We start from the raw sequence: 115343 nt of genomic DNA, 5'->3' as shown, positions 1-115343 counted from the left end.
CGTCGTTGAGGGCGTGGAAGACCCGGGTCGGCCCCCGGGCCGAGATCACCTTGACCGACATGGTCATGAGATTCTCGATCGTGTACCGGCGGGCGGCCAGGTCGGGGAGCCGTTCGACGAAGGTCTCGACGGTCAGGTCGGCGAGGAAGCCGAGCCGGCCGGCGTTGACGCCCAGGATCGGGGTCGGCCTGTCGGCCATCCGGCGGACGGTGTGCAGCACCGTGCCGTCGCCGCCGACGACCACCGCGACGTCGGCCGGGCACTGGGAGAGGTCCGAATCCGCCGAGAGGTCGATCCCCACCAGGGCGAATCGGGGGACGGCCCGGATCGCGGCGGCCACCCGTTCGACGTAATCCTGGACCTCCTCACGGGTGCCGTTGCCCAGGATCATCAGTCGAAGCGGGTGGTAGCGTCCCGGCGGGCCGGGCGTTTCGAGGGTCGTCGCCATGGGGAACTCCCCGGGCCCGCGGGGCGGGCTCGCCCCGTCTGGGCCGGATTACTGCTGGGAAGGGGAGGCGGCGACGACCGCCGAGCCGTTCGCGTTCGGGTGCGCCCCGCCGTCGGCGATCGACGCCGGGGCTGGATGAGACCCCGACTCCGACTCGGCGGCCAGGTCGGTGAATTCCAGGCCGACGGCGCGGGCCATCTCCAGGGCGGCGGCGGTGATCCCGTCGACGTCCAGGCCCACCTCGGCGAGCTGCTCGTCGCGCTCGGCGTGGAGGACGAAGCGGTCGGGGAGGCCCAGGCGTCGGACGTGCCGCGTGGGCAGGCCGGCGTCGTTGGCGGCTTCCAGGACGGCCGAGCCGAACCCGCCGGGGAGGCAGCCTTCCTCGACGGTCAGCACGAACCCGGCCTCCTCGATCGCCTTGCCGATCGTCGCCCGGTCGAGCGGCTTGACGAACCGGGCGTTGATCACGCCCACGTGCAGGCCGTACCGCGCGTGCAGCCGGGCCGCCGCCTGGAGGCTGGCGCCCAGGAGCGAGCCGCAGGCGATGATCATGCCGTCGCTCTCCCACTCGATGACCTCGGCCTGGCCCAGCTCGATCGGCTGGACGTCGCGCTCGACGGATTCGAGGTTGGCGCGGGGGTAGCGGATGGAGACCGGCGCGTCGTGGCCGAGGGCGAAGTCGAGCATCGGGCTGATGTCGCGGCGGTCGCCGGGGGCCATGACGACCATGTTGGGGAAGGCCCGCATGTAGGCCAGGTCGTAGCTGCCGTGGTGGGTCGGCCCGTCGGCGCCCACGAGCCCGGCGCGGTCGAGGCAGAAGACGACCGGGAGGTTCTGGAGCGAGACCTCCTGGAAGATCTGGTCGTAGGCGCGCTGGAGGAACGTGCTGTAGACGTCGACCACCGGGCGGGCGCCCGCCTTGGCCATGCCGCCGGCCAGCGCCACCGCGTGGCTCTCGCAGATGCCGACGTCGAAGAACTGGCTGGGGAAGCTCTCGCGGACCTTCTGGAGCTTGTTCCCCTCGCACATGGCGGCGGTCAGGACGGCCACCCGCGAGTCCCGCCCGCAGGCGTCGAACAGCGCGGCGCTGAAGGCGTCGGTGTACGTCTCGCTGCTGGAGACCTTGATCGGGACGTAGCCCCCCTCGCCCTTGCGGAAGGGGGCGGGGGCGTGGAACTTCACCGGGTCCTTGACGGCCGGCTCGAAGCCGTGGCCCTTGTTGGTCAGGACGTGGAGCAGGATCGGCCCGCTCATCTCCTTGACCTTCTCCAGGTAGGTCCGCAGCCCCTTCAGGTCGTGGCCGTCGATCGGGCCGAGGTAGGTGAACCCCAGCTCCTCGAAGAGCATGCCGTGCTGGAGCGAGGCCTTGATGGCGTCCTTGAGTTGCTGGACCCAGCGCTCGGCGGTCTCGCCCACCAGCGGGATCGTGGGGACGAGCGACTTGAGCCGCTTGTTCCAGTCGTGGTAGGTCTTCGACATCCGCGCCCGGTCGAGCGCGTTGGCGACCCCCCCCACCGGCGGGCAGATCGACATCTTGTTGTCGTTGAGGATCACCAGGAGCTTGCTCTGGGAGCCGCTCGCGTGGTTGAGCGCCTCGAAGACGATCCCCGAGGGGAAGGCGCCGTCGCCGATCACGGCGACCGAGTGGGAGTCGGTCCGGCCCATCAGCTCGTCGCCCAGCTTGAGCCCCAGCGCGGTCGAGGGGGCGCAGCCGGCGTGGCCGGTCATGAACAGGTCGTACGGGCTCTCGGCCGGGTTGGGGTAGCCCATCAGGCCCCCCCTGGTCCGGATCGTATGGAGCTCGCCGGCCCGGCCGGTGATCAGCTTGTGGGGGTAGATCTGGTGGCCGGTGTCCCAGATCAGGCGGTCGGTGGCGAAGTCGAAGGTCAGGTGGAGCGCCAGGCAGAGCTCCACCACGCCCAGGTTGCTGGCGAAGTGCGCCGCGCGCCGCCCCACGACGCCGATCAGCTCGCCGCGCATCTCGTCGGCCAGCTGGTCGAGTTCCTTGTCGTTCAGCGCCTTGAGATCCGTCGGGGAGCCGATCCGGGACAGGATCGAATCAGGGCTGAGCATCAACACTCCCTTTCCAAAAGAGCCAGCGCCAGCTCGCGGAGCCGTCCGCCGCGCGTTTCCAACGGGCCCAGGGCGGCGACCGCCTCATGGGCGAGCTGCCGGGCCTTGGCCCGACTCCCCTCGACCCCCAGGAATCGGGGATACGTCCATTTTCCGTGGCCCGAGTCCTTGCCGACCCGCTTGCCCAGCTTGGCCTCGTCCCCCTCGACGTCCAGCAGGTCGTCGACGATCTGGAACGCCAGGCCCACCGCCCGGCCGTACCGGGCCAGGGCCTCTCGCCAGGCGTCGGGCGCCTGGGCGATCACGGCCCCCATCTCCAGCGGGGCCCGGAGCAGGGCGCCCGTCTTGCGACGGTGGATCGCCTCCAGCTCGGCCGCCGAGCCGTCCTCGCCGTCGCCGGCGCGGTCCTCGGCCTCCAGGTCGGCCATCTGGCCCCCGACCATCCCCGACGGGCCCGACGCCTCGGCCAGGATCCGCACGCATTCCGCGGCCGGGCCCGACGGCTCGATCCCCCGGACGATCAGCTCGAACGCCAGGGTCAGCAGGCCGTCCCCGGCCAGGATGGCCGTCGCCTCGTCGTAGGCTTTGTGGCACGTCGGCCGGCCTCGACGCAGGTCGTCGTCGTCCATCGCCGGCAGGTCGTCGTGGATCAGCGAGTAGGTGTGCACCAACTCCAACGCCAGCGCCGCCGGCATCGCCGCTTCCCACGACGCGCCGCACGCCTCCGCCGCCATCAGGCAGAGGACCGGACGCAGACGCTTGCCGCCACCGAGCAGGCTGTAGCGCATCGCCGAAGCCAGACGCTCGGGACAGTCCCCGAGAGCGCCCGGGGCCGGACCGGGAAGTACGCCCGTCAGGGCCTCCTCCACGCGGCGGCGGTGCCGGCCGAGATAGTCGTCGAGCGTCGACGCGGTCAAGGTATCTGAACAGCTTGTCATGAAGATGATGTTACACGGAGTGCCGGGGCGGACAAGTCTCTGGACGCCGCGTCGCCTCGCAAAGCGACGTCCCGGAGGGTTCCATCCTCCCAACTCCCCGCGCCCGCTGTTATTCTCGACATTCCCCCCGGCCTTGTCTACATGGCTGCCACCAGAACTTTGCAAGGCAAAGCCTCGCGGATCGCCTCGCGTCCCCGACGACCCGGTTTCGGCGGTAGGATGGGGAAGATGTGGAAATATCGCAGGCCGCGGCGAGCACGGGCGACCTCGCGAAATCTTGGAGACGGTCGCCCCTCATGAGCCTCGTCGACTCGGTCGAAGACCTGCCGCTCCTCTCCCGGACCCCCGATTCCTGGGCCGAGCGCGGCCTGAGCGAGCCGCTGGCGCTGTTGAACGACCATGCCTTCCTGGAGAAGAAGGCGGCGGCCAATGCGCTCGATCTCCTGAACCGTTGGCCCGAGCCGGTTCCCCCGGACGACTGGGCCACGACCCTGGCCTCGGTGGCCCACGACGAGGCGGCCCACCTCAGCTCGGTGCTTCGCTTGCTGATCCGTCGCGGCGGTCGGCTGGAGCGGAACCATCGCAACCCCTACGCCAACGCCCTGCGGGCGCTCGTGCGGAGCGGACGCGGCAACGAGGAACTGGTGGACCGGCTTTTGATCTCGGCCCTGATCGAGGCCCGGTCCTGCGAGCGGTTCCTGGCGCTGGCCCGGGGCGCGGCCGGGAGCGATCGCGAGCTGGCGCGGTTCTACAACCGCCTGGGCGCGTCGGAACTGGGCCACTACCGCGTCTTCCTGCTCCTCGCCGGTCACGTCCTGCCCGACGATCAGGTCCAGGCCCGATGGCGGGAGCTTCTGGAAGCCGAGGCGGCGATCCTGGCCGTTCAGACGCCGGGGCCGAGGATGCACAGCGGCGCGTGACGCCCGGCGACTGACGCTCGGGGTTCTCAGAACGGCGGGTCGAAGCGGTCGTATTCGGGCTCGGGGCCGACTTCGGGCTGGGGGGTCGGCTCGGGCTCCGGGGCGGGTTCCGGCTCCGGGGCGGCGGCCTTGACGGTGCGCTTGCGGCGGACGGTCTTGGCGGCGACGGGGGCTTCGGCCGGGTTCGCGGCCTCGGCCGGGGGAGGGACCGGGACCGTGACGGACGCGACGATGGTCGCGGCGGCGGACCGGGCGAGGTCGAAGGTCGCGGTGGGGTCGAAGTCGGTCGTGATGGGTTCGCCGAACTCGTCGAGGCCGGTCAACACGGAGACGGACCGCTCGGCGCGTTCGAGAAGGCCGTAGCAGTGGCCCAGCAAGGCGACGCCCTTCTGGTATTTCTCAAGGGCGGCGTCGAGCTCGGGCTCCCCGCGCTGGAGCGACTCGACGATCTCCTCCAGCTCGGCCAGGGCGGTTTCGAAGCGGACTTCGGGTTGGTCGGTCATGGGTTCGTCGCGGGCAGAGGAAAGAAAAAAAGGCGAGGGGGCGGAGCCGCTCCACCCCCTCACCTTAGCGATTTCGCGGCGACGGGCCAAGCCGAGGGCCGGGGTCAGCGACCGACAGGCCGGACGGGCGCGGGACGAACCGGCGCGGGTCGGACGGGCGCGGGGCGGACGGGACGGACCGGCGTGGGGCGGACGGGGCGCACGGGCGTGGGCCGGCCGGGACGGACGGGCCCGGGACGCCCGGGGCCGACGGTCGTCTCGGGCGAGAAGACCCGGTTGTGGATCGAGTCCAGCCGCGCCGTGAAATCGCCGCCGTTGACGTTGTTGCCCGACGGAAAGACGCTGTAGAACTCGCCGTCCAGGGCGTTGCCGGCCAGGTCTTGCACGCCCGCCGGGGTGTTCTCGGAGCGCGACCGGACGAGGATCTGGTAGACCCCGCCCCGGATCGGCGTGCCGCCGTTGATGACGACGGTCGCGGCCTGGATCCCGGTGGTGGTCCCGGGCACCACGGCGATCGGCCCGACGAGCCAGCGCGCGGGGGGCTTGTAGCGGCGGACGGTCGTCGAGATGAACGCGAAGGCGTAGTTGCTCGGGTCCTGCACGGTCGCCAGGTTGACGCCCGACCCGGCGTTGGCGTCCGCGCCGAAGTCCTGGTAGTTCAGGTGGACGGAGCCCGACGACGGCTGGAAGGCGGCGCCCATGATCTTGGGGCCGATCGTGTCGATCGTCAGGGCCTGGGAGAGGACGTTGGTGAGGACGATGGTCGGGTTGAATCGGTCGCCGGCGTAGATGGTGATGGTGTAGACGCTGTCGGCCAGGGCGACGTCCGACGTGACGCTCCACGCGCCCGCGTCGTCGGCCTGGGTGGCTCCCAGGAGGATCGAGGAGCCGTTGGAGGCGACGGCGACCACGGCCACGGTGGCGCCGGGCGAGTCGGTCATGCCGGAGTAGGTCGGCTGGACGACGTTGGTGATCCCGTCGGAGCTGGAGGCGCCGGAGTCGCTGGCCGGGTTGAGCTGGCCGACGACGCTGGCGAGCGCGGACGGCAGGATCGAGGCGCTCGACACGGCCACGGCCCGCGCGCCCGGGGGCGCCTGGGGGACGACCGGGGCGGTCACCGCGGCCGGCGGCTTGGTGATCAACACGGTGACGGTATAGTTCCCCGGACGCGCGTAGGTGTGGTCGCCGAAGACGTTGTACACGGTCGCGCCGCTGGTCCCGGTGGCGGTGATCTGCGTGGCCGGGGTCGGGGCGGAGCCATCCCCCCAGTAGATCAGCGCGGTGTAGGCCGACGGTCCGAGGTCGGTGCCCGAGTCGGTGAACGTGGCGACTTGCACGCCGCCGGCGCTCGTCGCCAGCGGGGACGCGGCGCGGCCCGTGAAGGGGACTCCCTGGGCGGACAGAGGCGCGGCGCGGACGACGGCCGTCGAGGCGACCGTGGTGCTCTCGGCGACGCCGCTGTTGACCGTGATCGGCACGCCGCCGACGACGGTGGTCCCGCTCGATCCGCCCCCCTGGCGGGTGACGACGACGCTCACGGGGTAGGTGGCCGCCGCCGCGTAGGTGTGCGCGCCCACCACTTCGTACGTCCCGGTGACCCCCGTGGGGACGATCACGCCGCCGGACGGGGAGGAGCCGTCGCCCCAGTCGATCGAGGCGTAGTAGACGACCCCGGAGCTGGGCGCGGCGTCGGTGAAGCGGGCGACCGTCTGCTGGACGAAGGGCCGGGCCTCGACCGCGGAGAGCGTGACCGGGATGCCGGTCGGGGGCGTGTTCGAGAGGTTGAGCGTGACCTGTTCGATGCTGGAATAGGCGATGGTCGGCTCGCCCGCCCCGAAGCTGAGGACGCCCGGCGTGGCGAAGTCCACCGCCGGGAGCGTGGAGTTGACGACCAGGGCGTCGGTCCCGGGGCCGCCGGCGATGGTGTAGACCTCGGCCGTGGTGGGGCCGCCGAAGCCGGTGAAGGTGAACGTGTCGTTCGCGGAGCCGCCGCGGACCTCGACGCCGGTCACGCCGCCGCCGGAGTAGTCCACGAAGGTCCCGATCGGCCCCCCGTGACGCGGCCGGGCGTGATGACGAAGGCGTCGGCCACGTTCCGCGCCGAGTCGTCGAGCTTGAGGGTGCTCGCGCCCCCCGTGGACCTGGCGAAGACGTCGCCCAGCAGGCCGACGAGGCTCCCCGCGTCGCTCAGGTCGATCAGGTTCGCCGAGCCCGCGCCGGCGTCGAGGGTGGTCGTCACGCCGGCGGCCGAGGCCAGCAGGACGATCGTGTCGTCGCCCCCGCCGGTCGCCACTGAGACCGCGGTCAGGCCGGCGGCCGGGACGCCCAGGTCGATCGACAGGGTGTCGGCGTTGGCGCCGGTGTTGATCGCCACCGAGCCCTTGTTGGCGAAGTCGATCCGCTCGAAGGCGTTCGTCGTGCTGCGGATCCGGGTCGTCTGGACGCCCGAGACGATCGGCCCGGGCTCGACCTCGATGGTCTGCGCGCCGGCGGGGGCGGTGAAGGTGAAGCCGGTGACGGCCACCGTGTCGATGATCGGGCTGAGGTTCGCGAAGTCGATGATGTTGGTGATGGTGCCGGAGCCGACCGTGCGGTTCGGGAAGGCGATCTGCCCGGCGCCGGGGGCCGACGCGAGGTAGGACTGCTGCGAGAAGGAGCCGTTCTCGAGGACGAGGGTGTTCGAGCCCGCGACGGGGGGCGAGAAGTCGACGCTCGGGCCGTAGGGGACGCCGCCGGCGTAGTCGATCGTCAGGGTGTTCCCGGCCGTGGTGCCGCCGATCGCGAAGAGGTCGATCGTGTTCTCGGGGAAGCTGTGGACCGGGCCGCCGGCCACGTCGGCCCGGATCACGCCGCCGGTGACGGAGAGGGTGGTCGAGAGCAGGACGGGGGAGGCGTACAGGCTGTTGAGGTTCAGATCCAGCTTGGCGCCGGAGCCGACGAGGTCGGGGAAGGCCGAGGTGTAGGTCGGCTTGACCGTGTTGACGCTGATCAGCCCGGCACCCGCGGCCGAGCTGAGGAACGTCTCTCGCCCCAGCGAGCCGGTGGCGAAGGCCCCGTCGACGCCGCCGACGGCGTAGAAGACCGCATCGGCGTCGGAGCCGCCGCTCACGGCGTTGTTGAGCGAGACCGGCGCGGCGATGGACGCCGTGGTGAAGAAGAAGGAGTCGTTCCCGGCTCCGGTGCTCAGGCTCACGGGGGCCTTGGTCGAGGCCACGCTCACCACGTCGTTGAACGCGCCGGCGTCGCCGATCACGGCGACCGAGGTGAACGACGACGCCGGGCCGGTGGCGCTGTGGCCGTCGCCCGAGAGGGTCCAGCCCGCGGTCCCCGAGCCCAGCGTGATCGCCTGGGTGGGGTCGCGGAACGTATAGACGTCGGACCCGTCGACCGACAGCGTGAGGTTCATGGCGCCGCCGGCGGCCTGGAACAGCAGCGTGCCGCCGCCGATGCTGAGCGAGGCGGCGAGCAGGCGGCGGTCTTCCAGCGACTCGACCCCGACCCGCCGTCGCGCCGGCTTCCTGGGCCGAGGTTGCTGGAGTCCGAGCCGGTTTCGGCACGCCGAGAGGAAATTGCGATCCATGGAACACTCCGGGGCGATCAAGCTGCGCGACGCATGGTGTGACGGACCGCGCCCGGACCGAGGGGGCCCGGGCGCGGCGTTCGGAGATCGGATCAGGTCAGGTCAGGAGCCGAGCCGTTCGAGCCGGGCGAGGCGGGCCGCCCCCGGCGTCGCGCGGGCCGAAGCCAGTCTAACCGCCGTGCGGGCCGAGGGAAGCAGGGTGCCGTCGAGCCGGAGGAATCGGCCCGTCGCCGGGCGGCCCGGAGGCGTGACCGGGGTGGCCGTCCCGACCTGGGTCCTGGCGGGGAAGATCGTGTGGTGGATGGCGTCGAGCCTCGCCTCGAAGTCGCCGCCGTTGACGTTGTTGCCCGACGGGAAGGTGCCGTAGAACTCGCCGTCCAGGGCGTTGCCGGCGTTGTCCTGCACGCCCGACAGGTTCGACGGGTCGACCGACCGGGCGGTGAACAGGTAGCGTCCCCCCCGGATGCCCGCGCCGTCGTTGAACCGCACCGTGGCGACCTGCTCGCCCACGGTCGTGCCGGGCGTCACATCGATCGACGTGACCAGCCAGCGCCGCAGATTCGGGTGGGACGCCAGCAGCGCGGAGAACCGGTAGTTGTTCGCGTCCCGGACGGTCGCCAGGTTCAGGCCCACACCGGCGTTCGACGCGCCGCCGAAGTCCTGGAACGTGGCGATCACCTGGCCGCGGAAGTTGTCGAACAGCAGGTCCGCGACCTTGGGGCCGACGGTGTCGACGACCACCGCCTGGATGACCGTGAGGGCGCTGATGGTGTGCCCCCGGGCGTCGTACGCCTGCGCCTGGATCAGGTAGTCGCCGTCGGCCAGGGCCGCGGCCGGGGTGATGCTCCAGGCGCCGGTGGCGTCGGCCGTGGTCGATCCGATCAGGAACGGCGCGCCGCCGGGCGAGCCGTACAGGTAGACGACCGCGTTCCCCTCGCTGGCCCTCCCGCTGAACGTCGGCGTGGAGTCGCTGGTCACGCCGTCGGAATTCGAGGCCCCGGTGTCCGAGGCCGAGTCCAGCGCGCCGGAGACCGTCAGGAGCCGGTCGGCGACCGTCAGCTCGTTGTAGAGGTTGGCGGCCGAGCCGAACGTATCCCGGACCGTCATCGTCACGAGGAAGACGCCGTCCTGGGTGACGGGGCCGAAGACCGGCCCGGCGCCGACCGTGGCGGGGTGGGCCCCCGGGGCGAGCGCGTCGGCGTAGGTGTGGCTGCCGATGACGTAGAACGTCGTCCCCACGCCCCCCGGCTGGATCACCCGGCTGGACGAGGTCGGCGAGCCGTCGCCCCAGTCGATGGTGACCGCGAACTGGTCGGTCCTCGCCAGCGGGTTGGCGTCGTTGAACGAGCCGACGACCCAGTCGACGAACCGATAGCCTTCCAGGATGCTCGTGTTCGTCGGCTGCGAGGCCGTCGCCGTCAGCGGCGCGTCGGCGATCGACGCCGAGCCGCTGCCGATCCCCACCACGGCCGACGTCTCGGCGTCCCTCACCACGACGGTGACGACGTAGCTCCTCGGCGTGTCGTAGGTGTGCGGGGCGGCCGTCACGATGAAGCTGTTGGACGTCCCGTTCCGGACGATCGTCAGGCCGCCGACGCCCGACGAGCCGTCGCCCCAGTAGATGGTGGCGGTGTAGTTCCCGGCCGGATTCGCGTCGGTCGGGGCGACGCCCCCGAGGTCGGTGAAGGTCGCCACGACGATCGACGGCGAGGAGGCGATCGGGATGTTCTCGAAGCCCGAGAAGCCGCGGACGACGACGTTGATGGGCGCGTTGTCGACCGAGGCGGTCCCCGCCGTGGTGACCGGGGAGCCGGCCGGGGCGATGATCGTCACCGGCACGCCGCCGATGCTCGTCGTGCTCGTGGAGCCGAGCGACCGGACGGTGATCGCGGTCGCCAGGGCCGGGGCGTCCTGATAGAACGTGTGCGTCCCGTAGACGTAGAAGATCGACGGGGTCGAGGCGTCCTGGACGATCACGCCGGCCGACGTCGAGCCGTCGCCCCAGGCGATCGTCGCGACGAAGTCGGACGCCCGAGCGGTCGCCGGGGCCGTGAAGGCGCCGACCAGCGCGTCGACCAGGCGCTGGCCCTGGACCGCGTGGATCGGGACGCTGTAGACGGTCGGCGTGATCGGGCCGACGTCGGTGACGACGACGCTCTCATAGCGGCGATACGTGATGGGTCCGCCGGTGATGGGCGCGCCGGTGATGGTGGTCGCGCCGCCGGGACCGGCCGCGAAGTTCGCCGCCGTGACGGCCAGGCCGCCGGCGTCGACGACCAGGGAGTCGGTCCCCGCGCCGCCGTCGAGCGAGGTCGAGGCCGCGGCCGACGCGCCGACGAGGGCCAGAGAGGCCGTGTCGTCGCCGCCGCCTTGCAGCAGGACGGTCGCGGCGCCGGCGGGGAGGGCGAGAAGGTCGGCGTCGTCGTCACCGGAACCCGAGGCCATCGTCAGCGTCGAGAGCCCGGCGACGGGGGCGGCGATCGCGTAATCCACCGTGATGGAGTAGTCGCCCGGGGCGAGGTTCTGGTTGACCACGACGTTCGTCTTGTTCGCGACATGGGTGTCGACGAACGCGGGGATCGCCCCGTCCGACGCGATCTTGAGCGTCTGCACGTTCCCCGTCGCGGCCGAGTTCTCGCCGTCGCTGATCCTCACGCCGTCGTTCGGGTCGCCCAGGTAATTGAACGTGTAGGTCGTCGCCGGGACCGTGTCATAGAGGCTGTGCGGGGAGAGCCCGGAGTAGGAGATCGACGTGGCGGCGGAGTCCTCGTCGACGAACTGGAGCAGGCCGGCGCCGGTCCCCGAGGGCGAATGGATCTCATAGGCGATGGCCGCCTCGGGGTCGCCGAGGAGGATGAGGTCGCTCTTGGCCCCCGACGAGCTGGTCCAGCCGCCGTCGTAGGTCGTCGAGCCGGCGGGCAGGGGGTTGGTCGGGCCGAAATCGACTTCCAGCGAGTTGGCCGTCCCCGCGGCGTTGCGGAGCGTCAGCGCCTGGATCTCGGCGGGGTCGTAGGCGAGCGAGCCGCCGGCGCTGAAGCCCGTCAACCGGGCGAGGGCCGAGGCGACCCCCAGCTTCCAGGCACCGCCGGCCGTCCCGGCCGAGTGGTCGACCGTCACGGCGAACGGCGCTCCTGCGCCATTGTGGAGCGTGACCGCCCCGGTCACGCCCGAGGCTGAGCCGGCGTCGGTCAGGTTCAGGCTGGTCGGGCCGCCGCCGGCCCAGAGGTCCACGGCCGAGGAGGCGGCCGCGACGTTGAAGACGTCGTCGCCGGCGCCGCCGCCGGCGTCGAGCCGCAGGCTGGTCGTCGCGTTCTTGACGGCCGAGGTGCCGCCGACGTTGTAGGTCCCCAGGCCCTGGTTCGCCGAGTCGTCGAGCCGGGTCGCCACGTCGTCGGCGGTGCCGCTCACCGTGTAGGAATTCTGCCCCCCGAAGCCCGCCGAGGCCCCCTTGAGCGTCAGCTCGTCGACGCCCGAATAGGTCAGGCCGCCGAACCCGGCCCGCGACACGGTCGTGGCGGTCAGGACGTACGCGGTGGGGATCGAGAAGGCCATGCCGGTGTCGTCCAGCACCACGGCGTTGCCCGTCACCACCCCCGTCTCGGAGACCGTGATCGCGGCGGTCAACGTCCCGAGGCCGGTGGGGGTCGCCGCGGAGCCCAGGGTGACGACGGCGTCGCTGTTTTGCAGCGTGACGCCCGTCGCGACGTTGGTGCTCGCCACGGTGATCCGGTCGGATTGGCCGTTCGCGTCTACCTGGAGCCCGAGGATCCCCTGGACCGTCACCGTCGTCGTGCCGTCGTTGGTGACGGGGAGCCCCGGGGAGTTGCTGACCACGTTGATCGTCTCGGTCGAGGCGAACGTGTAGATGTTCCCGACGACCGAGATCGTCAGCGTCTCCGCCGTCGCCCCGTCGGTGTCGTAGGTCAGGACGCCGACGGGATCGATGTTGATCGAGGCCGCCAGCATCGTGCGGCCTTCCAGGCCCTCGAGGCTCCTGAGCGTCTCGCCGCGAAGACGACGCTTGCGACGGCCTGGTCCCTCGGCTTTGCCCCACATCCCCCACAGCATCCGAGGGCCGGCCGTCCGCGTCGTCGTCGGGATCATGACTGAGGGCTCCGAGGAAGTCGATCAGTTGGAGAGGGTCGAGGACGCCTAGAGACGCGGCCCTGACGCGACAGTCGTCACGGCAGGATCCGATCCCCGACTCGATGCGCGGCTGGCGGGACGCCCGGTTGGCGGCTCGGATCGAATCCTGCACGCAGGCAACACGAGGTGCGCCGTCCAGATTACCTATTTTGAAATTTGCCACGCAAGGTTGAAATTTGCGCAACGGACCTATTTTATCCCATCGTCCAGGGCAAAGGCCCGTAATCTTGAATCATGGAAACTCTGGGAAGGACGAGAGGACTTAAACGGCCTGATCAGGCGAGTTTTCGGCGGCTTTTCTCACGGAGATCCATTCCGCACGAAATCGGTCGAATCCCGTTTCGTGGCGCGTTGAGTCAGTGCGTGCGGGCGTGAGAGATGTAGGTGAGGGGGAGGGCCGTGATGCGTCAGGATTCGACGCGGGAGGTGATCCGACCGCCGGCGAGGACGGTCTGGATGAGGGTGCCGGCGGGGGCCTGGGAGGGGTCGCGGACGACGGTCCGGCCGTCCTGGGCGAGGGTCAGGCTATATCCCCGGGCGAGGACCGCTTCGGGGTTGAGGGCGTCGAGCGAGGTCTTGAGCCGATCGAGCCGATGTCGCCGACGTTCCAGGTCCTGTCCCAAGGCGGCGGTCAGGCCTCGCGCCAGGTGGTCGAGCCCGGCGCGGGCGTCGCGGAGGCGGCCGGAACCGGCGTGGCGAAGGGCCTGGGCGAGACGGTCCAGGTGCATGGCGATCTCGGCCCCGTCGGGGACGACCAGCTCGCCGGCTTCGCTGGGGGTCAGGGCGCGGCGGTCGGCGGCCAGGTCGGCAAGGGTCACGTCGATCTCATGGCCCACAGCGGCGACGACCGGCACGGGGCAGTCGACGATGGCCCGCACGACCCGTTCGTCGTTGAACGGGCTCAGATCCTCGGCACTGCCGCCCCCTCGGGCGACGATCACGACCTCGACGCCAGGCGCGAGCCCGGCCAACTCCAGGGCGGCGGCGATCTCGCGGCCGACCCCCAGGCCCTGGACCCTCGTGGGGACGATCAGCACGTCGGTCCCTTCCCAGCGACGGCCGGTGACCTGGAGCAGGTCGCGCACCGCCGCGCCGGTGGGGCTGGTGACCACGGCGATTCGGCGGGGGAACCGCGGCAGGGGCCGCTTCCGATCCGGGTCGAACAGCCCTTCGGCCGAGAGCCGGGCGAAGAGTTGCCGGAACGCCAGCTCCTGCGCGCCCATCCCCTCGGGCTCGATGGCCTGGGCGATGATCTGGTACTCCCCGCGCGGGCTGTAGACGGTCAGCCGGCCGACGAGCCGGACGGCCAGGCCGTCGGACAGGTCGAACGGCAGCCGCTGGGCGTCGCTCCGCCACATGACCGCGCGGATCCCGGCCGCCTGGTCTTTCAGGCTGAAGTAGAGATGACCGGAACGCGGCCGCGAGAGGTTCGAGATCTCGCCACGGACCGCCACCCCGCCGAACTCCCCTTCCAGGGTCTCCTTGATCCGTTCGGTCAGGCCCCCGACCGATTCGAAGACCACGCCGTACGGGTTGTCCGAGGACTGGAACAGGGGGAAGCTCGACATGGATCGTCCTGAACGCCGGCCGGGGGTTCGCAAGGAAACGGGGAGCCGCCGGGCCAGCGGCTTCCTGCCCCATCGTCCCAGGAATCGGCCGATCCGGCAACCGGGGTCGGTCGTCCGGTCGGGCGTTCGGCCGTCAGTCGCGGTTCTCGCTCGGGTCCTCGGCGTTGACCATCTCGACCGGCTCGGGGGGGGCGAGCCCCATCACCTGGGTGTGTTCGATCCGGTGCTTCCGGGTGTACGGTTCCAGCACCTGGGGGCGGCCGGTCTCCAGGGCGCGACGGATCGCTTCGACGATCCGGACGTCGCACCAGCCTTCCTCGCCGTCGGGCTCGGGGTCCAGGTCGTCGAGGATGCAGTTCGCGAAGTACTCCGCCTGGCTGCCGAACTGGTCGACCTCGGGGAAGGTCCGGTGCTCCGTCTCGTCGCCGAGGATCGCGTCGTATTCCAGGCCGTGGCCGTAGGAGAAGGCGGGCCGGAACGCCAGGTTCCCCTTCGTCCCCGAGACGACGTAGTGCTCGAAGCTGTTCAGGGTGTACGACACGACGAACGAGGCCAGGCGGTCGCCGGGGAAGCGGAGGGCGACGCTCACGGTGTCGTCCATGTCCTCCAGGCCCCAATCGGGGTTCCGGGCGCCGACGGCGCGGACCTCGATGGGCTCGGCGTCGAAGAACTGGCGGGCGGCGTTGATGGGATAGACGCCCAGGTCGTAGATCGGTCCCGTGTCGAAGCCGTGCTTGGCCCGATGGTTGTCGGGCTTCAGCGCCTGGCTGAAGTTGGCGGTGAACAGCCGCGCCTCGCCGATGTCGCCGGCGCGGACCTGCTCGAGCGCCGCGAGGGTGGCCGGCTCGAAGTGGAGGCGATAGGCGATCATCAACTTGGCCCCGCTTTCCCGGGCGGCGTCGATCATCGCCTGGCAGTCTTCCTCGCTGACCGCCATCGGCTTCTCCAGCAGGACGTGGATTCCGGCCTGGAGCGCGGGGACGACGTACTTCGTGTGGAGGTGGTTGGGGGTGGCGACGTAGAGTGCGTCGACCTCGTCGGCGGCCAGCAGCTTGTCGAAGTCGTCGTAATGATAGGTGTTCAGGAGGCCGAACTCCTCCCCGAGCGCCTTCGCCTTCTCCCGGTCTCCGGTGACCAGCACCGTCAGCTCGGAATTCTTGGTGTTGCGGACGCCCGGCATGAAGTGCGCCTGCGAGATCATCCCCCCCGCGACGACGCCGTAACGGATCTTGCCCCCCAGAACGTTCTTGGCGTTCATGATTTCCGCCTCATCGGGATTCCCGAGATCCGAAGTTTTCAACCGTTGACTCCGGGGCGACAATATCAGCAAATCGCATTCCTTCGATGAAGGACGCGACGTCGATCGGGGTCGGCGCCGGGACGGGTCGGACATGGGGCCGAAGATGGTCGAGAGCGAAGCAGGCCGCCGTCGTTTCAATCCGGGCCGTCCTATCGCGGGCGTGGCGATGCTCGCCCAGGGGGACCTTGGGGCGCGAGAGGTGACGACGGCCATCGAGTTCCTGGCGGCGTTGCAACGGGTCTACGTCGCCGCGGCGCTCGGCGTGCTGGCGGCGACGGCGGTGCTCGTCTGGATCGTGATTCGCAGGCGGAGGCGTCGCGAGGCGGTCCCCGCGGCCCTGTCGCGGGCGGCGCTGGGGCTGGCGGCGACGTGCCTGGCCCTGATCGCGGCCGAGGCGGCGGCGGGGGCCTGGCTGGCCTGGAGCCATCGGTCGCCGGACCTCCCCAAGGCGTTCGCCGCCGTCCCCGGCCTCCCCACGACGTTCGAGCCGGGCGCCGAATCGCCGACGGACCTGGACGTCGTCGTGATCGGCGAGTCGAGCGCCGAGGGGGTGCCGTACCAGAAGTGGCTGTCGGTCGGACGGCTCGTCGGCTGGGGGCTCGAAGCCGCCCTGCCCGGGCGTCGGGTCCGGGTCGATGTCCTCGCCGAGTCGGGCAAGCGGCTGGAGGACATGCACCGGAAACTCACGAGCCTGACGCGAAAGCCGGAGCTGCTGATCATCTACTGCGGCCACAACGAGTTCTACGCGCGCCACGCGTGGTCGCACGAGGTCGCGCCGTACTACCTGGACGATCCGGGCTGGTCGCGGCCGTGGTCGATCGGCGCGGCGTTCGGCCGGGTCTCGCCGATGGTGCGGCTGATCGAGGAGACGCTGGAGCTTCGGCGCGTCGCCGCCCCCCCGCCGCGCCTGGGGCGTCGGCTCATCGACGCCCCCTCGCACACCGTCGCCGAGCGCGCCGAGCTGCTCGACGACTTCCGCCGCCGGATGGAGTCGATCCTCGACTTCTGTCGCGACGTCGGCGCGATTCCGGTCCTGATCCCCCCCGCCGGCAACGACGCCGGTTTCGAGCCCGACCGCTCCGTGCTGCCTCCCGACGTCCCTCGCGCCCGTCGCGAGGTCTTCGCCCGCTCGTTCGAGGCCGCGCGGAAGCTCGAAGCGACCGACCCGGCCGGGGCCGAAACCGCCTATCGCGCCCTGCTCGAACGCCAACCGGGCTTCGCCGAGACGCATTTCCGCCTCGCCCGGCTGCTCGAAGGGGGCGGGAAGTATGAAGACGCCTACAAGTCTTACGTCGCGGCGAGGGACCTCGACGCCCACCCCCTGCGCTGCCTCACGTCGTTCCAGGAGGTGTATCGGGAACTCGCCGCGAGCCGGGGCCTGATCCTGATCGACGCCCAGGAAGTCTTTCGCGCCAGGCACCCGCGCGGCCTGCTGGACGACTTCCTGTTCAACGACGGATTCCACCCCTCGCTGGAGGGGCACGTCGCGCTGGCGGAGGGGGTCCTGGCGGGTTTGAAGGAGCGATCGGCGTTCGACTGGCCCGAGGCCACGCCGGCGCCGACGCTCGATCTCGCGGAGGTCGCGGCCCACTTCGGCGTCGGGCCCGCGACGTGGGAGGCGGTCTGCGCCAACGCGGTCGGCTTCTACCATCTGATCGCCCCGCTGCGGTTCGACCAGGCGGAACGGCTGGCGAAGCGCGACCGCTACAAGGCGGCGCTCGACGCCCTGAAGGCGGGCGCGGACGTCGAGTCGCTCGACCTGCCGGGCGTCGGCCCGCGACCTGTCCGGGAACGGCTCAAGCCTTGACCGGGCCCCCGCCCCGCCCGATCGGGGCGCGTCGCGATGAGGCGGCGCCGATCGGCCCGGGGCGGGCTTCGGCGTCGTCGACGCGAGGCGAGGCCGTCGCGGCGGCCTCCGGAGCGTCGGTGTAGCAGGGCCAGGTCAGGTAGGCTACGGCCTCGGACGGGTCGGCGGCCACCTGGGCCTCGACCTCGGCGAGATAGGCCGCGAGCGCGAGTTCCGGGTGCCTCTCCGCCAGGTCGAGCGCCTTGAACTCCAGGCCGAACCGGCCCCCGCGGAGGTGCCGGCAGAAGGCGAAGAAGACCGGGGCGCGGGTCAGGCAGGCCAGCTCGGCCCAGACGGCGAGGAACTCGTGGTCGCGGCCGAGCAGCCGACAGGTCCGGGTGTTGGAGCCTTCCCAGACGATGTCGCCGTTGAGGTAGATCGCCATGCCGTCGCGAAGGGCCGACCGCGCCTGCATCATGCGCTCGACGGCCGCGGCGGTCGTCAGGTCGCGCTTGAGGAAGAACTCGATCTGGGGATACGGGACGTCGTCGGCGTCGAACCGCCGGTTCAGCACGCGCGAGACGTGCTTGGGCCGCTGCACCAACGCCCGGACCGGAAGCCCCCGGCGGAACAGCCAGTGCATCCCGGCGATATGGGCGCCGAAGTGGCTGCCGACGAGGATCGCGCCCCGGCTCTGGTCCAGGGCCTCGCGCACGGCCTCGAAGCCGACGACGTCGAACCGCGCCAGCGCCTCGGAGTCGTCTACGCCGTCGAGCGGGTAGTCGCGGGCGGTGAACCGCGCGGCGCTCTCGGCCAGCGCGGTCCAGTCGGCCTCGCGGCCGGTGAGCGAGCCCGCGCGGGCCATCGCCGCCTTGAGGAGGGCGCGGCGGCCCGGTCGGAAGATGGTGGAGGCCCTTCCCATCGCGCGCACGATCGCGTCGGCCCGCGCCGGGGCGAGGGCGCCCAGGCTCGGCAGGAGCAGCTCGTAGAAGTAGAACTTCCAGGTGAAGATGCGACGCGAGATGTGCTTCACGAGGCTCATCCCTCCTCGGAGGCCAGGGCCTTCAGCTTCTGATAATCGACCTTGTCCGTCGAGGTCGCCGGGAGGCTGTCGAGGAACGTGATCCGGTCCGGGATCATGTAGTTGGGCAGGTGGATCGAGCAGTGCCGCTTCATCGCGATCAGCGACTTCTTGCCCCCGGCCTTGAGGGCGATGAAGGCCGAGATGGAGACCCCCGCGTCGTCGCTGCCGGCGACGACCGCCGCGCGATCGACCCCCTCGTGGCGATAGAGGGCGGCCTCGATCTCGCCGAGCTCGATCCGGTAGCCGCGCTTCTTGACCATGCGGTCGCGGCGGCCGTGGAACTGGTAGCAGCCGGCGCCGTCGTCGATGACGAGGTCGCCGGTGCGATACCAGGAGGTCCCCCGGTCGTCGGCGAAGAACGCGGCCTCGGTCAGCTCGGGGAGGCCGAAGTAGCCCCGCATCACGCCCGGCCCGGCGATGACCAGCTCGCCGAGCGAGCCCACGGGGAGCGTCCGGCCTTCCTCGTCGACCACCCGACCCAGCAGCGGAGGGCAGGCGAAGCCGATCGGGAACGGCCCGGCCTGGGCGTCGTCGATGGTCTCCGGGATCTCCAGCGCCGTGCAGACGTTCGTCTCGGTCGGCCCGTACAGGTTCCACATCCTGGCGGCGGGCCAGAGCGCCCGCAGCTTGCGGAGCGGGGCGATGGGGAAGACCTCCCCGGCGAAGAGGACCAGTCGCGGCGGCGTGTAGCCGGGGCGGTCGAGGCGGCCCAGTTCGGCCATCATCGCCAGGATCGAGGGGGCCGAGTACCAGACGCTGATCCGACGCTCCTGGATGAAGTCGGCCAGGGGCGCCGGCTCCTTGGCGAGCGTCTCGCCGATCAGGACGAGGGTCGCCGCGTTCAGGCAGGAGACGTACAGGTCGAAGATCGAGAGGTCGAAATGGAAGGGGGCGTGCGACGAGAAGCGGTCGTCGTCGCTCCAGGGGCCGAGGGCGTCGCGGCACCATTCCAGGAAGGTGAACGCGTTGGCATGCGAGAGCATGACCCCCTTGGGCTTCCCGGTCGACCCGGAGGTGAACAGGATGTAGGCCAGGTCGTCGGCCTCGCGCGGCGGCAGGAGGGGGGAGGGGGCGTCGTCGGCCTGGATCTCGGCCCAGGTGGCCTCCTCGAAGCCGGGCTCGGCGATCGGGGGAGTTTCGCCGTCCTCGACGACGACGAGCCGGGGGGCCGCCTCGCGGTCGGCCCAGGCGGCGCGGAGGGCGGGGGCCAGCTTCGCGGCGACGACGACGGCCTTGGCGCCGCTGTCGGCGAAGATCCCCTCGGCGCGGCCGGCGGGGCCGGTGGGGTCGACGGGGACGTACACGCCACCGGCGCGGAGGACGCCGTGGATCGCGGCGACGGCCTCCAGGCTCTTGGGGAGCCAGAGCCCGACCCGGTCTCCCCGGTCGATCCCCCAGCGGGCCAGTCGGGCCGCGAAGCGGTCGGCGGCGCGGTCCAGCTCGGCGAAGGTCAGCGAGCGGCCCCGCTCGTCCTCGACGGCGGGGTGGCCGGGCCGCCTCGCGGCGGCTTCCTCCAGCAGTCGGCTGAGATGGCGTCCTTCCATGGCGTCGATCCGTTCAGCTCGGTTGCGCGTAAGTGGGTCAGGTCGCTGCGAGGTCGGGCGTCACGGCCGGTCGGCGGGGAGCGACGCCTCGGCCACCGCCTTGCGGCCGGGGTAGAGGAGCTCATAGCGGCCCTGGTCGGTGACCAGCTCGCGGGTCAGGGCCATGAACAGCCGCTGGTGGCCCAGGGCGTTGGGGTGGTCGTCCCAGGCGGCGATTTCCAGGTCCGCCGGGTCGAGATCGTCGAAGGCGTCGGTGAGGTCGTAGATCGGCAGGGCGTAGCGGCCGGCGATGGACTTCAGCCGGGCCGACGGCTCGGCGCGGAGCGACGCGTCGGCGTCTTTCCCGACGCGTGGGACGATCACCATCATCAGGGGGACCCCGGCGGACCGGCAGTCGGCCGAGAGGCTGGCGACCGTCTGGTCGTACAGGTCCCAGTAATGCGGCTCCAGCTTCTTCTTGATCGCCTCCTTGGCGGGGAGCTGGCCCCGGGAGTCGACCCGGCGGTCGTCCTCGGTCACGCCGGCGCGGGCGACGGCCTCGCGGGCGAAGTCGAAGGGGATCTCGGATTTGGTCCGGAAGACGTCGCAGAGGTGGATCTCGGCCAGCCGCGAGTCGAGCATGGTGGACGAGTAGATCACCAGGTCGGGCTGGAACTCCCTGGCCTTGCGACGGAACGACTCCAGGCGCTGGAGCGGGCTGTAGGCCGCGACCGCGAAGTTCAGCACCTCGAACTTGCGCTCCGAGGCGAAGCCCTGGTGCGCCGCGTGGGTGTTGAGCCACTCCTGGAGCCGGTGGGCGTAGGAGTCCTGATACTTGATCCCCCAGCCCATGTCGATCGACGCCCCGAGCAGGGCGATCCGGAAGACGCCCGGGGGCTTCTCGACGGTCGCCTCGGGGCTGTGCATGCCGTGCGAGTTGGTGACGAACGGCTGGCCGAAGAGGACGCTGTCGATCTTGGGGATCAACTCGAACTGGAGGAAGTCGTGGTCCAGGTGGCGGACGACGCCGGCGTCGTTGAAGCGGACCCAGCCGTTGGGCTTGCCCATTAGCTTGAGGGTCAGCTCGCCCCGGCCGCCGGGGCCCTCGGCGCCGCCGACGAGGCCCTCGTAGTAGCCGGTGGCGTGGTGGTCGGCGTCGGCCCGGTTGGACGAGTTCGAGCTGGCCGAGGCCATCACCCGGCGGGCCAGCGGCCAGCTCGCGGGGATCGGGATCAGGTAGATCGCCACGAGGGCCATCGCCTGCAGCATGGCGATTCGGGCCGCGGCGAGCGTGGGGTTCTGGATCAGCGCCATGGCGTATCGGGTCCTCTCTTAATCACGACGCCTGGAGGCCGCGGCCCAACAGTTCGAACCAGGCCGAGACGCTGGGGCTGTTCCAGAGCGACCACAGGAGCGTGATGGTCGCGAACGTGGCGGCGATCTTGACGCTGCGGACCGCCAGGGCCTTGAAGTCGAAGCCCGGCGGCGGCTCGTCCGCCCTGGGTCGAAGCTTGGCGCGGGCCGGCTTCTTGCGGGCGTCGATCTGGACGTTCACCATGACCAGCCCGCCGAGGACCGTCCAGAAGACGGCGTCGGGCGTGGTGAAGCCCCACGTCCCCCGGAGCCAGAACGACTGGTAGCCGTGCAGCAGCCAGGTCACGAAGAAGACCACGGCCGTCGCCGCCGCCAGCGCCGCCGGCTGCGGCCAGTGCTTCAGGCGGAAGACCACCGGGTTGAACACCAGTCGGACCATGAAGTCCTTCCAGTAGATGTTGATCCGCCGCCAGTAGTCGGTGAAGCCCGTCGCCAGCAGGTAGCGGTGGTGGGTGTCCGGGAGCTGGTAGCCGAACATGTGGAGCATGCCGCAGGCGACGTGGAACTGCCCGGAGACCTGCAGGTACACCAGATAGTTGAACACCAGGAAGCCCAGCAAGCTGAGCGGCCCGCTCACGTCGGTCGCGGGAATCAGCAACTCCTGATCGATGATCCGGTAGAGGATGAGCTGCACGACGCCCCGGAACGTCATGTCCAGGCCTCGGCGCTGGACGTCGTGGACGTCGGACGCGAAGTAGCCGCGCTGCCAGGTCCGGAAGTCGACCACCGGGAAGAGCATGAAGCAGTAGTTCGGCAGCAGGAAGAAGTAGCCCACCGCGTCGATCAGCTTCTCCGGCTTCTTCGCGTGCTTCAGCTCATACATGTAGATGAGCATGCGGAACATGAACATCGAGCCGACCACCGGCCAGACCGTCGACGGGGCGTACGCGAACAGCGCCGCGGGCTGGCCGCAGGACAGGAACACGCTGATCACGGCGAGGATCCCGGCGCGGAGGTTCCACGAGATCGGCAGCCGGCTGATCCCGATCAGCACCGCCGAGAGCGCCGTCACCACGGCCCCGACGTCCGTCCCGAAGACCAGGAAGAGCCCGGCGATCGAGGCCGCCAGGAACACGGCCTTCTTCCAGCGGTAGGGGGCCAGGTAGTGGATCGGAAACGCCACCCCGGCGATCTGGAGCAGGACCTGGAAGGCCCGCCCTTCGGTCTGGTACAGCCGACAGACGGCGAACACCAGCCCGAAGAACAGGAAGTTGCGGAGGAACGGGACGAGGGCCCGACGGCAGTTCGCCGGCTCGTCGGCGTAGAGCGTCTCGATCCACCCCGACGGCCGCGGCGCGCCGGCGCCCTCGGGCACGACGTATCGCTGGTGGGGCGTGGTTCGCGACGTGATCGGGTTCCCGACGTTCGGCCCCATAGACGATCCCTTCTTCGAACCTGCGGGCTCCCGGCCGCGATCGCCGTTTGCGAAGGCGGGCGGGGGCCGTTCATCCTGAATTGCCGGTCCATCGGCCGCGCGGATCGGACCGCGCGACGCCAACTTGCTCCGTCGGGTCGAGGACGTGTCGTCCCGATCGGAAGGCGCGATGGGAAGGATGGAATCGCCCGGAACGCCGTCCGGAAGGTTGCGGGGACCAGCTCGTCCTTGAGCCGGGTGCTCCCCGCAACGGTCACCATCCTTGGTACGCCTGGAAATCGGGTCGGAATCCTCGCCGAAGATTCTCTACTGGAATCCTTTAATGTTCCTGAGATCCGATCGGCCTTGCGTGATTCGGTCGGTCCGCCGCCGGGACATGGGCCCGGAGACCGATGCGGTTGGGCGATTTAACCGCGGGGGGGGGAGACTGTCAACCCGACTGCTCCCACTCCCTGATGCCTAGGCGTCTCCCCGCCGCTCACCGGCCCGACTATTTCCCCCCCTCGTCCGAGACGGCGCGGCCCTCGCGGTCGGTGGGCGGGGATCGGGAGGACCGTTCAAGCCGTCGGACTCGGGACGCCGATGACGGTTCGAGGCAGGTTCGGCCTGCGTTTCCGCCGCGTCGTCAGGTCTTCCGCGAGCTTCCCCCATGCCCATGCAACGACTCACCAGAGATTTGCTCTCCTCCATCGCCCGCCTGGTGCTGGGCGCGGTCGCCGGCGCGGCCGCGGCCGTCGGCCTGGGCGCCGAGGCGCGGGCGCAGGAGACCGCCGGCCCCCTCGACGTCGCCGCGCTCCGCCGGATGAACGAGGCCGAGTTGCAGTCGCTCTACCGCCAGGGGACGGTGGTCGGCCTTCCGACGGGTCGGATCCGGGGGACGGTCCTCCCCGCGCCGGGCGCCCGGCGCAACGCGGCGATGTCGGTCGGCTCCCGGCTGATCTGGCAGGGGAAGACGGTCGACGAGTCGGGCGAGATCGCCGTCAACCGCTTCTTCGGCCTCCCCGCGATCAAGGGGCGGCTCTACCAGGGGGAGAGTTGGCTCGACGGGACCCCGTCGCTGATCCTCGACTACGCGCAGACCTCTCGCGTCTACGCGAAGAATCGCGACGAGATCCGCTGCATCGCGCCCGGGCTTTACCTCGGTTTGATGTACGCCCGAACCGAACCCCAGCCGAGCCTGACCCTTTACTTCGTCCTCGAAACCACTCCCTGAGAACCGCGCCCTCGCGCCTTCCTCGCTCGTCGATCCGGAGACGCCTCGCCGCGGGCCGTCTCCGATTGCCCGAACGGGCGCTTTCCGATAGCCTGCCGCCGGGATCGAGCCGCCTTCAAGGTCGGCGTCCGGGCAGGGGGGCGAGGGAATGTCGGATTCCGTCACGGAAGCGGCGGCGGTCGAAGAAACGGCGACTCGGGGATGGCTCGTCGAGGTGGTCGTCGCGGCCCTGGTCGGCGCGATCTTCCTGGGCTGCCTGGGCTCGATCGAGCTTTGGGGCAAGCGCGAACAGCGGCTGGCGGCCGAGGTCGTCGACACGATCGAGAACGGCCGCTGGCTGATCGCCCAGATTCAGGGGCGGCCCCGGCTGGAAAAGCCCCCCTTGCCGCGCTGGACGACCGCCGCCCTGGCGACGGTCCTCGGCCGATGCGACGAGGTCGTCGTCCGCCTGCCGGGCGCGCTGGCGGCGTTGGGGACGATCGGCCTGACCTATCTGCTGGGGGTGCGGCTCGGCGGAAGGTCGCTGGGGCTCGCCGCCGCGATGATCCTCGGCACGACCCCGCTTTTCATCTCCGAGGCGAGGCAGGCCGGGCAAGACGTCCCGCTGGCCTTCTTCACGACGCTCGCCATCTATGCGGCGCTTCGCTCCCTTGAGGGCGAGGGCGGGAATTCAGGCTGGCCGCGACGCCGCTTCCCCTCGTTTCGGCCCTGGGCGACCACCTTCCACGTCGCGATGGGGCTTGGGTTCCTCTGCAAGGGGCCGATCATCCTGGCGATCGTCGGGACGACGCTCCTCCCCTTCGGCCTGCTGGCTCGCCGGTTCCGGGAGATCGCAAGGCTGGCGTTCGATCCCTGGGGGGGCCTCGCGTTCCTGACGCTGGCGCTCTCCTGGCCGTTGCCGGTCTGGTGGGTCGACCCGAACGCGGTCGGGGTCTGGATCGCGGAGATGGGACAGAAGACCGGCGCGTTGCCGATCGTGCATCGCGAGCGGGTCGGGTTCCTGGCTCAGTGGCCCGCCCTGATCGCCCCCTGGGTGGTGGCCGGGATCTCCGGGGCGATCCTGCCGTTCCGCCGCGATCGGGACGGCGGCGACCCGTGGATCTGGCTGCCGTGGTGCTGGTCGATCGGGGTCGCGCTTTCCCTGGGCCTCTGGGCGGTGGCGAAGCCCAACTATTATATGCCGTGCCTGCCGGGCTTCGCGCTGCTGGCGGGAACGGCCTGGCTCCGCCTGGACCGGAGGGCGTTCCAGGGCGACCGCCTTCGATCCGCCCGCGCCCTCGTCTTTCTCCAATGGGGGATTTGGTCGGTGCTGGGGGGCTCGGCCCTGGCTCTCTCCGGTCGGGCGCTCGGCGCGGCGACTCCCGGCTGGTGCGCGTTGATGGCCGTGACGGTCGTCGGCGCAGGGGTGGTCGGGGCGATGGCGGGGCGTCGGGGCTGGGGGCCGCTGGCCGTCGCGCCGGCGCTGGCGGCGACGGCTCTCGCGGTCGTCGTCGGCTATGGAGTGGTGGCTCCTTCGGCGAACGCCGCGCGGGGGCACCGCGAGATCGCGCGGAAGATCGACCGGGCCTTGCCCGCCGAGGTCGACGCCGTCGCCTTCTTTCACGAGCTGGATGAAGGGCTCTGGTTCTACCTCCGAGGGCGCCGCCTTGAAGCCGTCCCCGGTAGCCGCCCCCGTTATAATGACGCCTACGACCAGATCACGGGGCGGGAAGCCGACGGCTCCCCCCCGGCGTCCGGCCTGATCGCCCGGTCCCGGACGGTCCTCGCGGAGTGGCTCGCGCACGAGTCCCGGACCGACGAGTACCTCTTGCTTCGCGAGAAGGTGTACCGGGACCTCGGCCCGGAGTTGGAGGGGGTCTCGACGCCCTTGCTGCGCGAGCCCACGGCGAAACGGAACGGCCTGGTCCTCCTCCGGCTCGATCCCCACCCCTCCCGGGCGGCCGTCGCGGCTCCGCGACCCGCCTTCCGCTGAGAAAGACGACCCCGGGGAGTCCCTTCCGGGGTCTTTCCCGGGCTCTCGCCCCCCTCCCCATGCAAGATTTGCACGCCCGCGCCGGGGGTTCCTGGCGGTGAGCGAAAGGCTGTCGACGTCGTGGCCGCTGCCGCCTCGGGGGACTCGCGGGGTCGGGCAAGCCGTTCGTCGTCGAAAAGTCCGGTTGTCGGGGATGCGCCGTCGTTCAATCTTGCGGCGACCGCCTATCTTCTCGGACCCCGACGATCGGCAGGGTCATCGACGTAAAGCGTTGGTGCAAAAGGTGAAGCGGGTTCAAGGAGGTCGGCCTCGATGACGATACAACTAGTGACTCGCCGAGGGGAACGCAAAAGCCCGGAGGTGAGATGAAGACGGGAGCACCGAAACCTGGTGGCGTCGGTTCGCGGGGGGGCTGAAAGGCCCCGGGTCCCGGGAAGACCTCGACCGCGGGATCGATGCCAATGGACGACCGAAACGAGACGGGGTCGAGCGAAACGGCCGGCCGGAATCGCGACCCTCGTATAACGTTACTCAAGGAGAGTTTTCTCCCATGTTGAAGCCCCTGACGATGAGCCTCAGCCTTGCCATGGCTCTTGGGTTCTGCAGCGTGAGCATGGCGGGCGCGTTTGACGGTGGTTGCACGACCTGCGGCCTGGCCTCGCCCCAGGGCGTCGTGGCGAGCCCCCAGGGCTACGCCCCGACCGTCGCCTCGTGCGACGAGTGCGTCCCGGCCAAGAAGTGCAAGCTCTTCGGCCACCTTGGCGGCAAGCTCGACGGCCTGCACTGCAAGGTGAAGAGCCTCCTTCACCCCCCGGTGACCTACGAGTGGGTCCTCAAGAAGAAGCGGCTGTGGGGCCATAAGGGCGGCTGCGGCGAAGGTTGCGGCGACAGCTGCGGCCCGGTCGAGACCGTCTACCCGACCAGCCAGGTCGTCCCCTCGGGCCAGGGCTACGCCGCCCCGTCCGGCCAGGGTTACGTCGCCCCGACGGCCCAGGGCCAGGCCGCCCCGACCGGTCAGGTCTACGGCGCCGGCCAGCACACCTACCTGAGCAGCCCCACCGCGACCGTCGCTTCGGTCCCGGCCGAGCTCACCCCTTCGCTGACCGGCGAAGAGGCTCCCCCGGCCCCCGAAGTCCGCACCGGCGGCCTGCTCCTGCCCACCCCGGCCGGCGAGTGACGCAAGTCACGACTCTCGGCTGAATCGTGAACCGATTCAACGGACCTGCCGACGCCTCGTGCGTCGGCAGGTCCGTCGCATTTCGAATCGAACCCGACCGCCCCCGGTGGTCGGCCTCGCCGCCCGCTGGCTCCGGCGCGAGGGGGGGGATAGACTGGCGACCGTTCCTCGCGAGGCTCTCCCGCCCGCCGCGACGAGCCGCCCCGCCCGACCTCTCCACCCCGCCCAGGAAGGAGCCCCCATGAGAATCCCCCTCGCACTCCTCGGCCTGATGCTGGCCGCGTCGTCGTGGACCTCTCCCCAGGCCGTCGCCCAGACGCCGCTCGCGGGTTTCGACTTCCGCTCTCCCGAATCCTTGCGGGGCTGGACGGCGCTCCACCACGTCCAACCGCTCCAGGCCGTCCCCGAAGGGCTGGCGGTCCGGATCGACGGACCCGACCCTTACTTCGGGAGCCCGGCCTTCGATCTCCCCGAGGGCGTCCTCCTGACGGCCACGGTCCGGATCAAGGTCGAGAAGTCGGGTGAGCTCCAGGTGTTCTACTCCCGAGCGGGCGAGGGTCCGAGCGAGGAACGCTCGACGCGGAAGCCGGTTCGCGGGGGCGACTGGCGCGACGTGACTCTCCACCTGCCGCCGATGGGGCCGCGAACCACCCTCCGCATCGACCCCCCGGGAGGCTCGGGCGTCTGCCTGATCGAGTCGATCCGGTTCGCCGAGAGGGTCGCGATCGAACCGAGCTGGCCCAGGCCGGGCGTCCCGAAGCCGTCGGCCGACGCCCCTTCCGTCGCCTCGGGGACGCTCGTGCTGCGACAGGACCCCGCGCGGCTCGGCGGCTTCGCGCTGAGCGTCGACGGTCGAGAGGTCGCCACGGGGTATGACCGGCCGACGATCGCCTATCGCGCCGTCGTCGACGGCCGTCCCGTCGTGAAATGGATCGACGTGGCCGGCGCCGGCGCCGACGCGAAGGTCGAGACGACCGTCGACCCCGCCGACCAGTCGCTCCGCGTCCGGGCGAGCTTCCGGGACGAGGAGGGGGGCTCATGGCGACTCGAGCAGACGTTCCGGCCCCACTCGCCCGGCGTGATCGCGTTTCAGGCCGAATGCGCGGTCGACGCCCCCCGGCCGGTCTTCCACGTCCCGCTGCTGGTGGTCCTTCCGGGGAACGGCCAGGGGGCCTTCGGGCCTTCGAAGGGGCAGGCGCTGCTCGCGGGGGTCGAATACCTGGACGACGAGCCGAGCAGCTCGACGGCCGACCTGGGCGAAGCCGACGCGCTGCGCAAGGTCCCTTCGGCGTCGAAGCTCACGTTCCCGCTGATGGCGATCCAGGCGCGGGGACGCTACCTCGGCGTGATCTGGGACCGCGCGCCGGGCGTCGCGCCCCTGTTCGACTCGCCCGACCGCACGCTCGGCGGCGGCGGGCACCTGATGGGCCTGATCGCCCCCGGAGCCGACGGCGACCGCGCCGAGGGCTCGCTCTTCCCGGACGAACCGACGGTCGTCTCGCCCGACTCCCCCGCGCGGGCGTCCGGCCTCCTGATCGCCGGCGACGGGTCGACGATCATCCCGGCCGTCCAGAAGTACGTGGCGCTGAAGGGCCTGCCGCCGATCCCGGCGACGCCCGGCCTTCAGGAGTACGTCAAGCTGGCCGCCGCCGGCTGGCTCGACTCGCCGATCCGCGACGGCGGCCGTTATCGCCACGCGACCGCCGCCGGCGATTTCAGGGCGCAGCCCGCCGCCGACGCCGCCTGGATGATGAATTGGCTGGCCGCCCTCGCCGACGACCCGAAGCTGGCGGAACGCCTTCGCGCGGCGTCGACTGAGGCCGAGGCCCAGTTGCGGCCCGAGCAATACCTGCTCGCGGCGGTGGGCCACAACCGCTACCCTGTCGCCCCGCTGGTCCTCCCCGCCGCGGAGACCTCGAAAGACGGCGGCGCCGGGAGCTTCGAGCGGGCGATCGCGGCGGTCGTCGCCCAGTCGCGAGGCTTCGAGCCCGACGGCACGCGCCGGTACAGGCCGATCCCCGGCCGGATCGATTACGGCCGCACCCATTTCAGCGACGAGGCCGACGGCTATGCCGCCCAGCCCGTCGACCAGATGCTCCGCCTGGCCGCGTACTCGGGCGACAAGGTCGCCGTCGACGAGTCGCTGCGGCTCCTCGCGGTCCTCCGCGATCGCTTCCGCGACGGCGTCCCGCGCGGCGCGCAGACCTGGGAGATCGCCCTGCACACCCCGGACGTCCTCGCCTCGGCCTATCTCGTCCGCGCCTTCGTCCTGGGATATGAACTGACCGGCGATCCGTCGTTCCTGGACGCCGCAAAGTACTGGGCCTGGACCGGCGTCCCGTTCGTCTACCTGGAGAACCCGACCGACGCGAGCGACCCGGAGGCCATCGGGCCCTACGCGACGATCCCCGTCCTCGGCTCGACCAACTGGGTCGCCCCCAACTGGATCGGCCTCCCGGTGCAATGGTGCGGCCTGGTCTACGCCGACGCTCTCATCGAGCTGGCCCGCCACGACGCGGAAGGCCCCTGGAACAAGCTCGCCGACGGCATCGCGGCCTCGGGCGTCCTGCAAACCTACCCGCTCGACGAGCCGAGCCGGGGCCTCCTGCCGGACTCGTTCAACCTGACCTCGCAGTCCCGGAACCCGGCCGACATCAACCCCGGCACGCTCCAGCCCGGGGCCCTGCGGCTGCTCGCCGGACCCCAGGCCCGGCCCTACCAGTTCCGCGCGCTCCGCGCCTCGGGGATCTGGGTCTGCGCCCCCGGCGCGGTGGACGTCGAGGCCGACGCGCCCGGCGAGGCCGCCTTCACCGTCCTCCCCTGGAGCGCCGGGCCGTCGTTCGTCGTCGTCCACGGCGTCGCCGACGAGGCCCAGGTCACCGGGGAAATCGTCGGCCGTCGCGGCGGCACGCGCACGATCAAGATCGGCCCGGGGGGCCCGACGCGGGTCTCGATCCGGATATCGCGATAGTCCGGCAGTTGTTTCCGAAGCAGCTGTCGGGACTGTTGTTATCGACGGTTGCTGGTGTAGGATAGAATGAACTGAGGAGAGGGCTAGACTCGTTCTCGAATCACGGAGACGACGCCATGAGTCGGCAGTGCGTCCAGGGAGTCACCAATTACATCGTCTGGGACTGCCACGAGGCCGGTTCCTACATCACGCTGGCGAAGCTCCAGAAGCTTCTGTATTTCGCCCAGGCCCGCCACCTGGCGATGCACGACGAACCGCTGTTCGCCGGCCGATTCGAGGCGTGGGCGCACGGCCCGACGCTCCGTTCGGTCCACCGTCGGTTCGAGCACTTCGGCTGGCGGAGCCTCGACGAGTTCATCCCCCGGCCGGTCCTCGACCCGCACACCGAGCAGTTCCTCAAGACGATGCTCGACGAGCTAGGCGAGTTCGACGCCCGCCACCTCGAAGCGATGATCCATCGCGACGACGCCTGGCTCGCCGCCCGCGAGGGGGCGCCCGAGTGCGTCGACGGCCGCTGGGAAGGCGTCATCTCCGAAGACCTCATGCGCGAGGTCTACCGACGCCGACTCGACCCCGAGGCGGCGGGGGTCTGAGACACCGCCGATGGGAGCCCCGAGCGTCATCGTGCTGGCCGGACCGAACGGCGCGGGCAAGTCGACCGCGGCTCCGTCGCTTCTGCGCGGGACGCTGGCGGTCGACCACTTCGTCAACGCCGACGAGATCGCCCGCGGGCTCTCCGCGTTCGCACCCGAATCGACGGCCGTTCAGGCTGGCCGTATCATGCTGGCCCGGATCAAGCAACTCGCCGCGGCCCGCGCCGATTTCGCGTTCGAGACCACGCTCGCCAGCCGATCCTTCGCCCACTGGCTCCGCTCGCTGATCGCGACGGGTTACGAGTTCCACCTCGTCTTCCTCTGGCTCCCGTCCGCCGACCTGGCCGTCGCGCGCGTGGCCGATCGCGTCCTCCACGGGGGGCACCACGTCCCCGAGGACGTCATTCGCCGTCGTTATGCGGCCGGGATGCGGAACTTCCAGACGCTGTACCGTCCCCTGGCTGCGAACTGGCACGTTTACAATAATGTGAGAAGGGACCACCTGCGGATCGTCGCGGGTGGGAGCGGGCCGGAGGTGCGACTCGTCAAGCGACCGGCGGCATGGCGACGATTCCAGGGCCAGGCGGGAGACTCCCGATGAAGGAACGAAAGGTCGACATCGGAAAGGCTTTCAGGGAGGTCACCCTGATCGAAGCGGCCATCGGCCAGGCGGCGCGGGAGGCGGCGACCCTCCACAAGAGGCTCGGCCTGCCGCTGGTGAGCTGGCGGAACAATCAAGTCGTCCACATCCCGCCCGAGGAGATCGACCTCGTGAACTGGACTCACGAGGTCGGCGACGAGGATGAGGACGACGAGGCCGAGGCCGAGTGACTCACTTGCCCGTCGCGGCGGCCTGGGGGGCGGGGCGGCGGATCTCGGGGGTCTCGGGGATGCGCTCGACCAGGCGGTTGGGGCGGCCTTCGGGCTGCTTGTGCAACTCGAAGCCGTCGTAAGGATCGCCGGTCGCCGTGCGGGCGTCGTAGCGGAGGACGCCGCCGTCGATGGAGATGACCTGATAGAGCTGCACGTCCTCGCCGGAGCGTTGCATCCACGATTCCGGGTCCAGGACGTACATCTTCGGCCCGGCGACCGAGACGACGTAGACCGTGCCGGCGGTCGCGCCGGGATCGTCGCGGGCGGTGCCGCCGGAGGGGACGTTCTCGAACGCCTTGAGCCCGGTCCGGGCGTAGGTATGGTCGTGGCCTTGCAGGACGAGGTCGACCTTGTAACGGTCGAAGATCGGCTGCCAGAGGCCGCGCAGCTCGGGGTTGTCGCGGTTTTTGGCCGGCGAGTAGATCGGGTGGTGGAACGTGACGATGGTCCAGGTCTGGGGATTCTCGGCCAGCACGCGGTCGAGCCACTCGGCCTGTTCCGCGTGACGCTCGCTGGAGTTGAGCGAGACCACGCGCACGCCCTGGTGGTCGAAGAAATAGGCGGTCTCTTCAAGTCCCGGCGGCCCGTTCTCCGGGAGGGCGAACTGGGCCCGCCAGTGGGCGGTGAAGACGGACTTCGCGTTCGGGTCGGCCTTGCCGTCGGGGAGGCGTGCTCGCTCGTACTCGTGGTTGCCGGGGGAGGGGACGCTGGGGACCATCGCGTTGAGCCAACCGCCGGCCGCGAACCATTCGCCCCAGAGGGCGTCGCTCGCCCCTCGGTTGACGAGGTCGCCGGCGTGGACCAGGAACGCGGCGTCGGGGGCGTCGGCGTACGCCTTGCGGACCACCCGAGACCACATCGACTTGACCTCGGTCTGGGCGTCGCCGAAGTAGAGGAACGTGAACGGCTCGGGCTTGTCGGAGGCGGTGCGCACCTGGAACCACTCGCTCCAGTCGACGCCGTCTCCGACGCGGTAGACGTAGCGCGTCGAGGGCTCCAGGTCGCGGAAGACGACCGAGTGGAACCGAGCCACGTTGAGGTTCGTCCGAAGTTCCTGCGAGTCGGCCTGGGCCGTTGCGGCCCGCGCGACGAACCTCGGGCCGTGGTCGGCCGGGGCGATCTGCGCCAGCCCCTGGCCGACGCTGGCGTCGGTCCGCCAGGTGACGGCGATCGACCGCGCGGGGTCGGCCGCGATCGTGCGGATGATCCGGTCGGGGATCGGCGAGGGCCGGTGCGCGTCGGCCTCGGCGACCGGCGTGGTCCGGGGCGAGTCGGCCTGGACCGGGGCCTGGACCGGGCTCTGGACGGCAGGAGGCGCCGGGGACTGTCCCCGGACGGGCGCGGGGGCCTGTATCCATCCGATCGCGATCAGGGCGGGGATCGTCAAGCGGCTCGCGGTCATCGCGTGGTTCCTCGGTCGGGGAGGGGGGGCCGGCCGGGTTCGTCCCCGGCGCTCCGGCCGTCTGGAGTCCGACTGTAGCCGCCCGGCCGGGCCGTTTCCAGTCGCCGCAAGTCCTTGCGTGATTGACGAGCGGCGCGGGGGGGGGCATCATGACGATGTAGCCCGCGGCCCGCTTCGCTTCGCGACGCCGCGCCGGATCGGGCGCCGCTTCGGCTCGCGAGACGCGGCGACGGAGCCCGGTTCGGACCTTCGACGGCGGGGGACGTGTGGTGATCGGCCCAGGCTCGACGCTCAATGATCGATTCCGGCTCGTGACGGAGCTGGGCCGGGGGGGCATGGGCGCCGTCTACTCCGCGACCGACGAGGTGCTCCAGCGCGAGGTGGCGATCAAGGTCCTGAAGGACCAGCAGGCCGGCGAGGAGGTCTCCAAGAGGCTCCGCCTGGAGGCCCAGATCGCCGCCCGGCTGCTGCATGACAACGTCGTGCGGATCTACGACTTCGGCCAGGCCGGCGGGACCAGCTACCTGGTCATGGAGAAGGTCGACGGCACCAGCTACAGCCGCCGCTGGCGCGAGATCACGCTGGGCGAACGGCTGATGATCCTCGCCGGAGTGGCCGAGGCGCTCGACTACGCCCACCACCAGGGGGTCATCCACCGCGACGTCAAGCCGGGCAACGTCCTGCTCACCTCGACCGACGTCCCCAAACTCTCCGATTTCGGCCTCTCGCTCCTGGCCGAGAACGACGAGGCCGCCGGGATCGTCCGGGGGACGCCGAACTACATGAGCCCCGAGCAGGCCAAGGGGCAACGGCTCAACTATCGCACCGACCTCTACTCGCTGGGTGTGATGCTCTACGAGTCGGTCGCCGGCGCCGTCCCGTTCACGGGGACCCCGGTGATCGTGATGGCCCAGCACGCCAACACCCCGCCGCCGCCGCTCATGGCGCGCGAGCGGGGCGCTTCGCCCGAACTGGAGAAGCTGATCCTGGCCCTGATGGCCAAGCGTCCCGAGGACCGGCCCGCCGGCGGGGCGGCCGTGGCGAAGATCCTCCGCGTCGAGGCGAGGAAGCTGCTGGGCGAGGCTGAGCCGGGCGGCGACGACGCGGCCCCCCCGGAGGAGCCCGTCGAGCCGGTGGTCGACCTCGGCGCGCTGGCCGAGCTGGGCGAAGGCCGCGCGGTGAACCCGCACGCGACCGCGGACGCCGGGGCGAAGCGGCCCGCACGCCGACAGGACGCGGCCCCCCGTGTCGCGGCGGCCGAGGCGGCCGATCTCGCCGCGTCCCCCCTCGTCCGCACGATGCTCCGGACGATCCTGGCCGAGCCGACCTCGCTGACCCCGGAGGAACGCTATCTCTCGGGCTACTACCTCGCCTACCTTCTGGTCGGCTCGCGACGCCGGCCGTTCTACGCCCGCCGCAAGCTCGAACGCCTCAACGCCGACCGCGCGCGGCTCATCCTCGCCTTGACCTACGCCCTGACCGCGCAGGACTCCCAGGCGGCCGTGCAGGAAGCCGCCCAGCTCCTCGACCAGAAGGTCGAGGTCCGCCCGGCGCTCAACCCGGTGGTGCTCGCCAAGTTCTTGAGCTGGCGCGACAGCCCCAACCGCCGGCGGATGCTCCGACAGATGCGCAAGGCGATCCAGGAAGCCAGCTCCTACGCCCGCGAGCACATGACCGACGACAAGGGAGTGCTCAACGTCGGCCTGATCCCGCGCTCGGCCGACGACCTTCGCAAGATCGCCCCGGAACGCGAGGTCGGCGACGACCTGGTCGAGCGATGGAACCGCCTGGCCGACGCCTGGCGCGAGCACCCCGAGCTGCGCGAAACCGTCCTCCGCTACGCCGGCGGCGCGGCCTATCGCGACCCTTCGGGCGCGGCGATGTGGCCCGAGGTGGTCTATCCGCTCGTCGAGATGGCCCGATGGCAGCGCGGGCGGCGAAGCCGCCTGAGCGACGCCTGGCACTTCCTCGCCAGCCGCGTCCTCCACCTCCCCGACCCCGGCGAGAAGCTCCACCGGATCCTCACCCGCCACCTCGCCCCGAGGGTCGTCGAACAGATCGACCGCTCGGCCGTCCAGCTCGAACGGGCCCTGGCGCGAGTCGAGCCCGACGAGGAGGCCGCGCCCGAGGACCAGGACTCCCGCGCCGCGAGGTTCGCCCAGGGGGCCGAGGCCTCGCGGATCGGGGCCATCGCCGCCGAGGCCGACGCGGAGGTCGTGGGGGGCGACCAGGTCGCGCTCGTCGACGTCGATCCGATCCGGTTCCTCCAGGGGGAGCTTCACGAACTCTGGAAAGAGGCCGCCGCTTCCATGCAGCAGGCGACCGGCGGCCCGGGGGCCCGCCCGGCGGGGCATCGCCACACCCCGCTGGGGCCTTATCGCCTGACGGTCGTCCCCTCGATGCGGGGCGCCTCGGCCGGCCAGGTGGTCGTGCAGGGGATGCCCAGCAAGCAGCTCGAACTGCTCACCCCCTCGCTTCGAACCTCGGGGTCGCGAAGCCGCCCGATCGTCGCCGCCTGGCCCTACACGGACAACAGCCTGCTCCTGGCCTACCAGGACTTCAAGAGCGTCCAGCGATTCATCCTGTGGGACGCCCCGCGCGCCCGGCAGTCGACCTACACCGACCCCGCCGAGGTCTATCGCGAGCTGGAAGCCCAGGGGATGGAGATCCCCGAGGCGATGGAGACGGCCCTCAGCAAGAGTTTCCGGCCCCAGGGGGGGCGGCGGCGTTGAGGCTCCGGCGTCGCCACGGGCTCGATTCGGCTCAGTAGCCCGCGGCCGACTTGGGGAACTTCGAGGTGTCGACGTAGAAGTACGCGCCGCCGGTCGTGGAGGCCAGCCGCCGCAACGGGGTGTTGTCGCCGAGGTCGCGGCCGATGCCGAACTCGATGGCCTGGATTCGGCTCCGCCCCGTCTCCGACAGCACGGTCGTGACATTGTCGTTGGTCATCGACGCGGCGTCGGTCAGGAAGAAGACCACCTCGGGCTTGTCGACCAGCGCCGTGCGCAGGGCCAGGAGGTGGTCGGTGCCGCCGAAGGGGGAGACGGCGGCGAGCTGCGCGCGGACCCTCGCCTTGTTGGCGGCGGTCGCCGGCATCAGCCCGCGTCGCCCCTGGGCGTCGGTCAGCTTGCGGGCGTTGAGGTCGTAGAACGTGACCGAGAAGTCGACGTCCGGCGGCAGGCGGTCGAGGCTCGCCAGCAGCTCGCGCTTGGCGATGTCCAGCGCGTTGCGGGTGCTCATGCTGCCGGAACAGTCGATCACATAAGCGAACGATCGTCCCTGTTCGCGACTGCCGAAGAACTCGGTCCCCGGCCCGATCCCCCGGCCGACGCCCCCGCCGGACCCGCCGCCCCGACCCCCGCCCCCCCCGACCCCGATCCGGGGATCAGCCCCGCGCCGGAGGTCGGCAGGTCGGGGAGGTCGCGCATCGGCGACTCCTCGGGATTCACGACGCTTCGGGGCAGGATCTCGGAGAGCAGGGCGTCGGCCGTGGGGTCGCGCACCGGCTTGATCTCGGGCGAGTCGGACGGCCGGGCCGCCATGTCCGGGTCGCCCAGGCCGCCGATCTCCCCCGGCCCGCCGCCCCCCCCCGCGCCCGACTCCTCTCCCCCCTTCGCTCGATTGTCGACCGGCTCCAGCACGCCCCGCAGGGCCTTCCGCCCCTCGTCGTCGGCCGGCGACATCACCGCCGACAGGACCGACAGCGACGCCAGGGCCGCGAGCAGGACGTGGAACAGCGCCGACGTCCCCAGCGAACGGGGGTCGGTGAGCGGCGTCCGTCCCAGCCGGTGCTCATCGGCGATCGCCATCGTCGGCCTCCGGTTCGAGGAACTCGGGCGCGGGCCCGGGCGGGAGCCCGGTTCGACCTTCTCGGCGGCGCCTTGGCCCGACCGACGCGGTCAGGGAACGCCAGGCGAGGAGCCCGGCGATCAGCGCCAATCCGATGAACAATCCTACGGTCGCGAACGGCCCCGGCCAGTCGGAAATCGGGCGAGGGGCGGCTTCCGACTCGTCGCGCGCCGCCGGCTTCACGACGCTCGGCGCATCCGGGCCGACGATCAAGGGGGCGAGCCGTTCGCCCTCGGCCTGGTAGCGGACGCGCCGCAGGTAGACGCCGGTGAAGGCCACCAAGGCCCCCTTCGCCACCCCCGCCTCGCGGTCGGACGCGGGGAAGACGAGACAGAGGAGGTCGCCCGAAGGCTCCTCGATCCAGGCCTCGACGAGAGCGGGGAAGCTGCCGACGGCGTCCTGACGGAAGATTCGAACGACCCGGCCGGCGACCCGGACCCGAACGCCTCGGAACTCGTCGGGGCGATCCCAGAGCGCGCGGAAGGTGGCCGCGCGGGGAGGCGTCGCGGCGTCGAACTTGCCCGAGAGCGCCTCGTGTTCGGCGGCCAGGTCGGTCAGGCCCAGCGGCGCGTCGTCCTGCCGGGCCGTCGCGGCGGGCGCGAAGACGGCGAGAGCGAGGATCAGGGCGGCGGCGGCGAGGGACCGGCCCCCGAACGGCCTCACGGCGAGGTCCCGGGCGGGGCCAGTCGGACCGCGGCGACGCCCGAGGCCGAGCAGACGGCGATGATCCGGGCGGCGGGTTCGTAGAGCAGGCGGTCGTCGGCGATCAGTCGGACGCGCAGCGGTCGATTCCCGAGCAATTCGACGTAGCGGCGGAGCCGCTGGCCGAGCTGGGCCAGGTCGGGGACGGGGGCCTCGCCGAGCCGCAGGGCTTTCAGGTCGCCGAGGTCGTCGGCCTCGGCGCGGATCAAAACGTCGTTCTCCAGGTCGACGTCGACGGTCCGCGACGTCGGCCTCGCCAGGCCGCGAGCGGCCGTGGGGAGCGCCGCGGGGGTCGTGGGCAGGTAAAGCTCGATGTGGGTCTCGGCGGTCGGCGCCCGGAACGTCAGGATGAAGAAGGCCAGGAGTTGGAACGCCATGTCGAGCATCGGCGCGACCGGGAAGTACACGTCGTCGGGGGGGCCGGGGCGGTATCGTCGAGTCCCCCGGGCTTCGGGGTCGTCGTTGCCGGCCGGGGGGATCGCGAGTTGCGGCGAGACGCTCACGGCTCCTCCCGGTTCAGGACCACGAGGCTGAAATTGGCGAAGCCCAGCGACTGCGCCTCGGCGAGCGTCTTCCGCACCGCGCCGAACGACGCCTCGCGGTCGGCCCGGAGGACCACGACCGTGGGAAGCTCACCGCCGGGATCGGGAGTCGGGGCCGGGAATTGCAGGCGAAGCGTCGGGGTTTCGGGGCGGGTCGGTTCGGCGGCCGGGGCCGTCTGGATCAGTTCGAGCCCGGCGCGGCGGGCTTCGGCCTGTCGCTTCCACCAGGCCGAGGCGTCCTCGCCCTCGTAGACCCGGCCGTCCGCCAGGAGGTTCCCCCGGGCGTCGATCGCGGCGGCGAGCCGGTCCAGCGCCAGGTCGGCGCCGGGGAGGGCGGCGGGCGCCAGCGGCAGCCGCACCGCGCGGGTCTCACCCTCGATCTGGTTGCCGAAGTGGACCAGCATCATGAAGAACGTGATCAGCTGGAGGACCAGGTCCAGCAGCGGCGTCAGGTTCGGGTTCAGCGTGTGCGACGTGGACGAGCGCGACATGTCGGGCGGCCTCGACCGGGGGCGATCACTCGGGATGGGCCGGCGGCAGCGCCGATCGCGGCGCGACCCCGCCTGACGCCGCCAACGCCGCGTTGAGCGCGAACGGATGGGGATGCGAGCCCGGCCCGGCCGGGGTGGCGGGCGCCGGATTGGGCGTCGCCGAGGTCTCGGGCTTGACCCCCGGCGCGAACAGTTCCAGGAGCGGCTCGGCGGCCTTCTCGGCCTCGAGCGACATCCGGGCGATGCGATTGCGGAAGAAGGCGTAGAAGTAGATGGCCGGGATCGAGATCGCGATCCCTTCGAGGGTCGCGAACAGGGCCGTCGAGATCCCCTCGGCGAGAAGGCTGGCCTGCGGGGCGGTCCCCTTGGTGGCGATGACGCGGAACGCCTTGATCATGCCGTAGACCGTCCCCACCAGGCCGATCATCGGCCCGAGCGTGCCGACGGTCGCCAGGTAGGTCGTCCGGTGCTCCATCTCCATCGTGGCGTCCTCATTCGCCATGTCCATGGCCCGGCGCGCGGGGAGGATGCCGGCGGGGAGCTTCTGCACCCCGGCCGCGAGGACCCGGGCGAACAGCGAGCGGTCGGCCGCCAGCCGGTTGTAGGCGTCGCCGTAGCGCCGCTGGTCCAGCAGTTCGCGGGTCTCGCGCACCAGGAACCGGGGCGCGGCGGCCGAGGTCCGGTAGTGGATCGACATCCAGACGATCAGGGCGACGAGGTAGAACGACATCACCGCGATCAGCACGCCGATCAGGCCCGACGCGCGGATCATCCAGCGCAGGAACGATTCGCCGCCGTCGTCGCCGGCGAGCTGTTCGCCCCCCGTCGAGGCCGTCGCGACGGCCGCCGGTTCCGACTCCTGGGCCGTCGCGGTCGACGGGGAGAGGGACCATGAGATCGCCAGGAGCCAGATTCCGAGGAAGGACGCGATCGCCCACACCCGGCCACGCCGTGATTCCGTCACCGCCGGACCTCCCGCCTTCGACGTCAGCAATCCGCCCCCCTCCCAACTTACTCGATCGTCCCCGATGCGACAAACGCAACCGGCGCGGGGCGGCGAGCGAGGGCCGTGCGACCCCCCCGACGCACAGGCCCTCCCCATCTCATCTCAGCGTCTTCGCCGCGGCCTTCGGCCCGCGATCGTCCCGCGACGGCCTCGCGGGGCGCATGAAGCGGGCCTCCCGGCTCGCGGTGGAGCGGGGAGGCCCGAAGGTCGTCGCGTCGTTCAGCATTCAGCGAGCGAGCCGGTCAGCGGGCGGAACCCTCGAAGACCTGCTCGGCGGAGCCGGCGAGTTCGGCTTCCATCTCGCGGAGTTCCTTGCTGTCGGTCTTGGACCGCCAGACGGCCCAGCCGACGCCGGCGAGGCAGAACACGCCGACGATGTAGAGGGCCGAGGCGTAGTCGCCCTTCGCGGTGGCCATGATGGCCGGGATGGACAGCAGGCTGACCATGTTCATGACCTTGATCAGCGGGTTGAGGGCCGGGCCGGCCGTGTCCTTCAGGGGGTCGCCCACGGTGTCGCCGGTGACGGCCGCCTTGTGCTTCTCGGAGCCCTTGCCGGTGGTCGCGGTGCGGGGCTCGTCCTCGATGGTCTTCTTGGCGTTGTCCCAGGCGCCGCCCGCGTTCGACATGAAGACGGCCAGGAGCTGGCCGACGATGATCATGCCGGCGAGGAAGCCGCCGAGGGCCTGGGGGCCGAGGAAGATGCCGACCAGGATCGGCATCAGGATCGCCAGCAGGGCGGGGCCCACCAGCTCGTTCTGGGCGGCCGAGGTGCAGATGTTGACGACGCGGCCGTAGTCCGGCTTCTTGACGCCCGCCCAGATGTCCTTGTCGCGGAACTGGGTGCGGCATTCTTTGACGATCAGGAACGCGGCGCGGCCCACGGCCCGGATCAGCATCGAGCTGAACAGGAAGGGGACGACGCCGCCGATCAGGGCGCCGATGAAGACCATCGGGGCGGCGACGGAGAGCTTGCCGGCCTCGGCCATGTACTCGCTCAGGGGCATCGTCGCGACCTTGTCCTCGCTCCCCACCGCGACGACCGCGATGAAGCTGGAGAACAGGCTCACCGCCGCGATGACCGCCGAGCCGATCGCGATCCCCTTGGTCTCGGCCTTGGTGGTGTTGCCCACCGCGTCGAGGTCGGCCAGGATCTGCCGGGCGCGGGCGTAGTTCTCCTCGCCCATCTCCTCGCGGTCGTAGCCCATCTCGCCGATGCCGTTGGCGTTGTCGGCCACCGGGCCGAAGACGTCCATCGAGATCGTGTTGCCGGTCAGGGTCAGCATGCCGATGCCGCACATCGCCACGCCGTAGGCGACGAACAGCGGGCTCGCCCCTTCATAGATGACCACCGAGACGAAGATCGCCCCCGCGATGACCAGGGTCGATACCACGGCCGACTCGTAGCCCACGGCCAGGCCCTGGATGATGTTGGTCGCGTGGCCGGTCTGGCAACTCTTGGCCAGGCTCTGCACCGGTTCGTACTGGGTGTGGGTGTAGTAGCTCGTCACCTTGTTCAGGCCGATCGCCAGGAGGATGCCGATGAGGCAGGTCCAGGCGGGCCGCATGTCCAGGCCCTGGACCATCCCCAGGTCGGCCCAGAACGGCTGGGCGGCGAGGATCGGGCCCTCGTAGGCGTGGGTGAATTCCTTCAGCGGCACGCCCGCGTCCAGCGCGGCGTCGCGGGCCTTGGCGAACTCCTCGGTCACGTTGTAGCCGTAGGCGGCCTGGGGATAGTTGTGGATGTAGGCGTCGTCGAAGTGCAGGTAGGCCAGGCCCAGAGCCATGAAGCCGAAGACGCTGATGACCGAGCCGATCACGAAGCCGCGGTGGACCGAGTGCAAGGCCTCGTCGCTGGTGCTGTCGGCCTTGGCCCGAACGCTGTAGGTGCTGATGATCGAGCCCACCACGCCGATGGCCCGGACCAGGAGCGGGAAGATCACCCCCTTGTGGCCGAAGCTTGCGTAGCCCAGGATCATCGCCGCGACGATCGTGACCTCGTAGCTCTCGAAGATGTCCGACGCCATCCCGGCGCAGTCGCCGACGTTGTCGCCCACGTTGTCGGCGATCGTCGCCGCGTTCCGGGGGTCGTCCTCGGGGATGTTCGCCTCGACCTTGCCCACGAGGTCGGCGCCCACGTCGGCCGCCTTCGTGTAGATGCCGCCGCCGACCCGCATGAACAGGGCCAACAGCGTGCCGCCGAAGCCGAACCCGAGCAGGACCTCATAGGCCTTCTCGCCGAAGATGATGAAGATCGCCGTGCCGCCCAGCAGGCCCAGGCCGTCGGTCAGCATGCCGGTGATGGTCCCGGTGCGATAGCCCAGCTGCATCGCGTCGCCGTAGCTCGTCCGGGCCGCGGCGGCCACGCGGAGGTTGCCCCGCACCGCCAGGTTCATCCCCACGAACCCCACCAGCCACGAGAAGAACGCCCCCACGAAGAACGCCAGCGCCCGGCCGAGCTGCACCGCCCCCGACGCCTGCGCCGTGAAGTACAGGATCAGCGTCAGCAGGAAGATCAGCGGGAAGAGCGCCTTCGCCTGCCGGATCAGGTAGGCCCACGCCCCCTCGCGGATGGCGTCGGCCACCTCGCGCATCTTGGGAGTCCCCTGGTCCGCGCCCAAAACCTGGCCGACCAGCATGCCCGCGTAGCCCAGCCCCGCCACCGCGATCAACAACGTCAGGATCAGGCCCACCCGCTCCGGCATCGCGTAGTCGGTCAGCGGTTCGAACAGCTTCACCGAGTGCTCTTCCATCGCCACGGGAGCCGCCGCCGGCGCGGCGATGGGGCCGCCGCCGGCGCCGCCGGGACGGCCTCTTGCGCAGCGACGTACGCGGGGCCCATGAACATCGCGGCCGTCAAGGCCAGCGACCTGAAGCCAATGCAGGGGTGCATGATCCCTATCTCCGAGTTTTTCTGAAGGTTTTGCACCGCGGTTGCGATCTTCGATCGATCCGGCGGTTGGTTCGGGGCAATGCCGCCCAAGGCCCATTGCAGGCCGAAGTCTCGCGAACTTGAGATGTCGCGGGGGGGTGGCGTCCAGCCTGGGTCCGATGGCGCTTCTCGCCATCGCAAGGCCGGCTCCTCACCTTAATTGATTCGTCGTCCTTCGAGTCGATTCTTGAAGTGCGACGCCGTGATTCTGACTTCGATTAGACACCACTCGGCCCGCTTGCGGAAGGGGGATCAGGTGGAATTTCATGGAATTCTTCACGTCGCCCGAAATCCCCCGCCGCGTCGGCGGGATGGATGTCACTGCAAGTCTAAATATCGTGATGCCTTGTGTGCCGCGGATCCCCCGCGAAGCCCCTCCGGCGCTCGCGCGAGGGGCCGCGACGGCGCGATCCCCGCGTCCCTCATGCGGCCCCGAAACGCCCTCGAGACGGCCGGCGAGGGTCGATTCGGGCTTTGCGATATGTTAATAAGAGGATCTGATAAGTCCGGAATATTCGCCGCCGTCGAGGCTTTCGAAATCCGCGAAAAGTTCGACGCGGACGGTGTGGGCGGAACGATCGTCAGCTTGTAGATCGGCGACGACGAGAAGTAGGTCCCGGGGTTCCCGAGGTAGACCAGCTGGAAGTAATGATCGCCCCGCGCGAGCCCGGCGGTGGCGAAGACGGTGGTGACTCGGCCGTCGGCGGCCGTCGAGAGCTGTTCGAAGGCGATCGGTCGGCCGCCGTCCATGAACATGACGCCGCCCCCCGGCGTCGCCACGGTCCCCGAGTATCCCAGGACGGCCGTCAGCCTTACGATCGAGCCGGCCGTCGCCGTGGCTGGGATCTCGGCGGTCAGGGTGGACGTCCCTCGCACGACGGCCAGGGGGGCGGACGCGACCGCCGCGCCGAACCGCGCGCCGTCGCCGCCGTAGGAGACCGTCGCCGTATGGGGCCCCATCGCGAGCGTGGTGGGGATCGAGAAGACCGCGACCCCCTGGTCGAGCGAGGCCGTCAGGCGGAAGGCTCCGATCGCCAGATCCACGGTCCCCGAGGGCCGTTCGTCGGTCGTCGTCGATCGCGCCGCGACGGTGATCAGCAGGGGGTCCCCCACCCGTCGCGGGTTGTCCCGGATGCTGAGGGCCAGGTCGACGCGGTGCGCGACGACGGTGAGCGTCGCCGGTTCAGAGGCGGACGCGCCGCCGCTCGCGGTTCGGAAGACGGCGCGGAAGCGCCGGCCGGAATCCTCCAACCGGGGCCGCACCGTGAGCACGAGATCGGTGGCGTTCGGGACGTCCGTCCAGCCCGAGCCGCCGCCGTCGTCGACCTGCCATCGCACCGAGGCGAAGGCTCCGGACGCCCTGGCCGTGAAGGTCGCCGGGGAGTCCACGAGCACGGTCTGGTCCGCGGGCCGCGCCACCTCGGCGTCGCCCCTCGCGTCGCGATAGGCGTACACGACGCCCCGCGCATGGCCGTCGACCGTGGTGGGGCGGTAGGCCGTGACGAAGAGGGCGCCGCCGGCCGCGACCGTCGTCGCGCCGAAGTTGTCGCCCGCCCGCCCGTCGGCCGCCGTCAGCCTCGCGACGTGGGCCCACGACGAGCCCGATCGCTCGAAGACGTGGAGAGCGCCCCGATTCGCCGAGCCGTCTACGGCGGCCTCGTGGGCCCCGGCGAGGAGCGTCGAGTCGTCGGGGCTGAAGGCGAGCTTCGAGCCCCCCAGCGCCCCCGCGCCGATCGGGTCGGTCGGGTCGGCGTCGGCGGTCAGGGTCGCGGCCAGACTCCACGTCGAGCCGGAACGGGTCAGAATCAGGATCGCGGGCTTCGACGGGGCCGGGGATGCGTCGATCCTCGCCCCGGCCGCCAGCTCGGCCCCGTCCGAGCTGAGCGCGGCCCGCCCCGACAGGCCTGAGACCCCGGGGAAGTCGCGCGAGTCGAGGAAGAGATCACGGACCCATCCCCCGGCGTTCGCCGAGTAGATCGCGGCCAGGCCGCCGGGCGTCGTCATGGTCAGCGCGGTGACCAGCAGCGTGGCCCCGTCGGCGGCCAGCTCGACCCCGACCGTGTAGTCGACGGGGACCGCCTTCCCCTCGGCCGGCTCGACCTCGGCCGTCTGCGACCAGGCCCCCTCGGCTCGGGCGAAGACGTAGGCCGAGACCTTGTTCGCCGTCTGCGCCACGCCCCCGCCGCGTTCGGCGCCCACGGCGATCGTCCGGCCGTCCCAGCTGATCGCCACCGAGTAGCCGAATCGATCGCTCGCGCGGCCGTCCGTCGCCGTCAGGGTCTGGACGAGCGACCACGATCCCCCCGATCGCGCGTAGACGTACACGGCCCCCTGCGACGCGCGGCCGGCGACGGCCGTCAGGGGCGCGCCGACGGCCAGCGTCGACCCATCGGCGCTCATCGCCACGTCGAAGCCGAAGCGGTCGGACCCGGCCGCCGCGATATGGTCCGTCCGGGCCCAGGCGTCGCCGGAGCGGGCGTAGATGGAGACCGAGCCCTTGCCCCCCGAGCCGCCGACCACCTCCTCGAACGCGCCGACCGCGAGGAGCGAGCCGTCGGCCGTTGCGGACAGGGTCAGGCCGAAGCCGTCGTCGAGCCCGGCGGCCAATTCGTCCAGCAGGCGGAACGGCTCGTCTCCCGGGCCGACCGGATCGAATGTCGACGGCGAGACCGGGGGCGCGCCGGACGTCGACGCGGGCGAGACCCCGAGCGGAGAGGCCCATCCGGGCGTGACGGTCGTCCCGGAGGGCTTGACCGTCAACCGGTAGACGCCCGACGATGCGGCGTAGGTCCGCGGGTTGCCCAGGAAGACGAGCTGGAAATAGTGGTCGCCCACGGCGAGCTGCGACGTGCGGATCACGGCGGCGTAACGGCCGTCGGCCTGTCGCGTGAGTTGAACGAAGTCGATCGGTCGGCCGCCGTCCATGAAGATCACGCCGCCGGGGATCGGGTGGCCTTCCGGCATCCACTGGTTGACGTAGGCGGTCAGCGTCGTCGCGGCCCCCCGCGCCGCCTCGCGCGGGATCTGGACGTCGAGCCGGCTCGCCCCGCGCTGGACGGCGAGCGAGTCCAGCGTCGTCGAGATGGCGGCGGTGTAGGCGTCGCCGTCGTAGGAAGCCGCGAACGGGTAGGCGCCGGGATCGAGCGTGTCCGGGACGTCGAAGACCGCCCGGCCGTCGACGAGCGCGCCGGAAAGCTGGAGCGGGCCGATGGAGAGCCGCACAAGGCCGCCGTTGGGCGTGGGGAGGCCGGACACCCCCGCGCCGACCCGCACCGACACGGTCATCGGCTCGCCGATACTCCGGGGGCTGGCGCTCGGCTCGACCGCGATCGACGAGGGGGCTTTCGCCAGCCCGAGGGACGCCGCGGCGGTCGGAAGCGGATCGGACGGGTCGGAGAAGAACACCGCCCGGACTTGCCTGCCGTCCTGACCGGGCGCGGTCGCGAGGGCGTACCACGTCCGCGTCGCATCGGCCACGGTGACGGCCCGGTCGTCGGGGAGGTCGGACCAGCTCGCGCCCGCGTCGTCGCTGGACTGCCAGCGGACCGAGAGGCCGGGGGCGTCGGCGGCGGCCGAGAAGACGGCGACCTGGCCGACGTAAGCCTGGACCGCCGCGGGCTGCTGGACGACCGCGAACCCCGGCCCCCCGGCCGGTGCCAGGCGGTCCTCCAGGATGTCCAGGCCCGGCCTCAGGCGATTCCTCTCGGGCGGCCGCCTCTCGTCCCGATGTCCCCGTTCCGTTGACGTCGCCCGCGTCGGACGCTGGATGAGCTTCATGGTCGCCGCTTCGGGTTGATGGTCGTGGACGCGTCCCCCGCCACGCGCTCGGGCCCGGCTTCTCGGCAGGCGGCTCGTGTGCGATGACTCGCCTCGACCTCGCTCCCAATCCGGCGGTCGGATCGTAACATGCGCCCAATCATGGCGGCAAGTGGTCATGGCCATTCTTGGCGGTTCCGCCCTGGCGGCGGGGGACGCCCTTTCGCCGGATTGGCGTTCTCGGAATCCGGGGCGTGGATTAGGATCCGCCCCTGTTTCTGGATGGAATTCTTCTCACGGACGGGTCGACTCCGGCGGCTCCGCGTCGCGCGGCGTGGCCCGCGTCGACTGCGGGAGACACCTCGGACCATGGCGCACCCCGACGAATCCGACTCCAGGGACGGTCTGGACGGGGCCTCCGGCCGCCGTCGCGACGCGGACGACGCGAGGACGCCGGCCGGCGGCGTGTCGCTCCGGGCCTGGGATCGCCGGTTGCTGGGGCTCATGGCCGTCCTGATGGTCGTGTTCTCGGCACCCCCGCTGATCAACCTGTTCCGGGGTGAGCCGAACAAGGACTACAGCCTCTGGTATCAGGTGGGCGCCGCCGTGCGCGGCGGGTTGGAAGTCTATCCCGACCCGGATTCAAACCGGCTCTTCCCGTTCATGTATCCGCCCTCGGCCGCCGCCCTGCTCGGATACGTCAGCTATCTGGGCCCTTATGCGACGGTCGTGCTGCTGGTGCTCGTGCATTCCGCGGCCTGGCTGGGCGCCGTGGTCCTCTCGGTACGCCTGGCGACCGGCGGCGGGGCGAAGGGGCGCAATCCGCTCCTCTACCTGGTCCCTTCGCTCGTCATCGTGGCCTTGATCCACAACACGTATTTACTCGGCCAGCCGAACCTGGCGCTGCTGACCCTGCTGCTCGGCGCGTTCGCCTGTCTTCAGAAGGGGAAGGACGTCTGGGCGGGGACGCTGGTGGCGACGGGGGCGGCGATCAAGGCGTTCCCGATCCTGGCGCTGGGCTATTTCGTCTACCGCCGCCGATGGCGGGCCTCGGCCGCGACGGTCGTCGCGCTGGCGGCCTGGCTTCTGGTGGTCCCCCTGGCGTTCCGCACCCCCGCGCAGGCCGTGCGCGACGTGGAGGTCTGGGCCGGCGGAATGCTGTTCACCTACAACAAGCAGGGGATCGCCCAGCGTCCCTTCCGGTCCTACAGCTACAAGAACCAGTCGATCATGGCGATGGCCCATCGCCTGCTGCGCGACGTGCCGGCCGACGGCGAGGCCGTCCTGGCGAAACGCATCGGCAAGATCCGTCGCGACCGCAAGATGGGGGCTCCCGAAGGGGGGCGCGAGGACGGTTCGATCGACCTCAAGGCGATCCTGGAAGGGCCGCCGCAGGGCTCGTCGGCCATCGCGGCGGCCTTCGAGGGGATCGACGACGATCTCAAGAAGGCGTGGCGGGTGAATGTCGCGTCGTGGGACTTCCGGGCCGTCACGCTCGCGACGCTCGCCGGCATGGCCGGGTTGGGCCTCTTCACGCTGGCCGTCCTGCCTCGCGAGCGGGACCGCACGCCCCGGACCGACGCGATCGAATTCGCGCTCGTGACCCTCCTGATCGTCATGTTCTCGCCGTTGTCATTCAATTATGCGTTCGTGTGGCTCATCTATCCGATGACCGTCGCCTTGAACGAGGCCCTGGAACATCCCGCGTCCGACCCCCGACGTCGGACCCTGGAACGCGCCTGGCTCGCCGCGATCCTCCTCGGCCCGGCCACGGCGGTCGCGTTCCCCCTGTACGCCCAGGCCTACGGCAACCTCTTCGTCCCCGCGGCGCTGCTGGTGCTGACCCTCGGCTGGAAGCTCCACCAGATCCGTCGAGCCGAGGCCGCCGTCGCCGGCATCGTCATGGATGCGTCCCCCGCCTGATCGCGATCGGCGGGGCGGTCTGCACGTTTTGGACGAAAATTCTCCGGAATCTTCTTTGTGGGCCCGGATTTCCCGCCATAATAGCTCGCCGTGCGCGAGGCCGCGCGTGGGTTGATTCATCCACATCGTGGCGAGGCCGCGGGAATGAACGCCTGGGTCCAGATCGCGGTCGGGCTGGGGGCGTCGTACCTTGCGGCGACCCTCGCGGAGTCGATTCAGCATCGGGTCGTCGGCCATGCGGGCGCGCGTCGGCGCCGTTTCTGGGCGCGACATCCCCGGCTTTGCGGATTCCTCCTCCGCGCCCATTACCGCCACGCGGTCGTCCATCACGGGCTGACGTTCGCGCGGGATCACGTGACGCAGTTTCTGGACGAGGCCGACAAGGCCCGTGTCGACGCGGTCATCGGGCGTCGGGGCGATCCGTTGATCGAGCGTGAGCGCTACGGCCTGACGGTCGGCGTGCGCGCCTTCCTCACCTTCGGCGCGGCGGTCTGGCCGTTGGTCCCGGGACTGTACTGGGCGATCGGCCCATGCGCCGCGCTGGCGGCCCTGCCGGCGCCCCTGGCGGCGCCGCTGCTGTCGATGTTCGTCCACCCGTATCTGCACCTGCCGCATCGCGAGGCCCTGCGGCGGGCGCCACGGCCGGTCGCGTGCCTGCTGCGCACCTCGTACTTCCGCGCCGTGGCCCGCCACCACTACCTGCACCACGTCTATCCGCGGTTCAATTTCAACCTGTTGATGGGGGGCGACTGGCTGCTGCGGACGCATCGTCGGCCTTCCCCCGAGGACCTCCGCGCGATGGAGGCGATCGACGTCCCGACGGACTGAGTCGGTGCAGCGTGGCGCAATCGATTCGTATCGGCTTTCCGGGCGTCTTGGCATTGCCTTTTTTCGAGGCTTCGCCAAGAATGCCGCGACCTGCTGGTGATGCACCCTCCATGTCGACGGCGGCCCGCAACGGGCCGTGCTGGATCGAGGCTTCGGGAAGCAAGGCGTCTGAAAAGCGCCTTGCGGGATGAAGGCGCGGGCGGCTTGCAATGATGCCGACCCCGGTTTCGCGGGCTGTACAAGGATGACGCCGCGGGCCGGTTGCGGGGGGTGCGGGGAAACAGGCTGGCAAGGCAAGGAGGCGATGCCCATGGCACGCTGGTTCGTCGATCGTCTACCGCAGCGAGGGATCCCCTCGGTCAGCCTCAGGAGGCTGCTCCCGGAGGCTCGATTCGTGGGATGCGCCGATTGGGAGGTCACCGGCTGCGCCGTCGACCATCGCCGGCTCGATCCGGGCCAGGTGTTCGTCGCGGTCCGCGACGCCCGCTACGACGGCCACGGCCACGTCCGCGAGGCGCTCGACCGGGGCGCGGCGGGGATCGTGGTCGAGCGCGAGATCCCCGACGCCGGGCGGCTCCAGGTGGTCGTCGACGACGCTCGCGCGGCCCACTCGCGGCTTTGCCAGGCGCTCGCCGGCGATCCGTCGGCCCGCCTCGCGACCCTGGGCGTCACGGGCGTCTACGGCAAGACGGTCGTCGGCCAGATGGCCCGCGCGATCCTCAACGCCGCCGGCGTGCGGTGCGGCCTGGTCGGCGGCTCCGGCTGGTCCGACGGCGTCGTCTCCCGGCCGTTGGGCGCGGGGCTCGCGGAGGCCGGGACCGAGCCCAACGGGGCCTGGCCCGGCGGTGCGGCCGGGCTGGCGTCGATCCTCTCGTACATGGTCGAGCAGCAGTGCGAGGCCGGCGTGATCGAGGTCGGCGCCGAGGCCCTGGAGTCCCGCCGTCTCGAAGGCGTGACCTTCCAGGCGGCCGTCGCGACCGACCTGGCCCTGCCGCCGGGCACCCCCGTCGACGAGGCCCTGCGCCGTCGTCGGGCGAAGGCCCGCCTGTTCCGCAAGATCGCCCCCGGGGGCGCGGCGATCGTCAACGACGACGACCCGGACGCCGAACTCCTCGGCGGCCTGAACCTGGACGCCCGCCGCGTCAGCTTCGGCCTCGAACGACCCGGTCGGGTCGACGTCTCGGCGGCGGTCCAGCGCGTCGACTCCTCGGGCTCGCGCTTCCTGCTCCAGGGCTTCGATCGCGTCCGGCCCGTCGATCTGCGACTGGTCGGCGTCCGGCACGTCAGCCACGCCCTGGCCGCCGCCGCGCTCGCCTGGTCGCTGCACATCGACGCCGACGCCGTGGTGGCGGGCCTGGAAAGCGTGGCCTGCGTGGCGAACCACCTGGAAGCGGTGGACGAGGGCCAGGACTTCGACGTTCGGATCGACGGCGCCCTGACCGCGGCCCCCCTGGCGCAGGCCCTCGCCGCCCTGAAGTCCGTCTCCGCCGGCCGTCTGCACCTCGTGCTCAGCGCCGAGGGGGGCCAGGACCGCGCCACCCGTCGCGCCCTGTCGCACGTCGCCGAGTCCGTCGCCGACCGCGTCGTCCTGACCCTGGGCAACCCTCGCTCCGAAGATCCCGATCAGGTCCTCGACGACGTCCTCGGCGGCTTCCGCCGGCCGGGCAAGGTCCACGTCGAGCCCGACCGCCGACGCGCCATCGAGGCCGCCGTTTCCGACGCCCGACGCGGCGACGCCGTGTTGATCGCCGGCAAGGGCCGCAACGGCTACCAGATCTTCGCCGACCGCGTCGCCCCCTTCGACGACTTCGCCGTCGCCCGTCGCGCCCTCGTCGGCCGTCGCGCCCGCCACACGGCCTGGCGATCCGCCTGAGCCCGACTCCGCGACGACCCTCCAAAACCCACCCGACCGACGGCCGGACGCCCCCCAAGGCGCTCCGGCCGTCTTCGTTCGCTCCGACACGGTGCTCGGTCGAGAGCCCATCGCGTGCGATGCCCCTCTTCGATAAATCCTGATCGTCACGGATTATGGGGTCTCGTAACGGTCTCTCCCCCCTCGCGGGGCAAGACAGACCCGATCGGGGGCAGACGAGTACGAGAACCGTCGGAGTTCGCGATCCTGCCGCACGAAACGCCGACGGTTATCGTGCTCAATCACGGTCTTCCCCTCGCGGGGGAAGACAGACCCCCTGAGGGGTCAGATGAGGGGGTGACGAGCCGGAAAGCCGTCGGATTTCGCGGGGCGGCCGGATGTCGCGCCGACGGATTCTCGTGCTCGTCTTCCCCCTCATCCGGCGCTTCGGGCCACCTGCCCCCGCGAGGGGGGAAGGACGTGATGAGGCCCAGAAAATCCGTGATGGTCAGGATCGACCGGCTCGAAGGGGCCTTTCCTCGGGGGTCGTCAGAGAACCGCCGGGGACGAGTCGTGCCCGCGACGGGCGTCCTGGCGAGCCGCGTGGAACGGTTCGACGGATCGTCTCGTCACTCCGCGTCGTCGGGGAGGTACAGGAGCTGGCCGACGACGAGGTGAACCGGGTCGTCGATGACGTCGCGGTTGAGGTCGAGGATCTCGGGGGCGCGGCGGGAGTCGCCGAGGCGGTCCCGAGCGATCGAGCGGAGGGTCTCGCGGGCGCGGACCTTGTGGACCGGCTGGGGGGCGGCGTTGCGCGTGGCGATCGCCGGCGCTTCCAGGTCCTCGCGCGGAGAGGTGCGGCGGCGATCGCGGTCGTCGCGGTCGGCGACGCGCTCGGTCGACGGGTCGGAGACGGGGAGATTAAGCTCGCCGTCGTGCCGGCTGGAGCGTCGAACGGAGGTCGCGCCGCCGGGGAGCGCGGTCTTCACCTGGGAGATCTCGGGCGCGGCTGGGTCCTGGTCGCGGGCGGAACGGCCGCCGGGCGGATCGATGAACGCGGTGTCGAGGTCTTCGGGGGGCGGGATCCGGATGACGGCCCCGACGTACAGGTCTTCCAGACGCTGGAACTGGTCGGAGTTGGCCTTGCCGAGCGCCCGATAGTAGCGGCCCGAGGCGTAATGGGTCCGCGAGATCGTCCAGAAATTCTCGCCGGGCTGAACCTTGTGGAGCACGGTGTCCATCCGGCCCTCGTCGCGTCTGGCCGCGACTGCCGCTGAGGCCGTCGTCGCGGCGGCGGTCGGCGCGGGGGCCGTCGTGCGGCCCGCCTCGGAGACGAACCGGATCGGCTCTTCGGGTTCGAACGGCCGACGCTCGCCCAACAGGTCGGCGGTCGGCCGACCGGTCCGCATGTCGAACTCGTCGTCGGTCAGGTCCATGACCCCCGGATCGATCTGCGGCTCACCGGGGCTGTGCCTGATCGGCACCCAATCGCCGGGGGGCCGCTCGGTCGCGCGGTCACCGGCGTTCGCGCCCCGTTTCGGCTCGGCGAGGGGCGTGGGGTCGGGAATCGTCCGCAACGGGGGGACCTCGGTAGGGGCCGCCGGGGCGGAAACCGCGGGACTCGGCAAAGGGACGGGGACCGGAACCGGGGCCGGGACCGACGCGGCGGGCTTGTCGATCGGCGCGACGTCGACCGCAGGAGTCGCGGCGGGCTCGACCGGAGGGGGCGCCGCCGCGGCGTCGACCATCGGCGGGAGGTCAAAGCTGCCGAGCCCCGCCGCAGGGGTCGTCGAGGGTGGCGTCGGTGCGGGGAGCGGTTCCGGCTCCGGCGTGGGCGTCGTGGGCTCCGGCGTGGGCGTCGCGGTCACTGGTTGCGCCGGCGCGATCTCCGGCTGCACGGGCGCGGTCTCTGGCGGCGTCGGCGCGAGGTTCACCGGCGGCGAGGGGGCCGGTTCGGTCGGGGGAGCGGGCGCGGGGGCGGTCTCCGCAGCAGGAGCCGGAGCCGGTGCCGGTTCGGCCTCCGCCGTGGGCTCGGCGACCGGGGCCGGGGCCGGGGCGGGCGCGGGGGCGGCGTCCTGGTGCTCCGGCTCCGGGGCTGGAGCGGGCGCGGGCGCGGGCGCCGGGAGATCGTCCTCGGGCTTGAAGCCGGCGCTGGCGAGCATGAGCGAGGCGTTGGGCGCGGGGGCGTCGTCCAGATCGGCCGCGACCGGGAAGTCGGGCTCGTGGTCGTTCATGGGGGGCAGGGCGGGGAAGTCCATGTCGTCGCGACCGCTCGTCCGCTTCAGGTCGTCGGTCGCGGGGGCGGGCGCGGGCAGGTCGGCGACGGCCTCCGGCGCGGCGGCCGGGCTGGGGGCCGGTGCGGGCGTGGCATCGTCCTCCGCCTCCGGGGGGGTCGCCGCGATCGTCTCCGGGTCGTCGGCCGGCGGGACGACCGGATCGCCCTTGGTCGTCGCGGCGGGGGGCGCCTCGGGGCCGGGAAGGTCCAGGGTCGGCGACTTGCCGGACTTCAGCGACAGGACGCCGAGGAGCACGAGCACCGACAGGCCCGACGCGGCCGAGGCGCGGGGATACGCCCAGGCCAGGCCCAAGCCGCCGACCGCCGCCGCCGAGGCCCCACGCCAGCAGGCCGCGCCGACCGTCCCGACCGCGCCCAGGAGCTTCGCCGCCGCGCCGGGGGCCGAGGGGCCGTCGGCTTCCGGGCTCGCTTCCGCATCGTCGACCGCGACCGCGTCCGCGATCGCGCCGGTCGGCCCTTCCGATCCGTCGTCGATCGCTTGATGGACGTGAGCTTCGTGGTCCGTCGCGGTCGGGGCGCCGTCGGATTCGAAGGCGTCGGGGGGGTAGGCGACCGCGTCGGGCGTCAGGGCCTGGGGCTCGTCGGGGTCGGGGTAGGTTCCTGGTTCGACCATCGTTCGGCCACCCTTAGTTTGGCGCTGCGGGCGCGGGGGTTGACGGCCGTTTCCTCGGCCGTCGCGGTGACGGGTTTCTTGGTCAGGACGGTCCACCTCGGATCATTGCGAAACGCCCATTTCACGCGACGGTCTTCCAGCGAGTGGAAGCTGATGATCGCGGCTCGCCCGCCCGGGGCGAGGATTTCGGGCAACTCCGTCAGGATCGCGTCGAGGTGCTCCAACTCGTCGTTGACCAGGATTCGGAGGCCCTGGAAGACGCGGGTCGCCGGGTCGATCGGGCCGTGCCGCAGGCGGCCCGGGATGCAGCGGCGGACCAGCTCGGCGAGCTGGCCCGTGGTCTTCAGGGGCTCGGCTCGCCTCGTTTCGACGATCTGCCGGGCGATCCGGCGACTGAACCGTTCCTCCCCGAACTCGAAAAACGCCTTGGCCAGATCCTCGGCCGACAGCTCCGCGAGCAGCTCGGCGGCGGTGGGGGCGTCGGAACCGGAGTCGAACCGCATGTCGAGCGGCCCGTCGGCCCCGAAGCTGAACCCGCGATGCCGCCAGGCGAGCTGGTCGGACGAGAGCCCCAGGTCGAGCAGCACGCCGTCGACTTTCCCCGCGACGATCCCCAGCCCGGCCAGCCCCCGTCTCATCGCGCTGTAGGGCGCGTGGACCAGATCGACCGGCAGGCCGGCGCAGGCCGCTTTGGCCAGCTCCAGCATCTCGACGTCGCGGTCGAAGCCGACGACCCGCCCCGATGCGCCGACCAGGCGGGCCATCGCCGACGTGTGACCGCCGGCCCCGGCCGTCCCGTCCACGAGGATCGAACCCTCGCGCGGGGCGAGCCATTCGAGCACCTCGTCGATCAGGACGGGGCGATGGACGGCCCGCGGCCTCCGCTCCGGTTCCGGCCCGATTCCGCCCGGCGACTCCTCGCGTGACACGGCCTGAACGCTCGTTTCCGTTGAAATTGACGACGCCACCCCGTCGCCGGGATGGAGCGCCGGAATCTACCCAACCGTCCGATCCTGTCAACCCCGACGCCCCGACGGGCGTCCGACCGGGCCGGACGATCCCTCCTCATTCCTCTATCATAACGATCGTCGGCGCAGGGGCGCCCCTTGAGCCCAAGTTCCGGCCGACCGGCCCCCGACGCCGCCACGGGCACTGGTCTTTCCGCCGGGGGGCGCGAAACGCTATGATCGGGCCAGGGTCGAGCGGCGCCGTCGCGAGACGAGATGTGGACCAGGGACGGCGAAGCCGAGCTGTCTGATCGCGGCCGACGAGGCCGAAGCGAGTGCATCATGACCCGACGTTCCCGAGGGCGCGAAGTCGCCCTCCAGGTGCTTTATCAGCTTGAGCAGAACTCGGGCGTCATGACGACCGACGTCCGTCGATTCATCGATCGCCGGCTCCTGCGCGACCGACCGCTCGTCGAGTTCACCACCGGACTCATCGAGGGGGTGCGGGGGAACCAGCCCCAGATCGACGACGCGATCAAGCAGGTCGCGGAGAACTGGCGGCTCGACCGCATGGCCGCCATCGACCGCAACATCCTCCGCCTCGGCGCCTTCGAGATCCTCCACCACCCCGAGGTCCCCGCCAAGGTCGCCATCAACGAGGCCCTGGAACTGGCCAAGCGGTACAGCACCGCCCAGTCCAGCCGGTTCGTCAACGGCATCCTCGACAAGGTGCTCCAGCTCCAGGACCCCGCCCCCCGCTCGGACGCCGAGGCTGGGAGCGAGGCCGATCCCGACGTCGCGGTCGAATCCCCGGCCGCCGCCGAGGCCGAGGTCGCCCCGCCGGCTCCCATCGGGGAAGGCCCCGCCGCGTGAACCGCCGCGACGCCGACCTGCACATCCACACCACGCACTCCGACGGCGCCTGCTCCCCGAGAGAAGTCGTCGTCGCCGCGGCGCAGGTCGGGCTCGCCGCCCTGGCGATCACCGACCACGACACGGTCTCCGCCCTGCCGCCCGCCCGCGACGAGGCCGCCCGGCTGGGCGTGGAGCTGGTCCCCGGCGTCGAGCTGACCTGCGAGTATCAGGGCCGGGAGGTTCACCTCCTGGGGTACTTCTTCCACGACCATCCCGACCTGCTGGCCGCCGTCGACCGCCTCCGCACGGAGCGGGTCGGACGGTTCGCCGAGATGGCCGACAAGCTGAACGAACTCGACCTGATCGTCGATCTGACGGCCGTCCGCCGCTGCTTCCCCAGGGCCGTCCTGGGGCGGCGGCACCTGGCCGAATACCTCTTTCGGACGAAGCAGACGGAGACCGTCCGCGAGGCCTTCGACCTCTACCTCGCCGACGGCCGGCCCGCCTGCGTCGAGAAGGCCCGGCTCGACGCCTTCGAGGCGATCGCCCTGGTGCGCCGGGCCGGCGGCGTCGTCTCGTGGGCGCACCCGCCCTACAATCTCAAGTTCGACTCGCTGCGGACGCTCGCCGAGGCCGGGCTCGGGGCCGTCGAGACGGCCGGACCGGGCGTCCAGAACCGCGTCGGCCGCCGCTTCCGCGACTGGGCCGAGTTGCTCGATCTCGTCCCCACCGCCGGCTCCGACTTCCACGCCCCCGACCGTCCCGGCCGCCGCGTCGGCGCCACGACCACCCCCGACGCCGATCTCGAACGGCTCCGCCGACGCGCGACGGGGACGTCGGACCCGGCTACGGCCTGACGGGCTCGACATGCTAGAATACGTCGTATCTGCGCGGGTCGCGCCCGCGGGCTGCGGTAGGAAATTTCGAGGGAGACGAAGGGCGGACATGGCGATCAAAGGGATCCTGGAGCGGTTCAAGAAGGGTCTGGCGAAGACGGCGCAACTGTTCAACGTCCGGTCGTGGTTCGGCCGGAAGGTGGACCAGGCGTTCCTGGACGAGCTGGAAGGGCGGCTGATCCAGGCCGACGTCGGCGTGACGGCGACCTCGCGGATCATCGACTCCGTGCGCGAGGCGTTCGCCGACCAGACGGCCGACGAGAACCTCGTGGCGTTCGTCAAGCAGCAGCTCAAGGAACTGCTCCGCGACGACAGCCCGGAGACGCTCACGGTCGCGGCCCGGAAGCCGAGCGTCTACCTCGTCGCCGGCGTCAACGGTTCGGGCAAGACGACCTCGATCGCCAAGCTGGCGCAGCGGCACCGCGACCAGGGCAAGAGCGTGGTCCTGGCCGCGTGCGACACCTTCCGCGCCGCGGCGGCCGACCAGCTCTCGATCTGGGCCGAACGCGCCGGCTGCGAGATCGTCCGGGGGGCCCCGGGGGCCGATCCGGCGAGCGTCGCCCACGACGCCTGCCAGCGCGCCCTGGCACGCGGCAGCGAGATCCTGATCGTCGACACCGCCGGTCGGCTCCACACCCAGACCCACCTGATGCGCGAGCTGGAGAAGATCAAGTCGGTCGTCCAGCGTCAGATCCCCGGCGCGCCGCACGAGGTTTTGCTGGTCCTGGACGGCACCAACGGCCAGAACGCCATCCGTCAGGCCGAGGTTTTCACCAAGAGCATCGGCTGCACGGGCGTCATCCTGACCAAGCTCGACGGCACCGCCAAGGGGGGCGTCGTGGTCGCCGTGCGGCAGGCCATGAAGCTCCCGGTCAAGTTCCTGGGCGTCGGCGAGGGGATCGAGGACTTCCAGCCCTTCGACGCCGACGCGTTCGTCGAGTCGCTCTTCTCCTGAGCCGTCCCCCTCTGGCCGTCGCCGACCCGGCCGGACGGCCCGCCCGCGATTGACAGATCGGGCGGAATGTGGATAACACGGTCGCCCCGTGACGCGCTCGGCGCCCCAAGCCCAAGGATGGGCGGAGCCGCCGCGCGACTCTCGCGTCGGGGGCGGATCCGTGGAGGATGGATGGCGACCTTCCGCTTCGACGCTCTCGGCAAGACGCCGGCCCGTCTCCGCTCCTGGCTCGATGGCACCCGCAAGGCGACGGCCGGACGGTCCGCACCCGCGCGGTTCGCGCTGCTGGCCCTGATGGCCGGCGGCCTCGCCGTCGCCGGCTGCCTGGCCGCCTGGTCGATCGCCCCGGCCGAGCGCGCCTACCTCGCCTCGGGACGGCCCTTCCGCCAGGACGACCTCGACAAGGTCGAGCGGGCGCTCCTCTCCCAGAACATCGACTACAAGGTGGACGACCGCCGCGTGAGCGTCGCCGGCCGATCGGCCGAAGCCGCCGCCGCGATCGTCGCCAAGCTCGACCTCGGCCCGCGCTCGCTCGACGAGCTGCGCGAGGGCGCCGCCGCCTCGTCCTTCTGGGAATCCCCTCGCGACAAGGAGGAACGCTCCCAGCGCGAGCGGGCCAAGGTCTTCGAATCGATGATCGACGACCTGCCGGGGGTCGAAAGCTCCTTCGTCTGGATCAGCCGCGAACGCCAGCGCGGCGTGCTGCGGCCGACGACCCGGACCACGGCCCTGGTGCGAGTCCGCACCGAACAGACCCGCGAGCTTCCTTCCGCCACCGTCGAGTCGATCGCCTCGATCCTCACCGCGGCCGAGCCCGGCCTGACCCGGCAATCGTTCACCGTCGTCGACGACGAGGGCCGCCTCTACCGCGACGCCGACAACCCGGCCCTCACCGCGCTCTCGAACAACCGGGCCCGCGAGGAAGACCTGAGCCGCCGCATCCTCGACAAGCTGGACTGGATCAAGGGCGCGCGGGTCGACGTGAAGATCGAGGACCCGCCCGCTCCTCCCGAGCCCCGCGCGACCGAAACCGCCGCGCGGCGACGCCCCGGGACCGCATCGCCGCTGGAGGCGGGGCTGGCCGTCGGCCTCAATCGCGCCATGGAACTGGAGCCGGACGACCTGCCTCCCGCCGCCGAAACCGTCGCGGTCGCCGAGGCCCCCGAGCCGGCCCGAGGCCGGGGCCGGGTCCGGGTGCTCGTGCCGCGAAGCTACTATTTCAACGCCGGCCTCATGCCCGACGGCGGCCACGCCTCGCAGGACGAGCACCTCGCCCTGAAGGACCGCACCGAGGCGCTGATACGCGACACCGTCGAGTTGGTCGTCCCCGAGGCCGATCCGGTCGACTGGGAGCCGACGCTCGTCGAGCTTTTGCTCGACGGGATGCCCCCCGAGCACACGCCGGCGAGCGTCGCGGCGTCGTCGCGGCGGTCGGCTCGCGACTGGGCGATGGCGGGCGCGGCGGGGGCCGCCGCCGCCTCGCTGGTGGCCTTTGGCACCTGGCTCTTCGGCAGCCGCCCGCCGGCCCGACGGGCCTCGCCGTCGCGAGGCGATCTGCGATATCACCGAGGCGCGGCGGGCGCGCCGGCGCCGACCGAACGGGTGCTCGAATTCGTCCGCCGCAATCCCGAGACCGCGTTCAGCGTGCTGAATCGCTGGACGAGCCAGGGGGGGGGAAGGTCATGAATGCGTCGACCTCGTCCACGTCCGCCCGAGCGGCCCACCGCCCCCAATCCGGCGCCGAGTTCCCGCGCGGCGACCTCGGCGCGGGGGCCGACCCCCTCGCGGCCGAAGATTCGCCGTCCGACGCCCCGTCGGTCGCCGCGATCCCCCCGCTCCGCAAGGCGGCGATCGTCCTGGTGAGCCTGGAGCAGTCGCTATCCACCCAGATGCTCGCCCATCTCGATCGGGACGCCGTCGACGCGGTCACCTGGGAGATCGCCCGGATGGATCGGGTCGACCCGGCCGAGCAGGCCGTCGTCCTGGAGGAGTTCCTCAGCCTCGGCCTGCGGCGGCTCTGCTTCGTCTTCGAAGACCTCCTCCGCATGGACGACCGCGAGATCCGCGCCGCCTTTCGCGCCGAGGACGCCGAGGCCTGGGCCCTGGCCCTCGCCGGATCGGCCCCCCCGCTGCGGGCCAAGGTGCTCGGCGCCCTGAACGCCTCGGCCGGTCAGATGCTCCAGCGCTATCTGGAGAACCTCGGCCCGTTCCGGCTCTCCGACACCGAGGTCGCGCAGGTCGAGGTCTCGGAGCGGATCCGCATCCTCTACGACCAGGGCGTGATCGACCTGCCCGACCCCAGCGGTCGCGAGGAAGTCCTGGTCTGACCCCCGCCCGGCCGACCCCCGCCGAACCGCACCCGCGACTCACGAAGGACTCTCGCATGGCAAGAGCCAAGATCGCCCTCCTGGTCCCCGCGCTGCTGCTGGCGGCGACCCTGGCCGCCTCGGCGCAGGACGCTTCCGCCCCCGCGGCCGACGCGGCGAAGGCTTCGCGGCCGACGGTCGCGAGCAAGCGGGCGCGGGCGTCGTCGCTGGCGACCGGGTCGCAGGGCTGGTGGCTGGGGACGGCCTTCATGCTGCTGGTCCTGGGCGGGGCCGGAGTGGTCTGCATCGCCGCGCGACGTCAGGGCGCGGGCGGCCCCTCGATCAAGCTCCAGGTCGTCGGCCGAGTCGCGCTGCCGCCCAAACACGCCGTCTTCGCCGTCCGCGCCGGCGGCCGGACGCTGCTGATCGGCGCCGGCCCCCAGGGCGCACCCACGCTCCTCGGCGAGCTTGACGACGAGGCCGTCGAGGACGCCTCGCCCTCCGCTTCGCATCGACCGGTCCCCGCGCAAAGACGCTTCGACGTGCGGATCGGAGACGAATCATGAGCGGGACGCGGAGGGAAGACCGCAAACTCCTCGTCCTCCCGATGGCGAGCGTCGTGGCGCTGTTGGTCATGCTCTCGCCGGTCCTGGCGGGGCGGTCGCAGGCGCAGACGCCGACGAGCGCCGTGCGCAAGTCCGCGGCCGTCTCGCGGCTCAACGAGCCCGCGGTGGTCGTCGATGCGGCCCCCGAATCGGACGCCGCGAAGCCCGCGCCGCGGCCGGACGCGGCGGTGGACGTGTCGGGCGCGGCCCGCACGGTGCAGTCGGTGGTGCTGTTCGGCGCGGTCTCGCTGGCGCCCGTCGCCCTGCTCATGATCACGCCGTTCGTGCGGATCAACATCGTCCTGATCCTGCTTCGGCAGGCCCTGGGGAGCCCCCAGGTCCCCGGCAATCAGGTCCTGACCGCGCTGGCGTTGCTGCTCAGCGCCCTGATCATGCGGCCGGTCGCCGAACGGGTCTACGCCGACGCGGTCGAGCCGTACATGGCGGGCCGGGCGGGCGCGGTCGACGCCTGGAACGCGGGGTCGATCCCCATCAAGACGTTCATGGTCGACCAGATCGTCATGACCGAACATCAGGATTACTTGACGACGCTCCACGAGCGCTCGCGCGGCGGCACGCCGGGCGCGGAGCAGCCGGAACGCCCGGAGGACTTCGCCATCGGCGTGGTCGCCCCGGCGTACATCCTGAGCGAGCTGACGACGGCCCTGAAGATCGGGTTCATGCTCTATCTTCCGTTCCTGGTGATCGACCTCGTGGTCTCGGCGGTGCTGGCGGCGATGGGGCTGTTCATGCTGCCGCCGACCCTGGTTTCGACGCCCGTGAAGCTGATCGTCTTCGTGCTGGCCGACGGCTGGCTGCTCGTGGCCGACATGCTGCTCGCCGGATTTTCGGCTTAGGTGGGAGGGGGGCTCCGCGTGGACATGGACCAGGCGATCGACTGGACGCGCGAGGCGCTTAGGCTCTCGCTGATGCTGGGGGGCCCGCTGCTCGCGGCGGCGATGGTGGTCGGGCTGGCGGTGAACGTCCTCCAGACCTTGACCCAATTGAACGAGCCGGTCGTCGGGTTGGTCCCCCGCCTCGCGGCGGTGGTGGTCGCGACGTTGGTGCTGCTCCCCTGGCTCGCGGCCCGCTGGATCGACTTCACGGTCGACCTCATCGGCTCGATCCCGGATATGCTTTGATCTGGATGCGAAGGGCGGCGCCGAGATGACCGACCTACCGTTCGACGTCGGCTGGCTCACCGCGAACGGGGCGGCCTGCGCCCTGATCGCGGCGAGGGCGGCGGGGGTCTGCTTCACGGCGCCGGTGCTGGCCGCGCCGGGGATCGACTGGCGGTTCCGCATCGTCCTGGCCCTGATCCTGGGGGCCTGGATGATCCCCCTCGCCGCGCCGCTGGTCGGCGCGCCGACCTCGCCTTACGGACTGGCCTGGCTGGTGGTCAACGAGCTTCTGGTCGGCGGCCTGCTCGGGCTGTCGGCGTCGCTGGTGGTCGCGGGGGCGAAGCAGGCGGGCGACCTCGTCGCGGCGCAGGCGGGGATGTCGACGGCGTCGCTGTTCGACCCCGAGACGGGCGAGGAGCTGACGGCGCTCGGGCATCTTTACGGCCTGCTCGCGATCGTCGCGTTCCTGGCGGTCGACGGGCCGCTGGTGATGGTCGAGGCCTTGCTCCAGAGCTTCCGCGCGGTCCCGGCCGGTCGGCTGGTCTTCGAGCGGGCCACGATCCAGGGGATTTTCGCGCAGGCGGCCGAGGCGCTCAAGCTGGCGGTCCACGCCGCCGCGCCGCCGGCGGTCGCGCTGGCGACGGCGGGGGTGGCCCTGGGATGGCTCGGCCGGCTCGCGCCGAGCGTGCCGCTGATGGCGCTCTCGCTGCCGATCCGCGCGCTGCTGGGCGTCTTGCTCGTGATGGCGGGGCTCGCCGCGCTGGCGGCCTGCCTGGACGCCGCCTGGCTCGACTGGGCTCGCGGCGCCTTCTGAGCGAGGGAGGAACGGGATCGATGTCGGAGGATCGCACGCAGCCCGCTTCACCGATGCGTCGCCAGCTCGCCCGCGAGCAGGGCCAGGCGGCGCACAGCCCGGAGCTGACCGCCGCGGCCGGCTGGCTCGTGGCGGTCGCGCTGCTGGCCGGGATGGAGACCCGGCTGACCGGGGCGCTCGTCGACCTCGTGCGGTCGCCGTTGATCGGCCCCGTCGCCCGACTTTCGGACCCGTTCGACCTGGCCCGGATCGTGCGAGACGCGATGCTGGGCGTGGCCTTGCCGGTCGGCGTGGTGGTGGGCGGGTTCGCCCTCGGCGCGTTCGCGGGCCACCAGTTCCAGGTCCGCGGGCTCTGGGCTCCGGCCCTCATCACGCCCGATCTCTCGCGGCTGTGGCGGGTGGGACGGGACGGGGGCTTCGTCGCGAAGCTGGAGCGGAGCGTCTGGTCGGTCGTGAAGGCGATGATCCTGGCGGTCGTGGCGGCCTGGGGCGTTCGCTCGCGGTGGGGAGCCTTGCAGGGGCTGAGCTTCCTGGAGTTCCCCGAGGCCGCGCGGGCCGCGTTCGCGATCCTCACAACCCCCGCGTGGGCCCTGGCAGGCGCGATGCTCGCCGTGGGGCTGGTGGATTACGGCCTTCGGTCCGCCCGGTTCGAGGCCATGCTGAGGACGACCCCGGAGGAGCATCGCGAGGACCTGCGGACGATCGAGGGGGACCCGAAGGTCCGCGCCTCGCGTCGGCGGCTCGCCCAGGCGTTTCGCGACGGCACGCCCGAGCTGCTGGACGGCTCCTCGCTCGCCCTGCTCGGCGACGCCGGGCTCGTCGTCGTGCTCGCGGGGGCCCGCCGCCGCGCAAGGTGTTCGTGAGGGTCGTCGCGAGGGGCGCGACGGCCGCCTCGATCCGCCAGGCGGCCGTCCGGTCGAAGCTCCCGCAACGCGAGGCGGCGCAGCTGGCCTTGCGGATCGCGTCGCGGCCGGACGCTTCCGCGCCCCGAACGGCGATCGCCGATCCCCTCCTTCTCGCCCAGCTTCGCGAGGCCTGGCCGATCGCCTGATCCGGCCGCCGAAACCCCGGCCGGAGCGTCATTCGCCCTGGACAATCCGGGGCGATCGAAGTATTGTCCCCGCACACATCACGTGGGCCGATTCGGGCCCATCGGGACAAGGCTCGACGGGTCGCCCTCCCTTCGATTGCGAGGGGCGGCCGGCGAGGATGGCCGGGAGGTTTCGGCGGGATGGCGCGGGGCGAAGATCGCTCTCCGCGCCGGCGTCGTGGGGCGTACGTCGTTCGGTCCGTTGGGAGTGGAATGGAATGCCTCCGTCGACATCGGATCGTGCCGCCGCCGCGTGGCGAACCGCCTCGGGACTCGTCCTGCCGATCACCATCGTCGGGGCGGTCCTGGTCTTCGTCGTGCCGGTCTCCCCGGAGCTGCTCGACCTCCTCCTGTCGGCCAACCTGACGCTCGCCGTCCTGGTGCTGCTGACGACGCTGGCGATCCGATCGCCGCAGGAGTTCAGCGCCTTCCCGACGATCCTGCTGACGACCACGCTGACCCGGCTGGTCCTCAACGTGGCCACCACCCGACTGATCCTGACGCGGGGCGGCGAGCACGGCGTCGACGCGGCCGGCTCGGTCATCCGGGCCTTCGGCGAGTTCGTCGCCGGCGACCAGGTGCTCGTCGGCGCGATCCTCTTCGCGATCCTCGTCGTGATCCAGTTCGTCGTCATCACGAAGGGGGCCACGCGGATCAGCGAGGTCGCCGCGCGGTTCATGCTCGACGGCCTCCCCGGCCGCCAGATGGCCATCGACTCCGACCTCCACGCCGGGCTGATCGACCAGCATCAGGCGCACGCCCGTCGCGACGAGGTCTATCGCCAGGCCGACTTCTTCGGGGCGATGGACGGCGCCGGCAAGTTCGTCCGGGGCGACGCCGTGGCGGGCGTGATCATCCTGATGGTCAACATCGCCGGCGGCCTGTTCATCGGCGTGGTCCAGCACGACATGCGGCCGGTCGAGGCCGTGGAGGTCTTCACCAAGCTGACGATCGGCGACGGGCTGGTGAGCCAGATCCCGGCGTTCCTGATCTCGCTGGCGGCGGGCCTGATCGTCACGCGGTCGTCCTCGGCCAGCGACATCGGCCGCGACGTCGTCGGCCAGCTCACGCGGAATCCCAGCGTGCTGGGCGTCTCGTCGGTCTTCCTCGGCCTGCTGGCCCTCACGCCGCTCCCCAAGCTGCCGCTCCTGGTCCTGTCGGGCGTCCTCGGCTGGCGGGCCTATCGGCTGCGGGACGCGTCCCCTTACGAACGGGACGAGGCCGAGCCCGAAGCACGGCCGACCTCGCCCCCGAAGCGGACGCCGATCCGGGTCGAGGAAGCGGGCTCCGCCGAACCGACGACGACCCGGCCGAACCCTTCCCCCCAGGCCCCGCACGCCGAGCCCCTCCGCGTCTCCGGCGACCCGGCCTCCGACGACATGGAGAACCTCCTGCACGTCGACCTGCTGGAGCTGGAGATCGGCTATCGACTCATCAGCCTGGCCGACTCGACCCGGGGCGGGAACCTGCTGGAGCGGCTTCGGACCGTCCGCCAGAACGTCGCCCGCGAGCTGGGATTGATCGTCCCCCAGGTCCGCATCCACGACGAGATCGGGCTCTCCGCGCACGAATACCGGGTGAAGATCCGTGGGACCATCGTCGGCGGCGGGACGGCCTACGCCGGGCGCCTGCTGGCGATCCCGCCGGCGGGCCTGGCCGAGCGTCCCGAAGGCCGTGAGGCCGTCGACCCGGCCACGGGCGAGGCGGCCGTCTGGATCCACGCCGAGGGCCGCGAGGTCGCCGAGCTGGCCGGCTGCAAGATCCTGGAGGCGTCGGCCGTCGTCGCCGCCCACTTCGGCGAGATCGTCCGCAGCCACGCCGACGAGCTGCTCACCCGCGACCAGATCGAACGCCTGCTCGACCGCGTCCGGGCCACGGCCCCCACGCTCGCCGGCGAGGTCGTCCCCGGGCTGCTCAGGCCGGGCGAACTTCAGCGGCTCTTGCAGAATCTCTTGCGCGAACAGGTGAGCATCCGCGACCTGGAGACGATCCTCGAGACGCTGGCGGTCCACGCCGGCAAGACCACGGACGTCGAGCCGCTGACCGAGCTGACCCGCCAGAGCCTGGCGCGCCAGATCACCGAGAGCCACCGCTCGGGCGACGGCCGGATCCGCGTGGTCACGCTCTCGCAGGACCTCAACTCCCGGCTCTCGATCGTGGCGGGCCAGTCCGAGGCCCATCCCTCGGAAGCCCTGGGCGACGAGACCGTCCGCAGCATCCTCCGCGCCGTGGCGCAAGGCGTGGGCGCCCTGATCGAGGTCGGCCTGCCGCCGATCGTCCTGACCTCGGCCCCGGCCCGCGCCGTGCTCAAGGACCTGACCCGGGCCGACCTGCCCCGGCTGGTCGTCCTCAGCCAGCGCGAGATCCCCCGCGACACGCCCGTCGAGGTCCTGGGGACGATCGTCGAGGAGCCCGCCGAGGACTCCGAGGCGGCCGAGCCCGCGGTCGATCCGGTGACGTTCGCGACGACCGAGGCGTTCGCATGAGCGTCGAGAGGCCCGCAATGCGGGGGATGGAAGGGGCCGTGGACGCCAGGACCTATCGAGGCCGGACGATGCGGGAAGCGCTGGCGCGGGTGCGCCGGGACCTCGGCGGCGACGCCGTGATCCTCGCCGCCCGCGAGGTCCGCCGCCGACGGCTCTTCGGCCTGTCCGCCGACTCGACGGTCGAGGTCGACGCCTCGTCGCCGTCCTCGGAATGGCTCGCGGCCCCCGCCGCCGCCAGGCCGCCGCGCGGCTTGCGGGGCGACCTGGGCCGGGTCCACGCGATGGTCGGCGCGCTCAGCCGACGCGGCCTCATGGAGCAGTGGTCGCCCGACCTCCCCCGCGAACTGGCCTCGGCCTACGCCCGACTTCTGGAGGCCGACGCGCCGGAGCCGTCGGCGCGGGCCCTCGTCCGCGAGGCCGCGAGCGGCTCGGCGCCGGAGGACCTGGCGACCCCCGCCGCGGCCCTGGCGGCCGTCCGGCGAGCCCTGGAAGACGCCCTGGCCGTCGCGCCGCCGATCCGGGCGGTCTCCGGGACGCGGCGGGTCGTGGCGCTGGTCGGGCCGACGGGCGTCGGCAAGACGACGACCCTCGCCAAGCTCGCCGCCTCGCTCAAGCTCCGTCAGGGCGTGAAGGTCGGCCTCCTCACGGTGGACGCCTACCGGATCGCCGCCGTGGAACAACTTCGGACCTACGCCGACATCATCGACCTGCCGCTGGCCGTCGCCGACGATCCCGACGCCGCCCGACGCGCCCTGGACGACCTTGGCGCGGTGGACGTGGTCCTCGTGGACACCGCCGGGCGGAGCCCTCGCGACCAGGACCGGATCCGCGAGCTGGGCGACCTGCTGGGGCGTCTTCGGCCGGACGAGGTCCATCTGGTCCTGTCGGCGTCGACCTCGCCCCGCGGCCTGCGCGCCGCGGCCGACCTCTTCGCTCCGGCCCGTCCCGACCGCTTGATCTTGACCAAGCTCGACGAAGCCGAGACTCTGGGGCCCTTGCTCGCGGTTTTGGGTCGCGCCGACCGACCGGTCGCCTATCTGACGACCGGCCAGGCCGTCCCCGACGACCTCGAACTCGCGGCCCGCGACCGGCTCGCCCGCCTGATCCTGGGCGAGGAGTCGATCGCATGAATCGAGCCCGAGACCGAGACCGAGACCGATCGCCGAGTGCCTCGTCCCTTTCCGCCGCGTCCCCACGGAGGCGTTCCATGAACGACCAAGCCGAGAGCCTGAGACGACTGGTTCGAGCCCAGAGGGACTGGGAGCGGATGACCTCCGCACCCGCGTCCCCCCGCATCGACGCCGACCGCGAAGCCCCCGGGCTCCGGGACGCGTCCGTTCGGGCCGGATGGCTCTCGGGACAGGCCCCTCGGGGCGGACGCGGGACCCCCCGGAACGCGGGGTGACCGCCGCGACGGGGCCTCCCCACACCCAGGGATGGGCGGGGTTGGTTTGATCGCGCGGGTTGTTCGGATTCTTCGGATGGCAAGGCTCAAGACGAATGGCCGGATCGTCCGATGAGTAATGAGGATCGAGTTCCTTGAATGGCGAGGGGACAGGGGCGACGACCCCGATCGACGCGGACCGGGACCCCGGCGGGGCGGGACGCGGTGGATCGGGCGAAACGCCCCGCGATCACCGGGGACGGATTCCTCGTCCGTCGCCGGGGGCCGCACAGGGATGTGCGCCCCCTCGCGCAGCCGACACGGAGGTCAGGATGTCAACCAAAGTGGATGTGGATGTGACGGAACTCTGGCGGGAGTTCAAGGAACAGCCCACCACGGAGATGCGGAACCAGTTGGTCGAGCGCTACTTGGCCCTGGTCAAGTACAACGCGGAACGCATCTGGCAGCGCCTCCCCGAGGGGGTCGACCTCGACGACTTGATCTCGGCGGGCGTCTTCGGCCTGATGGACGCGATCGACGCCTTCGACCTGACGCGCGGCGTCAAGTTCGAGACCTACTGCGTCCCGCGGATCCGGGGGGCCATGCTCGACGAGCTGCGGACCATGGACTGGGTGCCCAGGCTGGTCCGCTCCAAGGCCACCAAGATGGAAGAGGCTCGCAAGGAGCTGGAGGCCAGGCACGGCCGACCTCCCACCCCCGCCGAGCTGGCCGAGCGACTCGGCCTGCCGATGGAGGAGTTCGAGAAGATGGCGTCCGACGCCAACGCCGTCGGCCTCATCAGCCTCAACAAGAAGTGGTACGAGACCGACAGCTACAAGGACGTCCGCGAGATCGACATCCTCGAGGACAAGAAGGGGGAGGACCCCACCCGTCGGCTCCAGCGCAAAGACCTGATGCGCATGGTGACGAAGGGGCTCAACCGCAACGAACGCCTCATCATCATCCTCTACTATTATGAGGAACTGACGATGAAGGAGATCGGCGCGACGCTCGACCTGAGCGAATCCCGCGTCTCGCAGATGCACTCGTCGATCATCCAGCGGCTCCAGTCGCAGCTCTCCCTACGCCGCCCCGAATTCGGGACCTGACCCGCCAGCGATCCGTCCCGACTCCCTCCGGATGCGGCGCCGGAACGCTCGCGAGGCCCGACCATGGCTGCGTCGGGCCCTCGATCGCCGCCGCACGCGACCGATCCGATCCGACGAGCCCGCCCCACGGCTTTCGGGACCACCCGATGGCCGAGGGGCGGGCCCGCGCGCCGGATCCCGATCGCGACGACCCGGCCCGGCGCTTCAAATCCTTCCCCGATCGACATAGAATGAATCCCGCGAAGCCATCCGCCCTCGATCCGTCGGGCGCGTCGCGGGCCGGTCCCCGTGCGTCCTTCTCTTCAAGGGTTCCCCCTCGTCCCGATTCGGGTGCCCGACGAACATGAAGACGCGTCAAGTCGCGCCGGCCCTCTTGCTCTGCCTGGCCGTTGTCTCCTGGTCGCCGCGGCCCGCGCGGGGGCAAGACATGGGGATGGGCTGGTTCATGCCCTGGAACAACGTCCCGTCGCCGACGAACTTCATCAACGACTGGGCGTTGCAGAACGCCGCCCGAGGCGGCCGTCGGCCGCCTTCGAACAACGTCTACGCGAACAACCCCAACTCCTACGTCAACCGCATCCGCGACAACGGCTTCGTCACCCAGTACGACGCGCGGGGACGATCGCCCGGCCGACGCCGCCCCGCATCGCCTCCGGCCTCGCTCGGCCAGGCGACGCCCACGACGCCCGCACCCGCACCCGCCCCGGCCCCGCCGACGCCAGGCCCGCCCCTCGCGGCGGTCCCTGCCGCTGGCGAGCTTCTTCGACGCCGCCGGCGAACTCGTCTGGCCCGCGGACTCCCCGGTCGAGGGCGACCTGAAGGCCAAGCGGGACGTCTCCGACCAGGCCGTCGTCAACGTCCGCCGCGAGGTCGACGCGCAGGGCTGGGCCCCGATCGCGCTGGCCGCCGAGGCTCGCCAGAAGCTCCTCGACTACGGCCGCCCCGCGCTCCAGGAGATTCGCGAGGACTCCACGCCCCGCATCGCCGAGGCGTTCCACGAATTCCTGCTGAGCCTCTACGACTCCCTCAGCGCCGCCACGATCCCCCCGGCCCCGGCCGTCGCACGCTGACGCCGCGCGATCCTCCTGTCTCCCCGGGTGGGAGAAAGTGGCCGAAGGCCGGACGAGGGGACGACCGCCGTCGCATCCTCAGGCCGGCGTGAGCCATGACGCGCGCGGCGGTCTTCCCCCCTCGCGGGGGAAGACAGACCCCGAAGGGGTCAGTTGAGGGGGGGACGAGCCGGGAAGCCGTCGGGATTCGCGATCCGGTCGCCCGTGAGTCGGCGATCAGCGGCCGAGGAGCTTGGAGACGGTGGGCTCCAGGTTCTTGCGGACGAGGTCCATGCCGACGACCCGGCCTTCGGCGTCGATGAGGACGCTGGCGGGGATCTCGGCCACGCCGTAGGCCCTGGCGATGTCCGCGTCGCCGGGGCCGTTCATCAGGATCGGCCAGCGAAGGTTGTAGTCGAGGGCGAACCGACGGACGGCGGGGATGTAGGCCGCGACGTTCGGCTGCTCGTCTTGCAGGGGGTCGAGGTTGACGCCGACGATCTCGAAGCCGTGGGCGTGGGCGGCGGCGTAGGTCTCCTGGAGCCAGGCCGTCTCGGCGGCGCTGGGGAGGCACCAGGTGGCCCAGAAGACGACCAACACCACCTTGCCGCGGTGGGCGGCCAGGTCGAAGGGGCGACCGTCCAGGTCCACGCCCCGGATCGCGGGTGCGGCCTGGCCGACGAGCTTGAGCCGGTCCAGTCGCGAGGCGAGGTAGTCCTTCACCTGGGGCGACTCGGCCTTGCCCAGGACGAGCTGGAAGGCGCGGGTCGCGACGTCGTAGCGGCCGGCGTGGATCAGCCGCTGATAATAGGCGTCGGCGACGCCGATCAGCTCGGACGTGGTCAGGACGTCGGCCGCGTCCCCGTTCGCGTCGGCCTTCGTCGCGATCAGCGCGGCGAGGTCCTTGAGCGACTGGTCGAAATCGCCCCGATCGCATTCGGCGATGAGCTTCACGAGGTGGGCCAGCGCGACGCACGAGGGGGAGGGGAGGTTCCCCCCGATCACGGCGTCGGCGGCGGGTTCGGCCTCGGCGAAGATGTCGGCGGCGATCGCCGTCCGGAAAAGCTGCTCGTAGACGGCCGCGGATTCCCTGGGAGGCAGGCCGACGGCCAGGGTTCGGAGTCGTTCCAGGTGTTCGACGTCCAGCCCCTTGAGCTTCTCGGCGTAGGCGGCGTCGATCGCGACCAGGGCGTCGGTCGTCCCCTTCTCCGGCCGGCTGAGGTTGGCGTCCTCCCCCTGGGCCGTCGCAGGCGTGGCCGTGGCGGGAACCTGCTGTCCCCAGGCCGTGCCGGCGGACAGGAGCAGGCCGAGCGTCGCCGCGCGGGCGGCCAGGGCTCGGGCGGGGGCGGGCGAGGGGCGGCGGCTCATCGTGGAATCTCCTGGTTCGGCGGTGGGGTGAAGCGTGCGGCGGCGATCGGCGCGGGGGGGAGCGTCCAGTCGGTTTTGCGGGGCGCGACGCGCGACGAGGCCTTGGGCCGCGCCTTGCGGGCCGGCGGCCTGGGCGTCGGCCGGTTCACCAGACGCCAGAGCGCGGCGGCGAACAGCAGCGCCGCCACCAGGGCGAGGGCCCAAAGTGCGGCCTTCACCCATCCGGGGAGGGGCGTCGCCGGGGTCTCGCGAAGGTACTCGGAGAACCGCTTGACCGGGCCGCCGGACGCGGCGGAATCCTGGACGAACAGCTCGTTCCCGCGCCGCTTGATCGAGATTTCCTGCTCGGGATGGTCCCGTCGCTCGCCGGACATGCCGCCGTTCTCCGCACGAGGCCGGAGCCTCCGTCGATCCTGGTCCGCCGCACTAACAGACTAGTGCCGCCGCGCCGCCCGCACAAGGGGAGCGGCCGTCCCATCGGCTCACGCCTCGGCGCGGAAAAACCAGTCCCAGCTCGGCGGCTCGGCCGCCAGCTCGACGGCACCGGCGAAATTCTCGTCCCACGGGTAGAGGACCCGGTCCAGGGCGACCGACCGGAAGCCCGCCTTCTTGAAGCGATGCTCGAACTCGAAGGGCTGCCAGAATTTCTGGCGGAGGCCCTGGAACCGGAAGCGGCCGAAGGCGAAGTCGTAATAGCGATGCTCGCCGTGCAGCGCCGCGAATCGCTCGGCCTCTTCGGGGTCGAGTCCCCGGTCGAGAGCCTGCTCGTAGAGCAGCATCGTGTGGTACTGGATCGCGTCCATCGACGGTGCGATCCCCAGGAAGACGCCGCCGGGCCGCAGCGAGGCGTGGATCGCCGTGAGCACGCGATGGATCCGCCGCACGTCGGGCATCACCAGCGAGTTGTTCGCGATCGCCACGTCGATCGAGCCCGCCTGGTCGTCCAGCTCTTCCATCGACCGGGCGAGGAACGTGACTCTCGGCCGGTCTTCCGGCGCCACCCGATCCCTCGCCTTCGCCAGCATCCCGGGCGCGAAGTCCAAAGCCACCACGCGGGCGAACCGTTCCAGCAGCGGGTTGATCAGCGGGCCGGTGCCGCACCCCAGGTCGGCGACCGTCTTGGAGCCCGCGTCCTCGACCGCGTCGAGGGCCGCCCAAAGCGGGTTGCGCACGGCCGGGCCGTAAGGGTCGAGGAAGACCTCGTCGTAACGCGCCGCGGCGCGGCTCCACGATCGTTGTTGATCGGGCGTCTTCCCGTTGAATTTGGACACGATCGAAACCATCCTCTGAAAATCGGGAGACCATCGCTGCGTGCTTTCGACGTCGTCCGCTCTCGGCGGCCGTCAAGCGCCGGCCGACGGTTCGGACGCCAGGACCAGCTCGGTGCCGTCGAGCGTGAGGCTTCCCAGGCGGGGCAGGGCGACGAAGTCGAAACCGTTGGCGTTGCCGAAGGCCCACGACGCCACACTCGCCCCACGCCGCGTGCGTCCCGGCAGTCGTCGCCAGATCGAGCCCAACAACTCATCGGCGGGCTCCCTGGTCTGAACGACGACGCGACGATTCCGTGACAGCGCCGCCACGATAGGCCCGACTCGCGGGTCGATCGCGGCTTCCTCACGCCCGCCCGATTTAGGCCTGAATCGGCCCTTCGGCAAGGAAGCGTCCTGATCGTCGGCGGTCCAGTCGTTGCGGAAGGCCGGCCGGAAGGCCAGGGGGGAGGCCCCCGCGAGGCGGTAGGACCAGGAGGAGACGAAGAGCGCGTGGAACGCCAGGGCCCCCGGTCGCCCCTGGTCGTCGCATCCCAGCGAGTCCACCTGGACCACCATCCAGGTCGATCGGTCCGCCGGCAGGGCGAACACGCTCCGGAAGCGGTCGACCCCCGCGGGCGGCTCGCCGAAACGCCCGCACGCCCGTTTCATCGCGTCCCGCCACGACGGCAGGCAGCCCCCCGAGGCCGCGAGTATCGCGTAGCCGCGCGACCAGAATGGAAAGCTGCCGTAGACCGCCTGCTCGTATCGAATCCCGCCGAACATCAAAGCTCCATCGCTCCGCGTCGCGAACGCCAATCCTCCGCCGCCCCGAACCCGTCTCACCTCGATGATGATGATAAGGATACCGGCAACGGCCGTTTTCGGTGAGGGGAGGCGGGAAATCCGCGCGCGGAGCCGAGGGGGCGTCGGCGTCATGACGGCCGCGTGGTCACTCGACCTCGATCGAGATGCTGATCGGCACGTCGGCCTCGGCCACGGCCGCCGGATGTTCGGCGGGGAGGTTGGCGGCGACGGTACCGGCGGTCAGCCGATCGGCCGGGACGCCGGCCTTCACGAGGGCCTCGCGGACGGCCTCGGCGCGGCTGGCGGCGACCTTTCGGGCGTTGTCGACGTCCCCTTCCAGGGTTTCCCGTCCGTTGATCGTGAGCTTCGCGTTCGGGTAGGCCAGGGCGACCTTCGCGAGCCGCTCGATGGCGTCGTCGGCCTCGGACGTGAGACGGCCCTCGCCGTCGAAAGCCAACTCGCCGGCGACGAAGGTCTGGGAGGTCGTCGACTTCCCGTCGCGGAGCACCTTGACCATCGCCTCAAGGTACGAACCGGGAGGGACTTCGATCGTGACGTCTCCCGGCAGGGCGAGCGAGACCCCCCGGGCGGCGGTCGCGACGACAGGACGACCCTCGTTGGTGACGGCGGGCGTGGGGATCGACTCCTCGGGTTCGCCCCGGGCCAGGTCGGTCGCGGGCCGGTTCCCTTCCGGGGCCTTCGCGCGGTCGGCGGGGACGTTCCGCTCGAAGTTCGGGGGGAGCAGCGAGTACGCGGCGAGGAGTACGAGCACGCCCAGGGCCACCGGGATCCCCCAGCGGGAGAGCAGCGATCCGTGCTCGTGCTCGTCGTCGTGGTGGTGAGGCTGGGGGGCGCGGGAGGCGATCCGCCCGGCCGTGGTGCCGTGCACGGCCGATTCGGGTTGCGTCGGATGGGCGAGACTCTTCAACCCGATCGCCTCGGCGAGTCCCCCGGGGATCGCGTGGGTGATCGCGTCCGCCTCTACGCGCATAAGACGACGGAAGCCGTCGAGGTTGAGGCCCCCCCCCGCGCCGAGGGCGTCGCGAATCACGCCCGCGGCCGCCGGGGCGAGCGTCCCCAGGATGGCGGCGGCCGAGGTCGATCGGGCGCCGCTGTCGTCGGCGATCAGGTCCACCACGCGGCCCAGTCGATCGCCGAAGATCGCGTGGAGGAACGACGCCCCGCCTCGGGCGAGGTCTTCCGCCGAAACGCCGATCGCCGCGTCCCCGAGCCCCGCCGTCCGCTCGGGAGCGTTTTTGAGTTCATCCATCAGGTGGGCGGCGTCTCGCGAGCCGGTGGCGGAGTGGAGCAGCCCCGCGAGGATCGCCGGCCCGCCCAGCGCGATCGCCTGCTTCACGCGGTCGGGCTGCTCGTCGAGCGCGACGCTCAGTTTCTGGACGGCGTGGGCGTCGAAGGCCTGATTCAAACGACCAAGGAGATCGGCGGTCATGATACGTCCTCCACCGTTTCGCGGCGGCCGGTCGGGGGGCTGCCCGCGGAGACCCTTCGTCGTCGATCGAGGGCACCCCCTCCCCCCGACGCGGGAGGGGGCGACGCCGAGTACCACAGGCAATCATCGTGCCGCTGCGGACCTCCGTCGGTCAGTCGACGAAGAGTCCGCTGAGGATGGCGTTGCTGGATCCCAGGCGGGTGACCCGGAAGCTGACGCGGCCCTGGACGGTCCAGGTCAGATAGACCCCGTTCTGGAACGAGGCGATCGGCCGGGAGTCGAGCACCGCGCCGGTGTCGGCGTCGAGGAGGTCGACCTGCTGGGAGCGGTTGCTGGAGTACCAGTCGACGAAGTAGAGGCTGACGTCGCGGGGGCCGGCGGAGAGGTCGAGGTCGACGACGATCGGCGAGGAGCCGACCCAGGTGGCGGCGATGCGGGTGGAGGCGCCGGGGCGCTGGAGCCCGCGGACGTCGGTCGTGGCGCTGTTCCAGATGGTGGTCTGGCCGCTCTTGAGGGCGAAGCCGGGGGCGGTGGGGGAGGCGACGGCGGCGAGGGCGGCCCCGGCGGCGCCGTAGGTCCCCTGCCACGTCCCCCGGGTCGTCGCGTCCGTCCCCTTGAACGACCCATCGGCGGGGGTCGTGATCGGCTGCTGGGTCGTCCCCTGGGACGCGTCGACGAAGAGGCCGCTGAGGACGGCGTTGTCGGCGCCGAGGCGGGTGACCCGGAAGCTGACGCGGCCCTGGAGGTTCCAGGTGAGGTAGACGCCGCCGTGGAACGAGGCGATCGACCGGGAGTCGAGCACCGCGCCGGTGACGGCGTCGAGGACCTCGACCTTCTGGGAGCGGGAGTTGGAGTACCAGTCGACGAAATAGAGGCTGACCGCGCGGGGTCCGGCGGAGAGGTCGAGGTCGACGACGATCGGCGAGGAGCCGACCCAGGTGGCGGCGATGCGGGTGGAGGCGCCGGGGCGCTGGAGCCCGCGGACGTCGGTCGTGGCGCTGTTCCAGATGGTGGTCTGGCCGCTCTTGAGGGCGAAGCCGGGGGCGGTGGGGGAGCCGACGGCGGCGAGGGCGGCCCCGGCGGCTCCGTAGGTCCCCTGCCACGTCCCTCGGGTCGTCGCGTCCGTCCCCTTGAACGAGGCTGCGGCGGGGAGCGTGGTCGGGGTGGTCGGCCCGATCGCGGCACCGACGTTCAGCGTGCCGCCGGTGGCCACCTTGCCCTGGAGGCCGGACAGGACCTTGACCTTGCTCAGGAGCTGGCCGACGACCTGGGAATATCCCCAGGTGGGATGGGCCGCCAGCAGCAGCGCGGCCGATCCGCTGACGAACGGGGCGGCCATCGAGGTCCCGCTCATGTAGCCATAGCGGTTGCCGGGGAGCGTGCTGAGGATGTTGACGCCGGGCGCCGCGAGGTCGACGTTCTTCGATCCGAAGTTCGAGAAGCCGGCCAACGACCCGTTCGAGTCGATCGCCGCCACCGAGACGACGTTGGGGCTGGCGGAGGAGGACGGCGAGTACGCGGTGACGTCGATGTTCAGGCCGCTGTTGCCCGCGGCCGCCACGAAGACCGACTGCGCCGAGGCGGCCGAGCTGATGGCCGAGGCCAGGATGGAGCTCACCTCGCCGACGCCGCCGTAGCTGTTGTTGGTGAGGCGGGCGCCGTGGTCGGCGGCGTAGCGGACGGCCGCCGCCGCCGAGGAGTCGTAGCCGCTGCCCGAGGAGTTGAGGAACTTCAGGGCCATGATCTGGACGGTCCAGTTCACGCCCGCCACGCCGACCGCGTTGTCGCCGGTCGCGCCGATGATCCCCGAGACGTGCGTGCCGTGGCCGTGGTCGTCGTAGGGCTTGTTGGTGTTGTCGACGAAGTTCCAGCCGATGATGTCGTCGACATAGCCGTCGCGGTCGTCCGAGACGCCGTTGGACCAGCCCCCCTGGCCGCTGTCCGCCCCCCCGGAGGTCAGATACATGGAGACCAGCAGGTCGGACCCGCTGATCCGGCCGTCGCCGTTCGAGTCGGCGATCTTGCCGGGCCCCTGGTTCGGCTTGGACCCGTTGGGGGCCTTGTAGTTCAGGTCGTAGAAGGTGATGAGGCCGTCGCCGTCGACGTCGGTCAGGTTGGCCCGTCGCGAGGCCGGGATCTCCGCCTGGTTGATCCAGACGTTCATGTAGAGGTCGGGGTGGTCGTAGTCGATCCCGGTGTCGACGACCCCGACCACGACCTTGGAGGAGCCCTGGCCGGCGTCCCAGGCCGTCGGCGCGTCGATCCCCTTGGCCCCGTTCAGCCCCCAGAGGCTGCCGTTGGCGTACGAGGGGTCGTCCGGCTGGGTCGCGTCGACGGTGAAGGTGCGGAGAGGCTCGACGTAGCCGAGCCCCGGCGTGGTCGACAGCCGGCCCGCCAGCCGATCGAGCGCCTTCGTCGACCCGATCGCCTGCATCACCCCCGGCTCCAACGTCGGCATCAGCGTCGCGCCGACGCGCCCCGCCGCCGCGGACACCTCGGCGAACGAGGCGTCCTTCAGCTGCACGAGCAGGGCGGCCGACGTCCCGCTCAGGACCGTCCGAGTCTCCAGGCGTTCGAAGAGCATCGGCCGAGTGCGGCCGATCCGGGGCTCGCCGCGGCGACGCAGGTTCATCGTGCGGGTTTTCATGGGTGAACGTCCTGATCGGATGAATGGATCAAGGGGGCTCGGCGGCGCGCGCAAGGGCGCCGCGCCGGCGGGCCGTCACGTGAATGCGTGGCGTTGTGCTATTAAAGTTTGGAATGCGGCGAAACAAAGGCGGGACGCCCGTGAGCCCCGCGATGACGGCGGGGGCCGTTCTCCAAAGCGGCCGGGATTTGAACGGTCACTATTCTACTAGAACGAATCTGCGGTATTGCAAGCGGGAAGGTCCGGATTTCCCCCCGATTCCGCCGTTTCTTCCCGCCGGTTTACGCCCGTCCCCCACGTCGTTAAGCTCGATCGTCGGCCGCGCAAGGGCACGGCCAGGGACTTTTGGTCGAGGTTGGATGTTTATGAACCATCGAGTCGAAGCCGGCGTACGCGGTCCCGGACCTTCCTGGCGGGGGCGTTCGGCCGTCGCGCTCATGCTGGGCGTCTGGATCGCGTCGGCCGCCGCGACGGCCCCACCGGCATGGGGTCAGGCCGTCCCCGATCGCGAGGCCGCGACCGTGCGGCTGCTCACCGTGGGCAACAGCTTCTCCAGGGACGCCACGCGATTCCTGGGGGACGTCGTCGCCGCGCAGGGGGATGCGCTCGTCCACCACTCCGCCGCGATCCCGGGCGGGACGCTCGCGCAGCATTGCGAGAAGCAGGCGATCCACGCCGAAAATCCCGAGGACCCTCGCGGACTCTACGACCGGACCGGGCGAAGCCTGGCCCAGGAGCTTCGGGACGGGCCCTGGGACTTCATCACCGTCCAGCAGGCCAGCATCCGCAGCCACGACGTCTCCACCTACCGCCCCTTCGCCGAGCGCCTGGTCGGGATCCTCAGGCGGGGGGCGCCGGGCGCGCGAGTCGTCGTCCACGAGACCTGGGCCTACCGGATCGACGACCCCCGATTCGACCCTGCGGTCCAGTCCGCCCCCGGCCAGCCGACCGACCAGGAAGCGATGTACGGCGGCCTGGCGGGGGCGTACCGAACGATCGCCCGCGAGCTGGAGGCCCCGTTGATCCCCGTCGGCGACGCCTTCCACCTCGCCGACGCCGACCCCGCCTGGGGCTATAAGCCCGACCCGGCGTTCGACCTGGCCGGGGCGGCTTACCCCGTCCTCCCGAACCAGAAGCACTCGCTGCACGTGGGCCGCAAGTGGTCGAAGGACGAAGACGGGACCTACCGGATGGTCATGGACGGCCACCACGCCAACGTCGCCGGCCAGTACCTCGGCGCGCTGGTGTTCTACGAATCGCTCTACGGCAGGTCCGCCGTGGGTTGCCGATTCCGCCCCAACGGCATCAACGCCGAATACGCGAGGTTCCTCCAGGAGACCGCCCACAAGGCCGTCGAGGCCCTGAAGGGGACCGAGTTCGAGGTCAAATCGAAGATCGCGGCCCCGGCCTCGGCGTCGCGCTGAGGCCGAGATCCGGGGCGGCAGGGGCTGGAATCTGGAATTGCGGAGGTCGGGAGGCGTCCGGTGCGACCGGCCGCATCCCCCGGAGAGAGGGACCCCCGCGCCGGTCGCCAGCTCCTCGCTCCCGTCGGCGTAGCGGTTCGGGAGGCCGAACGTCGAGGGCGCGACCCTTCGCGTCGCGCGGTCAGTCCCGCGTCGAGCGGGCGGGGCCCCAGAGCGGGTCGACGAGCTGGGCGTCCCAGACTTGCCAGGCGGCGAGCAGCTCCTTGACCTTCTCGGGCTCCTCGGCGGCCAGGTCGCGGCTCTCGCCCGGGTCTTCGGCCAGGTTGTAGAGCCGGAAGGGGGTGACGACGACCCGGGCGGCGTTCGAGCGTGCGCCGGGGCTGTCGACCGTGCTGTCATAGCGGACGAGCTTCCAGTCGCCCCGGCGCACGGCCGCCTGCTCGCCCATCCGCCAGAAGAGGGCGTCGTGCGGCGAGCCGGAGTCGACGCCGGAGAGGAAGGGAAAGAGGTCCACGCCGTCCAGCTTCCACTCCGGCTTCACCTCGGCACCGGCCGCCGCCAGCGCGGTCGGCAGCAGGTCGAGCTGGACGACCGGCTTGCGGTAGACGGCGTTCGCGGGGAGCTTCCCCGGCCAGCTCAGGACGAACGGCACCCGGACGCCCCCTTCGAGCGACGTCCGCTTCGACCCGCGGAATGGGGCGTTGCTGGACCCGTTCTGCGTCGTACCCGTCATCGTCGGGCCGCCGTTGTCGTTGAAGTAGACGATCAAAGTGTCCTCGGCGAGCCCCGACGCCTGGAGCTTGTCCACGATCGCGCCCACGGCGTCGTCGAGCGCCGTCAGCATGGCCGCGTACTTCCGCCTCACCGGGTCCTCGATCGAGGCGAACCGCGCCAGCCGCTCGTCGGTCGCGTCCATCGGCGTGTGGACGGCGTTGAAGGCCACCTCCAGGAAGAACGGCGCGGGGCCTTCCTTGTGGCGGTCGATGAACGCCACGGCTTCCCGGGCGAAGGCGTCGGTCAGGTACGCTTCCTCCTTGACCACCTCCGTACCCCGGTAGATGTTGTCGGTCGCCTCGGCGAAGTAGGTGTGCGCGCCGCCGAGGAAGCCGAAGAACTCGTCGAACCCGCGCCTCTGGGGGCGGAGTTCCGGGGCCCCGCCCAGGTGCCACTTCCCGACCAGCCCCGTGGCGTACCCGACCCCCTTGAGCCGGTCGGCGATCGTCGTCTCCGTCGTCGGCAGGCCGGCCTTCCCGCCGCCCCCCGGGTTCCACTCGTGGCCGAAACGCTGCTGGTACCGGCCGGTCAAGAACCCCGCCCGCGTCGGGCTGCAATACAACCCCGAGACGTAGCCGTCGGTGCACCGCACCCCGCCGGCCGCCAGGGCGTCGATCCGGGGCGTCGGAAAGTCCCGATTGCCATGAAAGCCGAGGTCGGCGTACCCCATGTCGTCCGTGATCAGGACGACGATGTTCGGCCTCCTCACTTCCGTCGCCCGCGCCACCCCCGCCGAGGTCGCGACGACCGCCATCCCCAGCGCCGCGGCGGCGAGCCGAGATCCCATCCCCTTCGATCGCGTCATGAGCTTCATCGCGTACCCGACCCTCCTTCGATCCTCGTTCGGAAACCCAGCGAAGCGGCCCACTATACGGATTCCTATAAATCCGGTCAACAATATGAAGTTAGTATCTTGACAAATCCGATAGGAAATACCAGGATTGCCCACCGTCGCTGAAAAACTGGTCGCGAACGAGACGAAGGAGATTTTCGGATGGGGAAGGCGAGTCGAGCCGAGGCGGCCGTCAAGGCCGCGGACGGGCGTCGCGGGTTCACGCTGATCGAGCTGCTGGTGGTGATCGCGATCATCGCGGTCCTGATCGCCCTGCTGCTGCCCGCCGTGCAGGCGGCGCGGGAGGCCGCGCGGCGGATCCAGTGCACCAACAACATCAAGCAACTCGGGCTGGCGTTGCACAACTACCACGACGTCCACGGGCGGTTCGCGCCGGGCTCGATCACGGTGACGGCGACGCCGACCAGGGACTATCGCCAGCCGTTCATCACGTCGCTGCTCCCCTACCTGGAGCAGGGGACGCTGGCCAACAGCTTCAATTACGACCGGTCGTTCCAGAACCCGCACAACGACACCACCCGGCTCACCCGCGTGAGCGTGTTCGATTGCCCTTCGGACCAACAGGTCCTGTTCACCAGCGACAACGGCGGCAATTCCGACGTGAAGGGGAGCTACGGGATCAACTGGGGGCAGAACACGTTCGGCGATCAGGTCCTCCCCGGGCCGTTCAGCATCAATTACGGGGCCTCGCTGGCCGAGCTGATCGACGGCACGAGCAACACCTACCTGATGGCCGAGGTGCTCCAGCTGCCGCACCCGCCGGGGCAGCCGCAGGACTACGTCGACCGTCGCGGCCGCATCTGGACCGACCTGTCGACCTCGTACCACCTCTCGACCCGAAACGGGCCCAACAGCCAGGACCCGGACCTCGGCGTCTGCGGCGGGCAGACCGACCCCCTCAACGCCCCCTGCACCCGCAAGGTGGGCCAGGCGGCGACCCACTACATCGCGTCGCGGAGCAAGCACCCCGGCGGCGTGAACGTCCTGCTGGGCGACGGCTCCGTGCGGTTCGTCAAGGACTCGATCGCCATCCCGACCTGGCGCGCCCTGAGCAGCAAGGCCGGCGGCGAGATCATCAGCTCGGACTCGCTGTAAGGACGCTTCGCGAAGCCCCATCCGCTCGTTCTCAATCGCCCTCGCCGACCCCGGCGAGGGCGATTCGCTGCGCCCCGGACCCGACGGACGGCCCCGGCGGCGAGATTCCCGTGGGCTGCCGATCGGGATTTAGGCGGAAAATTGGCACCGGATCGTTCGTCACGGGTATGACTCAGGCAGAGGCTTCGAAGTCCACCGAGAGCGACGACATGATTCCCGACAGCTTCCTCCTCCTCCTCGGCCTGATCGGATTGATCGTCTGGCAGGTCGCGCAGACGCGCCGGCAGACGGCCGAGATTCAGGCGCTGGGCGCGCGGTTCGACGGGCTCCGACGGATCATCCTGGACGGCCGTCGTCGCGACGAGGGGCCGGAAGTCGCCCACGTTCCTGAGCAGCCGGCCGTCGAACCGATCCGCCTGGACGCCTCGTCGCTGGTAGAGCCGATCCGCCCCGCCGCCCCGCCCCCGCGCCCGACGCCGGTCCCGCCCTATCGGCCGACGCCGGTCCCGCCGCCCGTTCGCGAACGGAGCCGGTTCGAAGTCGCGGCGTGGGAGGCGCTTGCGAGGATCGGCAACTGGATCGTGGTGGGGGAGGAGCATCGCCGGCCGGGAGCCTCCGTGGAGTTCGCGGTCGCGAGCACCTGGCTGCTGAGGCTGGGGGTCGTGATCCTGGTGACCGGGCTGGGATTCTTCCTGAAATATTCGATCGACCACGGCTGGCTCCCGCCGGCCGCTCGGGTGGCGATGACGATCCTCGCCGGCGCGGGGCTTGTCGCGGGAGGGATCGCGTTGCTGGCGGGCCGCTATCGGGCGCTCGGCCACGCGCTGCTCGGGGCGGGGATCGCCGCGTTCTACTTCAGCATCTTCGCGGCGTCGGAATTCCACCACCTGATCGGCCCGGCGCCGGCCTTCCTGCTCATGGCCCTGATCACCGCGACGGCCTGCGTGACGGCGGTTCGGTTCAACTCGCTGCTGGTCGCCGTGCTGGGGATCTGCGGCGGTTACGGGACGCCGTTGATCCTCTCCAGCGCCAGCGACGACTACCGGGGCCTTTACGTCTACCTGTTGCTGCTGGGCGGCGGCGTGCTGGCGGTGAGCGTGAGGCGGAACTGGCGGCTGCTGAACTACCTGGGCCTGGTGGCGACCTACAGCCTGTTCCTGGCGACCCTGGTCCGCTACGAACCGGGGCGGTTCGCGATGACCTTCCCGTTCCTCGCGGCCGTCTTCGTGCTCTACGCGGCGTCGCTGATCGTCTTCAGCGCGGCGAGGCGGGAGGCGTCGACTCTCCTCGAATGGCTCGGGACGACGGCCAACGCCGCCTTCTTCTTCGGGATGAGCTATCACCTGGTCGAAGCGTCCTACGGCACGCGGGGCGTGGCGGCGGTTTCGCTGGGGCTGGCGGTCTTCCATCTGGGCCAGGTCGGCCTGCTGTCGTCGCGCGGGATCCGGGATCGGGGGCTCCTGTACGGCTCGCTCGGCCTGGCGAGCTTCTTCCTGGCCGTGACGATCCCCCTGGCGTTCTCGCGAGACTGGATCACCGTCTGCTGGGCCGTCCAGGCGCTGACGACGCTCTGGCTCGCCGGCAAGCTGCGCAGCGGCTTCCTGCGCGGGGCCGCGTTCCTGCTCTACGGCCTCGTCCTGCTGCGGTTCGGCGCGATCGACCTGCCGCGATCGTACGGCGGGGGCGGGCCGGTCGGAGTCGCGGACGCCGCGTATTTCGGCCTCATGATCCAGCGGCTCATCACCTTCGGCGCGCCGATCGCCTCGATGGCGGGGGCGGCCTACCTGCTGACGCGTCCGGGACAATCCTGGGAGTCGACCCTCGACGACGAGCTGGCCGTGGTCCCGCGCGGGGCTTCGCCGGCCCGGTGGCTGGCGGTCGCGGCGGCGGCGACGGCCTTCCTGTTCCTGCACCTGGAACTCGCACGGACGGTGGGCGACCTCTTCCCGGCCGCGAGGCCGACGATCCTGACGTTCCTCTGGCTGGCGGCCTGCGCGGCCCTGCTGATCCGGGCCGGCGCCGGGGCCGGGACCGTCGGCGCGGCCACCATCGCCCTGGCGTGCGCGGTCGCGGGGGTCCTCCTGAAGCTCGTCGTTTTCGACCTTCCCGCCTGGCGGATCGACCCGACGCTGACCTACGGCGGACCCTACTCGCCGCTCGACGGCCTGATGCGGGCGATCGAGTTCGGCGCGATCGCGGCCTTCCTGGCGTTCGCGTCGCTGCGGCTGCGGGGCGTCGCGAAGGGGCGGGAAGCGGCCGTCGCGGCGGCCGGCGCGGCGATCGGGCTGGCGTTCGTCTTCCTGACCCTGGAGACGAACACGTTCCTCGCCCGATTCGTCCCGAACCTCCGCTCGGGCGGGATCTCGATCCTCTGGACCCTGTTCGCGCTCGGCCTGATCGCGGCGGGTCTGCGGCATCGGGTCGGGGTGCTGCGGCACGTCGGCCTGGGCCTGTTCACGATCGTGGGCTTCAAGGTCTTCCTGGTCGACCTGGCGGCCCTCGACCCGTTCTACCGCATCGTGGCGTTCCTGCTGCTCGGCGTCCTCACCCTCTTCGGCGCGTTCGTGTATCTCCGATCCGAGGCGGTGTTCGCCCGGACGATCGAATCGCCGGACGACGGAGCCCGATCATGACCGCGACCCTCGCCGCGCGAATCCGCCCCGGGCTCCTCGTCGTCCTGGCCCTCGCCGCGACCGGGGCGGCGGCCGACTCCCGGCTGCGTTTCACCCGAGACCTGGCGCGAGAGGGGCGCGGCGACGCCGTCCTGGTCGCCCCGCTCGACGCCCCCGTCTTCGCCGAGGCCCGCGACGGCTTCCCCGATCTCCGCGTGTACGACGACCGAGGGGGAGAGGTCCCCTACGACCTGGAACGCGCCGTCTGGCGCCGGACCGTCTCCGCGCACGAGCCGGCCGCCTCCCGCGTCGTCTCGCTGGAGGTCGTCGAGGGCGAGGCGATCGAGATCGTCGTGAAGCTCGACGACGACGCCCCCGAGCCCGACGGCGCGACCGTGCGGACTCCCCTGAACGACTTCGAACGCCGGGTGCGCGTCCTCGGCTCGGCCGACGGCCGAACGTGGACGCCACTGGTCGACGACGCCCGCATCTTCGACTACTCCCGCTTCATGGACGTCCGCGACGTCGACGTCCCGTTCCCCCCCCGAGGCTTCCGCTGGTTCAAGCTGATCGTCGAGCGCGAGGCCGACGAGTCGCGATCCCCCTATTACGAATTGAGCCGGAGCCGCATCGAAGGCGAGCGCGAGCGCCGAACGGAGGTCGAGAGAATCCTCCGGCGCCCCTTCCGCATCGATCGGATCGACCTCTTTCGGACCGTCGAGCGGACGACCGAGGAGGAGCCGGCGATGATCCGGGACCAGCTCGACGTCCTCAAGGTGGAGACCGACCGCCGCGAGCGGGTGACGCGGATCGACGTGGCGGGAGGGCGGTTGCCGCTGCTCCGCCTGGCCCTCCGCACGTCGAGCCGGAACTTCAACCGCCCGGCGCGGGTCCTGGCCCCGGCCCCGGGGGGCGCGATCGAGCGCTGGGCCGAGATCGGCCGGGGGACGCTCTACCTCTATCAAATCGAGGGGTTCCGCCGCGAGCACCTGGCCCTGGACGTCGTCGAGAGCCGGGCCGACCGCCTGCGGATCATCATCGACGACGGCGACAACCCGCCGCTCGACGTGCTGGGCGTCGACGGCGACCGCGCCGACCTCCGCCTGGCCTTCATCGGCGAGGAGGGCCGGACCTATCGCCTGGCCTACGGCTCCGACGCCCTCGACCCCCCCCGATACGACGCCGCCGCCGTCCTCGCCGCCCTCGGCCCCCGCCACCCCCGCGAAACCGTCGCCCTCGGCCCGCCGATCCCCAACGCCGACCACCGCCCCTCGTCCCGACCCTGGGGCGACGGCGCGACCTGGCTGACCCTCGCCCTGATCCTCATGACGGCCGTCCTCGCCTGGGCGGTCGTCCAGGCCGTGCGCCGGGTGGACAAGGCGCCGACGGATGATTTCGACGGCTGAAGCCGGACGAAAGGAAGGAGGAAGGCGCGGGATTTTCCTTCGCGCCCGCTTCGCGCGGGGGGCGGGATGAGTTAGGATGGGACTTTCCACACACGCTGAGGGTCGATGCTCGTCTGCGCGCGTGTTGCACGCCTTGCGCCAGGCCGAAGATCCCCGGATAGAACCGAACTCGATCGAGACCCGCGTCCCATGATCATCGTCCTGAAGCCCCACGCCTCGCCCGAGGTGATGGCTCACGTCCTGGAGCGGATCGAAGCGCTCGGACTCACGCCGCATCTCAGCCAGGGCGTCTCGCGTACCGTGATCGGAGTCATCGGCGACGAGGAGAAGCTGCAGGTCGAGCCGTTGCAGGCGATCCCCGGGGTCGAGCAGGTGGTGCCGATCCTCAAGCCGTTCAAGTTGGCCAGCCGGGAATTCCACCAGGACGACTCGGTTTTCGACGTGAAGGGGGTCAAGATCGGCGGCGGGCACCTGGCGATGATCGCCGGGCCGTGCGCGATCGAGGGCGAGGACCTGCTCTACGAGACCGCCGTGAAGGTCCGCGAGGCGGGCGCCAACATCCTCCGGGGCGGGGCCTTCAAGCCCCGGACCAGCCCCTACAGCTTCCAGGGGCTGGGCGAGGAAGGCCTGCGGATCCTCCGCCGGGTCGGCGACTCGCTCAACATGCCGGTCGTGACCGAGGTCATGGACCCGCGCCAGGTGGAACTGGTGGCGAAGTACACCGACATGTTCCAGATCGGCGCGCGGAACATGCAGAATTTCGACCTGCTGAAGGAAGTCGGCAAGGTCAAGCTGCCGGTCCTGATCAAGCGCGGGATGAGCGCGACGGTCAAGGACCTCCTGATGTCGGCCGAGTACATCCTGGCCCAGGGGAACCGCGAGGTCATCCTCTGCGAGCGCGGCATCCGCACCTTCGAGGACTCGACGCGGAACACGCTCGACCTGTCGATGGTCCCCAACGCCAAGTGCCTGAGCCACCTGCCGATCATCGTCGACCCCAGCCACGCGACCGGGAGGCCGGAGCTGATCCCGGCCATGGCCCGGGCGTCGGTGGCGGCCGGCTGCGACGGCGTCCACGTCGAGGTGCACACCTGCCCCGAGAAGGCGCTCTCCGACGGGCCCCAGGCGCTCCTCCCCGAACAATACGCCCGCCTCATGGACGAGCTGCGTCAGCTCGCCGGGGTGCTGGGCAAGTCGATCGACGTCTGCGAAGGAGTGACGGTCTGATGCGCACGCTGCTGATCGCCGGCAACTGGAAGCTCAACCCCACCACGGCCGAGGCCGCCGCCTTGCTCGCCGACGGGGTCAAGCAGGGCCTCGGCTCGGCGACCGACGTCCACGTGGCGCTCGCCCCTCCCTTCGTCTTCCTGACCAAGGTCGACCAGGTGCTGGAAGGCTCGCCGATCGGGCTGGCCGCCCAGGACCTGTACTGGGAGAACAACGGCGCGTTCACCGGCGAGGTGTCGGGCCCGATGCTCGTCGACGTCGGCTGCACCCACGTCATCATCGGCCACTCCGAGCGGCGGCACGGCCAGGGCGAGACCAGCGGCCAGGTCAACGCCAAGCTCAAGGCGGCCCTGGCCGCCAAGCTGATCCCCATCGTCTGCATCGGCGAGACCAAGGACGAACGGCTCGCCGAGAAGACCGAGGAGGTCCTGCTGGAGCAGCTCGTCGGCTCGCTCGCCGGGCTCTCGCCGGAAGAGATGGCCGGCGTCGTCCTGGCCTACGAGCCGGTCTGGGCGATCGGCACCGGCCTGACCGCCTCGCCCGAGCAGGCCCAGGCGGTCCACGCCTTCATCCGCAACTGGCTGACGCAGACCTTCGGCGCGGCGACGGCCGGCCGGGTCGTCGTCCAGTATGGGGGGAGCGTCAAGCCCGACAACGCCGCCGAGCTGCTGGGCCAGCCGGACATCGACGGCGCCCTGGTCGGCGGCGCCGCCCTCAAGGCCGGCGACTTCCTCGGCATCATCAAGGCGGGCCAGGACGTCATGGCGCGCGGCAAGTAAGTCGTGATCGGATCCCGACGCCTTAACTCACCCCCGCCACCGCCCCCGCCCGAGCGCAAAGGATTCCTTACGTGGGTGTACTGACCTCCATCTTCAACACGCTCCTGGTCCTCCTCTCGCTGTTCCTGATCTGCCTGGTCCTGATCCAGCGCGGCAAGGGGGGCGGCCTGGCCGGCGCCTTCGGCGGCGCGGGGGGCTCCAGCGCCTTCGGCACCAAGGCCGGCGACACCTTCACCCGCATCACCATCGTCACGGCCTCGATCTGGATCCTCATGACGATGCTGCTGGTGATCCTCACCAGCAACCAGCAGGGCTCCTCCATCTTCGACGACGCGCCGACGTCGCTCACTCGCGACCTGACCCCCAAGACCGACGTCCCTCCCGTCCCGTCCCCGGTCGACGGGGCCGCCGCCGCGGCCTCCCCCGCATCCGCCGAGGCCGCCGCGCCGACCGCCCCCGCCGAGAACGTCCCGGCGATCCCGCCGACCAGCAACTTCCCGCTCACCCCCGGCAACGAGCCGCCGCCGACCCCCAAGTAAGCGAGCCGGGCACCCCACGCGCAAGCCCGGGCTCCAGCCTTCGGCGGTCGCGAGGCCGCGACCCCCTGCCGATTCCAAACCGGGAGCGAGGCGGATGAACTCCGCCTCGCTCCGACCGTTCTCCGACATCGATCGACGAGGCCGACCTTGCTGCTCAGCATGACCGGATTCGGGGAAGCCCGGGCCCAGGACGCGACCCTGTCGGTCGCCGCGGAGGTCCGCGCGGTGAACAACCGCCACCTCAAGATCACCGCCAAGGTCACCGACCCCTACGGCTCCCTGGAGCCCGAGCTTGAACAGCTCGTCCGCGAGCGCGTCCGCCGCGGCGCGGTCCAGGTTTCGATCCGCATCGACCGGCCCCGCAAGACCGGCGACTATCAACTGAACGCCACGGCCCTCACCGGCTACCGCGACCAGCTCCAGAGCCTGGACGGGGCCCCGGTCGCGCTGGTCTCCCTGCTGGGCCTGCCGGGGATCATCGAGGAGCTGAAGCCGGCCGCCCCCGACGTCGCCGCCGACTGGCCCGTGATCGCCCGCGTCGCCGCCGAGGCCCTGGCGAACTTCGAGGCCGCGAGGGCCCGCGAGGGGGCGGCGATGGCCGCCGAGCTGCTCGCCCAGTCCCGCGCGATCCGCGAGGCCCTGGCCCAGGTCGGCGATCGCGCCCCGCTGCTAGTCCAGGCCTACCAGAAGCGGCTGACCGAGCGGGTGCAGGCCCTCGTCCAGGAGCACGGCGTCGCCGTCGAGGCCAAGGACCTGATCCGCGAGATCGCCATCCTGGCCGACCGCAGCGACGTCTCCGAGGAACTGGTCCGGATGCGCGCCCACCTGGACCAGTACGAGGAGATCGTGGACGCCCCCGAGAGCGGCGGCCGGAAGCTCGAATTCGTCGTTCAGGAGATGGGCCGCGAGGTCAACACCGTGGGCTCGAAGTCCAACGACGTCGAGATCAGCCGGCTCGTCGTCGAGATCAAGGCGAGCCTCGAACGGATCCGGGAACTGGTGCAGAACGTCGAATGACCATCGAGGAGGCGGCCGTGAACTCCGAGAAGGCGGGCAAGCTGGACTGGAACTCGCTCCCCGGGCGCCTGGTCGTCCTGTCGGGGGCGTCGGGAGCCGGCAAGAGCACGCTCATCGACCGCGTCATCGAACGCGTGGGGCCGAAGGTCCGCCGTTCGATCTCCGCGACCACCCGCGCCCCTCGCGAGGGGGAAGTGCCGGGCCGGGACTACTTCTTCGTCTCCCCCCAGGAATTCGAAGCCCTCCGCGACGACCTCCTGGAATCGGCCGAGGTCCACGGCGCCACCTACGGCACCCCGGCCGAGCCGGTCCGCAAGGCCCTGGCCGAAGGGGCCTGCGTCGTCCTGGTCATCGACGTCCAGGGGGGCTTCCAGGTGCGGTCCAAGGTCCCCAACGCCCTCCTCGTCTTCGTGCAGGCCCCCTCGCTGGAAGTCCTGGAGCAACGGCTTCGGGCGCGCGGGGCCGACGACGACGCGACCATCGCCCGGCGGCTGACGAACGCCCGCTATGAGATCGAAGCCGCCCGGGGCTACGACGTCCAACTCGTGAACGACGACCTCGAATCGTGCGTCGACGCACTCGCCGCGACGCTCGCGCCTGACCCTTGTGGAGACGGGATCGACCATGATTGAAGAGCTGAAGGAAGAAGAGATCGTCAACAAGGTGGGCGGCCGGTTCAAGCTCTCGACCCTGATCCAGAAGCGGATGATCGCCCTGAATCAGGGCGCGCGACCGCTGATCGACGGGCGAGGCCTGGACAAGATCTCGATGGTGATCCAGGAGATCATGCAGGACAAGATCTACCTGGACATGTCCGGCAACCTCCTCACCAACGAGCCGACCGAGGACTACGAGGCCGACGGCGGGACCGTTGACCTTACCCAGTCGGCAGAATGATCAGCCTCCGGGCGTAAAGCCGCGCCGGGCCCGATTCCCCCGAAACCGGCGCGGCGGTCCGGCCGATGACAAGGAACGCCGACTCTGTCATCGACTTGGTGCGATTCCGCGCCGGTCGGCCGCCGCCAGGCCGCCGCCGACCGGGACGTTCGGGGGGACTCATGCTTCTGCGACAGCGCCTCTACCGCTCGGCCCCCGGACTCGCCTTCCTCATCGTCAACCTGTTCCTGGCCCTGAGCCTCGCCGGCTACGACCCGGCCGACGCGCTCCGCCGGACCGGCGACGCCGCGACGACGACCGCCGCGGTCGCGGTCGCGAATCCCTGCGGCCCGGTGGGGGCGAAGCTGGCCGAGACGGCCTACCAGACCTTCGGCTGGGCGTCGTGGCTCGGCCTGGCGGCGCTGGCGGCTCTCAATCTGCTGGTCGCCCGCGGCCGTCGCATCCACGACGCGATCGTCCCGGCCGTCGGCCTGCTCCTGGTCCTGATCGTGGCCGCCGCCCTGGTCGACAAGTTCGGGGCGCACTTCCGCCCCAGCGCCCCGGTCGGCCCCGGAGGCTACGCCGGCGCGCTGGCCGTGGCCGCGCTGGAGAGCCACTTCGGCCTCGCGGGCCTGCTCCTGATCCTCTTCGCCGCCGCCCTGCTCGGCGCGGCGCTCTGTCAGGAGATGCTGGTCACGATCCCCGCCCAGGAGCTTTCCGCGCTGCTCCCCGGCCTGTCGCGGCGTCGCCGTCGCGAACTCGCCCCGGTCGGCCACGTCGGGGTCCCGGCCCTGGCCGAATGGCAGTCGGCCCCCGCCCCCCTGGGGGTCGAACAGGCGCCCCGGCAGGCGCTGACGAGGGGCGCCGTGGTCACTGAGGTCGCCTCTCGTCCCGGGCCGATCGTCCAGCGCGGGCCGTCCGTCCCCGCGACCCGGGCGCCTCAGGCGTCCGCCCCGTCCACGGCCGTGGCGCACACAGGCCCCGCCTACCCCCGGATCGACCCCGACTCGCCGTTCCAGCTCCCCCCGTTCGAGCTGCTGGAGCCCTCCTCGCCGGCGCCCGTGCAGGAACACGAGGCGCAGGTGCACGCCCGCGCGATGCTCCTGGAGCGGACCCTGCTCGACTTCGGCTTCCAGGTCCGGGTGGTCCAGATCGACACCGGGCCGGTCATCACCCAGTTCGAGATCGAGCTGGAGGCGGGCCTGCGGGTCTCGCGGGTCGCGAGCCTGGCGGACGACCTGGCCATCGCCCTGGCGGTGCAGACCGTCCGCATCGTCGCGCCGATCCCGGGCAAGACCACCGTCGGCATCGAGGTCCCCAACGAGCATCGGACGATGGTCCGGCTCGGCGAGGTGATCGAGGGGGTCGCGGCCTCCAGCGGCAAGACCCGCATCCCCCTGTTCCTGGGCAAGGACGTCAAGGGGACGCCGATGGCGTTCGACATGGCCGACATGCCCCACCTCCTGATCGCCGGCCGGACCGGCACCGGCAAGTCGGTCTGCCTGAACGCGATGATCCTCTCGATCCTGATGACCCGTCGGCCGGACGAGGTCAAGATGATCATGATCGACCCCAAGGTGGTGGAGCTGTCCCAGTTCAAGAAGATCCCCCACCTGATGCACCCGGTCGTCACCGACATGAAGAAGGCCGAGTCCATCCTGGCCTGGGCCTGCGACAAGATGGACGAGCGCTACGGCTACCTCGCCCGCGCCGGGGTGCGGAACATCGCGTCGTTCAACGCGCTGGGGCCCGACGAGATCCTCTCCCGGATGCAGCCCGAGGACGACGAGGAGGCGCAGCGGATCCCGACGTTCATGCCCTACATCGTCATCGTCGCCGACGAGATCGCCGAGCTGATGATGACCGCCGGCAAGGAGGTCGAGCAGCACATCGTCCGGCTCGCGCAGAAGTCGCGGGCGGTGGGGATGCACCTGATCCTGGCGACCCAGAAGCCGACCGTCGACGTCGTCACGGGCCTCATCAAGGGGAACATGCCGGCTCGGATCGCGTTCCAGGTCGCAAGCCGGAGCGACTCGCGGGTCGTGCTCGACGAGATGGGCGCCGACAAGCTGCTGGGCAACGGCGACATGCTCTTCCTGATCCCCGGCACCTCGCAGATCGTCCGGGCCCAGGGGACCTACGTCTCCGACGCCGAACTCAACCGGGTCACGGATTACCTCAGCCAGTACCCCGCCGAATACAGCCGCGAGATGATGCAGCTCAAGGTCGGCGGCGGACCATCCGGCAAGGACCGGGGCGCGGCGCTCAAGGAGCGGGACGACCTCTACGAACCGGCCATCGAGATCGTCATCCGCGAAGGCCGAGGCTCCTGCTCGCTCCTCCAGCGGGCGCTCGGCATCGGCTACGGCCGCGCCTCGCGGCTCATCGACTTCATGGCCGAGGACGGCATCGTCGGCGAGTTCAAGAGCGGCTCCGCCCGCGAGGTTCTCTACACCTGGGAGGACTGGGAGGCCATGAAGGGGAACGGCCCCGGCGGCGACGAGGCCGGCGACTCCAACGGCGCCGCCGCCTGATCGGATCTTCCGAGATTCCACGCGATCCGTCGTCTCAGACCGGCGAATCGGTCTCATCCTGAATGCTGGGGGTGGTCCGCCCCTCAAGCTCTGTGGCATCCCGGATGATGGACGGGCGTGCGCGCCGCCTACTCCCTCGGTCCCGAGCTGCGCCCCGCCGCGATGACTCGAATTTCGCCGAACGAACCCAATTTCTCGGGCCTGGTTATTGTTGTAAAGAACTTGAATATAAGACTTTGCGGCGATCGGCTTCGTTCGCGGCCCGGGACGGACGAAGCCAATTTCGGGCGACGGTCCGGGGGCCGGGAATGACGAAGGCCGGAGCCCCCCGAGCATGTCGGGAGACTCCGGCCTGGGTTTCGCGGCCTGGCGGGCGTGGGGCTTACTTGACGCCGAGGGCGACGCCGGCGGGCTTGGCGGCGAGGGTCTTTTCGAGCTGGCGCTCGACCTCGGACGCGGAGCGGAGGTTGCGGTTGACGACCTTGCCCTGGGCGTCGACCAGGAACATCGTCGGCAGCGAGATGATCCCGTATTCGACGGCGAGGCGGCCGTCGATGCCGTTGGGCTCGAAGATCTGGGGCCAGGGGAGGTTGTGCTCCTTCTGGAAGGCTTCGAGGTCGGCCTTGTCGTTGTCGAGGCAGACGCCGACGATCTGGAAGCCCTTGTCGGCGTTCTTCTCGGCGATCTTGATCAGGTCGGGGAGTTCGCGGCGGACCGACTGGCCGCCCCACGAGGCCCAGAAGACCACGAGGACCGTCTTGCCCGAGATCGCGGCGGTGTCGACGGTGGTCCCGTCGGCCCCGTCGCCCTTGATGGAGAACGACTTGCCTTCGAGGTCCAGCCGCCGCAGCGCGCCGGCGGCCTTCTTGCCGGCGAGGGTCTCGGGGAAGTCCTCGACGAGCTTCTTGTAATCCTCGCGGGCCTTGTCCTCCTCGGCGTTGAACTCGTTGGAGCTGCCGAGCTGGAGCCAGACCTCGGACGCCTCGTCGGCCTTGGGGAACAGCTTGAGGAACTCCTCCAGGTCTCCCATCCACTTCTTCTGGTTGGCGACGAAGTTGCCGTTGGGCTCCTCGTTGCGCATGACGAAGTCGGCGCCGATCAGGCGGTAGGAGGCGTAGGAGGCGAGGGGGCCGCCGGCCTTGACGACGGCGTCGAGCGCCTCGCGGCCCTTGGGATAGACGCCGGTCTGATAGGCGGAGACGAGGCTGTCGACCGACTGCTTGTTGTAGCTGAGCTTCTCCTCGGCGTCGCCGGCGGCGTCGGCGACGGCCTTCAGGAGCGGGATCCGCTTGAGGTGGAACTGGGCGACCTCGCGCTTGTCGCCGCCGAGGATGGCGGCGTTGTTGGCCTTGTCGAACTCGGCCAGGGCGCGGAGGGGGGCCTCCATGGCCTCGTCGTGGCCGCCGGGGCCGGCGCCGCCGACGGTCTCGTAGAGCGAGGCGCGGATGCCCGCGGCGGCGGCGACCACCGGCTTCTCGGGGTCGACGGAGCGGGGCAGCTCGACGAACTTCCAGACCTCGCCGAGCTGGATCAGCTCGGGGACCTGGAGCATCGAGAGCTTGGCGGGCTGGGCGCCGGCGGCGGCCGGGGCGCTCGTGAAGATCATGGCGTTCTCATAGAGCACCAGGTCCTTGGCGACCCCCACCTCGGGGTCGGCGGGGATGGCGTGGGGCATCGCGCCGTCGAACCGGTTCCAGGCGAGCTTCTCGCCCCCGGCCTTCAGCGCGGCGGTCAGGGCCGCGACCTGCTCGGCCCGCTTCTCCGGGGCGGAGGCGACCCGGGCGACGACCTCCTTGGGGAGCCCGGCGGCGGTCAGTTCCTCAGACGTGGCGACCAGGGAGTCGACCAGCGAGGCGTCGCCGGCCGACAGGGCCTGGACGGCGACCTTGGTGGCTTCCTCGGCCGAGAGTCGCTTCCAGCCGACGATCTTGTTCCCCTGGACGACGGCGATCCGGGTGCCGCCGGTGTTCATCCAGCGGCACTCGTCGAGACGGCGGTCGCCGTCGACGTCGCTCTCGCGATAGACCTCGAAGCCGTCCTGGTAGTAGCTCCACTGGGTCAGGCTCTTGCCGCCGTTGGTGCTGATGAACCGGCGCAGCAGCTTCCCCTGGCCGTCGCGCAGGGCGTAGCCGACGGCCCGCTTCTGGGCGTCGGTCACCGTCTCCACCTTGCAGGCGTCGATCCCGGCCTGGTCGGCGGGCGTCTCGTAATCGACGCCGCTCTGCTGCGTCGGCTTGATCTCCAGCATCTTCTGCGGCGAGAGGTCGGCGGCGCGGGTCGCGGACGAACCCGCCCCCAACCAGACCGCCAAGGCCGCCGCGTATCCGAGTCTCCGCATCAGTTCCTCCTTGAATCCCGGCCGTCGAGGACCGCCTCGGCGACACCTCCGTGCGCCCGCACCCTCGATCGCGATCGCGGATCGCGTACCGCCTCGGGGCGCGCCGGTCCCTTGTTCGCGATCCGCTGAGTTGACCCCAGTCCGCCCCTTTCGTCCAGAGCGACTTGGGGAAAACCCGGATGCGACCGCGGCGGGCGGGCGCGTGCCCTCGACATGGAAGAGGCCGCCCCGCACTCGTCGGCCGACGGCCCCATCGTATAATGACCCCGGCCGTCGACCTCCCGACGGCGATCCCGGCACGACACGACGAGAGGCCGACGATGGGCTCGACCCGACGATCACGCAACCCGCTCCTGCTCCTGGCGACCCTCTGGTCGATCGCCCTTCCCGCGCGGGGGGAGGCCCCCCCGGACTACCCGGACCACGGGAACCTGCTGGTCGTCCGCGACGCGGAGGGGGGCCAGAGGCCCGTGGAGAGCACCGCCGATTGGGAGGTGCGCCGGGGCCACATCCTGGCCCACCTCCAGGAGGTCATGGGTCCGCTCCCCGGTCCCGAGCGGCTCGCCCCGCTGGACTGGAAGGTCCTCGCGGAGTTCCCGGAGGAGGGGTACGTCCGCAAGAAGGTCGAGTTCCAGGCCGAGCCCGGCGACCGGGTCCCGGCCTGGCTCCTGATCCCCGACGCCCCGGAGGACGGCGAGGCCCCGAAGCGGCCGGCGATGCTCGCCCTGCATCAGACCGTGGCGATCGGCAAGGACGAGCCGGCCGGCCTGGGCGGGAAGCCCGACCTCTGGTACGCCCGCGAGCTGGCCCAGAGGGGGTACGTCGTGATCGCCCCGGACTACCCCAACTTCGGCGAGTACCATCGCGACGTCTACAAGATGGGCTACGCCAGCGCCTCCATGAAGGCGATCTGGAACAACAAGCGGGCGGTGGACCTGCTCGCCTCGCTTTCCGAGGTCGACCCCGAGCGGATCGGCGTCATCGGCCATTCGCTGGGAGGACACAACGCCATCTTCACGGCGGCCTTCGAGCCCCGGCTCAAGGTCGTCGTCTCCTCGTGCGGGTTCAACGCCTTCCCCTATTACTATAAAGGGGACGTCGCCGGCTGGTCGCACAAGGGGTACATGCCCCGGCTCCGCGAGGTGTACGGCCTGGATCTCAAGCGGATTCCCTTCGACTTCCCCGAGCTGATCGGGGCGCTGGCCCCCCGGCCGTTCTTCACCTGCTCTCCCCTGCACGACGCCAACTTCGACGTCGACGGCGTCCGCGTCTGCCTCCGCGCCGCCCGGCCGATCTACGCCCTCTACCGCGCCGAGGACGACCTCCAGGCCGAATTCCCGGACGCGGAGCACTCGTTCGAGCCCGGCGCCCGGATGAAGGCGTACGAATTCCTCGATCAAAAGCTGAAGGCCGCGCGGTGACGCGCGGCCTTCGAGTCGGGCGGTCGGCGTGGCGAGCCTCGGCCCTCCGGTCAGTCGGTCAACTCGAAGTCGAAGTTGCTCGACCGGTCGGCGGCGACCTCGGCCTTGAGGTTCGAGGATTCCGGGGAGAAATACCTGCGGGGGATGAGCGGTTCGCCCGTCCCCTGCATGTCTTCTTCCATCACGGCCTTGGCTCGCTTGCCGGTGGGAGGGGCCTTGTCCTCGCCCCGCGAGACGACGGAGACCTGGTACGACCCGGCGTAGGCGCCGTCGCCCAGGTCGAAGGTCCCCAGGCGGTAGTTGCCGTCGGAGTCGAGGGCCGAGTCGGCGGCGCGGCCCCCCTTTTCGGGGGTGAAATAGACCTGGCCCTTGGAGACCGGCCGGCCCTTGTACGTGACCCGGCCGGTGACCTTCACCAGGCCCGGCTCACCGCCGCAGCCGGCCAGTCCCGGCGCCATCGCGAGCGCGAGGGCCAGGGCGAGGCCGGCCGACGAGGCCGTCAGCAGCTTTCCAATCGGATGTGGACGTGGCATGGCGACCTCCCGGCTCAATAGGCGTCGGAGCTGGTGATCTCGCCGCCCCGGCGGCTCCCGAGCGCGTTATAGGTCCGCTGGTCGACCGACTGCTTGACGTAGCGGACCGAGCCGTCGGCCATGCCGAAGTTCGACCCGCCGGAGTGGAAGCTGGAGAAGCCGCGCCCGGACCAGCTGTTGGCGTTGGCGTAGGTCGGGTCGCGGAGGCACTTCTGGAGGGTCCAGTTCATCGGCAGGCAGGTGCCGTTGGTGGAGCCGGTGCTCGAGTACCAGACCGAGCTCTGGGAGCGGACGACCGAGGCGACCTCGCCCAGCGAGAAGGTGTTGCTGAGTCCGTCGGTGATCGAGGACATGGAGACGGCCCCCGACACGCTCCGGTAGTCGAACAGGCCGCGATGGTTCGCGCCCGAGCCGTAGGCGCCGGTGGGGGACATGCAGTCGGCCGCCGGGGTCTCGGCCGCGGAGCCCGAGGCGTTGCAGCCGCCGCAGCCGTAGCGGAGGCCCGCGCCGGCCGTGTCGTAGGGGTTCGCCGGGTTGTTGTTGTAGCCGTCGCCGTAGCTGCCCGTGTAGTTGTTGAGCATGCCGTTCTGGCGATTGGCGGCCACGTTGTCGCGCGTCGAATCGCCGCCGAAGCAGGCGACGCCCGGCGTGGTGCGGTCGTTGTGCAACTGGCCCGTGTTCGGGTCGCTGGGGCAGAAGAACGCGTTGATCACGATCCGGCGGACCGTCGACATCGACGAGCAGTCGCAGCTGTCCATGAAGTTGATGGCATTGTAGAGCGAGGTCTGCTCGAGCTGCGGCAGGATCATCGGCAGCCAGCCCCAGCCCTTGCCGCCGGTGCCGAACCCGCCCGCGTAGGGGTAGCTCCCCACCACGTCCACGTAGTTGTGCAAGGCGAGGTTGATCTGCTTCAGGTTGTTCGTGCACTGCATCCGTCGCGCGGCCTCGCGCGCCGATTGCACGGCGGGCAGGAGCAGGGCGATCAGGACCGCGATGATCGCGATCACCACCAGAAGCTCGATGAGGGTGAAGCCGCGACGGGGCTTCCGGGGGGGATCGTCCGAGATCCGAGTCTGGCGAAACATGGGAGAACTCCACAGCGATCGAGAGAGGGAGGAGATGTGCAGGAGTCCGCGCGCAGACAGGCGTCGCCGCGCTGGAAGAGGCGGACCGAACGGCGATGGTCGGCCCGTCTGCGAGAGAGCAGCATATTTAGTTGCTAGCGGATACATCGCCGCTGATGCAAGCAATGTCTTAACAGAATCTTCATGATCCGAGCGATCGATCGTCGGGGGGGTCGGGAAGCGGGGCCGGGAGGCCCGTCAGCCCGGATCGCCGACCTGGAAAAGGGTCGCCGGCGCGTCTCCCTCCGGGAGCGCCGAGTGGAGGGTCCAGCCCCCCTTCCGGCTGCCTTCGAGCCCGAACGGGCCGTCGCCGAACGGGTCGCGAAGCGCCCGGAACGCCGGCTCGCCGTCGCGGACGAGGACCAGCCCGGCGCGGAGCATCGCGAAGTGCAGGCCCGCCCGGTCGACGGCGTCGCGGACCCCTCGGGCGTTCCCGGCGAGGCTCGCCGGAATCGGGTCGGTCTCGCGACGAGACCGGACGAACTCCGCAACCGCCGCGTCCAGCTCGGGGCGGGGGAGGTCCAGGCGACGGCCCAGCTCGGCGAAGGCCGGAGCCGTCGCGTCCAGGTGGGCGAGCAGCCGGTCGCGGTCGCCGCCGGTCAGGGCCTTGAGCGTCGCGGCGTCGGCCTCGTCCTCGGCGTACCCGAGCCGTCGCCAGTCGTCGTCGCTCAGAACTGGGCCGGACTCGGCGAGGCCCGCGCGCACGCGGTTCAGGATGTACCGCGACTCGGGGCCGATCGTCGCCGAGACCGGCGCGAGCGGGGGGAGGGCGTCGAGCCGCCGGGCCAGCGAGTCGAGGGCCTGGCGGTCCAGGAGCGGGAGGAGGCGGCCCAGCGTCCTGAGCGTCACGACCTCGACGGCGCACTCGAACAGCCGGGCGATCATCGGCCCGTCGGCCCCCACCCGCCGCGTGAAGGCCAGGGCGGCGAAAGCGTCGTCGAACGCCTCCTCGAACCGCCTCGCCTCGGCGTGCCGACGCGCGGACAGGCAGGCGACGCGCACGAGGTGGCGGTTGGCGATCCGGAGCCGATCGCGGTCGATGACGTCGGCCGTCATCGCCTCGTCGCCCCACCGGCAGGGCTCGATCTTCGCCGCCTCGCGGAGGGCCTCCAGCGCGGGTCGGGCCTGCTCGATCCAGCGATCGACCTGCGGCCCGAGCTTCGAAGCCGCCAACGCCTCACGCGCTTCCCCCCACTGGTCCGACGGCACGCCGTCCACCCACGCGAACGCCCGACGATAAACGGCCGCCGCGTTCGGGCCGTCGCCCGCCGAAGCCTGGGGGAATCCGCTCCAGGCTCGGAACCGGCCGAGCAGGGGGGCGGACGCCAGGAGACGGAGCAGTTCGCGGCGGAGCATGAGACCTCCTCGATTCGACCCTCTCCCGGACGCGGGGCCTCGCGCGAAGTTCGCGGCGACCTGCCATGTTCGCCCGATCGACGGCCGGATTCCAGGGGTGCCGGGCGGTTGCGGCCGGCGAATTCCGCGCGCATACTCGGCGGCGGTCGGGGTGGTCCCGAACGTCCCGAGGTCTCGCAACGGTCGATGAAATGATGAAGAAACGACGCGGTCTCCTTTCCGGCCTGGTCGTCGGGCTCGCCCTGATCCTTCCCGGCCCGAGCGTCCCCGCTCGCGGGGCCGAGGCGACGTTCGACGTGGTGGTCGTCGGCGCGACGCCCGGCGGGATCATGGCGGGGGTCGCGGCGGCGAGGGCCGGGCGGTCGGCCGCGATCCTGGAGCGCGGGGAGCACGTCGGCGGGCTGCCGGCGAACGGCCTCGGCGCGACCGACATCGGGACCCGAGGCGCGACCGGCGGCCTGTTCCTGGAGTTCGTCGGCCGGGTGAAGCGGCATTACGTCGAGACCTACGGGGTCGACTCGAAGCAGGTCCGCGACTGCTCCGACGGCTACCACTTCGAGCCCCGCGTGGCCGAGGCGGTCTTCGAAGCCCTGCTCGCCGAGCGCCGGGACCGGCTGGCCGTCTTCCGCAACCGCCAGTTCGACGCCGAGCCGGAGAACGTCGACCTGGAGGACGGTCGGGTCGTCGCGATCCGGGTCCGCGATCGGGCGTCGTGCTCCGTCGAGACCTACCGGGCGCAGGTCTTCATCGACGCCACCTATGAGGGGGACCTCGCCGCGGCGGCCGGCTGCGAGTACCGCGTCGGTCGCGAAGGCCGCGACGAGTTCGGCGAGGCGATGGCCGGCCGGCTCTACAAGCCCTGGGGGGCCGACCCGGCGCCCGGCTCGACGGGGCAGGCCGACAACGCCATCCAGGCGTTCAACTACCGGCTCTGCCTGACGAGGAACCCCGAGGACCGCGCGGAGGTCGCCAGGCCGGAGCGTTACGATCGGGCCGAGTACCTCTCGCTGGCCGACGACATCCGCGAGGGCCGAACCACGGCCCCCGCCGACGCCAGGGGGCCGAAGCCGACGGCCCTGGCCTGGGACTCCATCGGCCGGATCTTCAACCCCGTCGCCACCCCCAACGGCAAGGTCGACGCCAACAACCAGCACTGGAACTTCCTCTCGTCCGACCTCCCCGAGGAGAACTGGCCCTGGCCCACCTCCGGCTGGGACTGGCGCGACCGCTTCGCGGCCCGCCTGCGCGACTACACGCTGGGCCTTCTCTATTTCGCGCAGAACGACCCGTCGCTCCCGGAGGACTTCCGCGCCCGCTGCCGCGAATGGGGCCTCGCGAAAAGCGAGTTCGCCGACAACGGCCACTTCCCGCGCCAGGTGTACGTCCGGGAGGGGAGGCGGATCGTCGGCGACTTCTGGTTCACGGCGAAGGACGCGATCCCGACCACGCCGGGCGGCCGACCGCCGATCCACGCCGACAGCATCACCGCGAGCCACTACGCGCTCGACTCGCACGCCGTCCGCAAGCGCGAGCCCGGCCGGGCGCATCTCGACGGCTTCTTCAGCTCGCCGAGCCGTCCCTACACCATCCCTTACGGCGTGATCGTGCCGAAGGGGGTCGACGGCGTGTTGACCCCGGTCCCGGTCTCGGGGACGCACGTCGGCTTCAGCACCCTGCGGATGGAGCCCTGCTGGATGGCCCTCGGCGAAGCGGCCGGCGAGGCGGCGGCGCTGGCGGTCGAGTCGGGCGTCGCCCCCCGCAAGGTGCCCGCCGACGCCCTCCAGGATCGCCTTCTCAGGCATGGCGCGGTGCTCATGTTCTTCCGCGACGCGAAGCCCGGCGACCCCCATTTCGAGGCCGTCCAGCGGCTCGCGCTCCTCGGCTATCTCGGCGCCGACGCCTGGCTCGCGCGGCCCGACCAGAAGCCGACGGAGGTCGAGGCCCGCGACTGGCTGGGGCGATCGGGGCTGGCGGGGACCACCGTGGAACAGGCGCTCGACCTGACGCGCGGGGAGCTGCTGGCGAGGATCTGGGAGTCGCTCCGTTGAGAGGCGGTCACTCGTCGGCGGCGTCGGTCGGGTGGTCCCACTCGGCGTCGAACCCTTCGCGGATCCGCGCGAGGGCCTGTTCGGGCTCGACGCCTTGCTCCTTCGCGTAGGCTTCCGCGACCTGCCGCGCCAGGTCGACGAGCATCAGGCCCCAGGCCGCCGGGTCGTCCCAGAGCGTCGCCGCCAGGCTGGCGCGCTGGCCCTCGGAGGTGATCCAGACCCGCGCGATCTCGACCGCTCGGGGGTCGAGCGCGACGTGGGCGGGCGGGGGCAGGGGGCCGGTCGGGGCGGACATCGGAGGTGGTTCCTCATGAGAGTTCGCGGGAGCCGACCGGGTCGGCCACCAGGGGTCGGGCCGGCGTCATTGTACCTTTCCAGGCATGCCGCCGCGACAGGACGGCGGCCGTCCCCGCAAGCCGGAGACCGCGGAGAATCCGGGGGGGCGGCGGGGTTTTCGGGGTTGATCGGTCTTGGCGGCCTGGTATAGTCAGTAGTGAGACGATCGAGTTGGAGTGCGCATTCCGCTCCTTCGCATCATGGCGGCATGGGCCTCGGCCCCGCAACAGGATAGGACATCGCCTCAACTGGATGAGGGCGCCATGGATCGACGCATTCTCGTCGTGGAAGACAGCGAGCTCTACTGCCAGCAGCTCGGCCAGATCCTGTCAGGCCCAGGTCGCGACGTGACCATCGTCCGCAACGGCACCGCGGCCCTGGAGCTGCTCGTCGAGAAGTCGTTCTCGCTGGTCGTGACCGACCTGAACCTTCCCGACGTCAACGGGCTCGACCTGATCCGCGAGATCCGCTCGCGCGACCTGCCGGCGACCATCATCGTCATCAGCGGCGAGGCCAGCGTCGAATCGGCCGTCGAGGCGATCCAGCTGGGCGCGTACGACTTCGTGCTCAAGCCGATCGACTCGGACCTGTTCCAGCATCAGGTCGAGAAGGCGCTGAAGGATCGACTCCTGGTCGACGAGATCGCCGACCTCAACACCCGGCTCCGGCGCCGCTACGCCTACCACAACATGCTGGGGCGGAGTCGACGGATGGCCGAGGTCTTCGCCAAGGTCGAGCGGGTCGGCTCGTCCTCGTGCACCGTCCTGATCACCGGCGAGACCGGAACCGGCAAGGAGCTGGTCGCCCAGGCCGTCCACCAGAGCGACGTGGCCCGTCGCGGCGGCCCGCTGGTCGCCGTCAACTGCGCGGCGCTGCCGGAGCACCTGCTGGAGAGCGAGCTGTTCGGCCATGAGCGGGGGGCCTTCACCGGAGCCGACCGCCAGAAGATCGGCCGGTTCGAGGCCGCCGCCGGCGGGGTCCTGTTCCTGGACGAGATCGGCGAGATGCCGATGGGCATGCAGGCCAAGCTCCTCCGCGTGCTCCAGGACGGCCGCTTCGAGCGCGTGGGGGGGACCGAGCCGATCCAGGCCGACTGCCGCGTGCTGGCCGCCACCAATGTCGACCTGGCCGAGGCCGTCGCCCAGGGGCGGTTCCGCAGCGACCTGTTCTATCGGCTCAACGTCGTCGCCATCGAATCGCCGCCGCTCCGCGAACGGCTCGACGACGTCCCGCTCCTGGTCCATCACTTCCTCCACAAGATGGAAGAACGCGGCCTGCCGGTCAAGACGATGTCGCGGGCCGCGCTCTCGCGGCTGCTCCGCTACGACTGGCCCGGCAACGTCCGGGAGCTGGAGCACGTCATCGAGCTGATGGTCGTCACCACCCACGGCCCGGTGATCGAGCCCGAGAACCTCCCCGCCGAGATCGTCCCCCAGCGCGAGGAGCCCTTCAGCCTGGACTTCGACCACTTCCGGCCGCTCCAGGAGCTGACCGAGGAGTTCACCCAGCGCATCGAGAAGGCCTACCTCGCCCGGGTCCTGGAGAAGTATCGGGGCCGCATCGACCAGTGCGCCCAGCACTGCGGCCTCTCGCGCCGGAGCATCAGCGAGAAGCTCCGCCGCTACCAGATCGACAAGACCGACTTCAAGCCCGCCAACCGCCGCAGCCGCAAGCCCGCGCCGGCCTCCTCCCCGTTCGCCGCGGCGTTCGACCTGGCCTGATTCCGCCGCTCTCACGCGGACGCGAGGGGCCTGGAAGTCCGCAAGCCCCCCCTCATTGACGGAGCGGGGCCTTTTGGTTAAAAATTATTAGGGATCAGGCGTCGTCAGGGCGGGCTTCGTAATGGCCTCGACTGCTGAGGCGCGCCTCCGAGCGGCGCCGGCTCATCGGTCCCGGGCGGGGTCGATACGCCTTGCGCACTTCCACTTGTGCGGGGGGGCGTAGCGTCGGGGGTGAACCCGTTCGCGCCCTGGCTCACGGCGCCGTCGCGTCCCGTGCGGAAGGTGATTCGATGGTACGCGCGATCATCTCCTGGAGCCTCCACAACCGCCTGATCGTGCTGCTGGGGGTGGCGGCCCTGATTGCGGCGGGGATCCACGCGGCGCTCAATCTGGACGTCGAGGCGTATCCCGATCCGACGCCCCCGCTGGTCGAGATCATCACACAGAACCCCGGCGCCAGCCCCGAGGAGATGGAGCGGCTGGTGGGCATCCCGCTGGAGACGGCGCTCAACGGGATGAAGGGGCTGAAGTACCTGCGGAGCACGTCGCTGGCGGGCCTGAACGACATCAAGTGCATCTTCGAGTACGGGACCGACTACTGGGCGGCCCGCCAGGAGGTGATCAACCGGCTGTCGTTCGTCGGCTCCCTCCCCGACGGCGTGACGCCCGCGCTCTCCCCCTGGAGCCCGACCGGCGAGATCGTCCGCTACGTCCTGGAGGGGGACCGCTACACGCTCAACCAGCTGAAGGCGGTCCAGGACTGGGTGCTGGAGCGGACGCTGAAGACCGTGCCGGGGGTGATCGACGTCACGGGCTTCGGCGGCACGGTGAAGCAGTATCAGATCCTCGTCGACCCTCGGCTGCTGCGGCAGTACGAGGTGTCGATGGAGCAAGTCGAGGACGCGATCAACGGCTCGAACGCCAACGTCGGCGGCGACGTCCTGATGCTGGGGAGCCAGGCGCACAACGTGCGGGCGGTCGGCCTGCTGGGCAAGGGGGTCGACCCGCTCGATCCCGAGAACGCCCATCGCTCCTTCGAGATCGAGATCGAGAAGCTGGAGGACCTGAACCGGGTGGTCGTCACCTCGCGCAACGGCGAGCCGGTCTACCTGCGGCAGGTGGCGACGAGCGTAGTCGGCTCGCGGCCCCGCCTGGGGGTCGTCGGCCGAGGGGAGGAGGACGACGTCGTCGAGGGCATCGTCCTGATGCGCAAGGGCGAGCAGGCGCTGCCGACGGCCGAGGCCGTGCGCCGGAAGTTCGAGGAGCTTGAGCAGGAGAAGATCCTCCCGGAAGGGATGAAGGTCCGGGTCTTCAACCAGCGGACCGACCTGGTCCACGTCACGACCCACAACGTGCTGCACAACCTGGTGGTCGGCATGATCCTGGTCGTGGCGGTCCTCTTCATCTTCCTGGGCGACCTCGCCAGCGCGGCGATCGTGGCGATCATGATCCCGCTGGCCTTGCTGTTCTCGATCACCGTGCTGTACTACCGCCACGAGTCGGCCAACCTGCTCTCGATCGGGGCGGTCGACTTCGGGATCATCGTGGACAGCTCAGTCATCATCGTCGAGAACATCTACCGCCATCTGACGGCCCACGGGGCCGACCGCTCGCGACCCCTGATCGACCGGATCATCGACGCCTCCAATGAGATCGAGCACGCGCTCTTTTTCTCGACGACCATCATCGTCTGCGCGTTCATCCCGCTCTTCGCCATGTCCGGCCCGGAAGGGGCGCTCTTCGGCCCGATGGCGAACACCTACGCGTTCGCCATCCTCGGCGCTCTCATGCTGGCCCTGACCCTCGCCCCCGTGCTCTGCTCGTTCTGCTTCAAGAACAAGGAGTCGGAGGAGGACACGCTGGTCGACCGCCTGATGAAGAAGCGATACCTGCACAACCTGGACCGGGTGCTGAACCACCGGATCCTGACGATGGTCGTAATGGGCGGGATGATGGTCGGCACGGCGATGATGATCCCCACGCTGGGGGGCGAGTTCATGCCCCAGCTCGAGGAGGGGAACCTCTGGATCCGCGCCATCCTCCCCCGGACCGTTTCGCTGGAGACCGCGGCGCAGATGGCGCCGAAGCTCCGGGCCGTGATCGCCGAGACCCCGGAAGTGCGGGGCGTGATGTCGCACGTCGGCCGGCCCGACGACGGCACCGACGTCACCTCGTACTTCAACGTCGAGTTCAACGTCCCCCTCAAGCCGATGGAGCAATGGCGGCCGGGGATGACGCGCGAGAAGCTCGAAGACGAGATGGCGGTGCGGTTCCGGACGTTCCCGGGCGTCAATTTCAACTTCTCGCAGCTCATCCGCGACAACGTCGAGGAGGCCCTCTCCGGCGTCAAGGGCTCGAACTCGGTCAAGCTCTTCGGCAACGACATGCACACCCTGGAAGAGGCCGGGCAGCGGGTCGTCAACGTCCTGAACAGCGTCCCGGGGATCGAGGACGTGGGCCTGTTCCACATCGTCGGCCAGCCCAACCTGGAGATCCAGATCGATCGGATCGCCTGCGCCCGCCACGGCATCAACATCTCGGAGGTCGAGAAGGCCGTGCAGGTCGCCATCGGCGGGCGGGCCTTCTCGCGGATGGTCGAGGGGGAGAAGCTCTACGACATCATCCTCCGGCTCCCCCCCTCGCTCCGCGACGACCCGGACGTCATCAGCCGGATCATGATCGACGTCCCCGGCCGCGGCGAGGCGACGAGCTATCGCGTCCCGTTGGCCCAGCTCGCCGCGATCCACGCGCACAAGCCCGGCGCGTCGTACATCTACCGCGAGAACAACCGCCGGTACATCCCCATCAAGTTCAGCGTCCGGGGCCGCGACCTGGCCTCGGCCGTCGCCGAGGCCCAGCGCAAGGTCCAGCACCCCACCGCCGGCGCCGACCTCCCGCGCGGCTACTCGCTCGTCTGGTCGGGCGAGTTCGACCAGATGCAGCAGGCCAACGCCCGCCTGATGTGGATCGTGCCCCTGGCCATCGGCCTGATCATGATCCTCCTCTACATGGCCTTCAACTCGGTAAAGGACGCCCTGCTGGTGATGGCCAACGTCGTCGCGGCGACCATGGGGGGGATCTGGGCGCTGAAGCTCACGTCGACGCCGTTCTCGATCTCGGCGGCCGTGGGCTTCATCTCCATCTTCGGCGTGGCCGTGCAGGACGGCGTGCTCCTGATCTCCTACTTCAACCAGATGCGGGGGGCCGGCCTGCCGGTCCGTCGCGCGATCATGCACGGGGCCGAGCTGCGAGTCCGGCCGGTCGTCATGACCTCGCTCACCGCGGCCCTCGGGCTCCTGCCGGCGGCGATGGCCCACTCGATCGGCTCGCAGGCCCAGAAGCCGCTGGCGATCGTCGTCGTCGGCGGTATGCTCACGACCCTCTTCCTCACCCGCTACCTGATGCCCGTCCTCTACAGCTTCTTCCCCGGCCCCCTCGGCCACCGCTCCAGCCACGAGGCCGAAGTCATGATCGAGGGCTCCCACTACACCGAAGAGATTCTCAAGGAAGACGAGAGCGAGCCCCTCCCCGAAGCCGACGACGCCTGAAAGGGAAGGGACGGAGGCCGTCGCATCGTCGGTTCGCCCGATCATGGCGTGGTCGACCGCAAGCCCTGCTCATGCTGGATGTGCGGCAACCCCAGGCGGCATCTCGGCGAGTCCACCCGGCAGGAACGCCGCGAGGCGGACTGAGAACAAATCGCCTCGATCACCGACCCTTGGGTGCCACGGGTTCGTCCCCGAACCCGTGCCGCAAGGCTTCGGTTGGACACGGGTTCGTTCCCGAACCCGTGGCACCCAAGGCCGCTCGGCAAAGGCGAGTCATCAAAGCAAGTACGTATGAGCCGAGACGAGCCGAGAGGTTGCTAGACGCTCAGGGGGTCAGTCGGAGCAAGACGCCCTGGCCCGGCGCGAGCCAGATGTTTTCGCCGTCGTAGGATTGGAGGGCGCCGGAGTAGGGGGAGACCTGCTCGATCTTCGACGGCGGGGTGCGGAACTTCGGCCGGCACGCGACGGACTCGGTGAAGCTCTTGTCGACGATCATGACGTAGCGAGAGCCGTCCTCGTGGGTGAACTCGCCGACGAGCATCGGGCCCTCGATCGACTCGACTAGGGATTGTTCGCCGGGGGCCTGGCCGCCGGTCGGGACCTCGCCGAAGTGGTACACGGCGTCGGACCGCAGCTTCAGGAGCGTCGGGGCCAGGCGGGCGACCTGGAGGTTGACGTTCTGGAGCTTGGCCCAGGTCGGCGTCTCGTTGCCGAACTGGTCGATCGGTCCCATGCGGAAGTTGCCGATGGCGGGGCTGAAGTAGGTAAAGTAGGCGATCCCCCGAGCGCCGTAGGCCAGCGAGGTGTAGACCTGGAACCGGATGTCGGCGGACGTCGACTCGCGGTAGTTGAAATGGGACGTGGTCAGGATGATGTTCCAGAACGGGATCTGGTGCTCCAGCCCGGCGCGTCGCATCGACTCCAGGTTGGCGAAGTAGCTGGGACGGAGCCCGCCGCCGTCGAACAGGGCGTAGTGGTCGTAGCTCAGGATCGGCGGATGGCACGTCTCGACGAACGCCTTGAGGTGCGACTCGTAATCCGGCGTCCCGAGCTGCCCCGGATCCGCGTAGTTGGGGAGCAGGTTGATATACGGCCAGGCGCCGGGATGAAGCTCGCGGATCGCGTCGGCCACGACGGCGAGGCCCGGGAAGACGGCCGCCGAGGGCTCGTCGCGGAGCAGGTAGCCGAAGACCGCCGGGTGGTCCTTCACCTCCCGGATCAGCGACTCGACACGAGGCCTCGCGACGGCCGGGTCGACCTTCGCCCAGTCGTAGCCGGCCGTGCGTGCGTCGCTGACGATCGCCTTGAGGCCCGCGTCGCGGCACGCGTCGAGCGCCGCCGGCTCGACGAACCCCGCCACGGTGAGGCCGCACTCGCGCATCCGCTTCAGCACCGCCGGATCGTTCGGCGCGTGGTTCCACGCCATGAGCGGGAAGAACGCCTCCTCGGCGTAGGAGGGGGTGCAAGTCGCCAGGACAACCGCCGTCGCAAGCACGCTTCGCCAGGACATGATTCGGACTCCCGTCGGGGGCCGTCGCGTCGAATCCGTCGCCGCCGCAGACCCCCCTGGATCACTCATCTCGTCATCGAGACCGGCGCGATCCTACAGCGCCCCGCGAGGGAAATCATCAGTCCGGCGGCCGGCCCCTCGCCCCCTCCCTAGAATGAGTCGCGGTTCGCAAACCGTCGCGAGGGGAGTCTCCGGGCGATGCGGCCGGGTCGGTCTGATGGAGCGGGAAGCATGTATGACGTGGCGATCGTCGGCGGGGGGATCGCCGGCGTGGCGACGGCGGCGCGGCTGCAACGGCGAGGACTCTCGACGATCGTGCTGGAGGCCCACGGCCAGCCGGGGGGATGCGCGGGGTTCTTCCGGCGTCGAGGATTCTCGTTCGACGTGGGCGCCACGACGCTCGTGGACTTCGGGCCGGGCGGGGTCGGGGGGGCGCTGCTGGAGGAGATCGGCTCGCCCCCGCTGGAGCGCGAGGAGTTGCAAGGTTACGTCGCCTGGATGCCCGACCGCGTGGTGACGCTCGACCGCGACCCGGCGGCCTGGGCGGTCGAGCGCGCCCGCGCCTTCGGCGACTCGCCGGCCCACCGCGAATTCTGGGCGCTCCTCGACCACCTGGCGGCGGCCTTCTGGCGAGCGAGCCGTCGCGGCGTCAAGCTGCCGATCCAGGGCGTCGGCGACGCGATCCAGGCCGTGCGGGCGCTCGGATTGAGGAACCTCGGCCTGGCTCGCTATCTGAACTGGACGCTGGCCGACGCCCTCAAGCGGGCGGGACTGGCGGACGACCGGCCGCTGGTCGCGATCCTCGGGATGCTCGTCGAGAACGCCGTGCACAGCACGGTGGCCGACGCCCCGCTGGTCAACGCCGCGCTCGGGGTGACGATCTGGGGGGCCGGGCAGAGCCGGGCGAAGGGGGGGATGCGCGGCTTCTGGCAGGCCCTCGCGGGCCGCTATCGCGAGCTGGGGGGCGAACTGCGGGTGGGCCGGGCGGTCGAGCGCGTCGAGGGCCGAGAAGGGGCCTTCCGCGTCGTCACCCGCAAGGAGACGGTCGAGGCGGCGCGGTTGGTCCTGGCCGTCCCGATCGCCACCGCGTCCCGGATCGGCCCTCCCGGACTCGCGGCGGCCCTCGCCCCCTATCGCGAGCGCGACGACGACGCGGCGGGGGGGGCGGTCGTCGTCTATCTCGGCGTCCCGGAATCCGAGGTCGCCGGCCAGCCGTTCCAGCACCACCTGGTTTTGGAGGATTACGACGAGCCGCTGGGCGACGGAAATAATATGTTCATATCCGTCTCCGGCGAGGGGGACCTCGGCGCCGCTCCGGCGGGCTGCCGGACGGTCGTGATGTCGACGCACTGCGAGCTGGGCCCCTGGGAAGGACTCTCGCCGGACGTCTACGCCGCGCGAAAGCAGGAGGCGGGGGAGCGGCTGATCGGCCTGGCCCGTCGGGTCTATCCCGACCTGGGACGGAACGCCCTGGTCCGCGAGTTCGCCACGCCGGCGACCTACGAGCGCTACACCCGAAGGCCCCGAGGGGCCGTGGGAGGGGCGAAACTGAGCCTGGCCAACGCCAACCAGAACGCGGTCCCGCAGGACGTCGGCGTCGCCGGCGTCCGACTGGCCGGCGACGGCACCTGGCCCGGCCTCGGCACCGTCGCCTGCTGCCTCGGCAGCCTGATCATCGCCGACGATTTCGCCGGCCCTCGCTGACCTCACGGGCCGAAGGCCGGATGCGAAGGGGCCGTAGCCCCCTCGTCGCGGATGAACCGGAACGCCGACGGCCATCGCGCCGGCCTTGCCCGTTCGGTGAGCGGGGAAGGACGTCGTTCGGGCCGTCGGCCTCATTCCGGGACGGACGCGAATCTCAGCGGGTGTTGTTCGCCGTGACGCCCGGCCAATCGTCGGTGCGGAACGGGGTGGTGGGGAGGCCGGCGGCGCTGTACATGTTGCAGACCGGGTTGTCGGCCCAGGCGTAGCGCACGGCCTCGGGCTGGGAGACCTGATCGGACCAGACCTCGACCTTGTCCGGGCCGACGATCTTGGCCTGCGCCCAGACGAACTTCCGGTCGGCCCCGGCGATCGCGAAGCCGCGAGGCTCGGCGACGTCGAAGGGGCGGAAGCCGCCGGCGACGTGGTCGAAGGTCAGGACGATCTTGCCGTCCTTCTTCTCCATCGACTTGTAGGTCGGGCTCTGGCAAGGCACCTTCACGCCGTAGTCGCGCGCCAGCGCCCAGCGGGCCAGCCGCTTGCCGACGTCCGACTTGTTCTGCGGGTGGATGTCCTTCCCCTCGCCGATGTCGATGATGACGGCCTCGCCGGTGTTGGGCAGGCGGCCCATCGTCATGGTCTGGGCCTCGCGCAGCTCGGCCCAGGCGCTGTCGGCGGGCTCGGGCTTCTCGCCCATGAAGTCGGCGAGCTGGACCCAGTAGAACGAAAAGTCGCCCTGGCCCCAGAGGTCGCGCCAGGTCTGGATCATGAGCGGGAACATGTCGCGATACTGATAGGCGCGGCCGGCGTTGGACTCGCCCTGATACCAGATGGCCCCCTTGATCCCGTAGCCGACGGTGGGGAGGAGGACGCCGTTGTAGATGTTGCCGGGGCGGGCGTTCCCCTTCATCAGGCCGTCAGGGTCCTGATTCGGGCCGGGGCCGGGCTTGTCCTCGGCCTTCGCCTTGGCCCTGGCGTCCTCGTAGGCCTTCTTGGCGGCCTCATAGCCCTTCTCGCGCTCTTCCCAGGAGGCGAGCAGGTCCTTGTACTTGGCGTCGGCGGCGAGTCGATCGCGGGGGATCCAGGCCTCGCAGGCCGAGCCGCCCCAGGCGTCGTTGATCAGGCCGACGGGGACCCCCAGCGTCTCCTGGAGCTGCTTGCCGAAGAAGTAGCCGACCCCGGAGAACGGGCCGACGGTCTCGGGCGAGGCGACCTTCCACTCCCCCCGGAAGTCCTTCTGCGGCTCCTGCGTGCCGACCTGCGGCACCGAGATGATCCGGATGTTCGGGTTCTTGGCCGCGAGGATCGCGAGGTCGCCGTCGATCGAGTTATTCAGCGACCACTGCATGTTCGACTGGCCCGAGCAGATCCAGACCTCGCCGACGAGCACGTCGCCGTAGGTGATCGAGTTCTTGCCCGAGACGGCCAGTTCGAACGGTCCGCCGGCCTCGACCGGATCCAGGACGACCTTCCACGTCCCGTCGTCGCCCCCCTTGGTCGTCTTGGTCTGGCCGTGGAACTTGACCGTGACCTCCTCGCCCGGCTCGGCCCATCCCCAGACGTTCAGCGGAAGCTGGCGCTGGAGGACCATGTGGTCGCTGAAGATCGACGGCAGCTTGACGTCCGCCCGGGCCGTCCCGAACGCCGCCAGCGCCGCGGCCAGCCCCGCCGCCGCCCGGAGTTTCCTCATTCGAAGCATTGCGCAGCCCTCTCCTCGCATCAACGCGCGGTTGAATCCTCTTCGACGCCGGGCGCGACTCCGCCCCGACCCATCGACCACCACTCTACGACGCCGCAAACCCGGATTGAAGACGCCGGCGGCTCGATGCGAGCTTGACCCGATCCACGTTCCGCCGGCCGGAGAGGGCGACGACGTCGGCCCCTCAATCCAGAGGCTCGCGGGCGGGCTTCGGCTTGGCGTCGAGCGCGGAGCCGCAGCCGGGGCAGAAGTTGAGGGGCGTCGGCCAGTGGCGCGCCGACAGCTTCACGCCGCAGCGATCGCAAAACTTCGTCGTCCTCCCCGCCGGATCCCGAGCGAGCCGGAAGGCGAGGAGCGCGATGACGAACATCGGCGTCATGGTGACCCAGAGCGGCAAGTGGTGGGACGAGCCCCAGAACTTCATGAACGCCGCCGGTACGGCCACCGACAGGATGAAGGCCAGGACCTGGGACGGCTCCAGCCACTTCCGCCGGAACGGGCCGTCTCCCTTCAGATGGAAGACGAGGCCGGCCGCGAGCACGACGCAGAGCCAGGTCCCGACCAGTACGGCGGCGACGAGGGCCTCGGATGAATATGAAGTCGAGGTGGTCATCTCAGGTCCTCAATGGCTGTCGGCCCGGCTGTTGAAGAGGGCGAACTCGGAGATGGCCGGGCAGGCGGCGGCTTCGAGGACGCGGAGGCGGACGCGGCGGGCGGTGGTCGGCTCGGTGAGCCGGATCAGCCGCTGTGACCCGATGCTGGTGGCGGTGGCGAGCTGCTTCCAGGCGGTCCCGTCCCAGGCGTCGACGGCGATCCGGTCGACCCGCTGGCCGAGCGGGAGATGCTCGCGGACGCGGATCACGTCGAAGGGGGTCGCCCCGCCGAGGTCGAGCGTCAGCGCGGCGGTCGTCGCGCCGTCGTCGGTCGACCAGTAGGTGTCGGGGTCGCCGTCGACGGCCCGGCCGGGGGCGAACGCGGGATCGTCGCCGCGGGTCTGGTCGGCGGTCGCGGTCGCGCCCCGGGCCAGGTCGCGGGCGAAGACGTCGTCGAGCCGCCGCCGCCAGTCCTTGATCGCGCGGGCGTCGGCCTCGTGGATCCGGCCTCGGCGGTCGGGGGGGATGTTCAGGATCAGGTTGCAGCCGCGGCCGACCGAGTCGAAGTACAGCCTGTCCAGGCGGTCGACCGACTTCACCGCCTGGTCCTCGGCCGCGTGGTAGAACCAGCCGGGACGGATCGAGACGTCGACCTCGGCGGGGAGCCAGACGGGGCCGTCGCGCATCCCGACGTTGAGGATCTCGCCCGGCGTCTTGCCGACGGCGAAGCCCGCGGGGTCGAACGTCGACCAGCAGGTGTCGCCGGCCACGCCCGATTCATTGCCCACCCAGCGCACGTCCGGGCCGAGGTCGCTGAAGATGCAGGCGTCGGGCTGAAGCTCGCGGACCAGGGCGATCGTCCTGTCCCACTCGTAATAGGTGAGGGCGTCGATCTTGCGCGTCGTCCGCGCGCCGCCGTAATAGCCGTCGCCGCCGTTGGCCCCGTCGAACCAGACCTCGAAGATCGGCCCGTACTCCGTGAGCAGCTCGCGGAGCTGATCGCGGTAGTAGGCCACGTATTCGGGCTTGCCGTAATCTTGATGGTTGCGGTCCCAGGGGGAGAGGTAGACGCCGAACCGGAGCCCCTGGCGCTTGCAGGCGTCGGAAAGCTCGCGGACGACGTCCCCCTTGCCGTCGCGCCACGGGCTGTTCTTGACCGAATGCTCGGTGAACTTGCTGGGCCAGAGGCAGAAGCCGTCGTGGTGCTTGGCCGTGACGACCAGGCCCCGCATGCCGCCCGTTTTGAGGTCGGCGACGATCGCGTCGGCGTCGAAGTCGGTGGGGTTGAAGAGCGCGGGGGATTCGTCGCCGTATCCCCATTCCTTGTCGGTGAACGTGTTCGGGCCGAAGTGGAGGAAGGCGTAGGTCTCCAGCCCTTGCCAGCGGAGCTGCCGCGCGGTCGGGACCGGCGGCCGAGGCTCCGGCGGCGCGGCGGCCTCGGCCGGGGGCCGCCAGGCGGTGAGGAGCAGGAAGGACGCCAGGACCAGGCGGCGCGTGGGGCTCATCGCTCGAATCTCTGGAGGGGAGTTTCGCGGCGCCGACCCCCGCGGTCGGCCGATTTCCATCGTCGCCGCTCCGGCGCCCCATCGCCACCCGAAACCCGGCGCCCGGCCTTCGGATCGTCCCGGGCGGGCGCATCGAATCGCTCCGCTCCGCGGCGGGCCGGGAGGGCCCGAACCGAGGTGGTTTTAATTTTCGCCGTCTCGGTGGTTAAAGCTGGATATCTCGATTCCGCTCGTCTATGAATCGATCATTCACGTGCAGACTCCACCGATCCCGAGTCGGCCTGTTCACGGCGTCCGGCTCGTCGTCCCGGCCCATTGCAGGGAACGACGGTGGTCCTCCCAAGCTCATCGATCCAGCGGAGCAAACACTCATGCGTCATGGGTTGCGGCAGATCCTGGGACGAACCTGTTGCCTCCTGGCGGTCCTCGGACTGCTCGTCGCGGCGGTCCCGGGGTGCGGGGACGGCGGCGATTCCGCGACCGGCGGCGACGACGCCGGCGTCCCGCCCGTCCTCAAGAAGTCGAACGACCAGATGGAGAACTTCATGAAGTCGCAGAGGGAGGCCAAGAAGAAGTGAGCCCGGCGCTCCCGAGGGCGTCCCGTCGCGGGTTCGCCGGAGCGTCGTTTCGCGACCGAGCCGATCTCGTCGATCATCCCCGTCCGTCTTCCGTCCGTTTCCCAGGGAGGTTCCCGTGAGGATTGCCGCGAAGCGAGGTTTCACGTTGATCGAGCTGCTGGTGGTCATCGCCATCATCGCCGTCTTGATCGCGCTGCTGCTGCCCGCCGTCCAGTCGGCACGCGAGGCGGCCCGCCGCGCCCAGTGCCTCAACAACCTGAAGCAGCTGGGCCTGGGCCTGCACAACTACCACTCGACCCACAACTCGTTCCCGCTGGGGGCGAGCCGGAACCCCTACACGACGACGGCCACCACCATGGAGCTCTGGAACAACTGGAGCGCCCAGGCCCTGCTCCTGGGCTACATCGAGGGCTCCCCGATCTACTCGGCCTGCAATTTCAGCTTCGCGCCGGAATGGGCGAACAACTACGGCTTCCTGGTCAACTCGACCGCGACGTACACGAAGGTCACGGTGTTCCTCTGCCCCTCGGACGGGAACGCGGGCAAGCAATCGACGGGCGAGTCCTACGGGGCCAACAACAGCTACGCGGCCAGCATGGGGACGTCGACGATCGGCTATCCCGAGGCGACCCCCAACGCCGCGAACGCGCAGATCAGCTCGGGCCTGTTCGCGTATCAGCGGTCCTACGGGGTCGGCGACGTCACCGACGGCACCTCCAACACCATCGCCTTCTCCGAATGCATCGCGGACGACAGCGACGGCAATTACTCGAAGCGACCGGGCAAGGGGACCGGCGGGGCGGGCAACCTCACGGCCGTCTACCTCACCGACGTCGGCACGGCGGGGGTCCCCGCCGTCATGAACGACATCCTGCTCTGCACGACCAAGTACCAGAGCGACGGCGGGGGCACCCAGGGCGCAGGCTTCCGGTGGTCGACCGGGGCCATGGGCTACACGATGTTCAACACCGTCGTGCCGCCCAACGGCGGCGGGACGGTCAAGTGGGGGGCCTGCCGGAATAATTGCTGCCCCCAGGCCCGACACGCGGACTACGTCAACGCTTCCAGCTTCCATTCGGGCGGCGTCAACGCCTGCATGGGCGACGGCAGCGTGAAGTTCATCAAGAACTCGGTGGCCATGAGCGTCTGGTGGGCCCTGGGGACCCGCGCCGGCGGCGAGGTCGTCAGCTCCGACGCCTATTGACCGGCCCCCATACCGGCCCCGCCCCTCGGGGATTCTCGGGGGGCGGGGCCGGGTGCATAAGAAATCCCTGCCGAGTTGCGTCGGCGTCCGGCGGCCTTTAGGATGGCGCCATCCCGCCTTCCCGTTTCAAAGCACGGAGCCGTGTCGATGCCCACCCCCCAGATCAGTCGCCGTTCCGCCCTGAAGGGCCTCGCCGCCGGGGCCGCCGCCTTCGCCGCCCCCGGCGTCTTCCGGAAGCACGCGTTCGCCG

The 115343-nt window shown here is 70.8% G+C and carries 87 protein-coding genes (2 of these 87 running past the window's edge); 46 read left to right on the top strand and 41 right to left on the bottom strand.

Annotation, left to right across the window (positions count from 1 at the left end; all coding sequences use genetic code 11):
* The 3 genes in view from VT85_RS22970 to VT85_RS22960 are tightly spaced (at most 48 nt apart) and all read right to left on the bottom strand, a layout consistent with a single transcriptional unit that may run on beyond the window.
* A protein-coding gene (locus tag VT85_RS22970; RefSeq protein ID WP_068420321.1) for an NAD(+)/NADH kinase crosses the window boundary here: on the bottom strand, positions 1 to 448 show its beginning. It extends 455 nt beyond the left edge of the window; only the first 448 of its 903 coding nucleotides appear in the window; the start codon lies at positions 446 to 448; its stop codon lies off the left edge, out of view.
* Between the two features lie 48 nt (positions 449 to 496).
* Positions 497 to 2521, bottom strand: a complete 2025-nt coding sequence (dxs, locus tag VT85_RS22965; RefSeq protein WP_068420320.1) for a 1-deoxy-D-xylulose-5-phosphate synthase — start codon at positions 2519 to 2521, stop codon at positions 497 to 499.
* The gene (locus VT85_RS22960; protein WP_068420319.1) at positions 2521 to 3459 is read right to left on the bottom strand and encodes a polyprenyl synthetase family protein; all 939 of its coding nucleotides are present in this window, start codon (positions 3457 to 3459) and stop codon (positions 2521 to 2523) included. Before VT85_RS22960 ends, dxs begins: the two co-directional genes overlap by 1 nt.
* A 296-nt stretch (positions 3460 to 3755) precedes the next feature.
* On the opposite strand from VT85_RS22960, the gene miaE reads away from it, so the two are divergent.
* Entirely contained in the window at positions 3756 to 4379 is a 624-nt protein-coding gene (gene miaE / locus VT85_RS22955; protein ID WP_068420318.1) for a tRNA isopentenyl-2-thiomethyl-A-37 hydroxylase MiaE, read from the top strand.
* A 26-nt stretch (positions 4380 to 4405) separates the two neighbouring features.
* Here the strand turns inward: miaE and xseB are convergent, their stop codons facing one another.
* The 6 genes from xseB to VT85_RS22925 form a co-directional block, all read right to left on the bottom strand.
* On the bottom strand, positions 4406 to 4882 hold the full coding sequence (xseB, locus tag VT85_RS28760) for an exodeoxyribonuclease VII small subunit (RefSeq protein ID WP_082858823.1): 477 nt from the start codon (positions 4880 to 4882) through the stop codon (positions 4406 to 4408).
* A gap of 104 nt (positions 4883 to 4986) precedes the next feature.
* On the bottom strand, positions 4987 to 6915 hold the full coding sequence (locus VT85_RS22945; RefSeq protein WP_068420317.1) for an Ig-like domain-containing protein: 1929 nt from the start codon (positions 6913 to 6915) through the stop codon (positions 4987 to 4989).
* On the bottom strand, positions 6891 to 8462 hold the full coding sequence (locus tag VT85_RS22940; protein WP_068420316.1) for a hypothetical protein: 1572 nt from the start codon (positions 8460 to 8462) through the stop codon (positions 6891 to 6893). Before VT85_RS22940 ends, VT85_RS22945 begins: the two co-directional genes overlap by 25 nt.
* Before the next feature lie 102 nt (positions 8463 to 8564).
* Positions 8565 to 12566, bottom strand: coding sequence for a beta strand repeat-containing protein (locus tag VT85_RS22935; protein ID WP_068420315.1), 4002 nt, complete (start codon positions 12564 to 12566; stop codon positions 8565 to 8567).
* Between the two features lie 449 nt (positions 12567 to 13015).
* Positions 13016 to 14176, bottom strand: coding sequence for an exodeoxyribonuclease VII large subunit (xseA, locus tag VT85_RS22930; protein WP_068420314.1), 1161 nt, complete (start codon positions 14174 to 14176; stop codon positions 13016 to 13018).
* Between the two features lie 133 nt (positions 14177 to 14309).
* Positions 14310 to 15434: a Gfo/Idh/MocA family protein gene (locus tag VT85_RS22925; RefSeq protein ID WP_068420313.1), complete on the bottom strand. Its 1125-nt coding sequence runs from the start codon at positions 15432 to 15434 to the stop codon at positions 14310 to 14312.
* Between the two features lie 133 nt (positions 15435 to 15567).
* Here VT85_RS22925 and VT85_RS22920 point away from each other — a divergent pair, with 133 nt between their 5' ends.
* Entirely contained in the window at positions 15568 to 17283 is a 1716-nt protein-coding gene (locus VT85_RS22920; protein WP_068420312.1) for an SGNH/GDSL hydrolase family protein, read from the top strand.
* Here the strand turns inward: VT85_RS22920 and VT85_RS22915 are convergent.
* The 4 genes from VT85_RS22915 to VT85_RS22900 are packed head-to-tail and all read right to left on the bottom strand — an operon-like array spanning position 17273 to position 22618.
* A complete protein-coding gene (locus VT85_RS22915) occupies positions 17273 to 18304 on the bottom strand; it encodes a lysophospholipid acyltransferase family protein (RefSeq protein ID WP_068420311.1) in 1032 nt (343 codons plus the stop codon). The genes VT85_RS22920 and VT85_RS22915 overlap by 11 nt on opposite strands.
* Complete coding sequence (locus tag VT85_RS22910) at positions 18301 to 19890, bottom strand: amino acid adenylation domain-containing protein (protein WP_068420310.1); 1590 nt, start codon at positions 19888 to 19890, stop codon at positions 18301 to 18303. Before VT85_RS22910 ends, VT85_RS22915 begins: the two co-directional genes overlap by 4 nt.
* A gap of 60 nt (positions 19891 to 19950) precedes the next feature.
* Positions 19951 to 21183 (bottom strand): SGNH/GDSL hydrolase family protein, encoded by a 1233-nt coding sequence (locus tag VT85_RS22905; protein WP_068420309.1) that lies wholly within the window; start codon positions 21181 to 21183, stop codon positions 19951 to 19953.
* A gap of 22 nt (positions 21184 to 21205) precedes the next feature.
* Positions 21206 to 22618 carry a hypothetical protein gene (locus VT85_RS22900; protein WP_068420308.1) on the bottom strand — a complete coding sequence of 471 codons (1413 nt, stop codon included), beginning with the start codon at positions 22616 to 22618 and terminating at the stop codon, positions 21206 to 21208.
* A 649-nt stretch (positions 22619 to 23267) separates the two neighbouring features.
* On the opposite strand from VT85_RS22900, the gene VT85_RS22895 reads away from it, so the two are divergent.
* The 7 genes from VT85_RS22895 to VT85_RS22865 all read left to right on the top strand — a co-directional run bounded on the left by VT85_RS22895 (position 23268) and on the right by VT85_RS22865 (position 31375).
* A complete protein-coding gene (locus VT85_RS22895) occupies positions 23268 to 23831 on the top strand; it encodes a hypothetical protein (RefSeq protein WP_156513039.1) in 564 nt (187 codons plus the stop codon).
* 148 nt (positions 23832 to 23979) lie between these two features.
* Positions 23980 to 25803 (top strand): ArnT family glycosyltransferase, encoded by a 1824-nt coding sequence (locus VT85_RS22890; RefSeq protein WP_068420306.1) that lies wholly within the window; start codon positions 23980 to 23982, stop codon positions 25801 to 25803.
* Between the two features lie 550 nt (positions 25804 to 26353).
* Entirely contained in the window at positions 26354 to 26980 is a 627-nt protein-coding gene (locus VT85_RS22885; protein ID WP_068420305.1) for a hypothetical protein, read from the top strand.
* 241 nt (positions 26981 to 27221) lie between these two features.
* Positions 27222 to 29951, top strand: a complete 2730-nt coding sequence (locus VT85_RS28755; protein WP_068420304.1) for a hypothetical protein — start codon at positions 27222 to 27224, stop codon at positions 29949 to 29951.
* Between the two features lie 116 nt (positions 29952 to 30067).
* On the top strand, positions 30068 to 30544 hold the full coding sequence (locus VT85_RS22875; protein WP_068420303.1) for a Panacea domain-containing protein: 477 nt from the start codon (positions 30068 to 30070) through the stop codon (positions 30542 to 30544).
* 10 nt (positions 30545 to 30554) lie between these two features.
* Positions 30555 to 31145: a zeta toxin family protein gene (locus tag VT85_RS22870; protein WP_068420302.1), complete on the top strand. Its 591-nt coding sequence runs from the start codon at positions 30555 to 30557 to the stop codon at positions 31143 to 31145.
* Positions 31142 to 31375, top strand: a complete 234-nt coding sequence (locus VT85_RS22865; protein WP_068420301.1) for a hypothetical protein — start codon at positions 31142 to 31144, stop codon at positions 31373 to 31375. Before VT85_RS22870 ends, VT85_RS22865 begins: the two co-directional genes overlap by 4 nt.
* A 1-nt stretch (position 31376) precedes the next feature.
* On the opposite strand, the gene VT85_RS22860 is transcribed toward VT85_RS22865, so the two are convergent.
* A complete protein-coding gene (locus VT85_RS22860) occupies positions 31377 to 32819 on the bottom strand; it encodes a metallophosphoesterase (protein WP_082858822.1) in 1443 nt (480 codons plus the stop codon).
* Positions 32820 to 33130: 311 nt separating this feature from the next.
* Between VT85_RS22860 and VT85_RS22855 the strand changes: the two genes are divergently transcribed.
* On the top strand, positions 33131 to 35551 hold the full coding sequence (locus tag VT85_RS22855) for a serine/threonine-protein kinase (protein WP_156513038.1): 2421 nt from the start codon (positions 33131 to 33133) through the stop codon (positions 35549 to 35551).
* A gap of 31 nt (positions 35552 to 35582) precedes the next feature.
* Here the strand turns inward: VT85_RS22855 and VT85_RS28750 are convergent, their stop codons facing one another.
* The 8 genes from VT85_RS28750 to VT85_RS22820 all read right to left on the bottom strand — a co-directional run bounded on the left by VT85_RS28750 (position 35583) and on the right by VT85_RS22820 (position 46115).
* On the bottom strand, positions 35583 to 36059 hold the full coding sequence (locus tag VT85_RS28750) for a hypothetical protein (RefSeq protein WP_197490952.1): 477 nt from the start codon (positions 36057 to 36059) through the stop codon (positions 35583 to 35585).
* A gap of 17 nt (positions 36060 to 36076) precedes the next feature.
* Positions 36077 to 36628, bottom strand: coding sequence for a hypothetical protein (locus tag VT85_RS28745; protein WP_197490951.1), 552 nt, complete (start codon positions 36626 to 36628; stop codon positions 36077 to 36079).
* Complete coding sequence (locus tag VT85_RS22845) at positions 36612 to 37331, bottom strand: hypothetical protein (protein ID WP_068420299.1); 720 nt, start codon at positions 37329 to 37331, stop codon at positions 36612 to 36614. The genes VT85_RS28745 and VT85_RS22845 overlap by 17 nt, the downstream gene beginning before the upstream one ends.
* Complete coding sequence (locus VT85_RS22840; protein WP_197490950.1) at positions 37328 to 37873, bottom strand: ExbD/TolR family protein; 546 nt, start codon at positions 37871 to 37873, stop codon at positions 37328 to 37330. The genes VT85_RS22845 and VT85_RS22840 overlap by 4 nt, the downstream gene beginning before the upstream one ends.
* Entirely contained in the window at positions 37870 to 38403 is a 534-nt protein-coding gene (locus tag VT85_RS22835; protein ID WP_068420298.1) for an ExbD/TolR family protein, read from the bottom strand. The genes VT85_RS22840 and VT85_RS22835 overlap by 4 nt, the downstream gene beginning before the upstream one ends.
* A gap of 25 nt (positions 38404 to 38428) precedes the next feature.
* On the bottom strand, positions 38429 to 39367 hold the full coding sequence (locus tag VT85_RS22830; protein ID WP_197490949.1) for a MotA/TolQ/ExbB proton channel family protein: 939 nt from the start codon (positions 39365 to 39367) through the stop codon (positions 38429 to 38431).
* Positions 39368 to 39651: 284 nt separating this feature from the next.
* Positions 39652 to 42159 (bottom strand): sodium/proton-translocating pyrophosphatase, encoded by a 2508-nt coding sequence (locus VT85_RS22825; protein ID WP_156513185.1) that lies wholly within the window; start codon positions 42157 to 42159, stop codon positions 39652 to 39654.
* Positions 42160 to 42656: 497 nt separating this feature from the next.
* On the bottom strand, positions 42657 to 46115 hold the full coding sequence (locus VT85_RS22820; RefSeq protein WP_068420296.1) for a hypothetical protein: 3459 nt from the start codon (positions 46113 to 46115) through the stop codon (positions 42657 to 42659).
* Between the two features lie 348 nt (positions 46116 to 46463).
* Here VT85_RS22820 and VT85_RS22815 point away from each other — a divergent pair, with 348 nt between their 5' ends.
* The 3 genes from VT85_RS22815 to VT85_RS22805 all read left to right on the top strand — a co-directional run bounded on the left by VT85_RS22815 (position 46464) and on the right by VT85_RS22805 (position 50718).
* Positions 46464 to 48017, top strand: coding sequence for a glycosyltransferase family 87 protein (locus tag VT85_RS22815; RefSeq protein ID WP_068420295.1), 1554 nt, complete (start codon positions 46464 to 46466; stop codon positions 48015 to 48017).
* A gap of 144 nt (positions 48018 to 48161) precedes the next feature.
* Positions 48162 to 48845, top strand: a complete 684-nt coding sequence (locus VT85_RS22810) for a hypothetical protein (protein ID WP_068420294.1) — start codon at positions 48162 to 48164, stop codon at positions 48843 to 48845.
* Between the two features lie 310 nt (positions 48846 to 49155).
* Positions 49156 to 50718 (top strand): Mur ligase family protein, encoded by a 1563-nt coding sequence (locus VT85_RS22805; protein ID WP_068420293.1) that lies wholly within the window; start codon positions 49156 to 49158, stop codon positions 50716 to 50718.
* A 608-nt stretch (positions 50719 to 51326) separates the two neighbouring features.
* Here the strand turns inward: VT85_RS22805 and VT85_RS22800 are convergent.
* Positions 51327 to 53606, bottom strand: coding sequence for a LysM peptidoglycan-binding domain-containing protein (locus VT85_RS22800; RefSeq protein WP_068420292.1), 2280 nt, complete (start codon positions 53604 to 53606; stop codon positions 51327 to 51329).
* Positions 53558 to 54535 (bottom strand): 16S rRNA (cytosine(1402)-N(4))-methyltransferase RsmH, encoded by a 978-nt coding sequence (gene rsmH, locus VT85_RS22795; protein ID WP_197490947.1) that lies wholly within the window; start codon positions 54533 to 54535, stop codon positions 53558 to 53560. Before rsmH ends, VT85_RS22800 begins: the two co-directional genes overlap by 49 nt.
* A 360-nt stretch (positions 54536 to 54895) precedes the next feature.
* Between rsmH and nusB the strand changes: the two genes are divergently transcribed.
* From nusB to VT85_RS22725, 14 genes are all read left to right on the top strand, one after another.
* Positions 54896 to 55426, top strand: coding sequence for a transcription antitermination factor NusB (nusB, locus tag VT85_RS27050; protein WP_197490946.1), 531 nt, complete (start codon positions 54896 to 54898; stop codon positions 55424 to 55426).
* Positions 55423 to 56265 (top strand): PHP domain-containing protein, encoded by an 843-nt coding sequence (locus VT85_RS22785; RefSeq protein ID WP_068420291.1) that lies wholly within the window; start codon positions 55423 to 55425, stop codon positions 56263 to 56265. The genes nusB and VT85_RS22785 overlap by 4 nt, the downstream gene beginning before the upstream one ends.
* A gap of 88 nt (positions 56266 to 56353) precedes the next feature.
* The gene (gene ftsY, locus VT85_RS22780; protein WP_068420290.1) at positions 56354 to 57259 is read left to right on the top strand and encodes a signal recognition particle-docking protein FtsY; all 906 of its coding nucleotides are present in this window, start codon (positions 56354 to 56356) and stop codon (positions 57257 to 57259) included.
* Positions 57260 to 57430: 171 nt separating this feature from the next.
* Positions 57431 to 58945: a hypothetical protein gene (locus VT85_RS22775; RefSeq protein WP_068420289.1), complete on the top strand. Its 1515-nt coding sequence runs from the start codon at positions 57431 to 57433 to the stop codon at positions 58943 to 58945.
* Positions 58942 to 59586, top strand: a complete 645-nt coding sequence (locus VT85_RS22770; protein WP_082858817.1) for a FliG C-terminal domain-containing protein — start codon at positions 58942 to 58944, stop codon at positions 59584 to 59586. Before VT85_RS22775 ends, VT85_RS22770 begins: the two co-directional genes overlap by 4 nt.
* Positions 59587 to 59642: 56 nt before the next feature.
* Positions 59643 to 60131: a flagellar biosynthetic protein FliO gene (locus VT85_RS22765; protein WP_068420288.1), complete on the top strand. Its 489-nt coding sequence runs from the start codon at positions 59643 to 59645 to the stop codon at positions 60129 to 60131.
* Positions 60128 to 61027 carry a flagellar type III secretion system pore protein FliP gene (locus VT85_RS22760; protein ID WP_068420287.1) on the top strand — a complete coding sequence of 300 codons (900 nt, stop codon included), beginning with the start codon at positions 60128 to 60130 and terminating at the stop codon, positions 61025 to 61027. Before VT85_RS22765 ends, VT85_RS22760 begins: the two co-directional genes overlap by 4 nt.
* Before the next feature lie 24 nt (positions 61028 to 61051).
* Complete coding sequence (locus VT85_RS22755) at positions 61052 to 61312, top strand: flagellar biosynthetic protein FliQ (RefSeq protein WP_231871540.1); 261 nt, start codon at positions 61052 to 61054, stop codon at positions 61310 to 61312.
* 25 nt (positions 61313 to 61337) lie between these two features.
* Entirely contained in the window at positions 61338 to 62105 is a 768-nt protein-coding gene (locus tag VT85_RS22750; RefSeq protein ID WP_068420286.1) for a flagellar biosynthetic protein FliR, read from the top strand.
* A gap of 20 nt (positions 62106 to 62125) precedes the next feature.
* Positions 62126 to 62968 (top strand): EscU/YscU/HrcU family type III secretion system export apparatus switch protein, encoded by an 843-nt coding sequence (locus VT85_RS22745; protein WP_082858816.1) that lies wholly within the window; start codon positions 62126 to 62128, stop codon positions 62966 to 62968.
* Positions 62965 to 63156 (top strand): hypothetical protein, encoded by a 192-nt coding sequence (locus VT85_RS22740; protein WP_068420284.1) that lies wholly within the window; start codon positions 62965 to 62967, stop codon positions 63154 to 63156. Before VT85_RS22745 ends, VT85_RS22740 begins: the two co-directional genes overlap by 4 nt.
* Positions 63157 to 63413: 257 nt before the next feature.
* Entirely contained in the window at positions 63414 to 65681 is a 2268-nt protein-coding gene (locus VT85_RS22735) for a flagellar biosynthesis protein FlhA (RefSeq protein WP_068420283.1), read from the top strand.
* Positions 65678 to 66811, top strand: coding sequence for a hypothetical protein (locus VT85_RS29765; protein WP_197490945.1), 1134 nt, complete (start codon positions 65678 to 65680; stop codon positions 66809 to 66811). The genes VT85_RS22735 and VT85_RS29765 overlap by 4 nt, the downstream gene beginning before the upstream one ends.
* A gap of 586 nt (positions 66812 to 67397) precedes the next feature.
* Positions 67398 to 68174 carry a FliA/WhiG family RNA polymerase sigma factor gene (locus VT85_RS22725; protein ID WP_068420282.1) on the top strand — a complete coding sequence of 259 codons (777 nt, stop codon included), beginning with the start codon at positions 67398 to 67400 and terminating at the stop codon, positions 68172 to 68174.
* 596 nt (positions 68175 to 68770) lie between these two features.
* Here VT85_RS22725 and VT85_RS22715 read toward each other — a convergent pair.
* The 7 genes from VT85_RS22715 to VT85_RS28735 form a co-directional block, all read right to left on the bottom strand.
* Positions 68771 to 69172 carry a hypothetical protein gene (locus VT85_RS22715; RefSeq protein ID WP_068420280.1) on the bottom strand — a complete coding sequence of 134 codons (402 nt, stop codon included), beginning with the start codon at positions 69170 to 69172 and terminating at the stop codon, positions 68771 to 68773.
* A 288-nt stretch (positions 69173 to 69460) separates the two neighbouring features.
* The gene (locus VT85_RS22710; RefSeq protein ID WP_068420279.1) at positions 69461 to 70591 is read right to left on the bottom strand and encodes a TlpA family protein disulfide reductase; all 1131 of its coding nucleotides are present in this window, start codon (positions 70589 to 70591) and stop codon (positions 69461 to 69463) included.
* Positions 70588 to 70965, bottom strand: a complete 378-nt coding sequence (locus VT85_RS28740; RefSeq protein WP_068420278.1) for a hypothetical protein — start codon at positions 70963 to 70965, stop codon at positions 70588 to 70590. The genes VT85_RS22710 and VT85_RS28740 overlap by 4 nt, the downstream gene beginning before the upstream one ends.
* Before the next feature lie 108 nt (positions 70966 to 71073).
* Entirely contained in the window at positions 71074 to 71862 is a 789-nt protein-coding gene (locus tag VT85_RS22700; protein ID WP_197490944.1) for a class I SAM-dependent methyltransferase, read from the bottom strand.
* Between the two features lie 72 nt (positions 71863 to 71934).
* Complete coding sequence (locus tag VT85_RS22695; RefSeq protein WP_068420276.1) at positions 71935 to 72624, bottom strand: hypothetical protein; 690 nt, start codon at positions 72622 to 72624, stop codon at positions 71935 to 71937.
* A gap of 166 nt (positions 72625 to 72790) precedes the next feature.
* Complete coding sequence (locus VT85_RS22690) at positions 72791 to 74095, bottom strand: DUF937 domain-containing protein (protein ID WP_068420273.1); 1305 nt, start codon at positions 74093 to 74095, stop codon at positions 72791 to 72793.
* A 151-nt stretch (positions 74096 to 74246) separates the two neighbouring features.
* The gene (locus tag VT85_RS28735) at positions 74247 to 76742 is read right to left on the bottom strand and encodes a S8 family serine peptidase (protein ID WP_068420271.1); all 2496 of its coding nucleotides are present in this window, start codon (positions 76740 to 76742) and stop codon (positions 74247 to 74249) included.
* Between the two features lie 365 nt (positions 76743 to 77107).
* Here VT85_RS28735 and VT85_RS22680 point away from each other — a divergent pair, with 365 nt between their 5' ends.
* Complete coding sequence (locus VT85_RS22680; RefSeq protein ID WP_197490943.1) at positions 77108 to 78166, top strand: DUF4886 domain-containing protein; 1059 nt, start codon at positions 77108 to 77110, stop codon at positions 78164 to 78166.
* 181 nt (positions 78167 to 78347) lie between these two features.
* On the opposite strand, the gene VT85_RS22675 is transcribed toward VT85_RS22680, so the two are convergent.
* Positions 78348 to 79754 carry a sulfatase-like hydrolase/transferase gene (locus VT85_RS22675; RefSeq protein WP_231871429.1) on the bottom strand — a complete coding sequence of 469 codons (1407 nt, stop codon included), beginning with the start codon at positions 79752 to 79754 and terminating at the stop codon, positions 78348 to 78350.
* A 180-nt stretch (positions 79755 to 79934) separates the two neighbouring features.
* Here VT85_RS22675 and VT85_RS22670 point away from each other — a divergent pair, with 180 nt between their 5' ends.
* From VT85_RS22670 to VT85_RS22625, 10 genes are all read left to right on the top strand, one after another.
* Complete coding sequence (locus VT85_RS22670) at positions 79935 to 80888, top strand: DUF1559 domain-containing protein (protein ID WP_068420269.1); 954 nt, start codon at positions 79935 to 79937, stop codon at positions 80886 to 80888.
* 209 nt (positions 80889 to 81097) lie between these two features.
* The gene (locus tag VT85_RS22665) at positions 81098 to 83521 is read left to right on the top strand and encodes a DUF2339 domain-containing protein (RefSeq protein WP_197490942.1); all 2424 of its coding nucleotides are present in this window, start codon (positions 81098 to 81100) and stop codon (positions 83519 to 83521) included.
* Positions 83518 to 84906, top strand: a complete 1389-nt coding sequence (locus VT85_RS22660) for a DUF3999 family protein (RefSeq protein ID WP_068420266.1) — start codon at positions 83518 to 83520, stop codon at positions 84904 to 84906. Before VT85_RS22665 ends, VT85_RS22660 begins: the two co-directional genes overlap by 4 nt.
* Before the next feature lie 189 nt (positions 84907 to 85095).
* On the top strand, positions 85096 to 86133 hold the full coding sequence (gene aroF, locus VT85_RS22655) for a 3-deoxy-7-phosphoheptulonate synthase (protein ID WP_068420264.1): 1038 nt from the start codon (positions 85096 to 85098) through the stop codon (positions 86131 to 86133).
* Entirely contained in the window at positions 86133 to 86912 is a 780-nt protein-coding gene (gene tpiA, locus VT85_RS22650) for a triose-phosphate isomerase (protein WP_068420262.1), read from the top strand. Before aroF ends, tpiA begins: the two co-directional genes overlap by 1 nt.
* 71 nt (positions 86913 to 86983) lie before the next feature.
* A complete protein-coding gene (gene secG / locus VT85_RS28730) occupies positions 86984 to 87451 on the top strand; it encodes a preprotein translocase subunit SecG (RefSeq protein ID WP_068420260.1) in 468 nt (155 codons plus the stop codon).
* A gap of 147 nt (positions 87452 to 87598) precedes the next feature.
* On the top strand, positions 87599 to 88468 hold the full coding sequence (locus VT85_RS22640; RefSeq protein WP_068420259.1) for a YicC/YloC family endoribonuclease: 870 nt from the start codon (positions 87599 to 87601) through the stop codon (positions 88466 to 88468).
* Between the two features lie 17 nt (positions 88469 to 88485).
* Complete coding sequence (gmk, locus tag VT85_RS22635) at positions 88486 to 89100, top strand: guanylate kinase (protein ID WP_197490941.1); 615 nt, start codon at positions 88486 to 88488, stop codon at positions 89098 to 89100.
* Complete coding sequence (locus tag VT85_RS22630) at positions 89093 to 89365, top strand: DNA-directed RNA polymerase subunit omega (RefSeq protein ID WP_068420257.1); 273 nt, start codon at positions 89093 to 89095, stop codon at positions 89363 to 89365. Before gmk ends, VT85_RS22630 begins: the two co-directional genes overlap by 8 nt.
* 161 nt (positions 89366 to 89526) lie before the next feature.
* The gene (locus VT85_RS22625) at positions 89527 to 91878 is read left to right on the top strand and encodes an FtsK/SpoIIIE family DNA translocase (protein ID WP_068420255.1); all 2352 of its coding nucleotides are present in this window, start codon (positions 89527 to 89529) and stop codon (positions 91876 to 91878) included.
* 382 nt (positions 91879 to 92260) lie between these two features.
* Here the strand turns inward: VT85_RS22625 and VT85_RS22620 are convergent, their stop codons facing one another.
* A complete protein-coding gene (locus tag VT85_RS22620; protein ID WP_068420253.1) occupies positions 92261 to 94216 on the bottom strand; it encodes a TlpA disulfide reductase family protein in 1956 nt (651 codons plus the stop codon).
* Positions 94217 to 94536: 320 nt separating this feature from the next.
* On the opposite strand from VT85_RS22620, the gene VT85_RS22615 reads away from it, so the two are divergent.
* On the top strand, positions 94537 to 95637 hold the full coding sequence (locus VT85_RS22615; protein WP_197490939.1) for an alpha/beta hydrolase: 1101 nt from the start codon (positions 94537 to 94539) through the stop codon (positions 95635 to 95637).
* Positions 95638 to 95687: 50 nt separating this feature from the next.
* On the opposite strand, the gene VT85_RS22610 is transcribed toward VT85_RS22615, so the two are convergent.
* From VT85_RS22610 to VT85_RS22600, 3 genes are all read right to left on the bottom strand, one after another.
* On the bottom strand, positions 95688 to 96170 hold the full coding sequence (locus VT85_RS22610; RefSeq protein WP_068420250.1) for a carboxypeptidase regulatory-like domain-containing protein: 483 nt from the start codon (positions 96168 to 96170) through the stop codon (positions 95688 to 95690).
* 14 nt (positions 96171 to 96184) lie between these two features.
* Positions 96185 to 97255: a DUF1559 domain-containing protein gene (locus tag VT85_RS22605; protein WP_068420248.1), complete on the bottom strand. Its 1071-nt coding sequence runs from the start codon at positions 97253 to 97255 to the stop codon at positions 96185 to 96187.
* A 237-nt stretch (positions 97256 to 97492) separates the two neighbouring features.
* Positions 97493 to 98650, bottom strand: coding sequence for a hypothetical protein (locus VT85_RS22600; protein WP_068420246.1), 1158 nt, complete (start codon positions 98648 to 98650; stop codon positions 97493 to 97495).
* A 191-nt stretch (positions 98651 to 98841) separates the two neighbouring features.
* Between VT85_RS22600 and VT85_RS22595 the strand changes: the two genes are divergently transcribed.
* A complete protein-coding gene (locus VT85_RS22595; protein ID WP_197490938.1) occupies positions 98842 to 100698 on the top strand; it encodes an FAD-dependent oxidoreductase in 1857 nt (618 codons plus the stop codon).
* A gap of 7 nt (positions 100699 to 100705) precedes the next feature.
* Here the strand turns inward: VT85_RS22595 and VT85_RS22590 are convergent, their stop codons facing one another.
* Positions 100706 to 100993 (bottom strand): DUF5076 domain-containing protein, encoded by a 288-nt coding sequence (locus VT85_RS22590; RefSeq protein WP_068420242.1) that lies wholly within the window; start codon positions 100991 to 100993, stop codon positions 100706 to 100708.
* 304 nt (positions 100994 to 101297) lie between these two features.
* On the opposite strand from VT85_RS22590, the gene VT85_RS22585 reads away from it, so the two are divergent.
* Complete coding sequence (locus tag VT85_RS22585) at positions 101298 to 102755, top strand: sigma-54-dependent transcriptional regulator (protein WP_082858813.1); 1458 nt, start codon at positions 101298 to 101300, stop codon at positions 102753 to 102755.
* A gap of 290 nt (positions 102756 to 103045) precedes the next feature.
* Positions 103046 to 106303: an efflux RND transporter permease subunit gene (locus tag VT85_RS22580; RefSeq protein WP_068420240.1), complete on the top strand. Its 3258-nt coding sequence runs from the start codon at positions 103046 to 103048 to the stop codon at positions 106301 to 106303.
* A gap of 325 nt (positions 106304 to 106628) precedes the next feature.
* Here VT85_RS22580 and VT85_RS22575 read toward each other — a convergent pair whose 3' ends face one another.
* A complete protein-coding gene (locus VT85_RS22575) occupies positions 106629 to 107813 on the bottom strand; it encodes a hypothetical protein (protein ID WP_068420238.1) in 1185 nt (394 codons plus the stop codon).
* A gap of 231 nt (positions 107814 to 108044) precedes the next feature.
* Between VT85_RS22575 and VT85_RS22570 the strand changes: the two genes are divergently transcribed.
* The gene (locus VT85_RS22570; protein WP_068420236.1) at positions 108045 to 109517 is read left to right on the top strand and encodes a phytoene desaturase family protein; all 1473 of its coding nucleotides are present in this window, start codon (positions 108045 to 108047) and stop codon (positions 109515 to 109517) included.
* Positions 109518 to 109671: 154 nt separating this feature from the next.
* Here the strand turns inward: VT85_RS22570 and VT85_RS22565 are convergent, their stop codons facing one another.
* From VT85_RS22565 to VT85_RS22555, 3 genes are all read right to left on the bottom strand, one after another.
* Positions 109672 to 111213: a sialate O-acetylesterase gene (locus tag VT85_RS22565; RefSeq protein ID WP_068420234.1), complete on the bottom strand. Its 1542-nt coding sequence runs from the start codon at positions 111211 to 111213 to the stop codon at positions 109672 to 109674.
* A gap of 184 nt (positions 111214 to 111397) precedes the next feature.
* Positions 111398 to 111826 (bottom strand): zinc ribbon domain-containing protein, encoded by a 429-nt coding sequence (locus tag VT85_RS22560; protein WP_068420232.1) that lies wholly within the window; start codon positions 111824 to 111826, stop codon positions 111398 to 111400.
* A gap of 9 nt (positions 111827 to 111835) precedes the next feature.
* Positions 111836 to 113311 carry an alpha-L-fucosidase gene (locus VT85_RS22555; protein ID WP_068420230.1) on the bottom strand — a complete coding sequence of 492 codons (1476 nt, stop codon included), beginning with the start codon at positions 113309 to 113311 and terminating at the stop codon, positions 111836 to 111838.
* Positions 113312 to 113682: 371 nt separating this feature from the next.
* Between VT85_RS22555 and VT85_RS22550 the strand changes: the two genes are divergently transcribed.
* The 3 genes from VT85_RS22550 to VT85_RS22540 form a co-directional block, all read left to right on the top strand.
* Complete coding sequence (locus VT85_RS22550) at positions 113683 to 113889, top strand: hypothetical protein (protein WP_156513035.1); 207 nt, start codon at positions 113683 to 113685, stop codon at positions 113887 to 113889.
* A 115-nt stretch (positions 113890 to 114004) separates the two neighbouring features.
* Positions 114005 to 115093, top strand: coding sequence for a DUF1559 domain-containing protein (locus VT85_RS22545; protein WP_068420226.1), 1089 nt, complete (start codon positions 114005 to 114007; stop codon positions 115091 to 115093).
* A gap of 147 nt (positions 115094 to 115240) precedes the next feature.
* Positions 115241 to 115343, top strand: the 5' portion of a protein-coding gene (locus VT85_RS22540; protein WP_068420224.1) for a Gfo/Idh/MocA family protein. The gene runs 1229 nt beyond the window's last position; 103 of the gene's 1332 nt are visible here — the first part of the coding sequence; the start codon lies at positions 115241 to 115243; its stop codon lies off the right edge, out of view.

Source organism: Planctomyces sp. SH-PL62, assembly GCF_001610895.1.
Lineage (GTDB): Bacteria > Planctomycetota > Planctomycetia > Isosphaerales > Isosphaeraceae > Paludisphaera.
The sequence above is the reverse complement of the archived record's forward strand: the minus strand, read 5'-3'. Positions and strand labels throughout refer to the sequence as shown.

Bases quoted from the DNA above. Each gene is read 5' to 3' on its own strand.
- VT85_RS22625 (WP_068420255.1), top strand. From the start codon at position 89,527: ATGCTTCTGCGACAGCGCCTCTACCGCTCGGCCCCCGGACTCGCCTTC.
- VT85_RS22825 (WP_156513185.1), bottom strand. From the start codon at position 42,159: ATGGAAGAGCACTCGGTGAAGCTGTTCGAACCGCTGACCGACTACGCG.
- VT85_RS22775 (WP_068420289.1), top strand. From the start codon at position 57,431: ATGGCGACCTTCCGCTTCGACGCTCTCGGCAAGACGCCGGCCCGTCTC.
- VT85_RS22815 (WP_068420295.1), top strand. From the start codon at position 46,464: ATGGCGCACCCCGACGAATCCGACTCCAGGGACGGTCTGGACGGGGCC.
- VT85_RS22835 (WP_068420298.1), bottom strand. From the start codon at position 38,403: ATGTCGCGCTCGTCCACGTCGCACACGCTGAACCCGAACCTGACGCCG.
- VT85_RS28755 (WP_068420304.1), top strand. From the start codon at position 27,222: ATGAGAATCCCCCTCGCACTCCTCGGCCTGATGCTGGCCGCGTCGTCG.
- VT85_RS22710 (WP_068420279.1), bottom strand. From the start codon at position 70,591: ATGAGCCGCCGCCCCTCGCCCGCCCCCGCCCGAGCCCTGGCCGCCCGC.
- VT85_RS22620 (WP_068420253.1), bottom strand. From the start codon at position 94,216: ATGCGGAGACTCGGATACGCGGCGGCCTTGGCGGTCTGGTTGGGGGCG.
- VT85_RS22915 (WP_068420311.1), bottom strand. From the start codon at position 18,304: ATGAGCCTCGTGAAGCACATCTCGCGTCGCATCTTCACCTGGAAGTTC.
- VT85_RS22895 (WP_156513039.1), top strand. From the start codon at position 23,268: ATGCCCATGCAACGACTCACCAGAGATTTGCTCTCCTCCATCGCCCGC.
- VT85_RS29765 (WP_197490945.1), top strand. From the start codon at position 65,678: ATGAGCGTCGAGAGGCCCGCAATGCGGGGGATGGAAGGGGCCGTGGAC.
- VT85_RS22585 (WP_082858813.1), top strand. From the start codon at position 101,298: ATGGATCGACGCATTCTCGTCGTGGAAGACAGCGAGCTCTACTGCCAG.
- VT85_RS22605 (WP_068420248.1), bottom strand. From the start codon at position 97,255: ATGTTTCGCCAGACTCGGATCTCGGACGATCCCCCCCGGAAGCCCCGT.
- VT85_RS22935 (WP_068420315.1), bottom strand. From the start codon at position 12,566: ATGATCCCGACGACGACGCGGACGGCCGGCCCTCGGATGCTGTGGGGG.
- xseA (WP_068420314.1), bottom strand. From the start codon at position 14,176: ATGTCGAGCTTCCCCCTGTTCCAGTCCTCGGACAACCCGTACGGCGTG.
- VT85_RS22750 (WP_068420286.1), top strand. From the start codon at position 61,338: ATGACCGACCTACCGTTCGACGTCGGCTGGCTCACCGCGAACGGGGCG.
- tpiA (WP_068420262.1), top strand. From the start codon at position 86,133: ATGCGCACGCTGCTGATCGCCGGCAACTGGAAGCTCAACCCCACCACG.
- VT85_RS22900 (WP_068420308.1), bottom strand. From the start codon at position 22,618: ATGGGGCCGAACGTCGGGAACCCGATCACGTCGCGAACCACGCCCCAC.
- VT85_RS28740 (WP_068420278.1), bottom strand. From the start codon at position 70,965: ATGTCCGGCGAGCGACGGGACCATCCCGAGCAGGAAATCTCGATCAAG.
- VT85_RS22600 (WP_068420246.1), bottom strand. From the start codon at position 98,650: ATGCTCCGCCGCGAACTGCTCCGTCTCCTGGCGTCCGCCCCCCTGCTC.
- VT85_RS22870 (WP_068420302.1), top strand. From the start codon at position 30,555: ATGGGAGCCCCGAGCGTCATCGTGCTGGCCGGACCGAACGGCGCGGGC.
- VT85_RS22555 (WP_068420230.1), bottom strand. From the start codon at position 113,311: ATGAGCCCCACGCGCCGCCTGGTCCTGGCGTCCTTCCTGCTCCTCACC.
- VT85_RS22695 (WP_068420276.1), bottom strand. From the start codon at position 72,624: ATGTTCGGCGGGATTCGATACGAGCAGGCGGTCTACGGCAGCTTTCCA.
- VT85_RS22675 (WP_231871429.1), bottom strand. From the start codon at position 79,754: ATGAAGCTCATGACGCGATCGAAGGGGATGGGATCTCGGCTCGCCGCC.
- xseB (WP_082858823.1), bottom strand. From the start codon at position 4,882: ATGACCGACCAACCCGAAGTCCGCTTCGAAACCGCCCTGGCCGAGCTG.
- VT85_RS22745 (WP_082858816.1), top strand. From the start codon at position 62,126: ATGTCGGAGGATCGCACGCAGCCCGCTTCACCGATGCGTCGCCAGCTC.
- miaE (WP_068420318.1), top strand. From the start codon at position 3,756: ATGAGCCTCGTCGACTCGGTCGAAGACCTGCCGCTCCTCTCCCGGACC.
- VT85_RS22630 (WP_068420257.1), top strand. From the start codon at position 89,093: ATGATTGAAGAGCTGAAGGAAGAAGAGATCGTCAACAAGGTGGGCGGC.
- VT85_RS22890 (WP_068420306.1), top strand. From the start codon at position 23,980: ATGTCGGATTCCGTCACGGAAGCGGCGGCGGTCGAAGAAACGGCGACT.
- aroF (WP_068420264.1), top strand. From the start codon at position 85,096: ATGATCATCGTCCTGAAGCCCCACGCCTCGCCCGAGGTGATGGCTCAC.
- VT85_RS22905 (WP_068420309.1), bottom strand. From the start codon at position 21,183: ATGGCGCTGATCCAGAACCCCACGCTCGCCGCGGCCCGAATCGCCATG.
- VT85_RS22725 (WP_068420282.1), top strand. From the start codon at position 67,398: ATGTCAACCAAAGTGGATGTGGATGTGACGGAACTCTGGCGGGAGTTC.
- VT85_RS22820 (WP_068420296.1), bottom strand. From the start codon at position 46,115: ATGAAGCTCATCCAGCGTCCGACGCGGGCGACGTCAACGGAACGGGGA.
- VT85_RS22940 (WP_068420316.1), bottom strand. From the start codon at position 8,462: ATGGATCGCAATTTCCTCTCGGCGTGCCGAAACCGGCTCGGACTCCAG.
- VT85_RS22810 (WP_068420294.1), top strand. From the start codon at position 48,162: ATGAACGCCTGGGTCCAGATCGCGGTCGGGCTGGGGGCGTCGTACCTT.
- VT85_RS22615 (WP_197490939.1), top strand. From the start codon at position 94,537: ATGGGCTCGACCCGACGATCACGCAACCCGCTCCTGCTCCTGGCGACC.
- VT85_RS28735 (WP_068420271.1), bottom strand. From the start codon at position 76,742: ATGAAAACCCGCACGATGAACCTGCGTCGCCGCGGCGAGCCCCGGATC.
- VT85_RS22910 (WP_068420310.1), bottom strand. From the start codon at position 19,890: ATGGAAGGACGCCATCTCAGCCGACTGCTGGAGGAAGCCGCCGCGAGG.
- VT85_RS22665 (WP_197490942.1), top strand. From the start codon at position 81,098: ATGATTCCCGACAGCTTCCTCCTCCTCCTCGGCCTGATCGGATTGATC.
- VT85_RS22860 (WP_082858822.1), bottom strand. From the start codon at position 32,819: ATGACCGCGAGCCGCTTGACGATCCCCGCCCTGATCGCGATCGGATGG.
- VT85_RS22885 (WP_068420305.1), top strand. From the start codon at position 26,354: ATGTTGAAGCCCCTGACGATGAGCCTCAGCCTTGCCATGGCTCTTGGG.
- VT85_RS22805 (WP_068420293.1), top strand. From the start codon at position 49,156: ATGGCACGCTGGTTCGTCGATCGTCTACCGCAGCGAGGGATCCCCTCG.
- VT85_RS22770 (WP_082858817.1), top strand. From the start codon at position 58,942: ATGAATGCGTCGACCTCGTCCACGTCCGCCCGAGCGGCCCACCGCCCC.
- VT85_RS22670 (WP_068420269.1), top strand. From the start codon at position 79,935: ATGGGGAAGGCGAGTCGAGCCGAGGCGGCCGTCAAGGCCGCGGACGGG.
- VT85_RS22660 (WP_068420266.1), top strand. From the start codon at position 83,518: ATGACCGCGACCCTCGCCGCGCGAATCCGCCCCGGGCTCCTCGTCGTC.
- VT85_RS28745 (WP_197490951.1), bottom strand. From the start codon at position 36,628: ATGGCGATCGCCGATGAGCACCGGCTGGGACGGACGCCGCTCACCGAC.
- VT85_RS22735 (WP_068420283.1), top strand. From the start codon at position 63,414: ATGCCTCCGTCGACATCGGATCGTGCCGCCGCCGCGTGGCGAACCGCC.
- VT85_RS22560 (WP_068420232.1), bottom strand. From the start codon at position 111,826: ATGACCACCTCGACTTCATATTCATCCGAGGCCCTCGTCGCCGCCGTA.
- VT85_RS22550 (WP_156513035.1), top strand. From the start codon at position 113,683: ATGCGTCATGGGTTGCGGCAGATCCTGGGACGAACCTGTTGCCTCCTG.
- VT85_RS22580 (WP_068420240.1), top strand. From the start codon at position 103,046: ATGGTACGCGCGATCATCTCCTGGAGCCTCCACAACCGCCTGATCGTG.
- VT85_RS22865 (WP_068420301.1), top strand. From the start codon at position 31,142: ATGAAGGAACGAAAGGTCGACATCGGAAAGGCTTTCAGGGAGGTCACC.
- VT85_RS28750 (WP_197490952.1), bottom strand. From the start codon at position 36,059: ATGAGCACCCGCAACGCGCTGGACATCGCCAAGCGCGAGCTGCTGGCG.
- dxs (WP_068420320.1), bottom strand. From the start codon at position 2,521: ATGCTCAGCCCTGATTCGATCCTGTCCCGGATCGGCTCCCCGACGGAT.
- VT85_RS22570 (WP_068420236.1), top strand. From the start codon at position 108,045: ATGTATGACGTGGCGATCGTCGGCGGGGGGATCGCCGGCGTGGCGACG.
- VT85_RS22590 (WP_068420242.1), bottom strand. From the start codon at position 100,993: ATGTCCGCCCCGACCGGCCCCCTGCCCCCGCCCGCCCACGTCGCGCTC.
- VT85_RS22765 (WP_068420288.1), top strand. From the start codon at position 59,643: ATGGCAAGAGCCAAGATCGCCCTCCTGGTCCCCGCGCTGCTGCTGGCG.
- VT85_RS22920 (WP_068420312.1), top strand. From the start codon at position 15,568: ATGGGGCCGAAGATGGTCGAGAGCGAAGCAGGCCGCCGTCGTTTCAAT.
- VT85_RS22565 (WP_068420234.1), bottom strand. From the start codon at position 111,213: ATGCTTCGAATGAGGAAACTCCGGGCGGCGGCGGGGCTGGCCGCGGCG.
- ftsY (WP_068420290.1), top strand. From the start codon at position 56,354: ATGGCGATCAAAGGGATCCTGGAGCGGTTCAAGAAGGGTCTGGCGAAG.
- VT85_RS22925 (WP_068420313.1), bottom strand. From the start codon at position 15,434: ATGAACGCCAAGAACGTTCTGGGGGGCAAGATCCGTTACGGCGTCGTC.
- VT85_RS22595 (WP_197490938.1), top strand. From the start codon at position 98,842: ATGATGAAGAAACGACGCGGTCTCCTTTCCGGCCTGGTCGTCGGGCTC.
- VT85_RS22680 (WP_197490943.1), top strand. From the start codon at position 77,108: ATGAACCATCGAGTCGAAGCCGGCGTACGCGGTCCCGGACCTTCCTGG.
- VT85_RS22575 (WP_068420238.1), bottom strand. From the start codon at position 107,813: ATGTCCTGGCGAAGCGTGCTTGCGACGGCGGTTGTCCTGGCGACTTGC.
- VT85_RS22610 (WP_068420250.1), bottom strand. From the start codon at position 96,170: ATGCCACGTCCACATCCGATTGGAAAGCTGCTGACGGCCTCGTCGGCC.
- VT85_RS22690 (WP_068420273.1), bottom strand. From the start codon at position 74,095: ATGACCGCCGATCTCCTTGGTCGTTTGAATCAGGCCTTCGACGCCCAC.
- VT85_RS22960 (WP_068420319.1), bottom strand. From the start codon at position 3,459: ATGACAAGCTGTTCAGATACCTTGACCGCGTCGACGCTCGACGACTAT.
- VT85_RS22875 (WP_068420303.1), top strand. From the start codon at position 30,068: ATGAGTCGGCAGTGCGTCCAGGGAGTCACCAATTACATCGTCTGGGAC.
- VT85_RS22800 (WP_068420292.1), bottom strand. From the start codon at position 53,606: ATGGTCGAACCAGGAACCTACCCCGACCCCGACGAGCCCCAGGCCCTG.
- VT85_RS22755 (WP_231871540.1), top strand. From the start codon at position 61,052: ATGGACCAGGCGATCGACTGGACGCGCGAGGCGCTTAGGCTCTCGCTG.
- VT85_RS22760 (WP_068420287.1), top strand. From the start codon at position 60,128: ATGAGCGGGACGCGGAGGGAAGACCGCAAACTCCTCGTCCTCCCGATG.
- nusB (WP_197490946.1), top strand. From the start codon at position 54,896: ATGACCCGACGTTCCCGAGGGCGCGAAGTCGCCCTCCAGGTGCTTTAT.